Genomic DNA, 113,749 nt, shown 5'->3' on the forward strand with positions numbered 1-113,749 from the left:
TATATCAACACCTTGACAGCTAAGTGTCAACACTTTTAGAGTGTGTGTCAGCGAAATATGATTTGTCGCATGCACTTGCGAAGCCGACGAATCGCTAAAAAGAACGCCGCGGCGCCGCCGAATGCGTCATGCAGCCCTCCCTTTCCATGGAGCGAGACAAAATGAGTTCGTATTCCCGTCGTACCTTTCTTCAAACCCTCGGAGCAGCCGCGGTGGCGACAACCGGGACCGGCTTCTTTCCGTCGCTCGCCCGGGCCCAGACCGCGCAGTTCAAGCTGAAGTACGCGAACAATCTGGCGCTGTCCCATCCGCTCAATGTCCGCGCAAAAGAAGCGGCGGATGCCATCAAGAAAGAAACCGGCGGCCGTGTCGAGTTGCAGATCTTCCCGAACGGTCAGATGGGAACGGATACCGACATGCTGTCGCAGGTTCGTTCGGGGGCCATCGACTTCCTTACTCAGGGTGGCGTGGTGCTGTCGACGCTGGTGCCGGTCTCCGCGATCAACGGCATCGGCTTCGCATTCAAGGATTACAACCAGGTATGGGCGGCAATGGACGGCGAACTCGGGAGCCACATCCGCACGGCGATCTCGAAGGTCGGGCTCGTCGCGATGGAAAAACCGTGGGACAACGGCTTTCGCCATCTCACGAGTTCGGTCAAGCCGGTGCAAAGCCCGGCCGACCTCAAGGGCCTGAAGATCCGCGTGCCGGTCAGCCCCCTCTGGACCTCGATGTTCAAGGCGCTCGACGCCTCGCCCACCAGCATCAACTTCAGCGAGGCGTATTCGGCGCTGCAAACCAGGGTGGTCGACGCGGAAGAAAACCCGCTCGCGCTGATCGAAACCGGTCGCTTCTATGAAGTCCAGAAGTACTGCTCGTTGACCGGCCATATCTGGGACGGCTTCTGGTTCCTCGGCAACGCGCGTTCGTGGGGCAACCTGCCGCCGGACTTGCAGACGATCGTGGCGAAACACCTGAATGCGGCCGCAGTGGCTGAACGCGCGGACGTCGCCGCACTGAGCACGTCGCTCGTCGGGCAGTTGCAATCGCACGGCATGGCGTTCAACAAGCCCGATATCCAGCCGTTCCGCGCATCGCTTCAAAAAGCCGGCTTCTACGATCAGTGGCGCAAGAAATACGGTGATGAAGCCTGGGCGTTGCTCGAGAAGTACACGCAGAAGTTCGCATGAGCGCGGACCATCGAAGAGTTTCTGGAGAACGAGTCATGACTTCCCGAGTTCATCCCGAGCAGGTGTTCGCCCACGACATGGGCGCGCCGAAGGACCGACATGCGATATCGAAGGTCGTGCGCGTCGGCAGCGCACTCGAAACGGCCATCAAGTGGATCACCGAAGTGCCCGCTGCGTTGCTGCTGGTGGCCGAAGTGGTGCTGCTCCTCACCAACGTTACCTGCCGCTACGTGTTGCAGGATCCGTTGATCTGGGGTGACGAACTTGCGTCGATCCTGTTCATCTGGCTGTCGATGCTGGGCGCAGTGGTGGCGTTGCGCCGCGGCGAACATATGCGACTGACGATGTTCGTCGTCAGAATGTCTCCGCAAAATCGTGCGTTTGCGGAGACGGTTGGAAATTTCATCGTGATGACTTTCGTGCTGCTGCTCGTACGGCCGGCAACCGACTGGGCGATGAACGAATGGATCATCAGCACGCCGGCGCTCGATCTGCCGAATGCCATTCCCGCGGCCGCGATTCCCGTGGCGGCTGTGCTGATGCTCGTGCTCGCCATTACGCGGTTGCTCGAGCGCTCGTCGCTTCGCGATTGCGTGAAGGCTTTCGCGCTCGTGGCGGGTGTTGCAATTGCGCTCTACATCGTACGGCAAGCGCTCGCGCCACTGACCGCGCTCAGCCTGATCCTTTTTTTCGCCGTCGGCGTGATTACGATCATCTGTCTCGGCGTGCCAATCATGGTCGCCTTCGGCGTGTGCACGTTTGCTTATCTCGCAACCGTCACCGGCGCACCGTTGACGATTGTCGTGAGCACGATGAATCAGGGGATGTCGAGCCTGATCCTGCTCGCCGTCCCGCTGTTCATCCTGCTGGGCGCGCTAATGGAAGCGATGGGACTTGCCGAAGCGATGATCCGTTTCCTCGCTTCGCTGATCGGGCACAAGCGTGGCGGCCTCGCCTACGTGCTGATCGGCGCCATGTACCTCGTCTCCGGCATCTCCGGCTCGAAGGTGGCGGATATGGCTGCGCTCGCGCCGGGCCTGTTCCCGGAGATGAAAAAGCGCGGCGCGAATGAAGGCGACCTCGTCGCAATGCTCAGTTCGGCGGCGGCCATGTCGGAAACCATACCGCCCAGTCTCGTGCTGATCACGATTGGTTCGGTGACCGGCGTTTCGATCGCGGCGCTGTTCACAGGTGGCTTCATGCCGGCCGTGATCGGCGCGGTAGCGCTCGCGGCACTAGTCTGGTTCAAAAGCCGCCGGGAAATCATGCAAGGCGTACACCGGGCCTCCCGGGCCGAAGTCGGCCGCGCCTTCCTGATCTCGCTGCCTGCGCTCGCGCTGCCCTTCGTGATTCGCGCGGCCGTGGTGGAAGGCATCGCGACGGCGACGGAGGTGGCGACGATCGGCGTGGCTTACACCTGTGTGGTGGGTTTGCTACTGTATCGCCGGTTCGACTGGAGCCGGCTCTATCCTATTCTGGTGGAAGCGGCGTCGCTGTCCGGCGCGATCCTGATCATCATCGGTTGCGCAACGGCGATGGGATGGGCGCTCACGCAGTCGGGCTTCTCCGCGCAACTCGCCACGTTGATGATGGCAGCGCCCGGAGGCAAGCTCGGGTTCCTGGTGATCTCCGCCATTACGTTCGTGATGCTCGGCAGCTTTCTTGAAGGAATCCCGGCGATCGTACTATTCGGGCCGCTACTGTTCCCGATCGCGCGCGCGATGGGCATCTCGGACGTGCACTATGCAATGGTCGTGGTGTTCGCGATGGGACTGGGCCTGTTCGCCCCCCCGCTTGGCCTTGGCTTTTATGCGGCGTGCGCGGTCAGCAAGGTCGACCCGTCCGCCGCGATGCGCCGCGTTTGGCCGTATCTGGGGGCATTGGCGGGGGCCCTCATCGTGATAGTGCTGGTTCCGTGGGTATCGGTAGGTTTTCTGTATGCAAAATAGGGTAACAAATGGCACAGACAAGGAAATCGTCATGAAAAGCGCGCTCAATGGTGCACCGAACGGCAAGGTGAACGCCCGCGCTCCGGAGGTGATTGCGTCGAAACTCGACGACATCCGCGATCAGGTGCGGGCCATGATCCAGCGCGGGGATTTGCGCCCGGGCGAGCGCGTGAACGAGCAGGCGCTCGCCAATCAGATCGGCGTCGGCCGTAATTCGGCGCGCGAGGCGTTGCGCTCGCTTGAACAGGCCGGACTCGTTCGCATCGTGCCAAATCGGGGCGCGGAAGTGCGGCGACTGTCTCTAGAAGAGGCGATGGATCTGTATGAGATTCGCGCAGGGCTCGCACGCACGGCGGGACGTCTCGCTGCGCTGCGTCTGGCCACTGAAGAGGAGCGCTTGCTCGATATGCTGCTCGACCAGATGGATGCGGCTCTGGCCCAACGCGACAGCCGCGTGTATCAGACCCTGAACACCGAGTTCCACCGTCAGGTGATGGCGGCGACCAAGAACCCCCGACTGATCACGATCAATCAGGCCGTTGAAGATGAACTGACACTCTACATTCACAAGGGCGTGTATTCGTTCACGCAAATGCAGCGTTCCTCAAAGGAGCACCGGGAACTTTTCGAGGCGCTGCGCGCGGGCCAAGCCGACGCGGCTGCGGACGCTTTTGAGAATCACGTGCAGACCGGAAAGAAACGCATGCTCGACACCGTGTCCACGAGCCCGTCCGAACGTTAATGAATTGGAGCAGCTTGTTGAAAACCATCGTGTTTCTGGACCGCGCGACGCTGTCGGCCGATCTACCGGATTTTCCGTTTCCGCATCGCTGGGTCGAATATCCGTCTACGACGCCGGAACATGTGGTGGAGCGTTGCCGCGATGCGCATATCGTCGTGACCAACAAGGTTCCACTGTCGGGCGATGTGCTCGAGCAGTTGCCGCAACTGGAACTGATCGGCGTGCCGGCCGCAGGCGTCAATCATCTGGATACCGAAACATGCCACAAACGGGGCATCGGTATCGTCGCGTGTCCGGGCTATTCGACGATTTCCGTGCCCGAGCACGCGTTCGCATTGATGCTCGCGCTCCGCCGCAACCTTATGCCTTACTGGCACGACGTTTATGCTGGCGGCTGGAGCGGATCACCCACCTTCTACGCCGAACTGCATCCGATCCAGGATCTGCACGGATCGACGCTCGGTATCGTCGGTGCGGGTCATGGTGGAAAGCGTCTCGCCGAACTGGCCGGCGCGTTCGGCATGCGGGTGCTGTTCGCGGAGCGCAAGCGCGCGGGCTGGGTGCGCGACGGCTATGTGGCATTTGACGAGGTGCTGCGTGAGGCCGATACGATCAGCCTGCATTGCCCGCTTACCGACGAAACGAGGCATCTGTTCGGTCTCGCCGAATTCGAGCTAATGAAGCGCAGCGCGTCACTTGTGAACGCCGCGCGCGGCGGTATCGTCGACGAGGGGGCGCTGATCGAGGCACTCGACCGCAAGCTGATCGCAAATGCCGCGCTCGACGTCCTCGAGCAGGAACCGCCCACGGCCGATCATCCGCTGCTATCCAGCGCGCGCACCGATCTGATCGTGACGCCGCATGTTGCATGGCGGACCCAGGTGGCCATGACGCGGCTCGTCACGCAACTCGCACAAGGCATCGAAGAGCATTACGCGCAGCGTTGAGAACAGCACTTGAACAGGCCGTGCCGCGTCAGCGCCAGCGTGCGAGCGGCGCACGTACAGGTCGAGACGGCCAGCGTCGTCCCAGAGGAGATCCGCCAGCCACAAGCGACTGTCGAAGAGCGCAAGCAGCAGGGCCGATCGGTAATGCTCCAGGGCTTCGGCGGCATTTCCGGCATCAAGCCGCGGCACCCAGCCGCATGCGATGCACGACGGTCGGCGCGCGATCGAATTCCGTGCGCGCCTCGCGCACCGCTCGGATGGGATCGACAAGCTGGGAGATGGCCCTCGTTGCCGCCCTCGCACCACGCGACTGCCGCAGAGTGGGCAAGTAAATGACAAAGAAGTAGACCAAACTGCCAAGGCCAGGGAAAAGAAACATTTGGCGCGCGCCTGACGCCGACTGCTGGGACGTGGGCGGCGTTATCGCTCTTCGCGTTCGTTACTGGAGGCGGGCAATTTCGGGGGAGGCCACGCCGAACCGACGCCGCCTAGGTTCTGAGTCAAGTTGACGCGATATATACCAAAGTCCCATTGTCTTCACTCCCGACGGCGTCGATACTGCTTGAAGGAAATTCCGCACGCTGCACGCAGACCTTGCGGAATCGCCGAATCGGTCAGTTCCCTTGTTCTTTCCGAGGGTCATCAATAGCGGGCGGCCTTTTTTGCCGTCCCCCGCGTGAGTCTGGGAGTGTTACATGAAGCGCTTTGTGACTGCCACCTGTCTTCTGGGAGCCGTTATCGTGATGCCGGCATGGGCGCAAGCCCCGACAAAAATGAATCCGCTGAAAATGAAATGCGAGGACTTCGTGGCGATGGATGAAGCTTACCGACCCACTGCCGTCTACTACGTGGCGGGAGTCGACAAGCTCGGCGTAACGGAAACTGACACGATGGTGGAGGACACTGCGACACCAATCGGCGTGCTTGTTGCCGAGTGCCAGAAGTCGCCGAAGGCGTCGTTTCGTACGAAGGTCCGGCAGATGTACAAGAGCGGTCAACTCGCTCTTTTCGACCATCACTGAGCGGGCCGGTCGGGTCCATGTCAGTGCACGTGAGAGGACGAGGCGGCCGCGCGGACTGCGGATGCCCGCGGTTGCGTGGATGAGGTCGGCGCGCGAACGGCCGCTTGCTGGTGCAAAATGTTCACCCGAAAGTCTGCCTGGCGATACAGGCGACCGGCGCTTCCTGGCCGGAAAGAGCCCGCACGCGGTGATGGGTCAATATCGACTGGCAAGGGCCCCGGATATGGCAGCCAGGGGACTTGCAATGGTGATGGTCCTGCCATCACTATTGCGTGTACTGGGCTACAGATGCTTTTTGAGCTTCGGATTAGGACGGACGCCGTGAGTATTCTCTGCCGAGTTCAGATTGCCGTAACGATTTCCGGGGTTGTCACCGGATGCGTGTCGCAGCCAATTGGGCCGGCGGTAGCTGTGAAGCCGGGGCGCGACAAGCCATTCACCGTCTTTCTGCGGGACGATGCGCAGTGCAAACAGTATGCGAGAGAGCAGTTGGCGCGCGGCGTGGACACCCGCGATCAGAGCGATGCCAACGTGTCACGGGCACAACTGAATGTGCAGCAAAGATACTATCTCGCGTACCTGGGATGCATGCGCGCGAAGGGAAATGAGGTGTCGGACGGTGCAGCGCCAACTACGCAGTTTGAATAGGCGATCTTCAATGTGTTGTACTTTCCCAGATGCATCGGTTACGAGCCCATGCAATTTTTCTGGGAAGACTTCCTGAATTCGCTTCCCCGACTACCTGTCAGGTCCGGTCCAGGCTAATACACATAAGGCGACTTGGCGGCCGAAATACAGCCATTGAGATAAGAAGAGAATCTTTATAGCCATGTCCCTGCGACCGTGTAACCTGGACCCAGTCAGGCCGGGCTGTCGAACGGACGATGCCGGCGACGGCGACCGGCTCAAGTCGACGGCCGGTGCGGACAGTGGCGCCGCCCCGATCTCAAAACGATGCGCGAACGCACGAAACGTGCAGCAAGCGTCCCCCCGGGCCGATTCGCTAGAAGGCCCAGTCCTATGGAAACTGCACGAACTATTTCAGCGAGGAGGGAGCGTCGCTACTGACCTTTGAATTGAGGTGCCCGCTTTTCAATGGTCGCAGCCAGCGCCTCGAGATGATCGTCAGTGTTGTGGCACATACCCTGAAAGACGGCACAGTGGTCGAGGAAGTCGTGCAGTTCCATGCGCTGGGCTGATTTCATCAGACGCTTCGTCAGCCGGAGGGCTTGCGGCGGTTTTGCGGCGAGGTTCCTGGCCAACTGCTGAGCAGTTTCCAGCAACTGGTCTGCGCCAACGGCGTCGAGAACGACACCAAGCTCCTTGCCTTCAACCCCGGTAAAGGTTCGGCCTGAAAACGTGAGCTCGGCTGCCCGCTGGTAGCCCACGAGTCGTTGTAGAAACCAGGCTCCGCCATCTCCGGGGATGATTCCCACATTGACAAAGGTCTCGCCCATGATTGCGTCAGCTGCAGCCAGTCTCAGGTCGCACATGCAGGCGAGGTCGAAGCCCGCGCCCAATGCGGCGCCATTGATGGCTGCTATGGACGGGACGTCGAGAAGATGCATCGCCAGGGGTATTCGCTGGATGCCTTGCCGATACTGTTTCTGGACCTCATAGACGTCCCCACCGAAACTCCCCTCGCGATGGAACATGTGCTTGATGTTTCCGCCGGAAGAGAAGGCCTTTCCGGCACCGGTCACAATCAGGACACCGATAGACTCCTCGGTGTTAATCCACTGAACGGTGCGTTCAATGTCGTCCACGAGTTTCGTGCCGGTGAGCTCATTACGGACATCATCGCGGTTCAAGGTCAGTGTTGCGACACGTCCGTCGACGCGTAGCAATGCATCAGTCAATTCAGGTGCATGGTTCATCTTGGCTGCTCGGTTTAATGTCACTGAGGGGTGGCCGCACTGACATCCTCAAGCAGGATGCGAGCATCGAGAATGGCTACCCCACTGGAATAGGCAAGCACGGGATTCAGGTCCAGCTCGGCGATTTCCGGAAATGCCGAGCAAAGCGACGAGATGCCCATCATCAACCTGACCAGCGCATCCTTGTCGGTCGGGGCCGCTCCCCGTACCCCGTTCAGAATCTCACTGGCCCGAATCTCGGCGAGCATCCGGTGCGCGTCGTCCTCCGTGAGAGGGAGCGAGCGGAACACGACATCTTTGAGTACCTCGACCAGGATACCGCCGAGGCCAAACATCATGACCGGGCCGTAAGTCGGGTCACGCACGACACCGATGATGATTTCGACGCCACCTTTTGGCGCCATGGGGGTCACGAGGACGCCGGTGATGTCCGGGTCTTGCACATGTTTTCGGCCATTGGCCACGATGTTTTCGAACGCGTGCCTAACCCCATCGGAGCTTCCAACGTTGAGCCTGACCCCACCGGCGTCCGACTTGTGGATGATGTCGCGCGACACGATTTTCATCGCGACTGGCACCGAACCGAGGCGCTCGAACGCCGCAACTGCCTCATGCAGTGCCCTGGCCAGAATCGCGGGAGCCGGCATTGGGACGCCGGCGTCCGCGAGCGCCTGCCGGGCCTCGTGCTCGAGCACAACCGTCCGGTGTTCGCTGCGACAGGACGACAGGACCGTCTCGAATGCCGGCGACCGCACCGGATGGTCCTCTGCTTCAGCAAGTGGTCGCCTCTGCGCCTCGCCAAACTCTGCGAGGCCCTGCATGCAGCGGACCGCCAACTCCAGCGAGTCGTAAACCGGTACACCGGCTTCACGGATACACGTCAGAGGGGCCGGTCGCAGGTCCGAATACAAGCTCCCATAGAGGCTGTGCACAATGATTGGTTTACCGCGCGCTTCCAGCATTGCGGCAATTCGCGTAGAGGTCTGCATCTCAATGGGCGTCAGCGACTGGGAAAACCTCACGCCATATCCGCCGTAGAGCCCCGTGATAAGTAGTCCGTCCACCTGAGGGTCCTCGAGCAGAATGCGGGCACAGTCGGCAAATACCGCCGGGTTGGAATCCGTTCCCCCTGCAACGTCGACGGGGTTCGCAACGGCGGCCGACGGCGGCAGGATTGCTGACAGGCGCTGGCGCGTTTCGTGGCTCAGGGGAGCAAGCGTCAGACCATGTTCGCTCAAGGCGTCTGCAGCAATCGTCGCGTGCCCACCACCATCAGCGAGCACCGCCACACGGCGCGACGCGAGCGGCTGAAGCAGCGAAAGCGCTTCAGCGAGCGAGAGAATCTCGTCGGACTTGCGAGCGAGCACCGCACCCGCCTGACGCAGAACGCCCTCGCTCACCGCGTAGTCTCCGGCCAACGCACCAGTGTGCGACTTCGCGGAACTACGTCCGGCGCTGGTGCGGCCTGACTTGTAGAGTACGACCGGCTTCCTGCGTGTAATGCGACGCAGTGCGTCCAGGAACACCCGCCCATTTTTCATACCCTCGACATACGCGACGACGACCTTCGTGTTCTCGTCTTCTGCAAAGTAGTCGAGGTACTCGTTGAACTGGATATCCGACTCGTTGCCGATGCCCACGTACGTTGACAGCCCGATGTGTCCGTTGGCCTCGGCCTCCGTCACGAGAGAAAGCGCCATGTTTCCAGACTGGGACAGCAATCCGATACCGCCTTTCTTCAGATTGCTAAAGCCGACAATGTTGCAAGCCTTGTGGGTATTAAATACCCCGGACGTGTTCGGCCCGACGATACGTACGTTATAGGCATGAGCGACTCGCACCATGTCGTCCTGGAGGCGCCGCCCGTCATCGCCTGCTTCGGCAAATCCGCCCGCCAGCACAACCGCGCCTTTTGCGCCTTTTTTGCCACATTGCTCGATGACCTGTGGCAGGGTCTTTGCCGGCGTGCAGACCAGAGCGAGGTCAATGTTGCCGGGTATGTCGCCCAGACTCGCATAGCATTTCAGGCCCAGGATTTCCGGTTCTCTCGGATTTATGGGGTATATCGCCCCGGCGTATCCGTCCTCCAGCAACTTTTGAATTGAACGAAAACCCCGCTTCGTCTGGTCTTTTGATGCGCCAACGACGGCAATCGAGTCTGGATAGAAAAGTTCGCGAATAGAGTGGCTGCTCATCGTTATTCTCCCTTGAACACCGGTTCACGCTTCTCGGCGAAGGAATCGATGCCTTCCTGCCAGTCTTTCGTTGTGGAACAGAACATCATGCCTTCCAGTTCTGCAGTCAGCGCTGCGTCAAGGGTGCGCTCGCCAGCGAAGTTCAGCTGTTCCTTCGCCAGCCGCATCGAGAACGGAGCCTTGCTGGTGACCCTCTGTGCAAACGCCCGTGCGCTCTGAAGAAAACCCTCATCGGGATACACGCGGTTTGCGAGCCCAATGCGAGCAGCTTCTTGCCCGTCAATCCGCTCTCCCAGGAAAACGAGCTCGCGGGCTTTTGCCAGGCCGACCAGCCGGGGGAGGAGATACGTGATTCCGCCGCCGAGAAAGTTGCCGATGCTTATTTCGGGCAATCCAATCTTCGCGCTCTCGGCCATCACAACGAAGTCGGAGGCAATCGCAATTTCTGCGCCGGCTCCCAGCGCGAAGCCATTTACAGCCGCGACCACGGGCTTGCCGAGCGTCAGCAGTCGCTTGCACACCACCTGCTCACCCCGCAGGTATTCGCGACGCTCGAAGGCCGTGCGGCCCGCCTTGTGTTCCTTAAGGTCCGCTCCGACGCAGAATGCGCGTCCCTCTCCCGTAACGAGAACTACCCGCGCGGCGCGGTCCGCTTCAGCGAGGCTTAATGCTTCGCTTAACTCATCGTAAAGTTGCTGGACCACCGCATTCAGACGATGCGGTCTGTTTAACCGGACCTCTGCAATCCCGTCCTGCACACCGTAAATTATCGTTTCGAAAACCATGAACGTCTCCGTCATTGCACCTTGAAGGGCTCGCTCACGGTGTGGGGCATACCTCACGGGTCGTGGCGTCTCGGACAAACAAACACGCGAAGAAACGTCCGTTGCGTAAAATCTACGCATGGGCAACGTTTGTTGCAATCCAGCGTTTACCCGTAATTGAGCCTTTACTGACGTTGCGATTGGCTCTGGTGGTGTAGTTAGCTGTTCTCATACTTATGCCGCTCGCGGGCGATGCAAAGGACGCGTGGCAATGGGCTCGGAAGCCTCATTTCCTCTGTGGATGCAACCTCTGTTTCAGCGTCAACAGCACCTTCAGGCCACCACCTCTTCGACCCGCACCCGAACTCGCGCAGGGTTCGCGACACCAGTCGCCGACAGCCTGCTGGTGGGGCCTTGCCTATTTGGATGCGGCTCCGTAACATTTGTTGTCATCCCACCGAGGTCCGCGCCGTGACTCCCAGTTTCGAAGACCTTGCAGCCCTCATTCGCGCCAGATTTCCGGAACTGAGCCCCCAATTTCAGTCAGGCGCAGCCTACCTGTTAAATTTCCCGGACGAGGTTGCAGTATCGTCAATGCGGAAGGTCGCAGAAAACGCCAAAGTACAACCCGCGGCCCTCGTGCGCCTCTCCCAACAACTCGGCTTCCCAGGCTGGAACGAGTTTCGGGAAATCTTTGTCGCCCGCCTTCGAACACGCCCGGAACCGCTGAGCAGCAAGGCGCGAACGCTCGTGAGGGGCGGTCATCACGAAGCCCTTGCCCACGACATGGAGGCTGCGCAGCAACACAATCTCGAGACTACTTTCGCACAGAATGGCGCTCGCATCGTGGATGCGGCGAAGCTGCTCAGAAAGGCTCCGCATGTCCATATAGGCGGCTTCCGTTCCTGCTTCCCGATTGCGTTCGGCCTCCTGTATGGGTACCGACTCTTCCGCTCTTCGGTGAGCCTCGTCTCCGGGGAAGCGGGCACGCTTGAAATGCAGTTGCGCAGCATCGCGAAGGGGCATGCGACCGTCGTCATCAGCTTCGCACCGTATTCACGCGAAGCCGCACGAGTCGCGGAAGCCGCCAAGGAACAGGGCAGCAAGCTCGTCGCCATCACCGACAGCGCGGTTTCTCCCATTGCGCTGAGCGCCGATGAGGTGCTGCTCTTCACACACGACAGTCCATCGTTTTTTCCTTCCCTCGTCGCAGCTTCCGCGATCGCCGAGTCGCTGGTCGCCCATCTGCTGGCACTTGAAGGAAACAGGGCCATCCAGCAATTGTCCGAGGCGGAAGACACGCTACACGCGAAGGGTGCATACGTAAGCTGAATCCGGTCAGTGGTACCGCCATCTGTCGCGCAGTCCCGACGCCGGGACTACGTGTTTTCCCTCCCCCAATTTTTGTTGACGTCCCCTTCTGGCGGAGTACTATCCATATTGACAACAAACGTTGCGCATAATTTACATAAGACATCGCGTGTTGCGCTGCATGTAGCGTTGCTGTCATTGGTCCCTCCCACGTCGTGGAGGTGACATCGCCAATCACTGCGGAGAGAATCATGGGACGTCGTTCCTTCCTTATGTCCGTCATTGCTGTTGCAATGTTCGGAGCCAGCATCGCGCACGCGGAAACCAAAGAGTTGGTTGTCGGTACCGACACCTCCTTCATGCCGTTCGAATTCAAGCAGGGTGACAAGTACGTCGGCTTCGACCTTGACCTGTGGGCCGAAATCGCGAAGGACCAGGGCTGGAAGTACAAGATTCAGCCGATGGACTTCGCTGGTCTGATTCCGGCGCTTCAAACGCAGAACATTGATGTCGCGCTTTCGGGCATGACCATCAAGGAAGAACGCAAGAAGGCTATCGATTTTTCGGACCCGTATTACGACAGCGGACTCGCTGCGATGGTGCAAGTCGGCAACACGAGCATCAAGTCCATTGACGACCTGAATGGCAAGGTCATCGGCGCAAAAACGGGCACCGCAACGATCGACTGGATCAAGGCGCACCTGAAGCCCAAGGAAATCCGTCAGTTCCCCAACATCGACCAGGCCTATCTGGCCCTGGAAGCGGGCCGCGTCGACGCAGCCATGCACGATACGCCAAATGTCCTGTACTTCGTCAACACGGAAGGCAAAGGCAAGGTCAAGGTTGCCGGCGCCCCCGTCAGTGGCGACAAATACGGCATCGGCTTTCCGAAGGGAAGTCCTCTGGTGTCGAAGGTCAACGAAGATCTGACGAAAATCAAGGCAGATGGCCGTTACGCGAAGCTCTACAAGAAGTGGTTCGGTTCCGAACCGCCGAAGTCGTAATCGCTCGGAAATCTCGGAAATGGGGGCGCGGCGGTCACGACCGTCGCGCTGGCAACGGAAACAATCAGGAGCGCTTTGTGGAATTCGACTGGTCAGTTATCGGAGCGGCACTTCCAGACTTGCTGGACGGCGTGAAGCTCACAGTCTTTATTGCAGTTGTCGGGCTCGTCGGTGGTTTCATCGTCGGCATGATCGCCGGAATGTTCCGGGCGTATGGGCCTGTCGCACTGAACATTCTGGCTCAGGCCTACATTGAGCTGATCCGGGGTACGCCGATTGTCGTGCAGGTCATGTTTCTGTACTTCGCCCTGCCGCTGCTTGCGCATATCCGAATCGATGGCCTGACTGCCGCCATCATCGCGATAACGGTAAATTCGGGCGCCTATCTTGCCGAAGTGGTGCGCGGCGCGCTGTTGTCCATCTCCAAAGGCCTCACGGAAGCCGGTCTTGCGATGGGTCTGTCCATGCCACGTGTCCTCCTAAAGATTGTCGGGCCGCTGGCCTTTCGCCGGTTGATTCCGCCGCTCGGCAACCAGTGCATCGTTAGCCTGAAGGACACGTCCCTTTTTATCGTCATAGGTGTGGGCGAACTGACACGCAAGGGGCAAGAAATCATCGCGGGAAATTTCCGCGCCGTGGAGATCTGGACCGCGGTTGCCGTCATCTATCTGGTTCTGACTGGCGTGATGACGCTCACACTGCGTCTCGTTGAAAAGAGGATGAGCATCCTATGAACATGGTCGAATTCAAGGGGGTCTCGAAGAGCTTCGGCCACGTGCCCGTGCTCAAGGACATCAGCCTGCGCATCGAAAGTGGCGAAGTTGTGGTTGTCGTCGGTCCGTCCGGCTCGGGCAAGTCCACGATGCTTCGCTGTATCAACGTACTGGAAAAAATCTCGGGCGGAGACTTGCTGGTCGACGGGCAGAGCGTCAAGGGCAACGCCTCCGTGATCCGTAACATCCGGCTCGAGGCCGGCATGGTCTTCCAGCAGTTCAACCTGTTTCCCCAGATGACGGCGCTGGAGAATGTCATGTTCGGCCCTATCCAGGTGCGCGGAGCATCGCGAGCCGAGGCGCGCGACCAGGCAATGGCATTGCTGGACAAGGTGGGCCTCGAAGCGCGCGCCAATCATTACCCGTCCGAGTTGTCTGGGGGACAACAGCAGCGCGTCGCGATTGCCCGCGCCCTGGCCATCAGGCCCAAGTTGATGCTGTTCGACGAGCCAACCTCGGCGCTGGACCCGGAGCTGCGTCACGAAGTCCTCAAGGTCATGCAGGACCTCGCCACCGAGGGCATGACCATGATTGTCGTGACGCATGAAATCGGGTTCGCGAAGCGCGTCGGCACGCGCCTGCTGTTCATGGACCAGGGCGGCATCGCCGAGGACGGGCAACCGGCCGCGCTCATCCACACTCCACCGACACAGCGACTGAAAGACTTTTTGCAGCACGTGTCCTAAGCGAGGTTATGTCCGATATGAAGGTTCTCACTCCCGCCGTCATTTCCGGCTCTCCGTACGAAATCGGATACGCCCTCGGCTCACTGGCCCGGCCGGTGATGGGTGCGTACATGGGCCAAAGTGTCGCCTGGCAGGCGGTCAGCAGATGGCGCGGGCACGCGTTTGTGCGAGACCTGCGCCAGGCTGCCGAAAGTGCGTTCCCTGACCATGTCGCAGAAATCGAAGGGATGGCGGCAGGCATGGGATGGTCCGCCGAGGACGTGTTCCTGTGGAACTGCCGGGGAGAGTTGATTCACAACGCGCCAGACGGTTGCACCACACTGGCTGCCAGGTCGCAAAATGAGCGGCTCATTGCACACAACGAGGATGGCGACCCGTATCTGCGCGACCAGTGCGAGCTCGTGGACATCCGTCCAACCGGCAAGCCCGGGTTCGTGAGCTTCTACTACCCGGGCTCCCTGCCCGGACATACCTTCGCAGTAAGCCGTGCCGGACTGGTACAGGCCATCAACAACCTGCGAATCAGGAAGCCCGCTGTTGGAGTACCCCGCATGGTGCTCACCCGCGCGGTGCTCGACGTCGCTTCACTTGACGCCGCCATCAGGGTGCTCGATGGTGTGCCACGGGCCAGCGGCTTTCACCACACGCTGGGTTGCGTCGGGGACCCACGGCTGCTCAGCATCGAAGCCACTGTACAGCGCTGCTCCGTTACGGAGGTGACCCGCCTGTGCGGGCACACCAACCACCTTGTCCATGTCGGCTGTGACAACGAGGAGCAGATTATCACGGAGTCCTCCCGCGACCGGCAGACCCGACTCGGCGAGCTTCTTCCGAGTCTCTCGAACATCGGCGGGTTGAGTCTGCTGCAGGTACTCTCGGACAAGGCGTCGAAAGGTCTGCCAATTTATCGTGATGACCCTGCTGACCCGGACGACGAGAACACACTCGCGACTGCGCTGTTCGTCATTCAGGAAACCGGTGTGGAATTTGAAGTGCGCCAGCAAGGTGAACTGCGATTCAGGAGATTCGTGCCCCAGGAATCGCGCGCACGCACCGGGTCCTGACCACTAAGACAAAGCATGACAACCGTATTTCATCGCGCCCCGCGCGCAAAGCTCCCAATCGCTGTCACCAGTGACTACCGGGCGATGACCCGGCCTCAGAGTGTTTTTTGCGAATGGCGGCTGTACGCCTTACTGCTGCCGTTCATTTTGGTGATTTCAGCGATCAGCGAATGTCTGCAAATGGCCGAGGCCGGAAGCTCAATCAAGCGGTGAGCCCCGCTTTCGCTTTCGTCCAGCAGGCGTAGTTTGTCGCGACGACGGCGCGCCAGAAAATGGCTTAGTTTTGGACGTTTTCCCCGTAATCTTCCCAGTACCGAAGCGGATCGCGATATTGTGGATAGTGTGAGTTGAGCCACGCCGACAGTCTGGCCCAGTCGGGATGGTTGGTACCGGTTTGGGCAGACCATATTGACGATCTTTCAAGAACCTGACCGTTCAAGCGATCACGGACAACCAGGCTGCCCAGCCCGCTTGAACTGTTCGTCTGTGATTCAACCAGATACCGCGGCAGAATCCTGAGCTCCGCGTCCTCCGCCCACCCGTATACCACGCGAACTACGCCGGTGGAATCTCGCAACTCCGTGGGTCCACTTCCCGGCCGAACGGCTGTCCAGCCCTCAGGAAACTCAGCGACAACCTCGTTTTTTCCTTCCCTTACCCACTTCGCGTGCCATGCTTTCGCCATCGCCTCGCGTACGTGAGACACCGACTCGTAGCCAGTAGGCAGCTCGATCGCCATCGGAAGAGTAATGAGGTTGTCCTTCCAGAGCTTGGTTTCGTTGTCGACGCGCTCGACTACGTCGAACGCCCCGGCTTCGAATGGGTTCTCGGGCCGGCCGCTTACTTTCACGTTCCCGCTGGGCAGGCCTTCGAAAAGGCGCTCGGCATCGTGGCGGGTGAGTTTTGTCTTTCCTTTCTTCATGGTCTCACTACAGCAAGGTTGTCTCACTAACATGGAGGCTCTGACGTCCAAACTCGGGCGCCACGTCCTCTCGCGTGCGCGAACATGCGCGCGATTCCATTCTGCGCCATTTGACTGTTACCGGCTCGCGGGGTGGCAATGGCGCGGCTTATGCCTGTTCATACTGCCGGACTTCAGATGGATCGAGCGATCCTTCCAGGCAAAGTACCGCTCCCGAACGAGGGCGTCCAATGCTTTGCTTTCGCCTTGTTCACGAATTGCTGCCTTGGGAGCGACGTAGTCCGAAAGTCGCACGAACTCATTCAGGCGCGCAGTGGACGTCGAATTTGATGAGCTTCGTCGGACCGAATGTGTTGCTAATCGCAACGTCGGCGGCATCGCGGCCGCGCGCCATCAGCACGCGACCAATACGCGGCACATTGTTGCGCGGATCGAATGTCTGCCAGGAGCCGCCAACGTAGGCTTCGAACCAGGCCGCAAAATCCATCGCGCTCCACGGCGGCGGCACGCCGACATCGCTAATGTATCCCGTGCAATAGCGCGCCGGAATATTCATCGCGCGGCACAGCGCCACGGCCAGATGAGCGAAGTCGCGACACACGCCCTTGCGTTCCTGCCACGCCTGAAAGGCGGTCTTGGTCGGTCGTGCAAATTCGTATCCGAACGTGATGTGGCGATGCACGTAGTCGCAAATCGCCTGCACCCGGTGGCGGCCCGGAGGCGTATTGGAAAACAGTTTCCAGGCAATGTCGGACAGCAGATCTGTTTCGCAATAGCGGCTGCCGAGCAGGAACACCAGACATTCATCCGGTAGCGTTTCAACGGCATGCTGATAGTCGAACGGCTCGCGTGTCTCGGGTTGATCGGAGATGTTGAGCAGCGCGGTGGTGGAGAGCGAAATCAGTCCCTGCGGCGCGACGATGCGGCTGCAAAGATTGCCGAAGCTATCGCGATACTGCGTGATCGCCACAGGCGGATCGACCACCAGCAGATCGGCAGACAGGACATCCTGCACGCGGGAAAAATGCGTGTTCAACATCAACATCATCGGTGTCGGCTGCGCGCACTCGTAGATCAGTTCATAGCCCACGCGAAGTTTCATCTGACCATCCTTCCATTGATAAAGGCGTGACGCGCTGAGCGCTCAGGCGTCTTCGGTCACGCTCACGTCGACCTCAAGACTGCGGAACGAATGCATCGCGCCGTGCCATGTGCCCCAGAGCGGCAGCGCCTGATCGTAATTCCACGCTACCGCCACACGAATCAGATGCCGGTTGCCGACGATGCTGTTGGTCGGATCGAAATCGACCCAGCCTGCACCGGGAAGATAGATCTGCAGCCATGCGTGGGTCGCGCCGCCGCCCAAGGTGGCGTCATGGTCCGGCACGAAGATATAGCCGCTGACAAACCGGGCCGCGAGGCCAAGCGAGCGGACTGCATCCATCATCAGCACCGCGAAATCGCGGCAACTGCCGCTGCGTAGGAGTAGCGTGTCGGCAGGACGATTGACACCCTTCTCGATACGCCGCACGTACGTGAAGCTGTTCTTGATCTCGAGCGTCATGCTGCGCAACAACGTCATCGTGCCTGTCGTGCCGCCGGGTTCGATAAAGCGTCGCGCCCATAGGTCGACGTCGTCGTCCGGGTACTGCCGGCTTCGCGCGTTCACCAGATCAGAGGCATCTTCGCTCGTGTACGCGAACGGCCACGTCGACGCATAGGCTTCCAGCGAATAATCGGGCAGCGGCGCCTCGTAATGTTCGAGCGTCACCTCGCTTCTGAAGAGCAGTTCGGATGCTTCGACCGAAAACGTCGCGACTGCGACCGAGTTGTCGAAGACATCGTGCAACCAATGCAGCCGTTCAGGTGTGGGCGTGATCAGCAACTGCGCGGTGAGAAGCCGCAGATCATGACTCGCACGCGGGCGGAACATCATGCGATGCTCGCCGAAGCGCACTGGCTCCGAGTAGTGGTAGACGCTCTGGTGCCGCACGGTTAGACGTTGCGGCGATGTCATTGCGTTTCGCCGCGAACAAACTTGCTCACCATTTCGCCCCCAAAAGGAAAGCCCACCGCGACAGGACGAACTGGGGCGGCAATCGTTAACGACTCAGACACGCGTTGAATGCGACCAACAATGAGAGGCAACAAGGTGCACGTCGATCACAGCGGCGCTGCTTCTACAGGGCGGATACGGGACCACTGTCGAAAGTGCGCGCACTTAAAGCGAAACCACCGCGCTCCCACGTGCGGGCGCCGGTTACTTCTTCTTCGTCACACTGCTCGACACAGAAGTCTTCGGGGAAGGCGTCTTGAACAGATCTGCCCCGGGAGATGGCAACTTTTTGGGTTGTTTAGGCTTTTTTGCCTCGCGGTTACTACGAAGTTGACCTTTTGCCATTTCGCTCCCCATTTCGGCGGCCACGGAAGGGGCTGCTCTCTGACTCATTCTGGGCGCATTTTGAATTACTGTCGCGATCTATTTAAAAGACTCGATCACACACCTTAAACGGTAAGTGCACAAGTTTTCTGACAGTGCATGCCCTCTTCATGCGCTCAGCCGCCGCTTTGCCGATTGTTCTTGCTTTGTCGCGTCATGCGGCGCACTCTCGGATAGCCAACCTGAGTGCGCAAGCCGCTTCCATCGGCTCGCCACCCGTGTTTCGATCGACAGTCCCAGCGGGAATCCCGCACGCGAATGAGCATGGTAACCTTGATGTAGCGCGTCGCGGTGCTCAGGCGTGCTTTCTGGCCTCAGGCCGCTGCTTTGAAGTTGCACTCTCTTTTTTCGGGCATCCAGATGCTGAAGCGAACCCCAATGAGCTCGGTCATGCCGAGCAGACAGCAAGACTATGTGGCGACCCAGAAAGCTCGTGCCGAAGCCTTGCGGCAGGCGGAGTCCGACCGCGCCCAGAAGCGGCTTGACGATGATGCGCGCATCGATGTCAATGCCGCAAAGTGGCGCTACGTCTGTTCGAGAGAATAGATGGCAAAAAACAAGATCGTGCTCAGCTTTCCCAATCCCAGTCGCTCTTACGACGCATCCAGGCATTGTGTATGTTTCTGGGGTTACGACAATTCTCGCGAGATCGCGTTTCTTGTCGATGACCAAATGCTGACGAAGCTCAACCCCGGAACCTGCAGCGAGGAAACCGACCTGCTCGCGGCGTTCGATCGCAATCGCGACCGGATACTGGAACTGGCCAAAACGTTATATAAGGGTGGCCCGCAGATCAGGTACATGATTTCCTGAATCGAAGATCCGGCGCGATCACTTTTCATTTGCGGGCATGCGAGGCGCGAGCAGGGTTCGAACACATAGCCATTATTATTCGGCCCGATCGTCCTCATACGTCCAAGATGAAGCATATGCGCATAGTTGAGACCCGCGCAGGGGCAGGAAGGAGCACTCAGATTTCTCGCAACCGGTCGCTCGTGCGCGACGAAATCCGTAGACGCGCGGACGGCAGAAATGCCCGAAGACGCGACGGCCCGTCAAGCATCGTAATCGCTCTTTAAGTGTCTTCAAAGGCGTTCGGGGCTGCCGACTTCAAAAACTCGTGGCCATTCCAGATTAGCCGCCAGTCGCTACCCATCGAGCGCACGAGATTTGCGTCAGCAAGCAGGTTCAACTGATACCACACGCCCCGGTTCGAAACATCGAACGCATCCTTCAGCGCACCTTCAATGTCAAATTCGCTGAGGTGCGGGGACCTGTTTTCTGCACACCTTTTGTGCATCCGCACAGCTCCGTAGAAAGCGCGGCACAGCGCGACCTGTGTAGCTCTGAGATCGACGGTTGCCGGACAAAAGCCACCTGGCTTTTCGTCTGGAAGACTCAGATAGCGGACCTATGCCTGTCAGTCGAGCTCATTGCGTTACCTCACGGAAGCACACAACCAGGAACGGTCGCCTGCCTTACGGACGGTGTGCTCAGTACACACCTGGCACGCCCGGTGGACGATTCTTGAAGCGTCGATGCACCCAGTAATATTGCTCTGGGCACCGATTGATCTGCGTTTCAAGAAATTCATTCATTCGGCGCGCGTCGATCGTCTCACTTTCTGAAGGAAAGTCGCTGAGCGGCTCGAAGATGGTCAGCTTATACCCGCGGTAGTCGGGCAATACTTCAGTCACGAATGGTACAACCCGCGCATGGGCCAGTCGAGCAAGGCGCGAAACCGAAGTGAGTGTGCACGCGGGGACGCCAAAAAACGGCACAAAAACGGAGTTGTGTATGCCGTGATCCATGTCAGCAGCCAGCATGACTGGTTTGCCTGAACGAAGTAAGCCGACGATCTTTCTGGCGCTTGTCGAACGTTCAATCATCTCGGCGCCAAATCTGCCGCGTTGCCGCTTGGCTAGATTGCAAAGGCGCGCGTTCGACATGCGTGTATATAGTGAGGCGGCGGGCACGCGCGTTGAGTAGAGTATGCAGCCGACCTCGATGCTCACGAAATGGAAGCCAAGAAAGATGGTCGGCGAAGCGTTCCTGTCTTCCAGATCGATTCGACTTTCGATGTGGACCAGCTTTCGTATCCTCTGCGCGCTGCCGAACCATTGAATGCCTCGTTCGAGATAGCTTCGAACGACGTGGCGAAAATGGTTTCTGGCAAGGTCGTTGTACTCGCACTCGCTTTTGCCCGGAAAACAGAGACGCAGATTGACGAGAGCGATATGTTTCCGGGAGCTTGGAAGTGCATATAACATTGCCCCAAGCGCGCTGCCGAACCTTGCGACGAGCGTATAGGGAAGGACTGCGAAGACGCGCAGCAGCACTACAATCAAGACATAGCCTAATCGCCCCAAGAACCTCCCCCGCTCGCGAGAATCACTCATCGCGACACGGAAAAATACGAATACTTACGGATGTATAACAAAATTCGAGATCCTGGTGGCATAGCATGGCGATGGCCGGGAAGTATCGCACGTACTGCTTTGTGACGGGCTACCCAGGTGGACGCTAGGGGTTCTCGGTTCTCCCTAGCGAAAACGACTGCGTATGGGCGGCAAGCGCCTGCACCGCGGATGCACCACCAGGCGGCCGTTCTACTTTGAAAGCCGCCGCCGAGTCCGCATTGGGGCGAAGGGCAGATCCGGGTCGGCAAGACTCATCCATCCATGACTTGGCTGACATTCATCGACACCGGGTTGTGAAGTCAACAAAGCGACCTGCTGCCGCCGCACGCTGCCCGATCGGCAACCGACCGCTATGGCCGACTGGATAGGGGTAGGAAACGGCGGACGCCGTCCCCTCCCTCCGAACCCGGTGTGCAGTTTTCCCGCGACGGGCTCTCCAGTCAGTTGTTTCCACATCGGGATTGGCGCGCCAATCGATGAGCCTCGGACATCGTGAACAGCCCAAGATTAGCGAAGAAGGCATTAGGCCATCGGGGGCGATTCTCAACGTCGCGCCGCCATCCGCCGGATAATCCGCAACCGACACCACCGGTGCAAGCGTCGAACCGCTCAGCACGCGCGGCTCGACGGCCACGAGTTTCTGCAGTTGCCCGATCGCCGCATCCACGTCCTTGCGCTGCGCGAGTTCCACCTCGACCTCGATGCGCTGAGTGCCGCCACAGTTGTCGTTGATCACCGGATTGCTCCAGATCTGGCTGTTCGGCACGAACACGATGTTGCCGTCGCCGCATCGAAAGCGGACCCGCACCTACGAAGTGGCAAGCGAGAAAAGCGCCAGACACGCGGTGCATCGCGGTGATGCGCTAGGGCGTCTCAAAGATTGAGATGCACGGTCTGCGCCTCAGTGCTGCGCGCCGCGCTCGGCGCGATTCGGCAACGCTACACGCCGCGCGGCAGCGCTGCCTCGATGAACACCGCGCACAACGCTTCCATGCCCTTCGCGTCCTCCTCGTCGAAGCGCGCGACGACCGGGCTATCGACATCCCACACGCCGATCAGCGTGCCGTCGGGCGCGACGAGCGGCACGACGATTTCCGATTGCGACGCCGAATCGCATGCGATATGGCCGGGAAACTCGTGCACGTCGCGCACAACCTGGGTCTGACGGGTTTGCGCGGCCGTACCGCAGACGCCCTTGCCGAGCGCAATGCGCACGCACGCGGGCTTGCCCTGGAACGGGCCGACCACCAGTTCGCGGCCGTCGTGAAAGTAAAAGCCGGCCCAGTTCAGATCGCTCAACGAATGAAAGACGAACGACGAGAAATTCGCGGCGTTGGCGATCCAGTCCGTTTCGCCGGCCAGCAGCGCGCGCGCCTGCGCGGCCAGTTCTTCATATTGCGCGGCTTTGGGCAGATGCGAGGTGGAGGAAACTTCGAACATGACGGCGTCCGTGATCAGAGCGGGATGGAAAGCGGTAAGGGGTGAAGTGTAAATCAAGCGCAATCCCCGCGCGCGGGTGTCGAACGCTGTGACACGCGCCGCGCGTCTATGATGCCGCCCCTTCGGTTCTCGACTATCCCTTCTTGTTTCTATCTTAATATAATAAATATTCATTTCGCATTAGTTTAAATCGAACGGGTCCCTGCGACTCTGTTTTTGCTATATTACCCACTCCATTCGAGTTGTTTTTTTAAGATATTTCGATGCCGAACGCAAATTCAGATAAATCCATGAGTGAAGCAGGCTATACCGCCCTTCGTCTAAATGAAGGTGTCGTTATGCACTACTACAACGATGCGCCAAAGAATGGTAATTGCACCTGGGGCATCGGCACATTAGCCCACTTCGGTCCGTGTACGGCGGAAGAACTGGCGCGAACGGTTGTTCCCGAACAGGCAAACGCTGTCCTGCAAAATCGGATTCGTGACGCTGAGGCAGCAGTTAAAGCTGTGGTCACGCAGCACGAATTGACTCAGGCACAGTTCGATGCTGCCGTGTCTTTTGCTTATAACTCGTCACGCCAGAACACACGTGACGTTAGGTCCAGCAAATACCGGAGACATGATAGCGGTAGCAGAAAAAATGATGCTTAATGTGATGATTACCCCGCGTGATCGCAATGGCCGAAAGATAGGTCCCGCGAAGATAAGCCGGGGACTAATGAGCCGCCGTCAACGAGAATCCGCGCCCTTCCGGCGGTCAGCACAATGACAGGCCACAAGCTTTTTTCGTATGCGGCTCTCACGCTGACCGTCTCGGCAAGCGTGTGCGCGGCACAAACACCACACGCTACGATTAATGATTTCATCGGCAATTGGGTCGTGACCGATGTAGTTGACTATGCCGATATTTCTGGTGGCATCCCCGAAGCAAAACGGATTCTCGGCATGACGATGACAATTACGCCGCAATCCATGAGCTTCGACAGTGAAACCTGCAAGCCCAACACAGGTTTTACCGTCAAGCGAATTGACACGCTTTCGGCGTTGAAGAAACAGTTCGACCTTCGCGTGAATGAAACCGGGTTGCCCGCTACAACCGTTGTCGTAGATAGCGACAATTGTTTTGCGATCTTCCGGATGGACGCTCACAGGATTGTTTTTGGATGGGACGGGATCATCGTTCGCGCCATCCGCGAGTGAGAGCTCGTTGAGTACCCGTCCCAGAGCCACGGGCCTTTTACTGATCGACCCCAATAATCACGCTCGACGCCTTGAAAACCGCCGTCGCCGCCTTGCCGCTCGCGAGGCCGAGGCGCTCGACGCTGTCGTTCGTGATGATCGCCGCGATCTGCGCGCTGCCGGCACTGATCGTCACTTCCGAATTGACGGCGCCCTTCGTCACCGCCGCGACGGTTCCTTCGATGCAGTTGCGCGCCGACACCTGCTGCCTCGCGACATCGACCATTACGATCACCGACGTTGCCTTCACGAGCGCAAAGGCATGCTTGCCGGTCGCCAGCCCGAGCGACTTCGCGCTGCCGTGCGTGATGATCGCGACGACCTCGAGACCGTCCGGCGTGCGCAGCGTGACTTCGTCGTTGACGGCACCGTGCTTGACGCCGGTGACTTCGCCGCTGAACTGATTGCGTGCGCTGGTTTTCATGGCGGACTCCCTGGCGATTGTCGCGCGTGGCGACGCGCGGGTGGACGGATAGAGCGAGTGTAGTCGAAGCCGCGCGCGCCGCCGCCAAACATCCGATGCGCCGTGCGCATCGCCGACACCGTATCATCTTGGCCGTGCACCTCATACGCCGAATCTTTATGCCCGTCGCCGTTCTCTCCCGCCATGCCTGCCGCGCCGTCGTGCTGTGCGTCGCCGTCGCGACGCTCGCCGCGTGCAGTACGCCAACGCCGCCGCGCAGCACGCACGCGTTCGTCGACAACGTCACGCTGTTTTCGCTCGCCCATTACGACCAGAACGTCGATCACTGGCTCGATCCGAACAGCCCCGACTACGATCGGCCGTTTCTCAGCGCCGCCGAGCAGCGCGCACATTTCGACGCGCTGTTCGCGCGCTACTTCGGCACGGGCGAGAACGCGCCGTCGCCGTGGAATCCCGCCTGGGTGACGACACGCGTGTTTCGCGAGCAGGGCGAGGACATTGCCGCACTGCAACAGCGCCGCATCGACAGGTTCGACAACATCGGCAAGCATGGCGGCGTCATCGGTTACGGCGAAAACTTCCGGCCGCACGACAAGGCGTGGATCGACGCGATCGCGCGCAACATCAACGTCGCGCAGTTCACGCAAACACCGGTCTATCAGCCCGAGCGGCGCGCGATCGCGACCGGCAACCTGATGGTGCGCGAGTTGCCTACCACCGATCCGTCGTTCTACGACCATCGCCTGGCCGGCGAGGGTTATCCGTTCGACAACCTGCAGATCTCGGCGGTGCGACCCGGCACGCCGCTCTATGTGCTCGGTAGCAGCGTCGACGGCGCGTGGCATTACGTGCAGACGCCCGACGTGCAGGGCTGGGTGCGCAGCGACGGCGTCGCGTTCGCCGACGATGGTTTCATCGATCAATGGCGCGCGGCGGCCGGGAAGTCGCTAGGCGCGGTGATCGTCGCGTCGGCGGCGGTCAACGACAGCCACGGCGTGTTCCGCTTCGCTGCCCCGGCCGGGACGATGCTGCCGCTGGTGGCGGGTGCCTCGGCATCGCCAGCCGCGACCAGCACCAATGCAGGCACACTCCAGCTCCTCGTTGCCGCGCGCGACGTCGACGGCCGCGCGCTGATCCGCACCGCGTCGCTCGACGCCACGCAGGTCACGCCGATGCCGCTCGCCGCGACGCCGCGCCATCTCGCGATGCTGTTGAAGGCGCTGATCGGCCGGCCGTACGGCTGGGGCAATAGCGGGCTCTACAACGACTGTTCGTCGGAACTGCAAAGCATCTTCGCCGCGTTCGGCGTGTGGCTGCCGCGCCATTCGTCGACGCAGATGAGCGCCGGCCGCATGGTCAATCTGTCGGAGTCGACACCCGCCGAACGGCTCGACTATCTGGCGCGGCATGGCGTGCCGCTGCGCACGCTGATCTACATCGGCGGCCACGTGATGCTGTACCTCGGCAACACGACGCGCGACGGCGCCACGGTCCCCGTCGTCTATCAGGACGTGTGGGGCCTGCGTCCGGCCGACAACAGCCGGCGCGCGGTCATCGGCGGCTCGGTGATCCTGCCGCTCGACGAGCGCATCCCCGAGGACGCGACGCTGCAGTCGCTCGCCGCGACGCACACGTTCCAGATCAGCATCCTCGGCGTGCCGGCGGGCAGCACGGCGCCGTCGTCCGCGCCGCCGGCGGACGAGGACAATCCGGCGGGATAAATGGCGGGCCGCCCTCCCCCGCGCCTGAAAATATTTTTTTCGGAGTGTCGATCCGACGGTGACCAACTCGTCGTAACGTTGAAGACCCAGCTCACGCAGCCGGTCTTTCCACTGAGGAACCGTTACTTCAAGGAGTCACCGTCATGTCCAGCGCCGCAGCCAAACCGATCCCGGACGGGATGCACTCGCTCACGCCGTACCTGATCTGCAAGAACGCCGCCGAAGCGATCGCGTTCTATACGAAAGCCTTCAACGCCGTCGAACAGATCCGTCTGCCGGGCCCCGACGGCAAGGTGATGCATGCGACCCTGAAAATCGGGGACTCCATGCTGATGCTGACCGACGAATGGCCCGAGCACCAAACCTTCGGCCCGAACACGCTGAAGGGCACGCCGGTCACGATTCACCACTACGTACCAGACGTCGACGCGAGTTTCAAACAGGCGGTCGACGCGGGCGCGACCGTCACGATGCCCGTCACCGACATGTTCTGGGGCGACCGCTACGGCCAGGTCAAGGATCCGTTCGGCCACAGCTGGTCGCTCGCGACGCACAAGCGCGACCTGAGCGCCGAGGAAATCCAGCAAGCGATGGCCGCGATGGACCGTTCGTCCCAAGAGAAGAAGTGAGCGGCCGATGGGCGTCGGGCAATCGCACGCCCACGCCCACCGACACCAGTCCCGAAGGAGCAACGTCATGCAGAAAATCGCGCCGTGCCTGTGGTTCGACGGCAACGCGGAAGAAGCCGCGGAGTTCTACACGTCGGTGTTTTCGGCGTCGCGCATCGCCACCACGCTGCACGCCACCGACGCCGGCCCAGGACCGGCGGGCAAGGTCGTCGCCGTCACCTTCGAAATCGAAGGCCAGGAGTTCATGGCGCTGAACGGTGGCCCGCAATACAAATTCACGCCGGCCATCTCGCTGTTCGTGCACTGCGACTCGCAGGAGGAAATCGATCGCTACTGGTCGAAGCTGCTCGAAGGCGGCGGCGAGCCGTGGGCCTGCGGCTGGCTGCGGGACCGCTTCGGCGTGTCGTGGCAGATCGCGCCCAACGTGCTGCTGCAGATGCTGCGCGACCCGGATCGCGCAAAGGCAAGCCGCGTGATGGCGCAGATGATGAAGATGGTCAAGCTCGATATCGCGCCGCTCGAACAGGCGTATCGCGGCGAATGGGGCGGCGGCCAGCGGGCGCCCCGCCTCGCCCGCGCGATCTTTTGATAGGATCGGTCTCGACCCCAACACGGCGAGACAACCACGGTGCGCGTCAACCATCAGGCCTTCTTCTGCTCGCTGTTCATCGCGCGTCTCGCCGATCAGATCCTGCTCTTTCTGGTGCCGCTCGTGGTGTTTCAAACGACGCGCCAGGTCTCGTGGTCGGGGCTCGCGTTTTTCATCGAAACGCTGCCGCGCTACCTCGTGTTCCCGTTCTTCGGCGCGCTCTGCGACCGCTTTGCACCGCTGCGCCTGATGCGGCTGAGCCAGGCGGTGCGTGCGCTCGCATGCTTCGGCGGTATCGCCGCGTATGCGCTGTTCGGCGGCATCGGCTGGCTGATCGCGCTGTCGGCCGCGTGCGGCGTGCTGACGAGCCAAGGGCTCGTCGCGCGCGAGGTGATGCTGCCGCAGATCTTCAGCACGCAGCAGATCCAGAAGGTGCTCGCGTATTCGCAACTGGCCGATCAGCTCGGCTTCGTGCTTGGGCCGATGCTCGCCGCTTTGCTGCTCGGTGTGTGGCGTTGGGAATGGGTGGTCGCCGCGACCGGCGTGCTGTTTCTGTGCGCCGACGCCGCACTGTTCGTCTGGCAGCGACTGAGCGGTTTTCGCGCGCCTGCGCCTGTGTCCGCTCGATCGCTCACGCCCACCGCTCACTGGACCACGCCGCTGCGCATCGCGCTCGATCACGTGTGGACGCTGCCGGGCCTGAAGAAGGTCATCATGCTCGCGGCCGCGGAGAACCTCGTCATCGGTGTCACGCTTGCGACGTCGGCGGCGATGGTGACGGGTTTGCATGCGCAATCGAGCCGCTACTACGCCGGTCTGCAAACGGCCGGCGCGATCGCCACGGTGCTGGTGCTGCTGACGGTTGCGCGCGCCGGATGGCCGGCGCGCGTGCTCGGTCTCCTCGCGTTCGTGACGATCTGCGCGGGCGGCGTGATCGCAGGCGCGAGCGCGTCGCCGTGGGGCTATGCGCTCGGCTTCCTGCTGATCGTCGGCTTCGACAAGATGTTCAACGTCTACATCCGCAGCGCGCGTTTGCAGATCATTCCGCCCGAGGACTACGGCAAGACCATCGGCGTCGCGATTCTGCTGAACAACCTGACGCAGCCGCTCGCCGGCCTGCTCGTCGGCGTGTTCTCGGCGCGCACCCAAACCGGCCCACTGATCGTCGCGCTGTCGCTGACGATGGGCGGCATCGGCGCGGCGGTATCGATCGGCTCGGCGCTGCTGCGCCGCAAGCGCGCGTGGGCGCTCGAACACTAACGGCGCTTCGACGCGCGACGACACGCTCGAAGTTACCCACAGTTTTTGTTGGCAAATCTGTGCATAACTTCCCGGAAAAATCCGCAAGCCTTTGATACGGCTGTCGTTTTTTCGTCTGCATCGAAGGTGCGGCAGCGCACGGAGTTTTACCGGGGTTCATGAGTGGCCGGCTGCGCGCAGACCGTCGTCAGCGCCGCGCGCATGCGAAGAGTTTCATCAGATTTACACGCCCGTCAGCTAAACCGGGCACGCTGTAATTCGTGACAAAAAGGCCACGTTCTATTGCGGCGCAATTAGCCGCATTTCTGGTTAAGAATTCACAAAAAGAAACGATCCACACATAGCCTGAATTTTTTGTATCGATGACAATGAGTCTGCATGCTCTCACGCAACCGGGGCCCACGCTTCCGCTCAGAATAAGGTATTGAGTCAATTCGATGTGAACTCGATCCGAATATGCGCCGCAAATCATTATCAACAGATAGAAATTGTTAAATCCTGATCTCTTAAATTCAATTTAAATCACATTTGTCAAATGCGTCCGGATTACCGCATCTTTAACCAAATGCTTCGGCGAGCGCAGCAATTGCGGCGCGAAATCGGCGCCGTGCCCGCGGACGTCGGCCCCGCGCTACGCGAAGACGCGGAAGCTGCCGGCGTGTCGCAGGGACGGCGGCGCGCGCTGAAAACGCTCTCGGGGCTTGCGATCGCCGCGCCCGCGGGCTGGCTCGCGAGCCGCTTGCCGTGGCAGATGTGGACCGCCGAATTCCGCACCGCGACTGGCGAACTGGACGACGTGCTGCTGGCGGACGGCACTCAGATCACACTGGGCAGCGCGAGCGCGATCAACGCCGCGTTCGAGGCGAACGTTCGGCGCGTCGATCTGCTCGGAGGGGAAATCATGGTGCGGCCCGTGAGCGATGTTGGCGGCGCACCGGGCGCCCGAACGACTCATGCGCCTTTGCTCGTGCAGACGGCCGAAGGCGTCGTCGAAGCGCGCGGCGCGCAGTTCAGCGTGAGGCAACGGGATAGTTTCACACGCGTGGCCGCGTTTCGCGGCGACGCGTTGGTGAGGCCGGCATCGGGCGCGGCGCTGGTGCTGACGCAAGGCCAACGGTGCACGCTGACACGCTTCGGCGCCGCGGCCCCGCAAGCACTCGACCCGCGCGAGGCGATGTGGACGCGTGGCCTGCTCTACGCGAACGACATGCGTATCGCGGATCTCGTCGACGAACTCGCGCGCTATCACGCCGGCGTATTGCGCTATGCCGACGACGTCGCCGATCTGCGCGTGTCGGGCATCTATCAGCTCACCGATACCGACGCGACGCTCGCGCTCCTGCAGCGGACCTACCCGATCCGCTTGCGCTCGATCACGCCTTACTGGACCCTCGTCGAAGCGCTCGACAGCGCGAGAATCTGACGCTCAGGCCGCGACGGCCTGCGGCAACGCGAACCCTTGCTCGCCCTGCTCGCCGCCCAGCGCATCGAGCAGATCGCGCAGCATGCGGTCGAGCTCGGCCGTCATCAGCGCGACGTCGGAATCGAAGCGCTCGTCGTCGTTCTGCGCGGTCGGGTCGCTCGCTTCCTTGAGCACGTCGAGCGGCGCGACGCGCTTGATCGTCAGCGACGGCGTCAGCACGAACGACACGCGATCGTTCCACGTCATCGCAAGCCGCATGCATTGCTTGCCCGCCTCGATGTGGCGGCGCATGTCTTCGGCGTCCAGCGCATGCCCGACATAGCGCACCGTCGCGTTGCCCTCGGCGGGCGAACGCAGCTCGGTGTCCTGATCGAGCGTGAAACCCGCCGGCGCGTCGCCCTCGAGCAGCCAGCCGGTCATCGCCGCGACCGGCGACTGCGCGACGCGCACCGTCATCAGCGGCAACTGGTCGATCGACTTCACGAGCAGACCGCGCACATCGTCGGCGACTGCTTGCGACGCCGCGTCGATCACGAGCCAGCCATTCGTGCAATCGATCCACACGCGCGTATCGCGGCGGATGCTGAACGCGCGCGGCCGCAGCTCGTCGGTGACCTGCTCCTTCAGGTCGCGCATCTGCTTGCGGCCCGGCTTGAAGCCCTGCTGCTCCTCGAGCTCGGCCGCGCGCTCGCGCGTGACCTGGGTGACGACCGACGCGGGCAGCAGCTTCTTCTCGGCACGGAACGTCAGCAGCATCTGACCGTTCATTGCATAGACCAGCGAGTCGCCGTCGCGCGGCGGCGCCCAGCCTTGGGCCTGCATCTCGACGCTCTGGCCGGGCGCGAACGCGTACGGCGCGAGCCACTTCTGCATCTGTTCAGGGTTAACGGACCACGGCGCGGGCAGACGGTGCAGCTGAAGGTTTTTGAACCACATGAGCGAAGTCGGATTTAGGCAAAGCGCAACATTTTATCCGACGAGAACCCACCGGGGCGTCCTCGCGGACACAATCCGCAGTCCGCCTATTTTCAAAAATTAAACGAAAATCCCTCCAACTGCAGGCCAATTATCAAACGTCGCTGATGTCAGCAGAATGCGCTTCATCAACTTGCTTCCCAAGAGCGCCTCCATAGTCGAAGCCGTCATGGTTTGGCCGTAGCCGGCCGCCCGCGCGTTTTGGCGGCAAATCACCTAGACTTTTGGACAGGACAGACCCGGACGGAGGCGGTCATGGCCGACCAAACCGCAAGCTGGCAGACGGTGCGATACGAGGGCTTCGAGATACACGTGTCAGCTGTCGCGAAGGATCCACCCGACCCGGCGCATGCCGCCGATGTGGCCGCGAAAAACAGCCGCTACACGTATCTAGGCTACGTCTGCCATCCGGGCGCCAACCCCCAGCTTCCCGGCCATGCGGTGGCGTTTCACGCGGACGGCGAGGAGAGCTTCCCGAGCCTCGACGACGCGCTCTACGAAGCGGTGCACGTGGGACGCAGCATCGTCGACGGCACGCATCCGGATCTGACGGTGCTGCCGCTCGTAACGCGCGGCGTTTGACACACGCAGCGCGTCAAGCAGCCGTTTTCGGCTCGCCGCCCGTCAGCCCAACGCGCGCTTGATGCGCGACTTCAACAGCGCACGGCGCAGCCGGCCGGTGCGCTCGGGCTCGCTGACCGCGAGCGCGCCGTCGATGGCGGTGCCGCGGCGCAGGTAATAGCGGTCGAAGGTCGCCTGTGTCATCCCCCACTTGTTGAGGAACTGGCGACGCCCGTCGTTCTTCACGATCTTGCCGGTGCTCTTCTGCTGGAAGTGATAGACGAGACTGTCGCCGACGCCGACGAACACGCGGCAGCCCGCGTCCCACAGCTTCATCGAGAAATCGTTGTCGCTGCTCATGCCGGGGCTCAGTTCGCTGCTGTAGCCGCCCACCTTGAACCACCAGTCCCGATACACGAGCGTCGGCGGCCACGTCGCGCCGCGCCAGTCGGCGCGCACGAGACCGGCCGCGGCGGCGACCAGCTCGTCGGCGCGAAACGCCTGCGCATCGCGGCCGAAGTCGCGCACTACCACGCATGGATTGCCCGAATCAACCGGCTCGATCATCGTGCCCGACAACATGAACAGGTTGTCGGCCGGCATCTGCGCGAGACGCTTGACGAGCGCGTCGTCCCAGCCGGGGCAGCAGTACATGTCGTCGTTCATGTAGACGATGTAGTCCTGCGTCGCGCGCGCCGCCGCGATATTGACCGCGTGGCAGATGCCGATATTGCCGGGCGACGCCGTGTGCTCGATGCCCTCCTCGCGCACCCACGCGAGCGTGCCGTCCGAACCGTCGTTCACGTGCACGATGATCTGGTGCGGATGCGTCGAATGACGGCGCAGGCTTTTGATCACGAGGCGCAGATAAGGCAGGTTGTTCCAGGTCGGGATGATGATTGAGAACATCGAGTCGGGGTCCGTTGAGCTGGGCGCGGCGCGCGGCATGCGCCGCGCGCCGGCCATGAATGTCGCGCGATTGTACCGCCCCCGCCTGCTCGCACGACAGACGCCGCCCGCGCCCGCCCCACCCGCATGCCGCGGACCAGCGGAACCTTCCCGCGTGCGGCAGCAAGCATTTCGCAAGCAAGCGCATGGTTATAATCCGGATCGCTCTACCGTCTTGAAAAACTCAAATGGTCCGGCACCCCCTGCAATTTCACCACCGGAACGGTAGTGTGTTCATCGATAACGTAGACCTATGATTTTTGCTTCCAGTCTGATCTGGCTCACGTCGGCTCTGCTGTTTCTCGCGCCCGCGGTCAATCTGATTTGGCGCGGCGGCACCGGCTACTGCTTTTTCGCGCTCGTCGCGCTCGCGCTCGGCGCGGCCATCGTCAACCGGCGCATGCCGGGCTATTTCTCCGCGTTGCGGACCTACCGCTGGTTCACGATCGGCATGCTCGCGTTCGTCGTCGGCATCGGCGCGCAGCAGTTGGTGCTCGGCTACTGGCTGCCACGCGAGTTCGACAATGCGTCGCGTTTCGTGCTCGCGCTTCTGGTGTTCCTGCTGCTGCGGCAATTGCCGTCGCGCAATCTGCGCACGATCGGCTGGGGCTGCGCGGCCGGCGCGCTCGCGGTCGGCGCATGGGCGTTCATCAATCAGCCGCCCGGCGGCTGGACCGACGCGAACCGCCTGAACAACTCGTACACGAACGCGATTCCGTTCGGCGATACCGCGCTGCTGCTCGGGTTCCTGTCGGTGTTCACGCTTGGCTGGGACAATCCGCGCGACTGGCGCGTGCTGGTGCCGCGCGTGCTCGCGCTGGTGTCGGGCGGCTATGCATCGTTTCTGTCGGGTTCGCGCGGCGGCTGGCTCGCCGTGCCGGTGTTCGTCGTGCTGCTCGGCATTCAGTACCACTGGTTCACGCAGAAGAAGCGCCTGCTGATCGCGACGCTCGTCATCGTGATCGGGGCGGGCGGTTTGTTGTCGACCGAACGGGTTCAGAAGCGCTTTGCCGAGGTGCCGAACGACGTGTCGATGATGCGCAAGGGCGAGGACGACACGGCCACCGGCCTGCGCCTGCAACTGTGGAACGCTTCGCGGATGATGTTCGAGCGGCATCCGGTGTGGGGCGTCGGCAAAGGCCATCTGGTCGACGAGCTCGGCGTGATGGCGAAGCGCGGCGAAGTGAAGGCCGAGATCGTCAACGAGCGCGCGCATAGCGACTTTTTCTCGACGCTCGCCGAGATGGGCGCGGTCGGCGTGATCTGCCTGTTGCTGTTCTACTACGGGATCACGGTGTATTTCTGGCGACACCGGCATGCGACCGATCCGGCGATTCGCGCCGCGTCGTACGCGGGTCTCGCGGTCGCGGCGAGCACGGTGATCTTCGGGCTCACTATCGACGTGCTGGTGCCGATGATGGTGACGGTGCTGCTCGCCTCGCTGGTGGCGACGCTGCTGGCGGTGATCGATGCACGCAAGCGCGAGTTGCGAAGCGAAGCGCGGACCACGCCGGCGCCAGCAGCGGTCGTGCGCGAGACGCAGCCGCGCGATTGATTATGATTTGACGAGAAGCGGCAACCCGAGCGCGGAGCGCCGCCCTCATCCTCGCGTGAACACCTCGTAAAGCGCCGCGACGTGCGCGTCGACGCTCGGGTCGTACACGAGGCTGTCGCGCGGCGTCGCGATGCGCGCGGCGCCGCTCTTCACGCGCTCGACCGCCTGCTCGATCGCGCGCTCGAAACTGCCCGCGGTCTGCCGCGAGAACTCGATCTTCGCGGCACCGGTCACCGTCTCCGCCGAGCCGACGTTGTCGGCGATCACGAGCGGCGTGCCGCACATCACCGACTCCACGCCGACGAGCCCGAACGGCTCGTACGCCGACGCGACGACCGTGAAATCGGCGGCCGCGAACAGTTTTTCGATCTCCTTGCTGTAACCCGCGTAACGAATTGTATCGCCGGTTTTCGGCACCGGGCGTCCCGCGACGACGAGGCAGACCGGCAGCTTCGTGCGCGAGAAAAACGCTTCGAGCAGCGGATAGCCCTTGCGCTCGTGACTCGTCGACGAGAACACGAACATCACGCGATCGTCGGGCACGCCGAGCTGGCGACGCACTGCCGCGCGCGCGGCGGCGTCGAGCGGCCGGAAGCGTGCGGTCTCGACGGGCGGATAAAGCACGTCGATCCGCGCGGCCGGCACGTCATAAAAACGCTGCAACTCGCGGCTCATCAATTGCGAATGCGCGACGATCGAGCGCGCCCGCGTGTAGACGCGCCGCTCGAGTTCGATCTGCCATTCGTCGCTGCGGCGCCGCGCGCGGCCCGCGGCTTCGAGCGAACCCGGATGCGTGCCGCCGCACAACGCGACGTCGGCATGCGTCGAGTGATTGATCGAGAACACGCACGCCGGACGATGCCGCTTCAACCGCTGCTTCAGACGCCAGTCGAACGCGAGGTTGCGCAGCTTGCGCGGCGCCCAGCGCACGTCGAGCGGCTGCGCATCGATCCACGCGGCTTCGGGCAGCGCGCGGTCGATCTCGCGCGCGAACAGCGTCGGGCGCAAACCCATGCGATGCAGGCCGGCGATCACGTCGCGCGTGTAGCGCTCGGCGCCGCCGCTGTTCTTCAGCGCCTGGGCGGTCAGCGCGATGTCGGTGAGGGGGCGGCGGTTCGGGTCGAGGGCTGCGTCGCGGGTTGGCTCTGACAAGGATCGGTCTCGGTGAGGCGCACGCGCGGGCGAGGCCGTGGGTGCGGAGTTTCGGGGCAGCGGCAATTGTAAAGGATGGCTTTCGCCGGCTTCGGCTCGGGGTGCCCGGGTTCGCCGCGTGCGTCGCGCGGCGCGGCCGTCAGCGGCTAGAATCTAGGCCAATCGCCTTCGTCCCGACTCCATGACCGATTGCCCGCCGTCCGCCGCAACCGCCGACACCACCCGCCCGCTCGTCTCGATGCTGGTGATCGCCTACAACCAGGCAGAGCAGATCGGCGACGCCGTGCGCAGCGCGCTCGCGCAAACCTACGAGCCGCTCGAAATCATCGTCTCCGACGACGCGTCCAGCGACGCCACCTACGCCGCGATCGAAGCGGCGCTCGCCGGCTACGTGGGCCCACATCGCGTCATCGCACGGCGCAATACCGTGAACCAGGGCATCAGCGCGCACCTGTCGCAACTCGCGCAGCTCGCGCACGGCGAACTGCTGTTCGTCGCCGCCGGCGACGACATGTCGACGCCCGAGCGCTGCGAGCGCGTCGTCGACTGCTGGCTCGCGCATGGGCGCCGCCCCGACCTGATCGCCACCGATCTCGCCGACATGGACGAAGCGGGTCACGTGCACGAGCGCGTGAGCCCGACCGAGCTCGATCGCTATCGCAGCTTCGACGACTGGCTCGTCGAGCGTCCATGGCTGATCGGCGCGGCGCATACGTGGTCGCGACGCCTGATCGAGCGCTTCGGGCCGATGCTGCCGGGCGCCGCGGCCGAGGATCAGATCATGGTGCTGCGCGCGATCCTGTCGGGCGGCGCGATCAGTCTGCGCGAGCCGCTGGTGCGCTATCGGCGCGGCGGGCTCTCGCGCAAGCGTCGCTACCAGTCGGTCGACGAGCTGATCGCGCGGATGCGGCAAAGCAATCGCTACGGACTCGCGGAGCTCGCGCAACTGCAGCGCGACGCTCAGATCGCCGGTGTCGGCGAACGCATGCGCGCGGCGATGGCGCCGAAGCTCGCGCGCGAGCAGTTCATCCACGCGATGTTCGAAGCGGGCAGCCTCGGCGAACGCCTCGAGCTGGTGACGCGCAGCGCCGGCCTGAAGCTCGGGCTGCGGATTCGGATGTTCCTGTATGCGAGTTGCCCGATGGTCTACGCGCCGGGCATCTGGATCAAGCGGGCCGTGCGGGGCAGAAAGGCCTGAAGATGACGATAGGATCTCGCGGTGCCTTGCGACGCCACATCGGTCACGAAAGTCCGCGCGACGCACCCCGCCGCTGCCGCAAGCGTCGCGCGAGACTCGGCCTTCGCACCTCGACGCCGAAGCTCAGCACGCTCGCGCGCAAGCGCCGCAACATCTTCACCGAGCGCACGAAGGTCTCGCCGGTGTGGCTGATCATCACGAACTCGAATGCGCCGCGCCAGCTCGCGACACCGCGCGAAAACGCATACATGTCGTGACGCGCATCGACGGGCAGCTCCGCGCCGAAGCGTCGCGCGAACACCCGCACCTGATCCGCGATGGCTTCGATCTGCCGCTGCCGGCTCGCGCCGCGCCGTCGTGCCGCCTCGGCGCCGCATTCGTCGCGCGCCGCGCCGCGCTCGTTGGTCGCGCTCGCGCCGACCGCGTTGCCGTCATGCTGCCGATACTTCAGATGCGGCGCCGCGACGTGGCGAATCTCGCCGAACGACGCGACCACCATCGCGAGCCACCAGTCGTGCATCACGATGCCGGGCGGGAACGGCAGCGCGCGTTCGAGCGTCGCTCGATTGACGAGCATCGCGCAGCCGGGCACATGGTTGCTCAGCAGAAAATCGCGCAGTCGCGTCGCGCAGCGCGACTTCGCGGTGATATCGAACAGCGAGCGTGACATACAGCACAGCGTCGAGTCGACGAGCTCGATGTCGCAGAACGCGAGCGCCGGCGTCGCGGCGGCGTCGCCCGCGCTTTCCACGCGGCGCAGCCCGCGCATCAGATCGGTGACTTTCTCGGGCGCCCAGACGTCGTCCTGGTCGGCGAGCGCGATGTAGTCGCCGCGGCAGCCGGCGAGCGCGCGCTCGAAATTGCCGACGATGCCGGCCGCGTGCCATCGCCGACGAGCCGCACCGGCACGCGTCCCGTATGGGACGCGAGCAGTTCGCGGGTGCCGTCGCAGGAGGCGTCGTCGGATACCACGACTTCGAGATGGGGCCAGCTCTGCGCTTCGAGCGAAGCCAGCAGCTCGGGCAGATAAGTGCGGCCGTTGTACGTCGCGAGCGCGATGGAGACGAGCGGCTTGCTCGGATCGTCGTGAGACATGGGCAGTCGATTTCCGCGAGGCGGACCGTGATTGCCCGCCAGCATGCGATTAGCGCCGAAAAAGCGCAATAAATTGAGACTCAAACACAACACCGGCCCGCGCTCCCGTTCGCAATGTGCCGGATCAAACCGGGCTTTGCTGGAACTGGATGCGATGCAGATGGGCGTACAAGCCGTCGTGCTCGAGCAGCTCGCGATGGCTGCCGCGCTCGACGATCCGCCCCGCCTCCATCACGAGGATGCGGTCGGCGCGCTCGATCGTCGACAGGCGGTGCGCGATCACGAGCGTGGTGCGGCCTTTCATCAGCGTTTCGAGCGCCGCCTGCACGTGGCGCTCGGACTCGGAATCGAGCGCCGACGTCGCTTCGTCGAGAATCAGGATCGGCGCGTTCTTGTAGATCGCGCGCGCGATCGCGAGACGCTGGCGTTGGCCGCCCGACAGCATCATGCCGTTGTCGCCGACGAGCGTCTCGATGCCCTGCGGCATCGCCTGCACGGTGTCCCACAGGTTCGCCGCGCGCAACGCCGCCTTGACCTTCTCCGCATCGACCTCCTGACCGTACGCAACGTTGTGCGCGATGGTGTCGTTGAACAGCACGACGTCCTGGCTCACCATCGCGATCTGGCTGCGCAGCGCGTGCAGGTCGTACTCGGGCAGCGCGACGCCGTCGACCAGAATCGCGCCGCCGGTCGGATCGAAGAAGCGCGGCAACAGGTTCACGAGCGTGGTCTTGCCGCTGCCCGACGGACCCGCGAGCGCGACCATCTCGCCCGGCGCGATCTTGAACGACACCTGGTCGAGCGTATGGCCGTTGTGCGTGGAGTTCGTGCCGTAGGTGAACGACACGTCGCGGAACTCGACCTCGCCGCGCGCGTGAGCGAGCGGCTTGCCGCCGCCTTCCGGCTCGGCCGGCTCGTCGATCAGGCCGAAGATCAGCTCGGCCGCGGTCATGCCGCGCTGCAACGGCTGGTTCACGTCCATCAGATGCTTGAGCGGCGAGATGATCAGGAGCATCGACGTGACGAACGCGACGAAGCCGCCGACCGTCGTCTGATCCGACGACGACTGCACCACCGCGATCGTGATCACGACCGCGAGCGCGATCGACGCCAGGAACTGCGTCAACGGCTGCGCGAGGCCACCGGAGACCGTCATGCGCATCGCGTAGCCGCGCAGACGCCGGCTCATCTCGGTGAAGCGGTCCGTCTCGTACTGCTCGCCGTTATGCACCTTGACGACCTTGTAGCCGCCCACCGTTTCTTCGACGATATACGACAGCTCGTTGGTGAGCAGCTGATGCTCGCGGTTCAGTCGCCGCAGCCGGCGATTGATCTTGCCGACCAGCCAGCCGATGCCTGGCAGCAGCACCGCAACGATCAACGTCAGGCGCCAGTTCAGATAGAACAGATAGCCGAGCAGGAAGATCACCGTCAGCGAGTCGCGCACGAGCGTGACCATCACGCTCAGCAGCACGTTCAGGATCTGATTGACCTCGAAGACGATCGCGTTGATCACCGTGCTCGCGGTTTCGCGCTGGAAGAACGCGACGCTCGTGTGGATCATGCGGTCGAACATCTTCAGACGCAGCTCGAGCAGGATCTTGTTCGACACGTACGCGAGCAGATAGCCGGACGCGTACTGCGACACGCCGCGAATCAACGCGAGGCCGATCACCGCGATCGGCACGAGCCACTTGGTCTTGTCGACTGCGTGCGAGCCGAAGCCCTTGTCGAGCAGCGGCTTGAGCAGCGCGGGAATGGCGGCGTCGGTGCCGGCGCTCACCGCCATCGCGATGATCGCGCCGACCACGACCCACAGCAGCGGCTTGATGAAGGGCCACAGGCGCCGCAGGACGACGGCCGGCGACGACGCATCGCCTGCACCCATGGGTTTGCTTAACGTTGGCTTCGCGCTCAAGGAATCCTCTGGAAATGCGGAACGGCGAGCACGCGGCGCATGATTGGGCGGCCGCGTGAAATATCAAAAAAGAGCATTGTAATCGGTTGCAGATGACGGCCGGCGCTCGGCGCGCGACGGCATGCGCGCAACACCTGGCGGATTGGCGCCGTGGTGTGGGGCCGGATGAGATGTGTATACTCGCTGCTCGATTGCCGGGTCGCGACCCGCTCCGTCACTTCGTTCTCCACGCAACTCAGGTATGCAAGAAACCACTCTTGGCGTTGCCATCATCACCCGGAACGCGGCGGCGCGGCTGGCCGAATGCCTGCAGGCCGTGGCCTTTGCCGACCAGATCGTCGTGATCGACGGCGGTAGCACCGACGGCACCGCCGACATCGCTCGCGCGAACGGCGCGCGTGTCATCGAACAGACGGACTGGCCGGGCTTCGGCCCGCAAAAGAACCGCGCGGTCGATGCCCTGACGACAAGCTGGATCCTGTCGCTCGACGCCGACGAAATCGTCACACCGGAACTTGCCGCATCGATTCGCGCGGCGCTCGCCGCGCCCGCCGCCGACGTCTATGCGGTGGACCGTCTGTCGAGTTTCTGCGGCCACTGGGTCCATCACAGCGGCTGGTATCCGGACTGGATTCCGCGCCTCTTCAAACGCGGCACCGCGCGCTTCTCCGACGACCTCGTGCACGAGCGCCTCGTGTTCGACACGCCCGCGCAACGCCTGACCGGCAAGCTGATGCACTACTCGTACGAGGACTACGAGGGTGTGCTGCGCAAGCTCGACGCGTATTCGACGGCCGGCGCGCGGCAGCGTTACGAGGCCGGGCAGAAAGGCAGCATTCGCCTCGCGCTCGGGCGCGGCCTGTGGGCGTTCGTGCGGACTTATCTGCTGCGGCGCGGTTTTCTGGATGGCCGCACCGGGCTGATGATCGCGCTGTTCAATGCGGAGACGGTGTACTACCGGTTTCTGAAGCTGGCGCGCCTCGAAAAAACGGGCGGGCGGTAAGGCTAGCCGGTACACGCGGCAGTGGCCCATCCATACCGCGGACCTCGCTCAATACACGATTTCGATCGAGCTTCCCGCAAACTCGCCGCGCAGCGCGGCGAGCAGTTCATCGGTCGGCTTCACGCGCCACGCGTCGCCCAGACGCATTTCGCCTTGCGCATGCTCGCTGCGATAAACGACCTGCACCGCGAGCCCGTTCGGAATCTGCACCGCTTGACGCTGACGGCCGCCGTCGCCGCCGAAGCCGCCACGCCCACCGCCATTGCCGCGCGGCGCGGCCGCCGGCGTGGCTGTGGCGGACGGCTCGTCCTTGCCGGCGGTGTGCGCTTCGAGCACCCGGCGCAATGCCTGCGCGTCCGCGTTGCCGTTCATCTGCACCTTCAGCGAGTCCGCGTAACGGCAGCGCGCGCGGCCGAGATCCATCACCGTTTCGACCGTGAAGCGGATGCCGCCCGTGAACGCGTCGTTGCGCGCCTGGCCCTGCACGACCAGCAGCTCGTCTTCCTTGAACAACTGCTTGTGCTCTTCGAAGACCTCGTTGAACACCGTCACTTCGCACTGGCCGGTGCCGTCGTCGAGCAGCGCTATCAGCATCTTGCCGCGCTGGGTCATCTGCGTGCGCAGCGACACGATCACGCCCGCGACCAGCTTGTCGCGCCCTTCCTTCAGCTCGCCGATCTTCTGGCGCACGAAGCGACGCACTTCGTCCTTGTATGCATCGAACAGATGGCCCGACAGGTAGAAACCGAGCGCGGCCTTTTCTTCCTGCAGCTTGCGCTTTTCCGGCCACTCCGGTTCGTCGACGAGTTCGTGGCCTTGCGACGGCGCGTCGCCCATGTCGAACAGGCCGGCCTGCAGCGCATTGGCCGCCGCCTGCTCGGCCGCTTCCATCGCGAGCGACACCGACGCGATCAGCTGCGCGCGGTTCGGATGCAGCGTGTCGAACGCGCCGGCGCGAATCAGCGCCTCGATCGTGCGACGATTGACGATGCGCCGATCGACGCGGTTGCAGAAATCGAAGATGTCGATGAAGTGGCCTTCCTCGCGCGCGCGCAGGATTTCTTCGATCGCGTTCTGGCCGCTGCCCTTGATCGCGCCGAGACCGTAGCGGATCGTGCGCGAGCGCTTGCCGTCGGCTTCGGCGACCGGCTCGAAGCGATACGCGGACAGGTTCACGTCCGGCGGCAGCACGGCCATCTTGTTCGCGAGGCAGTCTTCGAACAGGATCTTGACCTTGTCCGTGTCGTCCATCGCGAGCGACATGTTGGCCGCCATGAATTCGGCCGGATGGTGCGCCTTCAGCCACGCGGTGTAGTACGCAAGCAGCGCGTAGGCGGCCGCGTGCGACTTATTGAAGCCGTAGCCCGCGAACTTCTCCATCAGGTCGAAGATTTCGTCGGACTTCTCGCGCGTGAGGCCGTTGGTGGCCGCGCCTTCCGCGAAAATTTCGCGGTGCTTGGCCATTTCCTCGGGCTTTTTCTTACCCATCGCGCGACGCAGCAGGTCGGCACCGCCCAGCGAGTAGCCGCCGATGATCTGCGCCATCTGCATCACCTGCTCCTGGTAGACCATGATGCCGTAGGTCTCTTTGAGAACAGGTTCGACGCGCGGGTCCGGATATTCCACCACCTCGCGGCCGTGCTTACGCGCACAGAAGCTCGGGATCAGGTCCATCGGACCCGGGCGGTACAACGCGACGAGCGCGATGATGTCTTCGAAGCGGTCGGGCTGCGCGTCCTTCAGCATGCCCTGCATACCGCGGCTTTCCAGCTGGAACACGGCGACCGTATTCGCTTTCTTCAGGATCGAGAACGACGCCGGGTCGTCGAGCGGCACCTGGGCGAGCGACCAGTCCTGCTTCGACGGATCGAGGCGGCGGATGTAGCGCTCGGCCCAATCCAGAATGGTCAGCGTGGTCAGGCCCAGAAAGTCGAACTTCACGAGGCCGACCGCTTCGACGTCGTCCTTGTCGTACTGGCTGACGACGCCGCTTTCGTCGCCCTGCGTGTACAAGGGGCAGAAATCGGTCAGCTTGCCCGGCGCGATCAGCACGCCGCCCGCGTGCATGCCGACGTTACGCGTCAAGCCTTCGACGCGCTGCGCGAGTTCGAGCAGCTGGTGCACTTCGTCTTCGTTGTCGAAGCGCTCCTGCAACAGCGGCTCTTCCTTCATCGCGTCGGCGATCGTCACGTGCTTGCCCGGCTTGAACGGAATCAACTTCGCGATGCCGTCCGTGAACATGTAGCCGAGATCGAGCACGCGGCCGATGTCGCGCACCGCCGCCTTCGCCGCCATCGTGCCGAACGTCGCGATCTGCGACACCGCGTTCGCGCCGTATTTCTCCTTCACGTACTGGATCACGCGATCGCGGCCGTGCTGGCAGAAGTCGATATCGAAGTCGGGCATCGACACGCGTTCCGGATTCAGGAAACGCTCGAACAGCAGGTTGTAGCGCAGCGGATCGAGATCGGTCACGCCGAGCGCATAGGCGACCAGCGAACCCGCGCCCGAACCCCGGCCCGGCCCGACCGGCACGCCGTTGTTCTTGGCCCAGTTGATGAAGTCCGCGACGATCAGGAAGTAGCCCGGAAAGCCCATCTTGATGATCGTGCCGCACTCGAATTCGAGGCGCTGGTAGTACGTCGGGCGTTGCGCGTCGCGCTCGGCCTCGTCCGGATACAACTGTTCGAGCCGCTTTTCGAGGCCTTCTTTCGACAGCTGCACCAGGTAGTCGTCGAGCGACATGCCGTCGGGCGTCGGAAAGAGCGGCAGCTTCGGCTTGCCGAGTTCGAGCGTCAGATTGCAGCGCTTGGCGATCTGCACCGTGTTCGCCAGCGCCGAAGGAATGTCCGCGAACAGCGTGGCCATTTCCTGTTGCGTGCGGAAATACTGCTCGGCCGTGAAGCGCTTCTGGCGACGCGGATTCGCGAGAATGTCGCCTTCAGAAATACACACGCGCGCTTCGTGCGCGGTGAAGTCGTCCGGCGTCATGAACTGCATCGGGTGCGTCGCGACGACCGGCAGTTTCAGCGATGCCGCGAGCGCGACCGCCTGCTGCACATACTGCTCGCCGCCAGGCTGGCCATAGCGCTGCAGCTCGACATAGAAGCCGCCTGGGAACACCTTCGCCCAATGCTGCGCGTGGCGCTTCGCCGCCTCTTCGTTGCCGGCCGCCAGCGCGAGACCGATGTCGCCCTGCTGCGCGCCCGACAGCGCGAGCAGCCCTTCGCCCAGACCGGATTCGAGCCAGCCAGCTTCGATTTCCGCGCGGCCGCGATACTGGTTCGTCAGCGAGGCCTTGCTGAGCAATTCGCAGAGGTTCAGGTAACCGCGGCGGTCCTTGACCAGCAGCAGCAGCCGGGAAGGCTTGTCGCGGTCGTCAGGATTGGTGATCCAGACGTCGCAGCCGGCAATGGGTTTGATCCCTTTGCCACGCGCTTCCTGGTAGAAACGGACGAGGCCGAACGCGTTGCCGAGGTCGGTAAGCGCGAGCGCGCCCTGACCGTCTTTGGCCGCCGCCGCGACGATGTCGTCGAGACGCACGATGCCGTCGGCAATCGAGAATTCGGAGTGAACGCGGAGATGAACGAAGCGGGGATCTGACATGGGCGACATTGTAACTCCACCCTTCCGCGGATTTCAGGTCAAAACGGTGCGTTGGCCATCCGGCCAGAACGAGGTCGGAGCGAGCGCGGTTTGCGCTAGCGCAACTCGTTAGCCATTCGGCCAGGTCGGGGAAAATGCCGGGTTGAGGGATAATAGAGGTTTCGCCTCTCTCGACGTGGCCATTTAAGCGGCAAACGCGCGCGAACCCGCGCGTCAAACCCCGGGTCTCATACGGGGCGCAACAGCGGCGGCACATCCCGCCGCCCCTCGCCACGCCGGCCATCTTTACCGCAGAACACACATGAGTATCGTCAATCTCGCCGCGTATCAATTCGCGACCATCGAAGACACCGCCGCCTGGCGCCCGTTCGTCACCGAACGCTGCAATGCGCTCGGCCTGCGCGGCACCATCCTGCTCGCGCCGGAAGGCATCAACCTGTTCATTGCCGGCACGCGCGAGAACACCGACGCATTCGTCGACTACATTCGCCACGACGCGCTGTTCGAAGACAAGTTCGCGAATCTGCAGTTCAAGGAAAGCCTGTCGGACAAGCAGCCCTTCACGCGCATGCTGGTCAAGCTCAAGCGCGAAATCATCACGATGAAAAAGCCGGCGATCCGCCCCAAGCTCGGCCGCGCACCGTTCGTCGACGCGCCGACGCTGAAGACCTGGCTCGACCGCGGTCACGACGACGAAGGCCGTCCGGTCGTGATGCTCGACACGCGCAACGCGTTCGAAGTCGACGTCGGCACGTTCGACAACGCGCTCGACTATCGGATCACGAAGTTCAGCGAATTCCCCGAGGTAATCGAGAACAACCGTGCCGATCTCCAAGACAAGACGGTGGTGTCGTTCTGCACGGGCGGCATCCGCTGCGAGAAGGCCGCGATCCATATGAAGGAGGTCGGCATCGAGAACGTGTACCAGCTCGAAGGCGGCATCCTCAAATACTTCGAGGAAGTGGGCGGCGCGCATTATCACGGCGACTGCTTCGTGTTCGACTACCGCACCGCGCTGAATCCGCAACTCGAACCGACCGCGACCGCGCAATGCTTCGGCTGCCGCGCGGTGGTCACGCCCGAGCAACAGCAATCGCCGATGTACGTCGCGGGCAAGACCTGTCCGGCGTGCCATCCGGACGGCAAGGCCGCGTGCGCCGCGCAATGACAGCCGGGGTGCTCCGCGACGCGGGCGCCTCGCCTGTCGTCTCCAAACCATGACCTATCGCGGACGCTTCGCGCCGTCGCCGACTGGCCCGCTGCATTTTGGCTCGCTGGTCAGCGCGCTCGCGAGCTGGCTCGACGCGCGCGCGCAGCGCGGCGCGTGGCTCGTGCGCGTCGAAGATATCGACCGACCGCGCACGGTGCCGGGTGCCGCCGAGGACATCCTCGCGACCCTCGAACGCTTCGGCATGCGCGCGGACGAAACGCCGGTCTGGCAAAGCCAGCGCATGGCGCGCTATCAGCACGCGCTGGAGCAGTTGAGATCGGCCGGTCTCGTCTATCCGTGCGGCTGCACGCGCAAGGAAATCGCCGATTCGCTGCTGCACGCGCACGCGCGCAACACCACACTCGCCTACCCCGGCACCTGCCGCACGGGTCTGCATGGCAAGCCGGCGCGCGCGTGGCGCCTGCGGGTGCCCGACGGCGAGCCCGCCGTGATCACGTTCCACGACCGCTGGCAGGGTCCGCAGACGCAAAATCTCGCGACCGAAGTCGGCGATTTCGTGCTGCGCCGCGCGGACGATCAGTGGGCATATCAGCTGGCGGTGGTGGTGGACGATGCGGACGCGGGCATCACGCACATCGTGCGCGGCGCGGATCTGATGGATTCGACGGCGCGGCAGATTTATCTGCAGCGTTGTCTGGGTGTGGCAACGCCCGAGTATCTGCATGTGCCGGTCGTCACGAACGAGCACGGCGAGAAACTGAGCAAGCAGAACGGCGCGACCGCGCTCGATAGCGACAAGCCGCTCGAAGCACTAGGCGCGGCGGCACGGCATCTGGGACTGAAGTTGGGAAGCGAGCCGCTCACGACGCTGGAGCAGTTCTACAGCGCCGCGACCGCGGCCTGGGCAAAACGGATGAACATTCGCGCATCCAGATGATGCGCACGCGTGAAGCCTGCTGCGTTTTCCGAGACATCGAACCGCGCGGCCCCACCGTTTTTACGCTCGAGGCGTTGCACCCCGAGCTCTGAACCCGACAGCCCGTCTTACGACGACGAAGGCGTCTTCCTCGGCATTCCGAAGCCACCGAGCAACGCGGCCAGCTGCCGCTTCGGCGCCGTCTTTTGCGGCGCGGAGTTCGACGCGGCCGTCTCCTCGATCTTGCGCACCGATGCCGGCGACGGCTCGTACGGCTTCAGGAAGAAATCGTCGACCGGTTGCGCGCGATGATGATGCGGACGGTCATACGAACCCGACGCCCCGCCCGTGCGACGGCGGCTGCGCTCGTCGCGCGATTCGCTGCGATCGCGGCGCGGCGGACGGTCCTCGTGATGATGGCGCGCCGGCGCCTCGACGGTCAGGCGCTGCAAGTCGAGCGGACGCTTGATCAGCTTCTCGATGTCGGCCAGTTGCTTGCGCTCGTTCGGGCTGCACAGCGACAGCGCGTCGCCCGATGCACCCGCGCGGCCCGTGCGGCCGATCCGGTGCACGTAGTCTTCGGCGTTGAACGGCAGGTCGAAGTTGATCACGGTCGGCAGTTCGACGATGTCGAGACCGCGCGCGGCGACATCCGTCGCGACGAGCGCCTCGACTTCGCCGCGCTTGAACGCCTCGAGCGCCTGCATGCGCTCGCTCTGCGTGCGGTCGCCGTGAATCGCGGTCGCGACCACGCCGTCGCGTTCGAGGCTGCGCGCGAGCCGGCTCGCGCCGATCTTGCTGTTGCAGAACACGAGCACCTGCTTCAGGCCACGCTCGCGGATCAGCTGCACGACCGCGCCGGTCTTGTCGCCCTCGGCGACTTCGTAGACGATCTGCGTGACATTGGTCGCGGTCGAGTTGCTGCGCGCGACTTCGATGGTCTGCGGGTTGCGCAGATACGTCGCGGCGAGCTTCTTGATTTCGCCCGAGAACGTCGCGGAGAACAGCAGCGTCTGGCGCTCTTTCGGCAGCAGGTTCAGGATGCGCTGCAGGTCGGGCAGGAAGCCCATGTCGAGCATGCGGTCGGCTTCGTCGAGCACGAGCATCTGCACCTGGCCCAGGTTCGCGGTTTTCTGCTGCACGTGATCGAGCAGACGACCTGGCGTCGCGATCAGGATTTCAACGCCGCGGCGCAACTGCTCGGACTGCGGATTCATGTCGACGCCACCGAACACGACCGCGCTGCGCAGCGCCGTGTGCTTCGCGTACGCCTGCACGTTCGCGGCGACCTGGTCGGCCAGTTCGCGGGTTGGCGTGAGGATCAGCGCGCGGACCGGATGGCGCGCCGGCGACGCGCTCGCACTGGCCTGCGGCAGCAGGCGCTGGATGATCGGCAGCGAGAAGCTCGCGGTCTTGCCGGTCCCTGTCTGCGCGGCGCCCATCACGTCACGGCCCGCCAGCACGACCGGGATCGCCTTCGCCTGGATCGGCGTGGGCGACGTGTAGCCCGATTCCTTGATGGCCTTCAGGATGTCGGGCGCGAGGCCGAATTGATCAAAAGTCTCGGTGCTGGGCGTGACGGCTGTGTCGGACATGGTGGCTTTCGCTAAAAAGGCGCGTGGCGCGATGCGCGCGGCAGCGGTCGGGACCGCGGAGGGCATCAGGAAGAAGGCGGAGCCACGTCGTTCCGCGCGAGACCCGTCTGAGTTCGGATAATGCGGCCGGCTCCGGCTGGCGGAAGCATCCGCCGAAAGCCGAGTATTGTAGCACTTCAGCAAAAACGCTCGTGACGGCTGGCCGGCCGGCGGCTCGCGGCCGTTGCTTCGGTCGCAGCGTAGTGCGCACAGACGACAGTGGCGTGACAGACGGGCACTTCGTCGGGCGGCGCGCGGCGTTCGTCAGCCGTCCCCGCGCCCGCACTGGCCCCATTGCGAACGGTCGCCCGCCCCCGCTCACGTCAGATCGCCCCTTACCACGTCTCGCGCATCACCATCAGCCGCATCTCGGTCATGTCCTCGATCGCGTAGCGCACGCCCTCGCGCCCGAGCCCCGAATCCTTGACGCCGCCATACGGCATGTTGTCGACGCGGAACGACGGCACGTCGTTGATCACGACGCCGCCCACTTCGAGCGCATCCCATGCGCGATGCGCATGCGCGAGCGAATCGGTGAACACGCCGGCCTGCAGGCCGAAGTCGCTGTCGTTGACCTGCGCGAGCGCCGCCTCGAAATCGTCGAAGCGCTCGAGTATCGCAACCGGCCCGAACGCCTCCTTGCGATACAGATCGGTGTCGCGCTTCACGCCTTCCAGCAGCGTCGCCTCGAACATCGCGCCGTCGACCTTGCCGCCCGCGACGATCTGCGCGCCCCCCTGCACCGCCCCCTCCATCCAGCCAGCGAGCCGCTTCGCTTCCGATTCGGAGATCATCGGCCCGACGAAGGTCTTCTCGTTCTTCGGATCGCCCATCACGAGCGACTTCGTCTTCGCGATCAGCTTCTCGCGCAGCGCGTCGTAGACGCTCGTGTGCGCGAGAATCCGCTGCACGCCGATGCAGCTCTGCCCCGACTGATAGAACGCGCCGAACGCGAGCCGGTCGACCACGTAGTCGAGCTTGCCGCCCTGGTCAGCGTCTACGATCGCCGCCGCGTTGCCGCCCAGCTCCAGAATCACCTTCTTCTTGCCGGCTTTGCGCTTCAACTCCCAGCCGACCGCGGGCGACCCGGTGAACGACAGCAGCTTGAAGCGCTCGTCGGTCGTGAACAGGTCGGCGCCGTCGCGGTGCGCGGGCAAAATCGAGAACGCGCCCTTCGGCAGATCGGTTTCGGCGAGAATTTCGCCCATGATCAGCGCCCCGACCGGTGTGCGGCTCGCCGGCTTCAGCACGAACGGCACGCCCGCCGCGATCGCCGGCGCGACCTTGTGCGCGGTCAGGTTCAGCGGAAAATTGAACGGCGAGATGAACGAGCATGGCCCGATCGGCACGCGCTTCACGTAGCCGTGGTAACCGTTCGCGCGCGGAGAAATCTGCAGATTGACGATCTCGCCGTCGATACGCACGCTTTCCTCCGCGGCAACCTTGAACGTATCGATCAGGCGCGTGACTTCGCCCTTCGAATCGTTGATCGGCTTGCCCGCCTCGATGCACAGCGCGAGCGCGAGTTCGTCGTAGCGCTCGCGAAAGCGCTTGACGCAATGTTCGAGCACCGCCTGGCGCTTGAACGGCGGGTAGGCGCGCATGGCGGGCATCGCATCGACCGCGAGGCCGATCGCCTTGTCGATCGCGGCCGCGTCGGCCATCGCGACGCGCGTGGCGACTTCGCCGCTGAATTTGTCGGTGACTTCGAGATCGGTGTTGGCGGCCACCGGCTCGTTGGCGAGGTAGTACGGATAGGTTGTCTGCAACATGTCGCACTCTCCTTGATTCGATGCACGGATGCTCAAAGCCGCGCGGACAGCCGCTTGATCTCGCGATTGAGCACGCGCTCGTTGTCCGAATAGTCGATCGGCAGGTCGATCACGTGCACGCCCGGCGTCGCGAAGCACTCGCGCAACAGCGGCGCGAACTGCTCGGCCGCCTCGATCCTATGCCCCTGCGCGCCATAACTCTGCGCATAGGCGACGAAATCCGGGTTCGCAAGCGTCATGCCGTAGTCCGGGAAGTTCATGTTCTCCTGCTTCCAGCGGATCATGCCGAACGCGTCGTCGCGCAGAATCAGGATCACCAGATCGAGCTTCAGCCGCACCGCCGTTTCGAGCTCCTGCGAGTTCATCATGAAGCCGCCGTCGCCGCACACGGCGATCACCTTGCGCTCCGGATGCACGATCTTGCTCGCGATCGCCGACGGCAGCCCCGCGCCCATCGACGCCAGCGCGTTGTCGAGCAGTAGCGAATTCGGCTCGTGCGCGCGGTAGTAGCGCGCGAACCAGATCTTGTACATGCCGTTATCCAGACACACGATGCCGTCGACCGGCGTGGTCTCGTACACGTCGTTGACGATCCGCACCGGGTACATCGGAAAACGGTCGTCGTGCTGGCCCTTCACCAGATGCGCCTCGAAGTGCTCCTTGATCTCCTTGAAGCGCGTGAAGTCCCAGTGCTCCTGACGCGTCTTCAGGCTCTCCTTGAGTTGCCACACCGCGTTGGCGATATCGCCGACCACTTCGATCTGCGGGAAATACACCGGATCGACTTCGGCGCCGAGGAAGTTCACGTGGATCACGGTCTTTTCACCCGCCTCGCCGCTGCGCATGAAGAACGGCGGCTTTTCGATCACGTCGTGACCGACGTTGATGATGCAGTCCGCGAGTTCGATCGCGCGGTGCACGAAGTCGCCGTCGGAGAGCGTCGCGTTGCCGAGCCACATAGGATGCGATTCGTCGATCACGCCCTTGCCCATCTGCGTGGTGAAAAACGGAATGCCGATCTGGTCGACGAACTCGCGCAGCATCTTCGTCGTGGTTTTGCGGTTGCCGCCCGCCCCGATCATCAGCAGCGGATGCTTCGCGGCGGTGATCGCCTCGACCGCGCGCGCGACCGCCTTCTCCTCGGCGACCGGACGGCGGCTGTAGCTCTTCGGAATCGGCTTGCCGTCGCCCTCCTCGTGCGCGACGTCCTCGGGCAATTCCAGATGCGTCGCGCCCGGACGCTCTTCCTCGGCGCGGCGCACCGCCTCGCGCACCGTCGCCGGAATATTGCCGATCGACACGATCTGCCGTGTGTATTTCGTCAGCGGCTCCATCATCCGCACCACGTCGACGATCTGGAAGTGCCCCTGCTTGCTCGACTTGATCGGCTTCTGGCCCGTGACCATCAGCATCGGCATGCCGCCCAGCTGCGCGTAGGCGGCCGCGGTCACGAAGTTGGTCGCGCCTGGGCCGAGCGTCGCCAGACATACTCCCGTGCGGCCGGTGAGCCGCCCGTAGGTGGCGGCCATGAAGCCGGCCGCCTGCTCGTGGCGCGTGAGGATCAGACGGATTTTCGAGCGGCGCAGCGACTCGAGCAGATCGAGATTTTCTTCACCGGGGATGCCAAACACATACTCGACACCTTCGGCTTCCAGCGATTTGACGAACAGGTCCGATGCTTTCATTGAGGGTCTCGCTTGATGACTCGGGGAACGGACAATCGAAGACGACAACGACGGCTGCGCGCGAAACACCGCACCGCGCGCGCGGCATGGCAAACGGCATGGCGAACGCCCTGCCGGACAGCTTACTACTCGAACGGAAACGATGCGCGCGAGCGCACGAGGCGGCGCGGGGGACAGGAAGCCAGGCGCGAGAAGAAGCAGGCGGCGGTAGGGGATGAAGCCGCCGCATGAGGTGCATGTCTCCGCCGATCAGCAAATCAGCGAATCACGGTCACGCAGTCGGAGAGAATCGGCGGCGCGTTCTCGCCGCTCATCAGGTCGTACAGGTTGGCGCGGGGACCCTTGGTCCACCAGGTGTAGCTGCCGGCCTGGTACTTCGCACCGGACCCCGAGATCGTGTTGACGAACAGCATCGACGCGCCTTTCACCGGCAGCACGGCGAAGCTCTGGCCGTTCTGCGCGTTCCAATAGGTGACTTGCAGGATCTTGCCGGTCGCGCAGGTGTATTTGCGCGTCTGGTGGTTCTTGCCCTCGATGTGCTTGAACTGCAATGGCGCGGCCGATGCGCCGCCGGAAGATGCTGCCAGCCAGGCCACCGTCCATGCTGCCGTCGTGAGGATTGCAACACGCCATGTCTTCATCGAACACCTCGATTGTTGCGGGGGTCAGGCAGGGAAGGCAACACCGGCAGCGACGCCGGTCACGGCCGAGTCACAGGCAGCTCATGGGCGATTCACGGACAGCTCAACGACGCTTCAAGGATCGATCACGTCGGCACACGCATCGGTCGGCGCTGCGGCGACGTGGCCGACCACCGGCACGATCTTCAGTCCCGCCGAAGCGATCCGGCACGGCGCGGCCGCGAGCCCGCAGCCGCTGATGCCGGCGCACAGCGCGAACGCCACGCCGAGTGCGCCGACCCGGCGAAGCGCGCCGCGCCATGGATTGCTGCGCGATTCAAGCGCCATACGATCCTCTACTCCGATCTCTTTGCTTCGATAAGCCGGAAACGAATGCGGTGGGCCCTTTCGTGTGCGTCCCGCACACTTTTGCGCTGCGCCTCGCCGCCTGCCCGTTACTTCGCCGACACCGGCCGCACCGCGGCCGCCGCCTGCCTGGCACGCGAGCGCGCTTGCTCGATGTTCTCGCCGGTCGCGAGCGCGACGCCCATGCGACGTTTGACGAAGCTTTCCGGCTTTCCGAACAGGCGCAGATCCGCATTGGGCACCGCAAGTGCGGCCGCGACGCCTTCGAACGCGATGCCGGCCTCGTCGCGACCACCGTAGATCACCGCCGACGCGCCCGGCGCACGCGGCGACGTATCGACCGGCAGGCCGAGGATCGCGCGCGCATGCAGTTCGAACTCCGAGAAGCGCTGCGAGCACAGCGTGACGAGCCCCGTGTCGTGCGGACGCGGGCTGACTTCCGAAAACCATACGTCGTCGCCGCGCACGAAAAGTTCCACGCCAAACAGGCCGCGGCCGCCGAGCGCCGCCGTCACCTTGTGCGCGATCTCGCGCGAACGCTCGAGCGCGAGCGGGCTCATCGGCTGCGGTTGCCACGATTCGACATAGTCGCCCGCGACCTGCACGTGGCCGATCGGATCGCAGAAATACGTGCCGACCGCGCCGCTCGCCGGGTCGATCGCGCGCACGGTGAGCTGCGTGATTTCGTATTCGAAGTCGATGAAACCCTCGACGATCACGCGCCCGAAATTCACGCGGCCGCCCGCCATCGCGTACTGCCAGGCGGGTTCGACGTCGGCGTCGCTGCGCAAAACCGACTGCCCCTTGCCCGACGACGACATCACCGGTTTCACGACGCACGGATAGCCGACCTTCGCGATGCCCGCGCGCAGCTCGTCGAGCGAATCGGCGAATGCGTACGGCGAGGTCGCGAGGCCAAGCTCTTCCGCAGCGAGGCGGCGGATGCCTTCGCGGTTCATCGTCAGTTGGGTGGCACGCGCGGTCGGGATCACCTCGGCGAGCGCCTCGGCTTCGATCGCGGCGAGCTCGTCGGTGGCGATCGCCTCGATTTCGGGGACGATCAGATGCGGGCGCTCCTGCTCGATCAGCGCGCGCAGCGCGGCGCGGTCGGTCATGTCGATCACATGCGCGCGATGCGCGACCTGATGGCCCGGCGCGTTCGGGTAACGGTCGACGGCGATCACTTCGACGCCCAGCCGTTGCAGCGCGATGATCACTTCCTTGCCGAGCTCGCCGGCGCCGAGCAGCATCACGCGCGTCGCGGATTCAGAAAGGGGCGTGCCGATCCGTTGGCCGATCTGCATGGGAACTCCAGATAAAAGTCGGGATGAGGGTGGGATGGGATAGACCGCGATGTTAACATGCGGGCCCCTTGCCGCGCGGCGCTCAGGGTGCGCTTTGGGTGCGCTTTGGGTGCGCTTTGGGTGCGCTTTGGGTGCGCTTTGGGTGCGCTTTGGGTGCGCTTTGGGTGCGCTTTGGGTGCGCTTTGGGTGCGCTTTGGGTGCGCTTTGGGTGCGCTTTGGGTGCGCTTTGGGTGCGCTCGCGAGGCCGTGGCGGTCGAGCGGAACCGTGCCGCCGCGTCGACGTTCGCAGCTGCGATCACGTCACCGCGAGCATCGCTCGCGCACGACAAGCTTAGTACGTTACCCTTACGCCTTCGCCAGTTTGAACAGGAACGACGCCATGCTCATCCGCTCCCGCCCGCGACGTCTTGCGCGCATCATTCCGTGCCTGCGCACGGCCGTCGCCGCGTTGAGCATCGCCGCGCTGCTCGGTGCCTGCGCGATCCCGAAGCATCCGGATTCGTCGGCGCCGCCGCCTGATCCGTTCAATCCCGCCGCCGCGCAACTGCTCGACGACACCAGCTGGGTGCTGAGTTCGTGGAAGAACGCCGACGGCACGGCGCGCGCGGTGCCGTCGGAGGATCAGAAGCCGCTCACGCTGACGTTGTCGACCGAAGGCGGCCGGCGTCACGCGAGCGGCTTTTCCGGCTGCAACCGCTTCATGGGTTCGTACATGCTGAAGGACGGCAAGCTGAGCTTCGGTTCCCTCGCCGGCACACGCACGGCGTGCGTCTCGCCGGGCGGCGACATCGAGAAGCCGTTCCTCGACGCGCTCGAGCGCATCGATCGCACCGGCGTGCAGATGCGAGCGCCGCAGCAGATGCAGCTGATCCTCGACAACGGCGACACCCTGATGTTCGATCGCAGCGACAAGTGATGCGAGTTTGCGCCGCGTTCGGGATTCGCGCCGGCCTTCGAAGCCGCGCGCTGCGCCGTTTAAACTCGACGGATTGCGCTTGCGCGCGCTCCGTCATTCGTAGATGTCTGGTATGCACACGGTAGTTTTTGGCTGGTTCGGCGGGTCGGCCGTCTGGTTCATTCCTCTTTTGTGGCGCCTCGTGAAGTCGATGCTGCCGGGCGGCGCGGGTCTGCGCGGCCCCGGCACGATCCGGCTGTGGCTCGGCTTCGTCTGCGTGCTGATCGCGAGTTGCACGCTCGAGGGCTCGCTGATCGGCATCGCCGGCATCAATGGTTTCGGTCATGCGCTCGCCGCGGGGCTTGGACATCTGCTCGGCCATGTCGGCACGCCGCTCGCGGCGCTCGCGCTGCTCGTGATCAGCCTGCCGTGGCTCGTCGACTTCCGCTGGAGCGACGTCGCCGTTTGGGCCGACGGCGCGTTCGGCCTCGGTCTGTCGCGGGGACTCGCGAAGCGCGACGAGGATGCGCGCCGCCACCGCAGCGTCGACGACGGCGCGCCGTCGCATGTGTCGCCTGCTACCAACACGATGGCGCCGCGCAATAGCAAGGGTCGCTACGCGCGGCCGACGGTGTGGCGTCCGCCCGCGAGCGGGCGCGGCGCGGGCTCCGCCGCTGCTTCCGGCACCGCGGCGGCTGGCATCGCGGTTAGCAAGGACGCTTCCGCCCGTGGCGCCGGCGCAAGCTGGCGAGCCGATGCGGCCGCTGACGCGGCGCGCGGGCAAGTCAAGCTGACCGAGCCGGTGCTACGCACGGGGTCGAGCGCGTCGCCGCGCCCGGCAACGTCGACGGCAACGCAGGCGCTGCATGCGGACAAGGCTGCGGACAGATCCGCCGCACCATTCGTGCCGACCGAGCCGGTCGCGCCGGCCGGCTGGTTGCGCAGCACGGAGCCGCGCGCGGCGACGGCGGCGGCATCGCTGGGTGCGGCGGGTGCATCGGGCATGTCGGCTCGTGATGGTGCTGCGCAGGTCGGGCGGCGCTCGGTCGGAGATCAGCGTGCGGCCGCGTCGTTCGGCTCCAGTGCCGCGTTGGCGGCGACGGCCGCCAACGCGGCCGGCGTGTCGGCGCGAGCGGCACAGGCAATGGCGGGCCGCGCCGCCGCCTCGGGCGCCGGTATCGGCATCACAGCGGGATCGATGAATGCCGCGGGCCGCACAAGCCGCCCGTCGTCGCTGCCACGTCCGGACGACGGCAGTGCGCCGCTCAATCGCGGCGCGACCCCGCGTCAACCGTTCCCGGCCGCTTCGCGCGCCAACAGTGTGACCTCGCCGTCGACCGTGCGCCGGCCTACACCGAACTTCACGCGAACGATGACGAACGCGTCGACGGTCGCGCCGCCCGCGAGCGTCGAGGAAACGCTGCGCAGCATCGCGGAAAACGCCGCGCGCTGGACCGACATCGCCGGCGTGAGCCTGGCGCGCAGCCGTGGCGCCGATAGCGCGAAGACTGGCGATGCAGAGCATGCGTCGACGACGTTCGATGTGCCACCGGCGCAGCGGGACGTGCTCCCTGTCGAAAACGGCGAGACGGTTGCGGCGCCGCAGGCGCAGAGCGTGGAGAGTTCGGCGCGGATGGTGTCGCCGGCGCAGTCGCAGCAAGAAACCGCATCGGTCGAGTTGCCGGCTGAGCGTGCGGTGACCGAGTCCGAGACGTCGGTCGAGGGCGGCAACGAAGCGGTTGCGCAATGGCCGACCGAACCGCCCGTCATTCATGCGCCGCTTACGGCTGCGCCGCAGACGACGACTGCAATCGAGTCGGTGGCCGACGTGGCTGCTGCGGCTGTCGAATCCGCGGTTGTCGAGCCATCGGCATCCGCTGTGGCCGAGCCTGCCGCCACCGAACCGGCCGCAAGCGCGCCGCAACATGAGTCGCCGACGGCGACGCCATTCGAGCGCTTCGCAGCCAGCCTACGGGACGATGCTTCGCAAGAAGACGCACCGGCGGTCCAAAACGATTCGACGCAGACAGCGACAAACACCAGCGTCCCGGCATCGCAGAGGGAGGAATCCGCGCGAACCGTCGAACCGGCCACCGCCGACACCGCGACGCCTCCGCAAGCGCTGGCTCCGGCAGCCGAAATCGTCATCGACAAGACGCTCGTGCCTTGGGAGAGCAAGCTCGGCCCCGCCGCGGCTCAACGCGCGGCCGCGTCAGCGGACTCGCCGCAGACGGAGGCCGCCGCGCCGTCGAGCGCAAGCGTGCCGCCGTGGTCCGGCGCGACGGTCTCGGAGCTCGCGAGCGAACGTGCGCAGTCAGGTGAGCCCGCGACGTCGCACGACCCTGCCCTGCCCGCTGTGAACGAGCCCGCGAACGACTCGCCGTCGTCGACTTCGACGAGTGCGGCGAACCTCGCTATGCCGGCAACCGCACCAGCCGTCGTCTCGAACGTAGTCCGTTTCCCGGGCTTCGCCGGGCCGGCGACCAGCATCGAGCCTTCGGTCGGCGCAAGCGCAACGCCTGTCGCGAACACGCTGGCCGTCGAACCGTCGCCCGCTCCGTCGTCTTCACCCGCGCTAACACCGCAACCGCAGGCCCAATCCGCCGACCAACCCCAATCCGCCGACCAACCCCAATCCGCCGACCAACCCACTACCGAGCCCGCCGCCCGCCCGCCGCTGCGCGGCCACGCGCCGGTCAACGGCTTCGAGTTCCACGCGCCGGCCGCATCGATGGTCGAACTGCCGACGCTCGATCTGCTCGCCCCCGCCGATGCCGACATCGAACCGATCTCGGATGAAAAGCTCCGCGAAACCGGCCTGCTGATCGAGCAGCGCCTGCAGGAATTCAAGGTGCCGGTGATGGTGGTCGGCGCATCGGCGGGTCCGGTCATCACACGCTTCGAAGTCGAACCGGCGCTCGGCGTGCGCGGCAGCCAGATCGTCGGTCTGATGAAGGACCTGTCGCGCGGTCTCGGTCTCACGTCGATCCGCGTGGTCGAAACGATTCCGGGCAAGACCTGCATGGGCCTCGAACTGCCGAACGCGAAGCGCCAAACGATCCGCCTCTCGGAAATTCTCGAGGCGAGCGTCTACCAGAACTCGCACTCGCGACTCACGCTTGCGATGGGCAAGGACATCACCGGCCATCCAGTCGTCGCCGATCTCGCGAAGGCGCCGCACATGCTGGTGGCCGGCACGACCGGCTCGGGCAAATCGGTCGCGATCAACGCGATGATCTGCTCGCTGCTGTTCAAGGCGACGCCAGAGGAAGTGCGCCTGATCATGATCGACCCGAAGATGCTCGAACTTTCGGTTTACGAAGGGATTCCGCATCTGCTCGCGCCGGTCGTCACCGACATGAAGCTCGCGGCCAACGCGCTGAACTGGTGCGTCGGCGAAATGGAAAAGCGCTACCGGCTGATGTCGGCCGTCGGCGTGCGCAATCTCGCCGGCTTCAACCAGAAGATCCGCGACACCGAGGCGAAGGGCAAGAAGCTCGGCAACCCGTTCTCGCTGACGCCCGATGCGCCCGAGCCGCTCGCGCCGCTGCCGCTGATCGTCGTCGTGATCGACGAGCTCGCCGACCTGATGATGGTCGCCGGCAAGAAAATCGAGGAGCTGATCGCGCGGCTGGCGCAGAAGGCGCGTGCGGCCGGCATCCACCTGATCCTCGCGACGCAGCGGCCGTCCGTCGACGTCATCACCGGTCTCATCAAGGCGAACATTCCGACGCGCGTCGCGTTCCAGGTGTCGTCGAAGATCGACTCGCGCACGATTCTCGACCAGATGGGCGCCGAGTCGCTGCTCGGCCAGGGCGACATGCTGTTCCTGCCGCCGGGCACCGGCTACCCGCAGCGCGTGCACGGCGCGTTCGTCGCCGACGAGGAAGTGCATGCGATCGTCGAATATCTGAAGCAGTTCGGCGAGCCACAATACGAGGAAGGCATTCTCGACGGCCCGGCCGCCGATGGCGGCGCGGCCCAGGACCTGTTCGGCGAAGCGCCGGATGCGGAAGCCGATCCGCTGTACGACGAAGCGGTCGCGTTCGTCGTACGCACGCGGCGCGCGTCGATCTCGTCAGTGCAGCGGCAGTTGCGCATCGGCTATAACCGCGCGGCGCGGCTCGTCGAGCAGATGGAGACGGCCGGCCTCGTGTCGGCGATGAGCATCAACGGCAGCCGCGAAGTGCTGGCGCCAGGGCCGGCGGAATGAGCGCCCGGTGAATCGCTAACCGGGTCGGCGATGATCCGGAAGAAAAAACGGACAGCCTCACGATGTGAGCTGTCCGTTTTTCATTTACCCGCGCGTGCCGCGCATCACGACGGTGATACCAGCTTGAAGTCGACCGGCGAGCCGAGATCGAAATGCTGCTTCGGATTCGGATCGAGCAGCCCCGTCTGCGGATCGCGCTTGAACACATAGACCGTGTCGCTCAGCTGATTGCCGACGATCAGCCAGTTTCCGGTCGGATCGACGGTGAACTCGCGCGGCGATTTGCCGAGGCTCGACTGCCGGCCGATCTGCTTCAGGTGTCCAGTGGCGGGATCGACCGAGAAGATCACGATCTCGTTCGCGTCGCCGCGATTGGACGCATACACGAAGCGTCCGTCCGGCGACATATGAATCGCCGCCGCGCCCACCTTCCCCTTGAAGTCAGGCTCGCTCAATGGCAGTGTCTGCACGAGCTTCAGCCTGCCGTCGTGGTAGTCGAACGTGCTGACGGTCGCCGCGAGTTCGCTCGTCAGATACGCGTGCTTGCCGTCCGCGCCAAAGATCAGATGGCGCGGACCCGTGCCGGCCTTCTGCTGCGTGTAGCCCCAGTCCGTCGCGATGAATGGACCCGCGCCGGCGCTGCTCTGCGGCGCGTAGCGGTACGAGTACAGCTTGTCGGCGCCGAGGTCCTGCGCGAGCAGATAGCGGCCGTCAGGCGAGAACACGGTCGAATGCACGTGCGAGTTGTCCTGCCGCCCTTTCACCGGACCGCCGCCCTCGTGATGCACGGTCTGCACCGAGGTGCCGACCCAGCCGTTCGCCTGCAGCGGAAACACCGCGAAACTGCCGCCCGGATCGGGCGCGACCGAATAGTTCGCGCTCAGCAGATACTTGCCGTCCGCCGAGATGCTCAGATAGCACGGATCATTGCCGTCCGACGACACCTTGTTCAGAAACGTCAGCTGCCCGCGCGCGGCATCGAAGCCGAACGCGCTGATGCCGCCGCGCTGCGTGGCCGGGCCGTTGTCACCGGGCAGTTCGTTGACCGAATACACGAAGCGGCGGTCGCGGCTCACGACCAGAAACGACGGATTGACCGTCTGCGCGACCGACACCTGGGTCGCCGCGCCGGTCTTCGTATCGAAGCGAAAGACGTAGATGCCCTCGCTCTTGCCGCTGGTGTAAGTACCGACCAGCATCGTATAGACGCCGTCCGCGGGGACCGGGCCAGAATCTTGCGCATACGCGTGCGAAGCAACAATCGAAACCATGAGCGCGAAACCTCTTATTATCGAACGGGCGGCTAGCAACGGCGCTGGCCGCGTTGCGCGCCGGGCGGTGCTTTCCACCGTGCAATCCGCGGCAGATGGAGCGGCGCGGGCAGCGCCACGCGGACGGGAACCCTGAAAGGCAACACTGGCAAGAACAGAAGTAAAAACAGAAGTCGGAACTGGGCGCACGGCAATACGCCCGACGGCACGGCGACTGTGAAGCATGAGACCTCCTCGACATCGGTTGTCTGGTACGGGCTCGCGTATGAGCCGGGGTACGAGCGGTTGTAACGGTGTCTGGTCTGCCGCGCCGCGAATCGAGCGTCGTTCCATGTTGTTGTTGTCGAAGTCAGTATAAGAGCGTCAGGTCGGATCATGCAGTGAATCCGCCGCTGCGGCACGGTCTGCGCCAGCGGCTTGGGTCCCGCGCGGCGGGACGTTTTTCAATCGTTTTCTCAATCGCGCATCACGCGTCTCAACCACGGAGTCTCCATGAACGTCACTCTCAGCCTGGGTCCGCTCGTTTCGCTGATCGCCGGCATCCTGATCCTGATCATGCCGCGCCTGTTGAACTACATCGTCGCGCTTTACCTGATCATCATCGGCATCATCGGGATCTTCGGCGTGGGCTCGTCGCATCTGTGAGCGACAGGCGCCGCGACGCCGGGCGTGAGATTTGCGTCCGGTATCGAGGTGGTTTCGCACGAAGAGAAGGTTCGCTGAGTGCCAGCGCCACTCGCCCGTGTGAGAGCGCGGCAAATGTCACGCCATGATATATGCGGGAAGCGGGCATCGCGCGCAAGATGGACGCGCGCGACCGCCCGCGCCACGCGAACGATCGACCTGACGCGACGCGGCGTGAAGATACGGATAGGAAATGCGAAGGCGCGGTACGAAGGGATGCGGCGAATGACCGGCGCGGATACGCCAGGAACCTGCGCTACGAACGCTCGGCCCTACCGCTCAACCGTTCGCCAGCTGTTCGAGCCGCAGGCGCCCCTGCAACGACAGCGCGCCGACCGCATAATGATCGGCATCCTGCTGATAGCGCCGGAAGCAGGCCCGCTCTACCAGGAAGGAGGCGGCAGCCAGCATGCCGTTGCGGCTCAGGCCGAGCCGGCCATGATCGAGTGGCAGCATGGAGTCGCCGGCAAGCTGGCTGGCGGCCGAGAGAATCGTGATGCAATCGGATTTCGAAGGGTTCAGCATGGCTTTCGTCCTCGGAAACGGCGTCTGCATGCGCCATGAGCAAGGCCGATTCGCAGTCCGGCAGCTCGCCGGACATCGGCATGAAATTTGATTGTATGCATGGATTTGACAATTTTCCAACCCGCGTTTTGCCGCACTGTGCGGTGAACCAAACACTGCCGATCGTGGTCCGGTAATAACACCCACTCGAAGCGCGGCTGCTGTCGCCGTCCGTAATAACGACTCGTTTTCCGACACGCTTTCCATGCCTGCACACATCGAAGACTACGCACTCATCGGCGATGGCCATACCGCCGCGCTCATCTCCCGCGAGGGTTCCGTCGACTGGCTCTGCTGGCCGCGCTTCGACTCGGGCGCCTGCTTCGCCGCGCTGCTCGGCTCGCCCGACAACGGCCGTTGGCTGATCGCCCCCGCCACCGAGGGCGAGCACGGCGCGCCGACCATCACGCGGCGCTATCGCGGCGAAACGCTGATCCTCGAAACCGACTTCGAAACGCCCGACGGCGCCGTCACGCTGATCGATTTCATGCCGCCCGGCAACGGCTGGTCGGAGCTGATCCGCATCGTCGTCGGTAAGCGCGGCACCGTGCGCATGAAGATGGAACTCGTGCTGCGCTTCGACTACGGCTTCTCGATTCCGTGGGTCGACAAGCTCAAGCACGACAGCGGCATCAAGGCGATCGTCGGCCCCGACAACGCGGTGCTGCGCACGCCGGTCGAACTGCATGGCGAAGACATGAAGACCGTCGCGGAATTCACGGTAACCGAGGGCGAGCGCGTGCCGTTCTCGCTCGCGTACGGGGCGTCGCATCTGCGCATTCCGCCCGCGCGCGATCCGCACACGTCGCTCGCGCGCACCGAGAACCACTGGCTCGAATGGGCGGCGCGCGGCACCGTCGAAGGACGCTGGGCCGGGCCGATCCGCCGCTCGCTGATCACGCTGCGCGCGCTCGCCTACGAGCCGACCGGCGGCATCGTCGCGGCGCCCACCACGTCGCTGCCCGAGCGGCTCGGCGGCACGCGCAACTGGGACTACCGCTACTGCTGGCTGCGCGACGCGACCATCACGCTGCTCGCGATGATGCGCGGCGGCTACTACGACGAAGCGCGCGCCTGGCGCAGCTGGCTCGGCCGCGTGATGGCGGGCGCGCCGGACCAGTTGCAGATCATGTACGGCATCGGCGGCGAGCGGCGCCTGCCCGAATCCGAAATCGACTGGCTGCCCGGCTACGAGGGCGCGAAACCGGTGCGCATCGGCAACAATGCGGTCGGGCAGCGTCAGCTCGACGTCTACGGCGAGGTGATGAACGCGCTGCATCTGGCGCGCGTCGGCGGCCTGCAGGCGGACGTCACCGCGTGGAGCGTGCAGCGCGCGATGCTCGAGCACTTGAGCACGATCTGGCGCGAACCCGACGAAGGCATCTGGGAGACGCGCGGCGGCCCCGAGCATTTCACGTTCTCGAAGGTGATGGCGTGGGTCGCGTTCGACCGCGCGATCCGCTCGGCCGAAATGTTCAAGCTCGACGGCCCCCTCGACGAATGGCGCGCGATGCGTGACACGATCCACGCCGAGGTCTGCGAGAAGGCGTGGAATCCGGAGCTCAACGCGTTCTCGCAGTACTACGGCAGCGATCAGCTCGACGCGAGCGTGCTTCTGATGCCGCTGGTCGCCTTCCTGCCGCCGCACGATCCGCGCATCAAGGGCACGGTCGAGGCGATCGAGCGGGACCTGATGCACGGCGGCTTCGTGCTGCGCTACCGCACCACGGAATACGACGACGGCTTGCCACCGGGGGAAGGCACCTTTCTTGCGTGTTCGTTCTGGATGGTGGATAACCTTGCGCTGCAGGGTCGCGTGCAGGAAGCAATCGAGATGTACGAGCGGCTGCTCGCGCTGTGCAACGACGTCGGCCTGCTGTCCGAGGAGTACGACCCGGTCGATAAACGTCTCGTCGGCAATTTTCCGCAGGCGTTCTCCCACGTCGCGCTCGTGCACACCGGACTGAATCTGATGAAGCACGAGCAGGAGATGGCGCAGGCGACCGGCCATCCGGCGCATAACGGCATCCACGCGATGAAGCTTGAGGTTCAGGCAAGCCCTGATAGCGGCGGAGCAGCATCGCCGTTAGCATGACGCAGTGACAATTTGCGTACACTGAATGCGAATATTGTTGCATTGCACAAATTTGCCTTATTCGATATTATCGATCTGACTGTCGGCCGACAATAATGTGCCTACAACCACAATGGCCCGCCGCAACGCCTCACGCGTGTTTGCGAAGCCCCATGCGAACCGCTTAATACGGAGCAAACATGCTCTATCAATTTCACGAATTCCAGCGGGCGATGTTGAGCCCCCTCACCGCCTGGGCTCAGGCCGCATCGAAATCATTTGCGAATCCGGCCAGTCCGCTAGCCTATGTGCCGGGCGCCACGCGCCTTTCCGCCGGCTACGAACTGCTTTACCGGCTCGGCAAGGACTATGAAAAGCCCGAGTTCAATATTCACCAGATTGTCAAAGACGGCCATAACATTCCGATCGTCGAGCAGACGTTCATCGAAAAGCCGTTCTGCCGTCTGATGCGCTTCAAGCGCTTCGCGGACGACAGCGAAGCTGTCAGCCAACTGAAAGACGAACCGGTCGTGCTCGTCTGCGCACCGTTGTCAGGACACCACGCCACACTGCTACGCGATACCGTGCGCACGTTGCTGCAAGACCACAAGGTCTACATCACCGACTGGCTCGACGCGCGCATGGTGCCGCTAGAAGCCGGCTGGTTCGGTCTGAACGACTACATCGCGTATATCCAGGAATTCATTCGCCATATCGGCGCGAAGAATCTTCACGTGATCTCGGTGTGCCAGCCGACCGTGCCGGTGCTCGCCGCCATTTCGCTGATGGCGAGCCGCGGCGAGGACACGCCGCGCACGATGACGATGATGGGCGGCCCGATCGACGCTCGAAAGAGCCCGACCTCGGTCAATTCACTGGCCACGCAACACTCGTACGAGTGGTTCGAGAACAACGTGATCTTCACGGTGCCGCCGAACTATCCCGGCGCGGGCCGCAAGGTCTATCCCGGCTTCCTGCAGCACACCGGTTTCGTCGCGATGAATCCGGAGCGTCACGCGGCGTCGCACTGGGATTTCTACCAGAGCCTGCTGCGCGGCGACGAGGACGACGCCGAAGCGCACCGCCGGTTCTACGACGAGTACAACGCGGTGCTCGACATGGATGCCGATTATTACCTCGACACGATCCGCGTCGTGTTCCAGGAGTTCCGTCTTGCCGAGGGCACGTGGGTCGTCAACGGCGAACCGGTGCGGCCGCAGGACATCACGACGACCGCGCTGTTTACGATCGAAGGTGAACTCGACGACATATCCGGCGACGGCCAGACTTACGCGGCGCACGACTTGTGCAGCGGCATTCCGGCGAAGAACAAGCGTCACTTCACTGCGGAGAAATGCGGCCACTACGGCATTTTCTCGGGCCGCCGCTGGCGCACGATCATTTACCCGCAATTGCGCGACTTCATTCTCGAGCACAACAAGGCAGCAAAAACGACGAAAGAAAAAGTCGAAGCCTGAGCATTAAACTTGCATTAGCATATAAAAAGCCAACGGTCCCGTTCGAGGCCGTTGGCTTTTTTATCGCGCTTTGTTCGTGATACTGATTTTTTGCCGCGGCCATGTTCACCGCGGCACTACCCGTTACTTTCTCAACAGATACGCGAGCAGCAGTTCGGTATTCATCTGAATCACCTCGCTGCGTTCGGCGGCGCTGCTGAAATCGCGGCCGAGCGTCGCCTCGAGCGTGAAACGGTTCGACACGATGTAGTAGCCCATGCCCGAGAGCGTCACGTAAAAGCGCAGCGGGTCGATGTTCGTGCGAAACAGCCCCGCGCGCTGCCCACGTTCGAGAATGCCGCCGAGCGTGGCGACGATCGGCGAAATCATTTCGCGTATGCGCGTGGACTTCTGCATATAGCGTGCTTCATGCAGATTCTCGTTGTTGATGAGCCTCAACAACTCGGGATGATCGCGGTAGTAGTCCCACACGAAATGCGCGAGACGCGTAACCGCCTCGACCGGCGCGATTCCGTTGAGTTCGAGCGTGCGTTCCGCTTCGTTGAGTGCGCTGAACGCGTGCTCGAGTACCGCGGTGAATAGCTGCTCCTTGCTACCGAAGTAGTAATAGAGCATTCGTTCATTGGTTTCCGCGCGGCGAGCGATCTGATCGACCCGCGCGCCGAACAACCCTCCATTTGCAAACTCTTCCGCCGCCGCGAGCAAGATGCGGCGCCTCGTGCCTTCAGGATCTCTTTTGATTTTCGGCTGATTCATGGTGGCATCGTCTTCGTGAGCCGCGTTCTCCGGATCGCGCCGCCGGCCTCTCCTCGAGCCTTTTTGTGGCGGCGTTTAGCGGGCGCGTCGTGGTTGGGAAACACACCCTTTTCTGCGGTCTTTCGAATGAAGCGCTTCGATTATGGCACATGGATTGCGAATGGCAATCCGGGAAATCGGCGATAATGTGCTATTTAGTTCAGGTCGTGCGATCGCACGGCAAACCCCGCGCCGCAACCGTGACAGACGTCAAAACACTCGCGGATCGCATCGAAGATCTGCTGCCCCAAACGCAATGCACGAAGTGCGGTTATCCCGCATGCCGTCCGTATGCCGAAGCCATCGCCAATGGCGAGGCGAACTATAACCAGTGCCCGCCCGGCGGCGCCGAGGGCATCGCGCGCCTCGCCGCGCTGCTCGGCAAACCGGTGATTCCGCTCAATTCGGCCAATGGCGTCGAACGTCCGCGTCCGTTGGCGGTTATCGACGAACAGGTGTGCATCGGCTGCACGCTGTGCATGCAGGCGTGTCCGGTCGACGCGATAGTTGGCGCACCGAAACAGATGCACACCGTGGTCGCCGAGCTATGCACCGGCTGCGACCTGTGCGTGCCGCCCTGCCCGGTCGACTGCATCACGATGCTCCCCGTGACCGGCGAGGCCACCGGCTGGGATGCATGGAGCCAAAGCCACGCGGACGCGGCGCGGGCGCGTCATAACCGCCACGAGACCCGTCTCGCGCGCGAGCGCGACGCCGCCGAAGCGCGCGCTGCGGCGCGGCGAGCCGCAAGCGCGCCGCCGGCTGCGCCGGACGCGGTTGCGGCAAGCGGCGCGACAGTGCCGTCCGAGGCTCCCGCCGCCCCGATTGCGGACGGCGCGGAAGCGAAGAAACGCGCGATCATCCAGGCCGCGCTCGAACGCGCGCGCAAGAAGAAGGAAGACTTGGCCGCGAAAGGCGAGGGACCGCTGAACACCGAGAACGTCAGCGCCGACGTGCAGGCACAGATCGACGCCGCCGAAGCGCGCCGCCGCCGTCTCGGTCTTGCCAGCGGTGGCGACACGCCCGGCTCGGAGCAGCAGTCCGACGAGTCAAATGAGTCAAACGAGTCCAATCCGCCGTCCAACTCGCCGCCAACCGCGCGCTGACCACGCCGACGCAACCCGGCCCACTCACACGGACCCGCTCCGCATGAACGCGAACAAACGCCGCGCGATCTACGAAACGCTTCAGAGCCTCAATCCGCATCCGACCACCGAGCTCGAGTACACGACGCCGTTCGAACTGCTGATCGCGGTGCTGTTGTCGGCGCAGGCGACCGACGTGTCGGTCAACAAGGCGATGCGCAGGATGTTCCCGGTCGCGAACACGCCGCAGAAGGTGTTCGACCTCGGCGAGGAAGGTGTCGCGAGCTATATCAAGACGATCGGTCTGTATCGCACGAAGGCGAAGAACGTGATCGCGACCTGCCGCATTCTGCTCGACCGGTATGGCGGCGAGGTGCCCGAGGATCGCGAGGCACTCGAAGGGCTGCCCGGTGTCGGCCGCAAAACGGCCAACGTGATCCTGAACACCGCATTCGGCCATTCGACCATCGCGGTCGACACGCACATTTTCCGCGTCGCCAACCGCACCGGCCTCGCGCCCGGCAAGGACGTGCGCGCGGTCGAAGCGGCACTCGAAAAATTCACGCCCGCCGAATTCAGGCAGGATGCGCACCACTGGCTGATCCTGCATGGACGCTACGTGTGCAAGGCGCGCCGCCCCGAATGCTGGCATTGTGCGATCGAGCCGCTGTGCGAGTTCCGGCCGAAGACCCCGCCACCCGATCTATAAGGCCGGCCCAGTTCGAGACCCGAGGCCGTGCAGCGCGCCTGCAGCCCACGCGGCCGCCGCGTAAAATAGTGTCTTACGGCGCAGCGCGCACTGCGGACACGCACCGTCGCGCTCCGCGCCTCCACTCCCACGCACCGGTTCCACGATGTTCAATCCCAGCCGCGACGAAGTTCGCCTCTTTTTCACCGACACCTGGCGCAAACAGCGCCAGGGCGAGATTTTGACGCCGCTCGAGGCGATCGCCGCCGACTGGATCGTCGAGCATCCCGAATATCACGCCGATCTCGCCGATGGTCCCGCCGCCCAGGCGCAGGACTATTCGCCGGAGCGCGGCCAGACCAATCCGTTCCTGCACCTGTCGATGCACCTGGCGATCTCCGAGCAGTTGTCGATCGATCAGCCGCCCGGCATTCGAGCCGCGCAGGAGCGGCTCGCCGCGCGCCTCGGCTCGACGCACGAGGCGCAGCACGCGATCATGGACTGCCTCGGCGAAACCATCTGGGAAGCGCAGCGCACCGGCACGCCGCCGGACACGGACGCGTATCTGCAGCGCATCGAACGGCGCGCGACGCGCGACTGAGGCGACTGGAAACTCCGGCGCGGCACGACGCCAGCACGCCGAGGTACGACGCCCTCAAAGCAAAACACCCCGCCGAGGCGGGGTGTTTTGCTTTTGAAGCTTCGGCGCGAAACCGGCGCCCGACGCTTACTTTTTCTGCACGAGGTCGCCTTCCAGCGATTCGACGTAAGCGGCGATGTCCTTCATGTCGCCTAGCGACAGGCTCTGCACCTGTGCCTGCATGATCGCGTTGTTGCGGCCGAGGTGTGGATTGTCAGTACCCATCTGGTACTGACGCAGCGCCCAGAAGACATAGTCGGCGTGCTGACCGGCCAGCTTCGGATACTCCGGGCTCACCGGCTTGTTCAGGTTGGGACCGTGGCAGGCCGCGCAGTTGTGGCTGTCGGAGAGCACCTTACCGTTGCCGGCGTCGGCCGCGTGTGCTGCGGTCGCCGCGGCCAGACCGATTACCGCCGCAGCGCCGACCGCCTTGAATACCGTCTGGAGTGCCTGTTGGGGCTTGATCATGAAATCTCCTATCCCGCGAATTGGATGTGCTGGTGACCGACGCCGATCACTTGTCGGGATTGTTTTTCGAAGCGGCAGTTTGCGCTGCGTAGTACGCGGCGACATCGGCAATGTCCTGATCCGACAGCGTCACCGCGATCGCGTGCATCGTGGCGAAATGGCGGTCGCCCTTCTTGTAGGCGCGCAGCGCGTTTTCGAGGTACGCCTGATTCTGGCCACCGAGCATCGGCACGCGGAAAACCTCTGGATAAGCCGTGCGGTATTCAGGGATGCCGTGGCAGCCGATACACATCGCGACCTTGTCCTGGCCCGCCTTGGCGCTGCCTACGACATCCGCTGCCTGCGCATTGGCCGCATACCCCGCGAGCACCGACAGCGCTGCGATCACGACGTGTTTGCCGACGAATTTATTCATAGATGTAACCTGGCTTGAGGGGAAACGGGTGCCCACAAAGGCAGCGGTCCGCGCCGTTCTTCTTTTCTTGTAGGGTAGCCACGCAGGCCAAAAAAATCGGGCTCATTGTACCGCGACGCCGCGCCGAACGTCCACCAGACACGGGGGCCGCGCAACGCCCGCCGGGACGGGGCCCCACGCCACGACCGCGGCGGCTTCGCAACGACGCCACAGCGGCACCGCCGCCGCGTCACTGCGCGGCTGACACCTTACGTGAGACGGTTTCAGGCCAACAGGCCTTCTGACTTATACTGGGTTTTTTCCCGCACAAGAGCATCTCGTCATGCGTTTCGAAGGCTCATCGCAGTACGTCGCCACCGACGACCTCAAGCTCGCGGTCAACGCCGCGATGACGCTCAAGCGTCCGCTGCTGATCAAGGGCGAACCAGGCACCGGCAAGACCATGCTCGCCGAGGAAGTCGCCGCCGCGCTCGGCATGCCGCTCTTGCAATGGCACATCAAGTCGACCACCAAGGCACAGCAGGGGTTGTACGAATACGACGCGGTGTCGCGTCTGCGCGATTCGCAGCTCGGCGACGAGCGCGTGAAGGACATCCGCAACTACATCGTCAAGGGCGTGCTGTGGCAGGCGTTCGAATCGGACGAGCAGAGCGTGCTGCTGATCGACGAGATCGACAAAGCCGACATCGAATTCCCGAACGACCTGCTGCGCGAACTCGACCGCATGGAGTTCTACGTGTACGAGACGCGCGAGCTGGTGCGCGCCAGACATCGCCCGCTCGTGATCATCACGTCGAACAACGAGAAGGAGTTGCCCGACGCGTTCCTGCGCCGCTGCTTCTTCCACTACATCAGGTTTCCGGATGCGACGACGATGCAGCAGATCGTCGACGTGCACTACCCCGGCATCAAGAAGGATCTGCTCGCCGCGGCGCTGCAGAGCTTCTTCGAGCTGCGCAACGTCGCCGGGCTGAAGAAGAAGCCGTCCACCTCCGAACTGCTCGACTGGCTCAAGCTGCTGCTCGCCGAAGACATTCCGCCCGAAGCACTGCGCTCGGCCGATCAGAAGCAGATCGTGCCGCCCCTGCACGGCGCGCTGCTGAAGAACGAACAGGACGTGAGCCTGTTCGAGCGGCTGCTGTTCATGAACCGCAACAACCGTTGAGCGGGCGCCGCGCCGCAGGACATCCAGCATGCTGATCGACTTTTTCTACTCGCTGCGCGCCGCCCGCCTGCCGGTCTCGGTGAAGGAATACCTGACGCTGCTCGAAGCGCTGAAGGCCAACGTGATCGCGCCGTCGCTCGACGAGTTCTACTACCTCTCGCGCATCACGCTCGTGAAGGACGAGCAGTACTTCGACAAGTTCGACCAGGCGTTCGGCGCCTTTTTCAACGGTGTCGCGGCGACCTCGGAGCTCGCGTTCGAGATTCCGCCCGACTGGCTGAAGAAGAAGCTGCAACGCGATCTGTCGCCCGAGGAAAAGGCGCAGATCGAGGCGATGGGCGGCATCGACAAGCTGATGGAGCGCCTGAAGGAACTGTTCGACGAGCAGAAAGAGCGCCACGAGGGCGGCAACAAGTGGATCGGGACGGGCGGCACGTCGCCGTTCGGTCACGGCGGCTATAATCCCGAAGGCGTGCGCATCGGCGGCGACGCGGCCGGCAATCGCACGGCCGTCAAGGTATGGGAAGCGCGCGCGTATCGCGACTACGACGACCAGGTCGAAATCGGCACGCGCAACATCAAGGTCGCGCTGCGACGGTTGCGCCGGTTCGCCCGCGAAGGCGCCGCGGAAGAACTCGATCTGCCCGACACGATCCGCAGCACCGCCGCGAACGCCGGCTGGCTCGATCTGAAGATGGTGCCCGAGCGGCACAACAACGTGAAGGTGCTGATGCTGCTCGACGTCGGCGGCTCGATGGACGATCACGTGAAGCGCACCGAGGAGCTGTTCTCCGCCGCGAAGGCCGAGTTCAAGCACCTCGAGTTCTACTACTTCCACAACTGCGTGTACGACTTCCTGTGGAAGCACAACCGCCGCCGCCACGCCGAGCGCACACCGACGTGGGACGTGCTGCACAAGTTCACGCCCGACTACAAGCTGATCTTCGTCGGCGACGCGACGATGAGCCCATACGAAGTGTTGCAGCCCGGCGGCTCGGTCGAGTACAACAACGCCGAGGCCGGCGCGGTGTGGTTGCGCCGTCTCGCCGACCACTTCCCGCACTTCGCGTGGCTGAACCCGGAGCCGGAAGCGCTGTGGCCGTACCGGCAGTCGGTCAGCGCGATCCGCGAAGTGCTGGGCCACCGCATGTATCCGCTGACGCTCGCGGGCCTCGAGACGGCCATGCGGGTGCTGAGCAAGTAACGCCCGCCGTTCCAGAATCCACGTCCCGACGCTTCAACTTCCACAACAAGAAAGCCTTCGCATGAGTTCGTCCCCGTCGCCCCAGCTGTCCCCCGCCGCCACGTCGCAAAGGCGCTTCAATCCGCTTGCCGATACGTCGCTGTCGACGATCGTCGCGGGCTTCGTCGCGGCGATGACCGGCTACACGAGCTCGCTCGTGCTGATGTTTCAGGCGGGCCAGGCCGCGCATCTGAGCGACGCGCAGATTTCGTCGTGGATCTGGGCGCTGTCGATCGGCATGGGCCTCTGCACGATCGGCCTGTCGCTGCGCTTTCGCGCGCCGATCGTGATCGCATGGTCGACGCCGGGCGCGGCGCTGCTGGTGTCGTCGCTGCCGCATGTCGAGTATGCGCAGGCGATCGGCGCATTCATCTTCTGCGCGGCGCTGCTGACGCTGGTCGGCGTCACCGGCTGGTTCGACGCGCTGATGAAGCGGATTCCGTCCGGCCTTGCGGCAGCGCTGCTCGCGGGCATCCTGTTCGAGATCGGCATCGAGATTTTCCGTGCCGCGCAGTACCAGACCGCGCTCGTGCTGACGATGTTCTTTACCTACCTGATCGTCAAACGGTTCGTGCCGCGTTATGCGATTCCGACCACGCTCGTGGCAGGCACCGCAGCCGCCGGCGGCCTCGGGCTGCTCGACTTCAGCCACTTTCACGTCGCGCTCGCGCACCCGGTGCTGACGATGCCGTCGTTTTCGGTGGCGGCTTGCGTGAGCATCGGCATTCCGCTGTTCGTGGTCGCGATGGCCTCGCAGAACGTGCCGGGCATCGCGGTGCTGCGCGCCGACGGCTATACGACCCCGTCCGCGCCGCTGATCGCGACGACCGGCGTCGCATCGCTGCTGCTCGCGCCGTTTGGCTCGCACGGCATCAATCTTGCGGCGATCACGGCGGCGATCTGTACCGGCCCCGAAGCGCACGAAAACCCCGCCAGGCGCTACACAGCGGCCGTATGGGGCGGCATTTTCTATCTGCTCGCGGGCGTGTTCGGCGCGACGATCGCCGCGCTGTTCGCGGCGTTCCCGAAGGAGTTGGTCGTCTCCGTCGCGGCGCTCGCGCTGTTCGGCTCGATCATGAGCGGGCTCGCCAATGCGATGCAGGATACGAGGCAGCGCGAGGCGGCGCTCGTCACGTTCATGGTTACCGCGTCGGGACTCACACTGCTGTCGATCGGCTCGGCGTTCTGGGGGCTCGTCGCCGGCGTGGTGACGCAAGTCGTGCTGAACGCGCGCCGCGTGTGAACGGATCGCCACGCCCGGCTGTCCATACGCGGTGTTCATACCGTCCTCGGCGATCCGCCATAGAATAGATGTATCCGGCAGCGTTTCCCAAGCCATCGTGGACGCGCTGCGGCTTGACCCGCGGCCGCCGGCGCCGGCTGATTCCCCCTGCCGGCGCGGCGGCGTCCTCACTTCTCCTGAACCATGGCGCACACGCGCCCTGAAGGCCCGAACATGACAACCGCACTCGACCAACTCAAGCAATACACCACCGTGGTGGCCGACACCGGCGACTTCCAGCAGCTCGCGCAGTACAAGCCGCGTGATGCGACCACCAATCCGTCGCTGATTCTGAAGGCCGTGCAGAAAGACGACTACCGGCCGCTGCTCGAAAAGACCGTGAAGGCGCATGCGTCGAAGCGGGCCGGCGCGATCATCGACCAGTTGCTGATCGCCTTCGGCACCGAAATCCTGAAGATCATCCCGGGGCGGGTGTCGACCGAAGTCGACGCGCGCCTGTCGTTCGACGTCGAAGGCTCGATCGCGAAAGGCCGCGAGCTGATCGCGCTGTACAAGGAACACGGCATCGAGCGCGACCGCGTGCTGATCAAGCTCGCGTCGACGTGGGAAGGCGTGCGCGCGGCCGAGGTGCTGCAGAAGGAAGGCATCCACTGCAACATGACGCTGCTGTTTTCGCTCGTGCAGGCCGCCGCCTCCGCGGAAGCTGGCGCGCAGCTGATCTCGCCGTTCGTCGGCCGCATCTACGACTGGTACAAGAAGAACGCCGGCAGCGCGTGGGACGAAGCGAAAGACGGCGGCGCCAACGATCCGGGCGTCAAGTCGGTGCGCCGCATCTACGCGTACTACAAGAAGTTCGGCTACAAGACCGAGGTGATGGGCGCGAGCTTTCGCACGACCTCGCAGATTCTGGAACTGGCCGGCTGCGATCTGCTGACGATCAGCCCCGACCTGCTGCAGAAACTGCATGAGAGCACCGACAAGGTCGAGCTCAAGCTGTCGCCGGAGACATCGCACGACGCGGACATCGAGCGCGTGCCGGTCGACGAGAAGTCGTTCCGCTTCCTCCTCAACGACGAAGCGATGGCGACCGAGAAGCTCTCCGAAGGCATCCGCACGTTCGCCGCGGACGCGGTGAAGCTGGAAAAGCTGATCGACACGCTGCGCTGAGGCGCCGCAGGCGGTGGGCGTGGCTGGCTGAGTGACGCTCACGCTCGCTGCGCGGCTCCGCGCGAATGCCATCCATGACAGGCGGCGCTGGACCTCACGGTTCAGCGCCGCTCCTCGTTTACGCTGCGTCGCCACCGGCGACATCACGTCACAATCGACGCGCCGCCACCGACTACAATCGACTCCACGCCCCTCCCCGCCGCCGCTGGCGAGGAACGACGGCGCCCGCCCAACGCCTGACCATGGAGACGATCATGCACGTTCAGCCCTATGTGTTCTTCAACGGCCGTTGCCAGGAAGCGCTCGATTACTACACCGACAAGCTCGGCGCCCAGGTGACCTTCAAGATGCTGTTCAAGGAAGCGCCGCCGGACGCGCACAATCCGCCACGCCCCGAACTCGCCGACAAGATCATGCACGCGAGCGTGCAGCTGGGCTCGAGCACGTGGATGGCTTCCGACGGCAACTGCGATCCGGCGGCCGGCCCGTTCAATGGCTTCAGTCTGTCGCTGACCGTCGATGACGACGCGTCGGCGGAAAAATGCTTCAACGCGCTCGCGGATGGCGGCCAGGTCGTGATGCCGTTCCAGCAAACGTTCTGGAGCAAGGGCTTCGGAATGGTGGTGGACCGCTTCGGCATGATGTGGATGGTCACGCTGCCGCCGCAGGTTTGAGGCTTAGGGGCAGACCAGCGCTAGCACCTACCTACCACGCGTCGCCCGCTCGCGCCGCTCGATGTTCCAGTTCGGCTCGGTCTCCAGCAATAGCGCGCGCAACCGGTCTACCTGCTCCGCGAGCCGCTGACCGAGCCAGTACGGCCCTTGCCAGTTGGGCGGCAACGCGGTGGCCACGTCGCCGTGCCCCTTCGCGAGCGGCGCCGCGGCCGGAATGCCAACGCGCGACGCACGGCCAAAACGCAGCCCGCGCGCGGTGGACAACAGGATCGCCCGCACGGCGCGCACCTCGGCGCCGCAATGCGCTGCATAGGCGGTGCGCGCGGCGGCATCGGCGTTCATCAGCGGCCCCGTGGCAAGCAGTTCCAGCGAGCTGAGCACCGAGCGATGCAGCCGCTGGATCTCCTCGAGCCTCGACTGCGGCACGTCGATTTCCTTCGCGACCGACGGCATCAGCGAGCGCAGTTGCACGAGCCGCTTGTTGATCCGCAGGAAGCGCTTGATCTGCTCCTCCTCGGTGATCGTTTCGCCGTCGAGCAGCCGCGCGTAGATGCCCGCGCATTCGCGCAGATTGGCGGCGAGGCCGTAGCGCCACGAATACGTCGCGTGCAGCGGAAACGCGAACGAAAACGCCAGCGCGATGACGATACCGATCAGCACGTTCAGCGTGCGCCACAGGCCGACGTCGATCAGATTGTCGCCGTGGCCCGCGACGATGCACATCGTGATGGCGGTCAGGAGCCCGATATAGCCGGACGAGCCAATCGCGAACCACGCGCAGATCGACGCGATGATCGCCTCCAGCCCATAGGTGAGCGGCAGCGAACCGATGAAGTGCTGTTGCACGATCAGCAGGAGCCCGATCGATGCCCCGAGCAGCGTGCCGGCCGCGCGTTCGGCCGCTTTCTTGCGGATATTGCCGTGATGCTGCAAGCCGCCGATCACGACCAGCAGCGTCACCGACGACCAGATGCCGTGCGGAATATCGATGCCGGTCGTCGCGAGAATCGACACCAGCATCGCGAGGCCGACGCGCAGGCTATGCAGCACCTTGGCGTGCCGGTAGCGGTAGTACGGCGACGTGACCGCGCGCACCATCCGGCTGAGCGCCGCGCGGCGGGGAATCAAAGTGGGAGTATCGGCAGCAGCCATGGCGGCGCGCGGCGAACGCGTGAAAGGACGGTTCCGCTATCCTGCCCTGGAGTGCCCCGCAAACACAAACGCCCGCCAACTTCCGTCGGCGGGCGTTGCGTGTTTCAGAACGTGATTTGCAGCTGGAATCAGCCTTCGACGATGTCCAGGTAGTCCTCCGGACGCGTACGGTCCTCGGCGCGCTGCATGCCCACCACGCGCACGATCAGGCTCACGACGACCGACACCACGAGGTTCACGACCAGCGACCACACCGCCGCATAGCCCGGAATCCCCATGCCGAACAGATGGATCGTGAAGATCGAGCTCGCGAGGTTCAACGAAATCGCCATCCACGTGCCGGTCGCGATACCTGCCGCCCAGCCGAGCAACAGACCCCGGTAGTCGAGCACGCGCGTGTAGAGACCCAGCACGATCGCCGGCAGCGTCTGGATGATCCAGATCCCGCCGAGCAGTTGCAACTGGATCGCGTACGTGAGCGGCAGAGCGAGAATGAACGCCACCGCGCCGACCTTGACGATCAGCGACACCAGCTTCGCGACGTTGGTCTCCTGGTCGTGCGTCATGTTGCGGTTGACGAACTCCTTGTGCACGTTGCGCGTGTACAGGTTCGCCGCCGCGATCGACATGATCGCCGCCGGCACCAGCGCGCCGATACCGATCGCCGCGAACGCGACGCCGACGAACCACGACGGGAAGAAGTGCAGGAACAGCGCCGGCACTGCGAAGTTCGGGCCGAAGGCCTTGAAGTACGGCGCGAACTCCGGCATGTCCTTCACGCCGGCCGCGAGCGCCATGAAGCCGAGCAGCGCGAGCAGGCCGAGCACCAGCGAATACGCCGGCAGCAACGCCATGTTGCGGCGGATCGTGTTGCCCGACTTCGACGACAGCACCGCGGTGATCGAGTGCGGATACAGGAACAGCGCGAGCGCCGAACCCACCGCGAGCGTCGCGTACGCGCTATAGCCGTTCAGGCTCGACACGTCCGGCGACTTCAGCAGCAGCTTGGCCGGCGGGACCGCGCCGAAGATATGGCCGAAGCCGCCCAGCTGCGGCGGAATCACGATGATCGCGGCGAAGATCGTCACGTAGATCAGGATGTCCTTGACGACCGCGATCATGGCCGGCGCGCGCAGGCCCGACGTGTACGTGTAGGCCGCGAGGATCGCGAATGCGATGATCAGCGGCAGATCGCCGACGAAGCCGGTCGTGTCGAAACCGAGCGCGCCGATCACCACTTCGATACCGACCAGTTGCAGCGCGATGTACGGCATCGTCGCGACGATGCCGGTGACCGCGACGGCGAGCGCGAGCATGCGGCTGCCGTAGCGGGCCGACACGAAGTCCGCCGAAGTCACGTAGCCGTGCCGCTTCGCGACGCTCCACAGCTTCGGGAACACGACGAACGCGAACGGATAGATCAGGATCGTGTACGGCAGCGCGAAGAAGCCCGTTGCGCCCGCACCGAACACGAGCGCCGGCACCGCGATGAACGTGTAGGCGGTGTACAGGTCGCCGCCGAGCAGGAACCACGTGACGATCGTGCCGAAGCGCCGGCCGCCGAGACCCCACTCTTCGATATGCGCGAGATCGCCGCGCCGCCAGTGGGCCGCGACGAAGCCGAGAATCGTGACGCCGATGAAAAACAGAACGAAGACGAAAGTTGCAATGGGGTTCATCGTTGCGCGCCCCCGTTCGTGCGACCCGTATAGCGGGACCTGGTCTTCGAATAGACGAACGCGGTGATGACCGCGCTGATCAGCACCCACAGCAGCTGATACCAGTAGAAGAACGGGAAATCGAACAGCTGCGGCTCGATCCGGTTGTAGGACGGCACCCAGATCATCGCGATCCACGGTAGCAGCAATAGCCAGAGCCAGTGCTTGCTGGCTTTCTTCACGTCGGCGTCGTGAGCCATGACGTCTCCTGTTTCCTATTTAGAATTTATCTGCCCGCGGTCAGCCACGGGCTCCCCGAAAGCTTCGAAAGAGTATAGGAGTGGCGAACACCCGGTCAAGCAGGGACGACCCGAGGCGCGTCGGCGTCCAACAACGCGACGGAAGCGCCAACGATGCAGGCTGGATGACGTTGCAGCGTAGACGTGAAAAAAATACCGGAAGCAAAGCGGCCATGCCGACCGATACGCCGGTACGGCCGCTTCATTCTCCGTGCACTGATCAGAACTCAGCGCTCAGCGCTTCGCTTCAGCGAAGCGGGATGGCGTCGCTCAGATCGCAAACGATGCGCCCGTCTGCCCCGTCGATTCGCGCAGGCCCTTGATCCATTTGCGCGCCGGCAAGCCGAGCTCGGCTTCGATCAGCTTCGCGCGCGCCTCTAGCGCGGTGAACGGCACGTCGAGCGCGGGGCCCGAGAAGGCGATCGCGATACGGTTGCCGTCGTGCACTTCGGGCAGCGCGACGACGCGACCGTCGAAGGCTTCGTTCAGACGCTTCATGTTGCGCACGAAGCTCGGATGATCGCCGAACAGATTCACCGTGACGATGCCCGCGTCGGTCAGACACGCGCGTGCCGCACGGTAAAAGCCGACGCTGTCGAGTACCGGGCCGCGCGCGGTCGCGTCGTAGACGTCGATCTGCAGCGCGCCGATGGTGCCGTGGTTCGCGCTCTCGTTGACGAAGTCCCACGCGTCGCTTTCATGCACGCTCAGACGCGCGTCGTCGGGCGGCAGTTCGAACATCGTGCGCGCGGCCACGACGACCGCCGGATTCAGTTCGACGGCCTCGACCTTCGCGCTCTTCAGGAAGCGGTGCGCGAACTTGGTCAGCGACGCGGCGCCGAGCCCGAGCTGCACGATGCGCTTCGGCGTTTCGAGGAATAGCAGCCAGGCCATCATCTGCTGCGCGTATTCGAGTTCGATGTGATCGGGCTTGCGTAGACGCATCGCGCCTTGCACCCATTCCGTGCCGAAATGCAGGTAGCGCACGCCGCCCTCTTCGGAGAACGTCACCGGTGCGAAGCGCGGCTTGCGCGGCGCTTCGATTTGCGGCGCGTCGTGTGCGTCGTGCTCGACGGTGCCGCTCGCGTTGCGCGTGGATTTGGGCGCCTTTTTGTGGGCCATTTTCTGTTTACCGCCGATGGCTTGGGCGTCGCGGTTACGGAAAGCGCGCGCCTCGGCCGAAGCGCGCTTGATCAGATTCGTCATGTAGGGATGTCGCGCGACAGGCGCAATATTTTTGGTCGAACGAGAGCATAGCATTCGCCGCGACTCGCTCATTCAAATCGACCGCTCACAAACGGCTTTCAACGAACTCACAACACGCCAACGACGAAGCCGGATTTAGTTCGGCATCCTCGAAGAACCAAAAATTTTTGCGACGGCTGGGTCGCGACCAACCTGCGCCATTACGCCACGCGCAAACGATTCACGTGGCGCTTTATCGCCGTTTTCCGTCACCAGCCGCAGCTTGCAGCGCATTTCCTCCCGGTGCGGCCCTCTCCCGCCGGTTAAAGAGTCCCCTGCCCAATGTCGTAAACGGGCATACGAGGAATGGCTGTCGACCCGTGCGATGCATCGCATCGCGTCGCACGGCCGCCATTACAAATCAGCGCTGCAGGGGAATTACTTTGAATCGTCAACAGTCCTGGACGCGCACAGCAGCGCCCGGCGAGATCATCTATTCCGAGGGCTACTCGGGTGAGGCCGTGGTCTTTCTGATCACGGAGGGCAAGGTCGAACTTTCCACTCGCTGCGACGACAAGAAGGTCGTCGTCGCGATGCTGGGCCGTGGCGAATTCTTCGGCGAGGCCGCGTTGCTCGCTGCCGAGCCACGCAGCAACACGGCGAAGGCGCTGACCTTCTGTCAACTGACCGTCGTGCCGGCCGGCATGCTCGACGACGAGATCGAGCGCGTGTCGCCGTTGCTGCGTCATATCACGCGCACGCTGATTCGTCGCGTAAAGCGCAAGGACGATCTGCTTGCGACCTACACCCACGCCGACTTTCTGCCGGGCGTACTCTCGTACGCGCACGTGCTGACGCTGATGTCGAACGCCGAACGGCGCGATGGAAACGACAGCTGGGGACGCCGGCCGCTGCAATCGCACGCCGAGGAGATCTCGGTGCCGCTCGTCGAAGTGATCAAGAAGTGTCGCGCGATTGCCGGCCATTCGCGTCCGCACGTGATGGCGATGCTCAAGCGGATGGAGAAGCTCAACCTCGTTACGATCGAGGCCGCGCAGCCCGGACAGCTGACTAACGCGTCGACCGAATACTCGGCGTATGACGGCGCGGCCGCGCGCCAGGTCGTCACGTTCGACGCCGCGCGCATCGTCGATCGCGCGCAGCAGGTCGCGGACGGCGACCTCGATATCGCGGTGAACAGCGAACTCGAGCTGATCGAGCTGACCGATCTGGAAGCGTTGATCGGTGTCGACAAGACGCTGATTCTGAACAAGCTGTCGCACGGCGAAATCGCCGACGAAGTGTTCGCGTTCCGCAAATCGAAGGTACTGACCTATGTCGAGCAGCAAGGCGTCGCCTATTTCTCGCGACGCAATACGCACCAGAGCGGCGCGCTGAATTCGCTCGACGATCTCGCCTTCGTCGACCAGCGCACGCTGTTCGAAGCCGTCAGCGGCTTCGATACGTACGATCTCGCGAAGCTGCTCGCCAGCGTCGACGGGCAGCCAGTGGCCGAGCGCCTGCTGGCGGTGATGACCGAAGTGCGTCGCAACGAAGTGTCGTGGGTGATGCGGCGCGATATCAAGATCGATGCGATCGAAGTCGGCGACATCGAGCAACGGCTGCTCGACGCGGTGAAGACACTGAAGGCACCGGCGGCGCCGCGCGCGGCGCTGCAGGACGCCGCGCGCTAAGCGGTTTGACGGCGCGCCGTCGCTCATGCGCGCAGCGTGAGCGCGGCGCCGAGCGAGGAAAAGCATGGATCTGTTGACGTTGTTTGGTGTGCTGTTCGGTGGAGCGGCAATCGTTTTTGGCTTCGCGCTCGAAGGCGGGCATTTTCTGACGCTGTTCCAGTACGAGGCGTTCGTCATCGTGCTCGGCGGCACGTTCGGCGCGGTGATGATTCAGAACACGTGGGCGCGCTTCTTCGATGCGCTGAAGCTGCTCGGTCTCGCGTTCACGCGCGCGCGACGAGTCGACCAGAACAGCCTCTCCGACCTCCTTGAATGGGGTGACCAGGCGAAGCTCAACGGTCTGCTCGCGTTCGAATCGATGGACCTCAGCGGCATTCATCCGTTCGCCAGACGCGGGCTCGAACTGCTCGCGAACGGCGTGTCGACCGCCGTGCTCGAAGATGCGCTGCAGCGCGAACTCGATGCGTACGCGCGCAACCACATGGCGGCGGCGCGCGTGTGGCAGCAGGCGGGCGGCTACGCGCCGACGTTCGGCATCCTCGGCTCGGTGCTCGGGCTGATCCAGGTCACCAATCACATTCTCGACCCGGCGCAACTCGGCTCGGGGATCGCGACGGCGTTCGTCGCGACGCTGTATGGTCTCGCGCTCGCGAATCTGGTGTTTCTGCCGCTGTACGGCAAGCTGCAGGCGCAGGTCGACAGCGAGGTGCGGTTTCGCCGCCTCTATCTCGACGGGCTGCTCGCGATTTCACGCAAGGAGTCGCCGCATATGATCGCAACGCGCCTGACGGGCGAGGTGCGCGGGCGCGCGGCGGAGTCGCTGGCCTGAGCCTGCCATCGAGCGCGTTCTCATTGGAAACGGAACAATCACCTATGCAAACGACGGCTGGTGGCAAGCGCGCGCCAGGCGGCGCGGACGATCGCGCCGAACAGGGCGGCGAAGGCACCGAGGGCGGCCGCTGGCTGATCTCGTACGCGGACCTCATCACGACGATGATGGTGCTGTTCCTCGCGCTATATGTGTTGCAGTTGGCGAGATCGAAGCAACTCGAACTCAGGTATCAGACGCTCGAAACGAAAACATCGCAGCAGAGCGCGCCCGCGCCAGCAGGCGGCACGCAACAGGAGGCGCGCAAGCAGTTGAGCGCATGGCTCGATGCGCTGCGCGAGAAAGGGCTGATCACGGTGACCGACGTGCCGCACGGCGTCGAAATCGGCGTCAACGCGAAGATCCTGTTCAACGCCGGCGATGCGCGGCTGCTGCCCGATTCGTTCGATGTACTCAATCAGATCGCGCAGGGATTGCAAAAGGATGCGACGGGGAATGTGCTCGTCGAGGGGCATACCGACAGTGTGCCGATTTCGACCGCGAAGTATGCGTCCAACTGGGAGCTGTCGTCGGCTCGCGCGGGCGCAGTGGTCAGGTATCTGGTCGAGCGCGGGATCGAGCCGCATCGGCTGGCCGCGATCGGACGGGCGGACAATTTTCCGCTGGTCGCCGGCAATGACGCGGCGGCAAGAGCGGCCAACCGGCGGGTCGCGATCGTCGTGCAGTATTGAACGCGTTCGCCGGTAGCATTGGCCGCCCTTCCCTGCTACGAGCCGCCCGCCGGCGGCTCGTCTTCACATCACCTCACTTCACGCATCACGTCATTCGACGCGTACCGCCCCAAGCGCCTCGTTCAGCGTACGGCTCGGCCGCATCACCTCTTCGAGCTTGTTGAAGTCCGGCTTGTAATAGCCGCCGATGTCCGCCGGCGCGCCCTGCACCGACGCAAGCTCCGCCACGATCACCTGCTCGTTGGCGGTCAGCTGCGTCGCGAGCGGCGCGAACTGCGCGGCGAGCGCGGCGTCGTCCGTTTGCGCGGCCAGCTCCTGCGCCCAGTACATCGCCAGATAGAACTGGCTGCCGCGATTGTCGAGCTCGCCCGTCTTCGGGCTCGGACTGCGGTTGTTGTCGAGCAACTTGCCGGTTGCGGTGTCGAGCGTCTTCGCGAGGATCTTCGCCCGGTTGTTGCCGGTCTTGATGCCCAGTTCTTCGAGCGACGCCGCGAGCGCGAGGAACTCGCCGAGCGAGTCCCAACGCAGATGGTTCTCTTCGACTAGCTGCTTCACATGCTTCGGCGCCGAACCACCCGCGCCGGTCTCGTACATGCCCCCGCCCGCCATCAACGGCACGATCGACAGCATCTTCGCGCTCGTGCCCAGCTCCATGATCGGGAACAGGTCGGTCAGATAATCGCGCAGGATGTTGCCGGTGACCGAGATCGTATCGAGGCCGCGCACGACGCGCTCGAGCGTGTAACGCATCGCGCGCACCTGCGACATGATCTGGATGTCGAGGCCGGTGGTGTCGTAATCCTTCAGGTAGGCCTCGACCTTCCTGATCAGCTCCGCTTCGTGCGGGCGATACGGGTCGAGCCAGAACACCGCGGGCATGCCGGAATTGCGCACGCGCGTGACCGCGAGCTTGACCCAATCGCGGATCGCCGCGTCCTTCACCTCGCACATGCGCCAGATGTCGCCCTGCTCGACGTTCTGCGTGAGCAGCACCTCGCCGCTAGCCAGATCGACGATGCGCGCCTCGCCGTCTTCCGGCACTTCGAAGGTCTTGTCGTGCGAGCCGTATTCTTCCGCCTTCTGCGCCATCAGGCCGACGTTCGGCACGGTGCCCATCGTGACCGGATCGAACGCGCCGTTGGTCTTGCAGAAGTTGATAATCTCCTGGTAGATGCGCGCGAACGTGCTCTCCGGGATCACCGCCTTGGTGTCTTTCGGACGGCCGTCGGCGCCCCACATCTTGCCGCCGAGGCGAATCATCGCCGGCATCGACGCATCGACGATCACGTCGTTCGGCGCGTGCAGGTTCGAGATGCCCTTCGCCGAATCGACCATCGCCAGTTCCGGACGATGCTCGTGGCATGCGTGCAGGTCGCGGATCACCTCCTCGCGCTGCGATTCCGGCAGCGTCTCGAGCTTCTCGTACAGATTGACGAGGCCGTTGTTGACGTTCACGCCAAGTTCCTCGAACAGCTTGCCGTGCTTCGCGAACGCGTCCTTGTAGAACACTTTCACCGCGTGGCCGAAGACGATCGGATGCGAGATCTTCATCATCGTCGCCTTCACGTGCAGCGACAGCATCATGCCGGTCTTGCGCGCATCTTCCATCTGGTCTTCATAGAACTCTAGCAGCGCCTTCCTGCTCATGAACATGCTGTCGATGATCTCGCCGTCCTGCAGCGCGACCTTCGGCTTCAGCACGATCGTCTTGCCGTTCTTCGTGACGAGTTCCATCTTTACGTCGCGCGCGCGATCGAGCGTCATCGACTTTTCGCCGTGATAGAAGTCGCCGTGCCGCATGTGCGCGACGTGCGTGCGCGACGCCATGCTCCATTCGACCATGCTGTGCGGATGCTTGCGGGCGTAGTTCTTCACCGCGGCCGGCGCGCGACGGTCCGAGTTGCCCTCGCGCAGCACCGGATTCACCGCGCTGCCGAGACACTTCGAGTAGCGCTGACGGATCGCCTTCTGTTCGTCGGTCTTCGGATCTTCCGGATAGTCGGGCACCTTGTAGCCCTTCGCCTGCAGTTCCCTGATCGCGCTCGTCAGTTGCGGCACCGATGCGCTGATGTTGGGCAGCTTGATGATGTTGGTGTCGGGTAACGAGGTCAGGCGACCGAGTTCCGCGAGGTTGTCGGGCACCCGCTGCGCTTCGGTCAGAAACTCGGGGAACTCACCGAGGATGCGGCCCGCGACCGAGATGTCGCTGGTCTCGACCTCGATGCCGGCCGGCCTGGTGAAGGTCCGGATGATCGGCAGGAACGCGGCCGTCGCAAGCAGCGGCGCCTCGTCGGTGAGGGTGTAGATGATGGTCGGTTGCTGGATCGTCATTGCTAGGCTCTGGGCGGGCGGTTGAGAGGCATCTCGCACGTGATACGGGCAGGATGCGCAAACGTCGATCAGGAAAACGACAACGCCAGGACACAAACGCTGTGCGTGGCGGATGGCGATGCGGGGCCCTGGAACGCCAAAGCGGAACGATTAAGCGAACACGGCGGACTGCGTCGCGCAGCGGGTCGCACGTTTGGATTCTGCCTCATTTTCGGGCTGCGAGGAGAATTCGGAATGTGAACAACGGGGAGCACGCATGGACACGGCAGAGCAAATGACGATCGCGACTGACTGGATACGCGAAGCCGACGGCATTCTGATCACGGCGGGCGCAGGCATGGGCGTCGATTCCGGGCTACCCGACTTTAGCGGCGATCACGGATTCTGGGCGGCTTATCCGGCGTTGAAGACCGGCGGAATCAATTTCCATGACATTGCCAATGGAACAGCCTTCCTGCGTGATCCGGTCCGCGCATGGGGTTTCTACGGCCATCGGCTCAACCTGTACCGGCGCACCGTCCCGCACTCGGGTTTCGAGATCTTGCGCGGCTGGGCATCGGCGAAAAGAAGCGGCGGCTTCGTATTCACCAGCAATGTGGATGGCCAGTTCCAGAAGGCCGGCTTCGCCGACGATCGCCTGTTCGAATGCCACGGATCGATCCATTTCCTGCAATGCGGACAGTCCTGCAGTACGCCTAAATACATCAGATCCCGAATTTTCATCCGTCGCCCATTCCTCTCCCTGTTGTCGCCTGCTAGCGTGGCAGTCCCGACAGCTACGGAGAAGTTCGGAATGTCGTATCAACAGGACGCGGACGGCGTGCGCGTGGTGCTCAGCGCGCCGCAACTGGCGGCGGTACTGGCAAGGCAGTCAATCACCCAGACCGAAATGCTTTCCAACCGGCTATGGGGCGGGTTGCAAATCGTCGGTGGCGTGCTGGAAATGGTCGGCGCAAGTGCGTTGTGTGTGATCCCGGAACCGACCATGCTCACCAAGGCAGGGTGTGTCGTGTTCGGCGTACATGGTTCTGATACGGCGGCGGCTGGTTTGCGTCAGGTCTGGACGGGCCAGGACACGGCCACATTGACCCAGCAGGGTACGACGAAGCTGGCCGAGGCAATGAAGGCAAGTCCTGACATGGCCAACAATATCGGCCTGTCACTTGACATGGTCGTGCCGTTCGGCTTTGCCGGGTCAATCAAGGCCGTGCGGGCTGCGCGTATCACGATGGGCGAGATCAACCTGAACATGCATGAAGCGAAGACGCTTCGCGGGGTTGGCGGGCATACACTTTTGAAGCATGTGGGAAAGGATGAGGCCTGGTTGCGACAAAGACTGAAAGATGAGCCGCGGATAAAAGCGGCGACATCATTTAAAGACCAGAAGACTGCCGAGAAAGCCATTTCGGAAGTGATGATGGGCGAAACTACCCGCATCAGATCCTGGTCTCAGTCTGCGACGAGTGCTCCGTTGCGTTTAACAAGGCACATATCTGGGGACGTGGGTTACGGGGTTGTCAGGAAGACAGGACAATTTGCGAAAGGAAACAGGATTTTGGTGGTACTTAAGCGGGAGATATACAATGGAATGCCCTATTACGTCCTGACGGCGTTCATCGACTTATGAGACGCAGTTATGAATGAAAATCCGCTGTACCCCGAACTAAACCAGCTCTTTGGTGTGTACCTTAACGAGGATTTTTCGTACTGGGGTAACACCATCAAGGTGATCGTAGGTTGCTACAGAAGAGATAGTTCACAAGAGAGTTTAAGGAACATACTTGTTGAAATTGAAAACTTCGAGAGAGAGAACTTTAGCAATCTGGACGATGCATTCGAAGATACGTATGGCTCCCAGTTCGGCCCGGAGTTGTGGGGTTACACCACTGCTTCCTTCCTTGACGAATTGAAGCGGTTACTGAGTGAGTAGGCAATTGCTCAGGACCGGACCCGCGACGAGACACTGACGTCAGTCGCACTATCGTGCATGCCAAGCGTGCGAACATTCGCACCGGTACAATCCTCCGATATCGATGTTCCCGCAGATCTGCCAAACCAAGCCGGAGCGTGTGATGGACGGCGATACCAGCAAAGCCCAATCCGACTGGATTTCCCGTTCGGAATCCACCCACGGAGTCGAACGTATCGAAGCGTTTTTCCACGGCAACGCGTACTCCATGCATCGGCATGACACCTACGCGATCGGCCTGACCCTCGCCGGCGTTCAGTGCTTCCATTACCGACGCGGTTTGCGCACCAGCCTACCTGGACAGACGATGGTCCTGCATCCCGACGAAGTGCACGACGGTCAGGCCGGCACGAACGAGGGATTTCGTTATCAGATGATTTACGTGCAACCCGCTGCAATCCAGGAAGTCCTCGGCGGCCGCCCCCTGCCGTTCGTCGAAGGCGGCGTCACGACCGATCCGCGCCTGTTCGAAGCCACGCAGACAGCGCTGCGCCAGATGCGTGACGACGCGGAGCCGCTCGAACGTGACGAGGCGCTCGCCGGTCTCGCGCTCGCGCTGGATAGCGCCTCGGGCGCGCGGCAGACGCGCAAGTCCGCGGATTTCGCGGCAGCGCAGCGAGCACGGGAATATCTGCACGCATCGTGCACGCACACCGTCACGCTCGATGAACTTGCCATCCTCAGCGGGCAGGACCGCTGGAGCCTCTCGCGCGATTTCCGAGCTTTTTACGGCACCAGCCCCTATCACTACCTGGTCATGCGCCGGCTCGAAGCCGCGCGCGCGATGATGCTGCGCGGCGTTTCCCTCGTGGACGCGGCGGCGGCAGCCGGCTTCGCCGACCAGAGCCACATGACCCGACATTTTCGCCACGCATACGGAATCCCTCCCGCACGTTGGCTCGCGATGACGAGCGATCGGCACGCCGGCTAACGCAAGCTTGCACGATCGTTCAAGACACTCGCCGGCGGCGGGACTATGCTCTGTTCCAGGTATCACCCGAATGGAGCCACCATGCACAGCGATTCCCAGCCGACACCCGAGCAACGCGGCCAATACAAGACCATCAACCTGCTCGACAAGATCAGTCAGATCGACGACCACTGGCAGCCGCGCGTCGTTGCTGAAATGAATGACTATCAGTTCAAGGTCGTAAAGATAGTCGGCGATTTCGTCTGGCATCGGCATGCCGATACCGACGAGACGTTCATCGTCCTCGCAGGCCGGTTGCGCATCGACTTCCGCGACCGCTCGATCGAACTGTTTCCCGGAGAAATGGCGGTGGTACCAAAGGGAGTCGAGCACAAGCCGTATGCCGAGTCCGAGGTGAAGCTGCTGCTCATCGAACCGCGCGGCGTCGTCAATACTGGCGATACGACCAACGAAAGAACGGCCGAAAACGACGTATGGATCTGAGAGCTGCCATGCAAACGCCGCGGCCGATCGTTCGCGAAGCCGTATTCCCCGCCGACACGCACAACCTCGTCGCCGTGATCCGCGAGTATGTCCGCTGGCTGGATATGGATCTGTCGTACCGTGGATTCGATGCAGAAATGGACGCGTTCGAACACGTTTATACGCTGCCATCCGGCATGTTCTTCGTCGCCGACGCCGACGGCGAGCTCGCCGGTTGCGCGGGGCTGCTTCGTCATACGACAGAGACTGCGGAAATCAAACGGCTCTATGTTCGTGAAGCATTCAGAGGGTTGTCGCTTGGCGAAACGCTGGTCACATCGGTGATCGGGAAAGCGAAGACATTGGGATTCTCGACGCTGGTTCTCGACTCGGTTCCGCAAACCGGTTTTGCACAGCGCATCTACGAGCGGTTAGGGTTCGTCGAAACCGCGCCCTACTACGAGAATCCAGTCGAAGGCACACGGTTTCTTGCGCTCGATCTATGACCGCGAATGGCATCCTGTCGGTCGATCAGACGCAGGTTAGCCGTCGCCATATGTCCAGCTTTTGAGCGTATGAAACCGAGGCATGGGCGGGACTGCTCGATGGCAAACGGACAAGCCGATATTGCTCTCCGCGCTCGCCCAACGCTTTCATCCCGATTTTGGCCGCCGTCCCCCCGTTGAAGGCGATGGTAGCCAGTTTCGGCAGCGTATCGATGAGAGCAATCAGATCGTTGCTGGCATGGTCGCGAATCCGGCTATCCAGGCTTCCTGCTCGACGAGCCTCGGCAACGACATCCCACAGTCCGATATGGTGTTCGAGCAACGTCTCAAGACGCGTCGAATAGGCCAGACCAACCAGATCCCGTTCTATCGCTTCACCGACCAGTAACCAGAATTTGTTCTGCGGGTGTGCGTAGTATTGGCCGTGAGCCAACGACACCTCGCCCGGCAAGCTACCGAGGATCAAGACCCGCGTATCAGCGTCGACGACAGGCGCAAAGCAACGCTTGAACGACATCAGCGGCTCCGCTCGTCGGCGCTACGCGGCACGCTGTGCGCACGCGACGCGGTGTGATCGAGCGGACGACCGTGCTCGCGCACCCGCGCGTGCGCGATATGCGCCGCGCCGGTGCCTGACGCGGCAGCGTGCGCGCGAGCGGCCGCGTCCAACGCACGCAACTGCTCCCACAGTGCCGGCAACATGCATTCGGTCACCATCAAAGGCGCGCCATGCCGCTCGAACACCGAGCGACGCGCCACCAGCGCATGCGGCGCATGCCGATCGCCGCCGTCGATTTCATGCGCGGCCAACCGATACAACGGATGCCGCTGCCCCACCCTGCGGCTCACCAGCGACGAACGCGCGACGCTGCTATCGCTATACAGCAACTCCGCGAGCGGCCGGGTGCGCAGCCGGCGCGTCGCCTGCCAGATGCCGACGCTCGCGGCACGCGGCGTCACGCTATGCGCGGCGACGAACGGCACGCCATCGACCGACAGCACCACTTCGCGCACCCACACCGGCGCGCGCGGCGCGAGTCCGAGCGCGGCGGCTTCGTCGGGCCACGGCAGCGCGACGGCTTCGCGTGTCACGCGCACCGCGACCGCGCCGAGCGCGCGCAGGTGCGCGGTCAGTGAACCGCCGCGGGTCAGCCAGTCTTTCTGGGCGGCGCTGAAAGTGGCCAAAGGCGCGACGCGCCAGTGCGCGTCGGCGGGATCGAAACGGATAGGCATGGTGTCGGATTATAGCGGCGTGCTCCGACGGTAATTTTTCGCGGCAACGACCGCGGCGATCGTGCGCGCTCCTTCAGCCAGGGGAGCCGACGCAAACCAGAAGGCAAAAAAAATGCGCTGCCGAAGCAGCGCATTTCTCAACTACCGGGCGTCAATCCAGCAACGACATCAACGCTTTCGGCTCACGCTCAACCCGCGCGCGACAGCAGCAACGCATTGGTCCGCTTCACGAAGCTCGCCGGATCTTCCAGCGCGCCGCCTTCGGCGAGCAGTGCCTGATCGAACAGCAGATGGCACCAGTCATCGAAATTCGCGCTATCGGCATGCAGACCCTTCACGAGGGCGTGCTCCGGATTCACTTCGAGAATTGGATGGAACTCAGGCGCCTGCTGGCCCGCGGCCTTCAGCATGCGCTGCAGGTAACCGCTCATTTCGCCGTCGTCGGCAACGAGGCACGACGGCGAGTCGGTCAGGCGGAACGTCAGACGCACGTCCTTCGCCTTGTCCTTCAACGCTTCCTTCATCTTCTCGACGAGCGGCTTGAACGCTTCGCCGATCTTCTCCTGCGCCTCTTTTTCCTCGTCGTTCAGCGCGCCGAGATCGAGGTCGCCGCGCGCGACGCTTTGCAGCGGCTTGCCGTCGAATTCGTTGAGGAACGACAGCATCCATTCATCGACGCGATCGGTCAGCAACAGCACTTCGACGCCCTTCTTGCGGAACACTTCGAGATGCGGGCTGTTCGACGCGGCCTGCCACGTGTCGGCGGTCACGTAGTAGATCTTCGTCTGTTCGGGCTTCATGCGAGCGACGTAGTCGGCCAGCGACACGGTCTGCTCGGCCGTGCCCGTATGCGTCGTCGCAAAGCGCACGAGCTTCGCGATGCGCTCGCGATTGCCGAAATCCTCGCCGATACCTTCCTTCAGCACCTGGCCGAATTCCTTCCAGAAGCCCGCGTACTTTTCCTTGTCGGCGTCGTTATCCGCGTTGGCCAGTTCTTCGAGCATCGACAGCGCGCGCTTCGTCACACCTTCGCGGATCGCCTTCACGTCGCGGCTTTCCTGCAGGATTTCGCGCGACACGTTGAGCGGCAGATCGGCCGAATCGACCACACCCTTCACGAAGCGCAGATACGTGGGCAGCAGTTGCTCGGCGTCGTCCATGATGAACACGCGCTTCACGTACAGCTTCAGGCCGCCGCGCTGCTCGCGGTTCCACAGATCGAACGGCGCATGCGCCGGCACGTACAGCAGCTGCGTGTATTCGCTGCGGCCTTCGACGCGGTTATGCGTCCATGTCAGCGGATCCTGATGATCATGCGAGACGTGCTGGTAGAACTGCTTGTACTGATCGTCGGTGATGTCGTTCTTCGAACGGGTCCACAGCGCGCTCGCCTGGTTGACGGTCTCGTCCTCGTCCTTCGTGACCATCTCACTCTTTTCCGCGTCCCACTCTTCCTTGCGCATCAAGATCGGCAGCGCGACGTGGTCCGAGTACTTCTGGATGATCGACTTCAGCCGATACGACGACAACAGTTCGTCCTCATCGGCACGCAGATGCAGCGTGATGGTCGTGCCGCGCGCGGCGCGCTCGATCGTCTCGACCGCGAAATCGCCTTCGCCCGCGCTTTCCCACCGCACGCCTTCCGAGGCCGGCAAACCGGCGCGGCGCGTCTCGACGGTGATCTTGTCCGCGACGATGAAGCCCGAGTAGAAGCCCACGCCGAACTGGCCGATCAGCGCCGCGTCCTTCTGCTGGTCGCCCGACAGCTTGCCGAAGAATTCCTTGGTGCCCGAACGCGCGATCGTGCCGAGGTGCTCGATCGTCTCGTCGCGGCTCATGCCGATGCCGTTGTCGTCGATCGTGACGGTGCGCGCGGCCTTGTCGAACGACACGCGAATCCGCAGATTCGTTTCGTTCTCGTACAGCGCGCTGTTTTCGATCGCCTCGAAGCGCAGCTTGTCGGCCGCGTCGGACGCGTTCGAAATCAGCTCGCGCAGAAAGATTTCCTTGTTGCTGTACAGCGAATGGATCATCAGTTGCAGAAGTTGCTTCACTTCTGCCTGAAAGCTCATGGTTTCTTGTGCCATGGTCGGACTTCCTCTCGGTTGCGAATGGGGGATGAGCGGCGGCCGAAGCGGATTCCAACCGCGGTTCGGGCCCGCCGTGCCGGATCGTCCGCGCAAATGGGGACGCTCCGGCGCGGTTTCAAGAGGCGCGGCGCGCGACGCCGTCGAGATAACGGCTTAGGAACGCCGGTAATTCAGGATCGCCGCAATTGGCGATGTTGAAGCGCATCCACGTGCTCGGCGACTGCTGCGGCGAAAACAGCCCGCCCGGCGTCAGCAGATAGCCGGCTTCGTGCCCGGCCGCGGCGAGCGCGCCTGCATCGACGCCGGTGTCGGCCCACAGGAACATCCCGGCCGCCGGCGTCAGAAACAGCTTCATGCCGGTCTTCTCGATCATCCGCACGGCCTTCTCGCGCACGCCGTCGAGCCGTGCGCGAATGCGCTCGACGTGCCGCCGGTAGTGGCCCTCGGTCAGGATCTTGTAGATCACGCGCTCGTTCAACTCCGGGCTCGTCATGCCGACCAGCATCTTCTGATTGGCGACCACCATCGCGACCTCTGCCGCGCATGCGATGAAACCGACGCGCAGATTCGGCGCAAGCGTCTTCGAGAAACTGCCGAGGTAGATCACGCGCTTTAGCTGATCGAGGCTCGCGAGCCGCGTACCCGCGTAGCTGGGCGGGCACAGGTCGCCGTAGATGTCGTCCTCCACGACGATGAAGTCGTACGCCTCGGCAAGCCGCAGGATGCGGAACGCCTGCGCGGCGCTCAGCGACGTGCCGGTCGGGTTCTGCAGCACCGAGTTGATCACCAGCATTTTGGGGCGCCATTCCCGGACCAGCGCTTCGAGCGCGTCGAGATCGGGGCCGTCCGGCGTGTACGGCATGCCGACGAGCCGCGCGCCCTGCGACGCGAAGCAGCCGAACATCTGGAACCACGCCGGATCGCCGACGATCACCGCATCGCCCGGCTTCACGTAGATGCGCGAAATGAGGTCGATCGCCTGGGTGATGCCCGACACCATCACGATCTGCTCGGGCGACGCGCCGATCTCCAGCTCCTCGAGCCGCGTCTGCAACTGCTGACGCAGCGGCAGGAAACCTTGCGCGGTGCCGATGCCGAGCATCTGCATGCCGCTTTGCCGGCCGAGCGTGCGTAGCGCGTTGGTGATCAGGTCGCCGTCGAGCCAGCGGGCCGGCAGATAGCCGAGGCCCGGGCTGCGCTCGGGCCGCGCGCCGGTGTGCAGCATGTTGCGCAGCAGCCAGACGACGTCGATATTGGCCGGCGCGGGCAGCGTCTCGGCGCGCGGGTGCAGCTCGGTGACGCTCGCCGCGCCGCCCTGGCGCTCACGCACGTAGAAGCCGGAGCCGCGCCGCGACTCCAGAAAACCCTGCGCAACGAGTCGCTCGTACGCTTCGACCACCGTGAAGCGCGACACGCCCTTGTCGAGCGCGAGCTTGCGGATCGACGGCATGCGCATGCCGGGGCGGAACACGCGCTCCTCGATGCGGCGCCGCGCCCACTGGACCAGCTGTTCGACCAGCGTCAACGACGCGGTGTCGTGCGGGGCAGGAATCTGGGTAAGCGGGACGGACATGACGGACTCCAACTGTACCGAACAGTATCGCGCCGATTGTACCGTTACTGTGCAGGTCACGGTCGTTACATTTGAATCCAGCGAGGCTGGTGACACCATGCAAATCTATCCGCATGGGCCGCCGATCCGGCAAACGGTTATGCTTACGGCCCCGGTAGCGCAGCCTTCAAGCGTGGCGCGCAACTGGCCCTTGCGAAGAACAGCGCTTTCCGTCGATCCGCCATGACCACCCTGACAGCCCAATCGCTCAGCCTCGATCACCTCGTCGTCTCCGCGCGCACACTGGACGAAGGCGTCCAGTACGTCGCCGATACGCTCGGCGTCGCGCCGGCCGGCGGTGGCGCGCATCCGCTGATGCGGACCCACAATCGCCTGCTCGGCCTGTGGGGCGGCGTCTACCTGGAAGTGATCGCCATCGATCCGCACGCCGCGGCCGACGCAACCGATGGCACCGCGCCGCGCCCGCGCCTGTTCGCGCTCGACGACCCGGCGACGCAGGCGCGACTGGAAAACGGGCCGTATCTGTCGCATTGGGTCGCGCGCGTCGAGCGGCCGAAGCATCTGGCGACGTGGCAAGCGCAGTATCCGCAGCGCATCGCGCCGGTCGTGCCGATGACGCGCGGCGATTTCACGTGGGGCCTGACGGTGCCCGACGACGGGTCGTTCCCGGCGTGGCAAGGCGCCGGCGACGGCGTGCTGCCCTCGCTGATCCAGTGGGACTCGATGCGGCATCCGTCGCAGTCGCTGGCGCCGACCGACCTCGCGCTGAAAGCGTTGAAAGCCGTGCATCCGCGGCCAGAGCTGATTGGCGAGCAACTGCGCTGGCTCGGCGCCGCGCATCTGCTCGACGTACAGCCGACCGACGGCGCGGCGGCGCTCGTCGCCGAATTCGAAACACCCGAGGGTTCTCGAACCCTCGGATAAACAGCGCGTGATTGGGCAACCCCCGTGACAACCCCGGTGGCACCCCCGGTGGCACCCCAGCGGCAATGGTTGGCCAGTCGCGCGATAATTGAGATTTTGACCGGTTCCAGAAATACCAGAGGAGATCATGGACCAAAGCGACCTGAAAGCCCCGACGTGGCAATTGTCCGAACGCGCGCGCAAGCTCACGAGCTCCGCGATCCGCGAGATCCTGAAGGTCACGGAACGGCCCGAAGTCATCTCCTTCGCCGGCGGCCTGCCCTCGCCTGCCACCTTCCCGGCCGAGCGCATGCGCGAGGCGTCCGACCGCATCCTGCGCGACACGCCCGCCGCGGCGCTGCAGTACAGCGCGACCGAAGGTTATCTGCCGCTGCGCGAATGGGTCGCGCAGCGCTACTCGATCAACGGCGCGCAGATCCGTGCGTCGCAGGTGCTGATCACGACCGGCTCGCAACAGGCGCTCGACCTGCTCGGCAAGGTGCTGATCTGCGTCGATAGCCCGGTGCTGGTCGAAACGCCGACCTACCTCGGCGCGCTGCAATCGTTCTCGATGTACGAGCCGCACTACGTGCAGGTGCCGACCGACGAGCAGGGCCTGATCCCCGAGGGCCTGAAGCCGGAACTGACCAATGGCTCGCGTCTGCTGTACGCGCAGCCGAATTTCCAGAATCCGACGGGCCGCCGTCTGCCGGTCGAACGCCGCCGCGTGCTCGCCGAGTTCGCGAAGACCGCGCCGTTCCCGGTGATCGAGGACGATCCCTACGGCGCGCTCGACTACGCGGGCGAACCGCTGCCGACGATGTTGTCGATGGCGCCCGATCACATCGTCTATCTCGGCTCGTTCTCGAAGGTGCTCGCGCCGGGTCTGCGCGTCGGCTTCATCATCGCGCCCGAGGAGCTGATCTTCAAACTCGTGCAGGCCAAGCAGGCCACCGACCTGCACACGCCGAGCTTCACGCAGCGCATCGTGCACGAGGTGGTCAAGGACGGCTTTCTCGACACGCACGTGCCGACGATCCGCGAGCTATACCGCAACCAGTGCGACGCGATGCTCACCGCGCTCGAGCGCTATATGCCCGATGGCGTCAGCTGGAACCGTCCGGAAGGCGGCATGTTCATCTGGGTCAATCTGCCGGCGGGCATCGACACCATGAAGCTGCTCGAGGAAGCGGTCGCGCAGAACGTCGCGTTCGTGCCGGGCGCTCCGTTCTTCGCGAGCGAAGCCCAGCACAACACGCTGCGTCTGTCGTTCGTCACGGTGCCACCGGCTAAAATCGACGAAGGCGTTGCGCGTCTCGCCGCACTCGTGCGCGCGAAAATCTGAACGGAGTTAGCCGCACTGCCATCGAGGCGAAGCTTGCACGCGCGTTGCGTGCGGACTTCGCCCCGCCTGCATTCATGCAATCTCACCGAAACGAGGACACGATATGGCTCAATCGAATGTGTACGACAAGCTCAAGGAACTCGCCATCGAACTGCCGGCGGCGGGTGCGCCGGCAGCGGCCTATGTGATGAGCGCGCAAAGCGGCAACACGGTGTACCTGTCGGGCCACATCGCCAGGAAGGACGGCAAGGTGTGGGTCGGCAAGCTCGGCGCGACGCTCTCCACCGACGAAGGCAAGGCCGCCGCGCGCTCGATCGCGATCGATCTGCTCGCCACCTTGCATGCGCACGTCGGCGACCTGAACCGCGTCACGCGCGTCGTCAAGCTGATGAGCCTCGTCAACTCGACGCTCGAGTTCACCGAGCAGCATCTGGTCACCAACGGTGCGTCCGAGCTGATCGCCGACGTGTTCGGCGAACGCGGCAAGCACGCGCGCTCGGCGTTCGGCGTCGCGCAGATTCCGCTCGGCGCGTGCGTGGAGATCGAGCTGATCGCCGAGGTCCAATAGCATCGACGCGATGTGACAATGCGTGCGGTGTCGCGCGAGATTGGCACCTGATTCACGCCGCATTGCGATTGAAACGCGCCGACCGGTGTCACGCACCGGCGGCGCGTTTTTGTTTTATGGCGACGGTGGATCGCCGCCGCGCAGACGGATAGAATCCGCGAACTCCCTCAACGTCCATTGCGCCGGGGCCTGTCGATGTCCGCTCACACCGTTCGTTTCAAACAGGTCGACGTGTTTACGTCGACACCGTTCAAGGGCAATCCGCTTGCCGTCGTGTTCGATGCCGACGCGCTCGATACTGCGCAAATGCAGGCCATTGCGCGCTGGACCAATCTGTCCGAAACCACGTTTCTGCTAAAGCCGACCGACGCGGCCGCCGACTATCGCGTGCGCATCTTCACGCCGGGGGGCGAGTTGCCGTTCGCGGGTCATCCGACCTTGGGCACCGCGCATGCTTTGCGCGAAAGCGGCTACCAGCCGAAGCAGGCCGGCAAGCTGATCCAGCAATGCGGGGTGGGTATCGTCGAACTCGAAGCGCTCGACAGCGGCGACAACATGCACGGCGCATGGGCGTTCGCCGCGCCGCCCGCGCGCGTGACACCGCTCGCCGAGCATCGTTACGAAGCGCTGTCTACGGCTTTACGTAGTCAGGCGATCGACTTCAGCGCGCCGCCATGCGCGGTCGACAACGGTGCGCCGTGGCTCGTCGTGCGGGTCGATTCGGCACGCGCCTGCCTCGCGCTCGAAACCGACGCGGCGGCGCTCGCCGAGCTCGTGCGTTCGGTCGACACGCACGGCGTCGCCGTGTATGGACCGCACGACGCCGACGGCCCCGCGACGTTCGAGGTCCGTTGCCTGATGGCGGGCGGCGGCTTCGGTGTCGGCGAAGACCCGGTGACGGGCAGCGCCAATGCCGCGCTCGCGGGTCTGCTGAACCTGCAGCACCGTCGTCCCGCCGCGCGCTACACGGCGCGTCAGGGCACCGCGCTCGGGCGCGCGGGCGACGTGTCGGTCCACTACGACGATGCGCGCGGCAAGATCTGGATCGGCGGGCCTTCGGTGACAATCGTCGACGGCACGTGCCGGCTCGCGTAAGCGAGCTGCGGCTTCGCGCGCACGCCACGGCGACACGCCACATGCCGCCGCTTCACACCACAAAAAGCCGCAGCGCGAGGGCGTCGCCATACCTGGTTCTCCGAATTCATCGTGGCCGGATTGCAAAAGCCCTGCCAGAAACTGCCCAGTGGCAGGCACCGTTGCCGATGAAGTCTTCGACAAACCATGGACCGGTCGCGTCGTAAGACCGGCGATGCAGGCCACGTGAACAGCCGCACCTGGGCGCCCGCCGCGCGAGCGTATACCCCATGCCCGGAAGCTTCCTTAATCCAGTGGCATTCAGTAATATCGAGACGTATATAGCGAACTCTATCCGATGACCTGTGGACGGTCCGTCGCGGCGCCACGCCCTCTCCTCCTGCGCAGCAGCTTTGGCACCTTGGTCACCATGCAGCCATCCATCTATTTCGCGCAGTCAATGCCCATGCGTTTGCAAGCGGCCCGCACCCAGCCAAGGCCCGCGCGATGACTCAGTCCCGCTTCTCCGAGCCGCGCGAAGCCAGGCCGCGACGCGATCCATTGGTCACGCGCCGGCGCGCATTGCTCGTCATTCCAGCGCTCGGGGTACTCGTACTGATCCTGCTGTGGACCGTGATCTTCGCGCGGCTGTCGGTAGAAAGGGACGCGACGTACCGCGAAGCGATGGCGTCTTCCGCAATACTTTCCGCGGCGCTCGAGCAGCACACCATCAAGGCGATTCACCAGGTCGATCAGATCACGCGCTTCGTCAAGTACGAGTTCGAAAAGACGCCCAATCATTTCGATCTCGCGAGCACGGTCGAAAAAGGCGTCGTGCAAAGCGAAACGCTCGTGCAGGTGTCGATAATCGACGAGCACGGCAGACTGATCGCCAATACAGCCGAACTCAACCCCGCTCACATCGACTTGTCGGACCGCGAGCACTTCAAGGTCCACGAGCACGAAAACGACGACCAGCTGTACATCAGCAAGCCCGTGCTCGGCCGCGTGTCGGGTCACTGGACGCTGCAGATGACGCGGCGTCTCAATCATCCGGACGGCTCGTTCGCGGGCGTCATCGTGGTCTCCGAAGACCCGAGCTACTTTACGTCGGACTTCTACAACAACGCGGCGATCGGCCGCGAAGGCGTGATCGCGGTGATCTCGGACAGCGGCACCGTGCTCGCGCGCCGCACCGGCAACGCCAGCAGGACGAGCAGCACGTTCACCGCGAGCGGCACGTATCCGACCTCGGAGCATGTGTCGGGCACCTACGTCGATTCGATCGACAACGTCACGCGCATCGTGTCGTACCGGCACATCGACGGCTATCCGCTCGGCGTGCTCGTCGGTCTTTCGCAGGGCGAAGAATTCGCCGATTACAACCACACGCGCAACGTCTATCTGTTGATGGCGGGCTTCATCTCGCTCGCGATGCTCAGCTTCTTCGCGGTCGCGACCGGCCTGATAGGCAAACTGCTAGGCCGCGAGCGCGAGATGACGCAACTCGTCGAATACGATCTGTTGACCGGCCTGCGCAATCGCTACGCGACGCTGCAGGCGCTGCGCCATGACGTCGCGCAGCCGTTCAACCTGGGTCGCCTCGCGATTCTTTTTATCGACCTCGACAACTTCAAGACCGTCAACGACACGCTCGGCCACAACGCCGGCGACATCGTGCTGCAGATGACAGCCTCGCGCCTCGCCACCGCGGTCGGCGACGACGGCGCGCTGAGCCGCATCGGCGGGGACGAGTTCGTCGTCTTGATCAAGGGCGACGATGTCGAAAAGCGCGCGGTCGCGCTCGCCGAAGCCGCCGGCGAAGCGTTCTCGAAGCCGTTCGAGGTGCGCGGCAGCGCGTTCGTGCTGCATGCGAGCATCGGCATCGCGCTGTACTCGGTCGCCAACGAAAGCGAGATCGACCTGCTGAAGAAAGCCGACCTCGCGATGTACAGCGCGAAGGACGCCGGCAAGAACTGCTACCAGTTCTATTCGCCGCATCTGTCGCATCGCGCGGACCATCTGATGAAGTGGGAGCAGCAGTTGCGCGTCGCGCTGGCCGAGGGGCAACTGTTCCTCGCCTATCAGCCGAAGATCGATCTGAAGCGCCGCTGCATCACCGGCTTCGAAGCGCTCGTGCGCTGGAACCATCCGCAGCACGGACTGATCTCGGCCAACGAGTTCATCCCCGTGGCCGAGTCGACAGGCCTGATCGTGCCGATCGGCGACTTCGTGATCGAGACCGCATGCCGTCAGCTCGCGCAATGGCAGCAGCAGGGCTACGACACGCTATCGCTCGCGGTGAACATTTCGGCGGTGCAGTTCTGGCGCGGCGACCTGTTCGAAACGGTCTCGCGCGCGATCGAGGAAACCGGCATCTCCGCCCGTCGCCTCGAACTCGAAATCACCGAAACGACGATGATGGAGTTTCCGGAAGTGGTCTCCGAAAAGATCTTCGCGTTGAAGCGTCTCGGCGTACGCATCGCGCTCGACGATTTCGGCACCGGCTACTCTTCGCTGTCCTATCTCAACCGCTTTGCCGTCGATACGCTGAAGGTGGACCGCTCGTTCGTCCAGGCGATTCCGGGCGACCGCAGCGTCTGCGTAATGGTCACCGCGATCGTCAACCTCGCGCGCTCGCTCGGGCTCACGGTGGTGGTCGAAGGCACGGAGACCGAAGAGCAGATTGCGTGGCTGGCCGCGCTCGGCCATATCGAGGCACAGGGCTTCCTGTTCTCGCGGCCGGTGCCAGTGGAGGCGATCCCGGCACTGCTCGAGCGCTTCGGGGTATGCGGCATGAACAGCGTCGGCGGCCGCCGCGTCGCACACGAAGCCCACAGCGCAAGCAGCCTATCCAGCAACAATTAAAGGACGGGCGCCCGCACAGCGGGGCCCGTGCAGCGCCGATGCAGACCATCACGAGCGATGAGGCTGCCCGCCGCGGGCAACGGGAACCGCTATGGACGCTGTTCCGGGTCGTGTGCGGCCTGTCGGCGCTGTCGTGGGGCGGTCTCGCGTTGATGGCGCAGCTCGAGCATCATTACGTGGAACGCGAGGGGCGGCTCTCGCGCGTGGCGTTCTCGGACCTGATCGCGCTCGCGTGGATGGTGCCGGGACCCGTCGGCTGCAACGTCGCCGTGCAGCTCGGGCACGCGCTGCGCGGACGCGCGGGCGCATGGGTCGCCGGGGTGGCGAGCGTACTGCCCTTCTTCACGCTGATGACGCTGTTCGCGATCTTCTATCGCACACCCATCGTGCACACGATCGCGTCGCAAACCCTGCTGCGTCACTTCAGCGTCGTGCTCGCGACGCTGATCGCGGTCACCTGGTACAAGCAAACCCGCGCGCTCGTGCGGGGCAAGCTCGAATGGACGGCGGCGCTGCTCGGCAGCATCGCGCTGCTCTATGCGCACAGCGCCGCGGCGTATGTGGTGATGCTCAGCGCGGCCTTCGGCGCCGGCTGGTTCGCGAGTCGGGAGCGCGACTCGGGACTCGCCGTGTCGCTCCAGCGCGGCGACTATCGGCTGCTGGCCGCGCTCGGCGTACTGCTCGTGCTGTTTGCGCTGCCGCTGCCGCATCGCTATGACCTCGCGCTGCTGTGGCCGCGCCTCGCGGGCGCCGGCATGACGCTGTTCGGCGGTGGCTTCTCGGCGTTGCCGGTGCTCAAGACGCTGTTCGTCACGCCGGTGGTCGGCGTATCCGATAACGACTTCACGCTCGCGTTTACGCTGTCGCCGTTGTCCCCGGGACCCCTGCTGAACGTGGTCCCGTTCTTCGGTTATCTCGTCGATGGCTGGCTCGGCGCGCTGATCGCGACGCTCGCGCTATTCGTGCCGTCAGGCTGCCTCGTCGTGCTCGCGCAGCGGCATCTGCGTCAGTTGAAGGTGAACCCGCGCTTCGAGCACGGCATGAGGATTCTGCGCGCGGTCACGACCGCGTTTCTCGCGGTCGCGGTACTGCGCATTGCCGTGCACGTACCGCTGGAGCCGATCTATCTGCTGACCGCGACGTTCTCCGCGATGTGCTTCGCGAAGCTGAAGGTGCCGGTGTATGCCGTGTATGGAACGGTGGCGGTGGCGTGCGGTTTGTGGCTCGCGTACGGCGCCACGACGTGATGCGTCGCGGGCCGCACGAAGCCTGCTGCGCCGTTGGCGATCCGGCGGTCCGGCGATCCGGCGGTCCGGCGATTCGGCGATCAGAACCCGCGCGACAGCACAGCGACGCCGATCGTCACGACGCCCAGCACGAGATTGATCAGCACGAGACGGCGGACCGTACCGACCGCCTGCGCGCCATCGGGCCACTTCTGCGCCTGCACCGCGCGGCGAATGCGCGGATACACGGCGAAGCGGATATGCCCGAAGATCAGCATCATCACGATGCCGAGACCGGCCATCGCATGCAGCGGCCAGCTAGCATGAGCGCCGCCGAATTGCATCAGCAGGAAGCCGCCGCTGATCAGGATCACGAGCACCGACACCCCGACCCAGTTGAAGAAGCGGCCAAATACCGACTCCCACAGCGGCAGGCGCAGTTGCGGCGACAGATCGCCGAGCGCAGGGCGCAGGCAGAAATGCGCGAACACCATACCGCCGACCCACACCGCCACCCCGAGCAGATGCAGAAAAAGCGCGACTTCGATAGCCTTGTTCATGTAGTTTTCCTCTCCCGACGACGCCACACCGTTTAGGACACGCGATCCCGCTCAGCACCAACTGAGCGCGTTCGACCATACGTGATGCAGGCAGTTCCGGGTATCGACGTCTATTGCGTCGTGTTTTGTCGTTGTGATCGCGGCACGTTCATCTGGCCGCGACGCCGCCGCGCCCCGTTTGCTTCCACGCCCTTCGCGCGACGGACTTTGCTGCGACAGACCGCGAGCGCCCCGCATGCTAGCAGGCGCTCACGGTTTTACAGCGTCAAACTTCGTTAAATCGACTCCACTAAGCCGGCAGCACCGGACGCATGCCGTCGAGCTTCAGCTTGCTGGCGGGCGCGCGTCCCTTGCGCGCACGCTTGCCGACATGCGTCGCAAGCTCGGCGCCAGCCAGCTTCTCCTCGTCGACGCGGCCGCCACGACGCGTGCCGATCAGCATCACGCCTGCTTTATTGATCGCGAGCGCCTGCACGAGCGTTTCGTTGTCGTCGAGCGCCATCAGCGTGACGCCACGGCCGCCGCCCGACAGCGTCTTCATCTCGTCGAGGCCGAACACGAGCACACGTCCGCCCGACGACAGACACGCGACCTGCGCCGCGTCCGGCAGCATCGGCATCGGCGCGAGCGGCGCGGCGCCGGCGTCGATCGTCATGAACGACTTGCCGGCCTTCACGCGGCTCACCATATCGCCGACCTTCGCGATGAAGCCGAAGCCGTTGCTCGACGCGAGCAGCAGCGCCTGTTCCGCCGACGCTGCGTAGTAGTGCATCAAATGACTGCCCGATTCGAGCTCGATCAGCGACGTGACCGGCACGCCGTCGCCGCGTCCGCCCGGCAGTTGAGCCACCGCGACCGAATAGACGCGCCCGTTGCTACCCCACGCGATCAGCGTATCGGGCGTGCGGCATTGGAACGCCGCGTAGAGGCCGTCGCCGGCCTTGAAGCTGAAGCCGGCCGTATCGAGCCCGTGGCCCTTCAGCGCGCGCACCCAGCCCTTCTGCGACACCACGACGGTGACCGGCTCGTCGACCACGCGCGCTTCGAACGTCGCGCGCTTTTCCTGCTGGATCAGCGTGCGGCGCTCGTCGCCATACTGTTTCGCGTCGGCTTCGATTTCCTTGATCAGCAGGCGCTTCATCGCCGGTTCGCTGCCGAGCAGCTCTTCGAGCTTCGCCTTCTCGTCGCGCAGCTCGGCCAGCTCCTTCTCGATCTTGATCTTCTCCAGGCGCGCCAACTGACGCAGCCGGATTTCGAGGATGTCTTCGGCCTGGCGGTCCGTGAGGCCGAACGCGGCCATCAGCGCGACCTTCGGCTCGTCCGATTCGCGAATGATGCGGATGACTTCGTCGATATTCAGGAAGACGATCATCCGGCCTTCGAGAATATGGATGCGGTCGTCGACCTTCGATAGACGATGCCGCGTGCGGCGCGTCACCGTCGCGAAACGGAACGCGATCCACTCGTGCAGGATTTCGCTCAAGCCCTTCTGACGCGGCCGGCCGTCGCCGCCGACCATCACCATGTTCAGCGGTGCGTTCGATTCGAGGCTCGTATGCGCGAGCAGCGTGTTGACGAAGTCGGTCTGATCGATGCGGCTCGACTTCGGCTCGAACACGAGACGCACCGGTGCGTCCTTACCCGATTCGTCGCGCACCGCGTCGACGAGCCCGAGCAGCGTCTGCCGCGTCTGCAACTGCTCGGGCGTGAGCGTCTTCTTGCCGAGCTTTATTTTCGGGTTGGTCTGTTCTTCGATTTCTTCGAGCACCTTCTGCGCGGCCGTATTCGGCGGCAGTTCGGTGATCACGAGTTGCCACTGGCCGCGCGCGAGGTCCTCGATCTTCCAGCGCGCGCGCACCTTCAGGCTGCCGCGGCCGGTTTCGTACGCGGCGGCGATTTCCGCCTCGCTCGAAATGATCTGGCCGCCGCCGGGGAAGTCCGGACCGGGCACATGCTGCATCAGCTCCGCATGCGAGAGCTTCGGATTGCGGATCAGCGCGACCGCCGCTCCTGCGACTTCGCGCAGGTTGTGCGACGGAATCTCTGTCGCGAGGCCGACGGCGATGCCCGATGCGCCATTGAGCAGCACGAACGGCAGACGCGCCGGCAGCACCTTCGGCTCTTCGAACGAGCCGTCGTAGTTCGGCATGAAGTCGACCGTGCCCTGGTCGATTTCGGCGAGCAGCAGCTTTGCGATCGGCGTCAGGCGCGCTTCGGTGTAACGCATCGCCGCCGCGCCGTCGCCGTCGCGCGAGCCGAAGTTGCCCTGGCCGTCGATCAGCGGATAGCGCATCGAAAAGTCTTGCGCCAGACGCACGAGTGCGTCGTACGCGGACTGGTCGCCGTGCGGGTGATACTTACCGAGCACGTCGCCGACCACCCGCGCCGATTTGACCGGCTTCGCGTTGTCGCCGAGGCCCATCTCGTTCATCGCGAACAGGATGCGGCGCTGCACCGGCTTCTGCCCATCGCAAACATCCGGCAGCGCGCGGCCCTTGACCACGCTGACCGCATACTCGAGGTACGCGCGCTCCGCGTAGTTGCCGAGCGTCAGCACGTCGCTGTCCGACGGCGGCTCGTTGAAAAGGTCGAGAGTGTTATCGTCGTCCATCTAGATTCCGTGTCCGTGTTTGGCTTGAAGTGTCGTATGCCGCATTGAGGCGCAATGCGCTCAGATGTCCGCTTCCACTTCGTTGCCCTTCTCTTCGAGCCAGCTGCGGCGCGACGCCGCTTCGCCCTTGCCCATCAGCATCGTCATGCGCGCGACGGTCGCATCGTAGTCGAGTTCGCCGAGCGCGACCGGCTGCAGGCGGCGCGTGTCGGGATTCATCGTCGTGTCCCACAGCTGCTCGGCGCTCATTTCACCGAGACCCTTGAAGCGGCTGATCGACCACTGGTTGTCGCGCACGCCGTCCTTGCGCAGCTTGTCGAGAATCGCCTCGAGCTCGCCTTCGTCGAGCGCATAGAGCTTCTGCGCGGGCTTCTTGCCGCGCGCGGGCGCATCGACGCGAAACAGCGGCGGACGCGCGACGCACACATGACCGCGCTCGATCAGTTGCGGGAAATGCTTGAAGAACAGCGTGAGCAGCAGCACCTGGATATGCGAGCCGTCGACGTCCGCATCCGACAAAATGCAGATCTTGCCGTAGCGCAGATTCGACAGATCGACCTTGTCGTCCGGATTATGCGGATCGACGCCGATCGCCACTGAAATGTCGTGCACCTCGTTGTTCGCGAACAGGCGATCACGTTCGGTTTCCCATGTGTTCAGCACCTTGCCGCGCAGCGGCAGGATCGCCTGGTATTCCTTGTCGCGACCCATCTTCGCGGAGCCGCCCGCCGAGTCGCCCTCGACGAGGAACAGTTCGTTGCGGCCGATTTCCGTCGATTCGCAATCGGTCAGCTTGCCGGGCAGCACGGCAACGCCTGAGCTCTTGCGCTTCTCGACCTTCTGCCCCGCGCGCGTGCGCGCCTGCGCCTGCTTGATCACGAGGTCCGCGAGTTTCTTGCCATGCTCGACGTGCTGGTTCAACCACAGTTCGAGCGCCGGCCGAGCGAACGACGACACGAGCTTGACCGCATCGCGGCTATTCAGGCGCTCCTTGATCTGCCCTTGAAACTGCGGATCGAGCACCTTCGCCGACAGCACGAACGACACCCGCGCGAACACGTCTTCGGCGAGCAGTTTCACGCCCTTCGGCTGCAGGTTGTGCAACTCGACGAAGCTCTTGACCGCCTGATAAAGACCGTCGCGCAAGCCCGACTCATGCGTGCCGCCCGCGGGCGTAGGAATCAGGTTCACGTACGACTCGCGCGTGAGCGGCCCTTCCTCGCTCCACGCGACGACCCACGCCGCGCCCTCGCCTTCGGCAAACGTCTCTTCGCTCGAACGCGAGCTTTCCGCGTAGCGCTCGCCCTCGAACAGCGGAATCAGCAGATCGCTGCCGTTCATGCCTTCGAGCAGATAGCCGCGCAGGCCGTCTTCGTATTTCCAGCTTTGCCGCTCGCCGGTTTTCTCGTTGACGAGCGTGACCTCGACGCCCGGCAGCAGCACCGCTTTTGAGCGCAACAGACGCTGCAATTCGCCGAGCGGCAGGTTCGGCGAATCGAAGTACTTCGGATCGGCCCACGCGGTCACGCGCGTGCCGGATTTCTTGTCGGCCTTGGTGGCGGCACGCACTTCGAGCGGCTTCGCGACGTCGCCGTGCGCGAAGCTCAGTTCGGCGACCTTGCCGTCGCGCCACACGGTGACGTCGAGCCGCGTGGACAGCGCGTTGGTGACCGACACGCCGACGCCGTGCAGACCGCCCGAGAACGTATAGGCGCCGCCGGCGGCCTTGTCGAACTTGCCGCCCGCGTGCAAGCGCGTGAAAACGATTTCGACGACCGGTACGCCCTCGTCGGGGTGCAGGCCGAACGGAATGCCGCGGCCGTCGTCGTCGACCGAGACCGAATGGTCCGCGTGCAGCGTGACCGTGATTTGCCGGCCGTAGCCGCCTAGGGCTTCGTCCGATGCGTTGTCGATGACTTCCTGAATGATGTGCAGCGGATTCTCGGTGCGGGTGTACATGCCGGGTCGTTGCTTGACCGGCTCCAGACCCTTCAACACCTTGATCGACGCTTCGCTATACGCGGCGTTTGGCTTTTTCGTAGACATGATTGACTCGGTGCGTCGGTTCATCGTTGTCCACAGGTCCTGTGGACAGGGCCGTGGACAATGCGTTGAGTATTCAAAAAAAGCGAAACGAAACAACGGGGTTAGGTGGAGCGCCCGCGATGCGGGCAAGCTGTTTTGTCGCGCGGCTTCCGTTGGCGCGCTCGAATGCCGGACATGGACGCACAGCCCGCCGGGGAAGCCTGTTCGCGGGGTATTGTACTGATTTCGATCACGGCGGCAATTGACCCCGCGCTGAATTGGCCGACTGGATAAGGCGCGGCGGGCGTTGGGGGACATGCACTGGAGGATGGATGGCTCGCAGGACGGCGGCGCGATAGGTAGCGGCGGAAAATGCACGGGCGCGCGCCCGCTGAATTTCGGTGCCGTGCGCGGTGGCGCTTTCTGTTGTTTTTGTGCCGGCCGCGCACGCCGCGTTACCTGACGCGGTTTTCCAGCTCGTCCCAACGTTCGAGCGCGAGCATCAACTCCTCGTCGATCTCGGCATAGCGCTCGGTCAGACGCGCGCCTTCGCGTGCATCTTTCGCGAACACCGAGCCGTCTTCGAGCTGCGCGCCGATTGCCTTCTGTTCGGCCTCGAGGTCGGCAATCATTTTCGGTAGCGCCTCCAGTTCGCGCTGCTCCTTGAACGACAGCTTCGCGCTGCGCTGCGCATTGCGGCCCGACGCGCTGTCCTTCGGCGCCGCTTCTTTCGGCGCTTCCTTGCTCGATTCTTTCTGCGCTTCGAGCGCGAGTTGCTCCGAGCGATCGCGCTGCGTCTGCCAGTCCGTGAAGCCGCCGACGTATTCGCGCCACTTGCCGCCGCCTTCCGATGCGATCACCGACGTCACGACGTTATCGAGAAACGCGCGGTCGTGGCTGACGAGCAGCACCGTGCCGTCGTAGTCGATCAGCAGTTCTTCGAGCAGTTCGAGCGTCGGAATGTCGAGGTCGTTGGTCGGTTCATCGAGCACCAGCACGTTGGCCGGGCGCGCGAACAGGCGCGCGAGCAACAGCCGGTTGCGCTCGCCGCCCGACAGCGACTTGACCGGCGAACGCGCGCGCTCCGGCGCGAACAGGAAGTCGCCGAGATAGCTCATCACGTGCTTCTTCTGGCCGTTGATTTCGACCCACTCGCTGCCGGGGCTGATCGTGTCCGCGAGACTCTTTTCCAGATCGAGCGCCGCGCGCATCTGATCGAAATACGCGACCTGCGGATTCGTGCCGACGCGCACGTTGCCCTCGTCCGGCGCGAGTTCACCGAGGATCAGCTTCAGCAGCGTGGTCTTGCCCGCGCCGTTCGGACCGACGAAGCCGATCTTGTCGCCGCGCATCACCGAGGCCGTGAAGCGGTCCACCACCGCGCGCTCGCCATAGCGCTTCGTCACGTCCGTCAGTTCCGCCACGATCTTGCCGGACTTCTCGCCCTGACCGACGTCGAGCTTCACGTTGCCCTGCACGTTGCGGCGCTCGGCGCGCTCGTTGCGCATCTCCACGAGGCGCGCGATGCGGCCGACGCTGCGCGTGCGGCGTGCCTCGACGCCCTTGCGAATCCACACTTCTTCCTGCGCGAGCAGTTTGTCGAACTTCTCGTTCTCGATGCGCTCGACTTCGAGCTGCTGCGCCTTGCGCGTCTGGTACGCGGAGAAATTGCCCGGATACGACAGCAGCCGCCCGCGATCGAGCTCGACGATGCGCGTCGCGACGCGGTCGAGAAACGCGCGATCGTGTGTGATGAACAGCAGCCCAGCGCGCAGCGACACCAGCAGATCTTCGAGCCAGCGGATGCCGTCGAAGTCGAGATGGTTGGTCGGCTCGTCGAGCAGCAGCACGTCGGGCTGCACGACGAGCGCGCGCGCGAGCGCGGCGCGCTTCTGCATGCCGCCTGACAGCGAGCCGACACGGGCTTCGCCGTTCAGGCCGATCTGCTGCAGCGTGGTCGCGACGCGCGTGCTCCAATTCCATGCGTCCGCGGCGTCCAACGACGATTGCAGCGTGTTCATGCGCGCGAGCAGCGCGTCGTGTTCGGCGCCCTCAGGCGTGTCGGCGAGCTGATGCGCGACCGCGTCGTATTCGTCGAGCAGCGCGCGCGCCTCGGTGAGTCCGGCGGCGACCGCGTCGAACACGGTGTCGTCGGCGTTGAACTCGGGCTCCTGCGGCACGTAGACCGTGCTCAGATGCTGCTGACGCGTGACGAGGCCGTCGTCGGGTTTGGCCAGATCGGCGACGATTTTCAACAGCGACGACTTGCCCGCGCCGTTGCGCCCGATCAGCCCGACGTGCTCGCCCGCTTCGAGCGAGAAATCCGCGTGGTCGAGCAGCGCGACGTGACCGAACGCGAGCTGCGCTCCGGTAATGGTGTAAAGCGACATGGGAATGGGAGAAGACAGCGATGAGTCGGAACTGCTCATTGTACCGGGCGCAGGGCCGGTCGCAGGTATGCCGGGCGGGAACATCCGTGCGATGAAGCGCGCGACACAGCGTGCAACGCTATCGGCGCGGGCCGGCGACGCGCGCGCCGGCCCGGCCTTTCAAGCAGTTGCTTACTTGACGTGCACCGTGATCGTCTTGCTCATCTCCGGCCCATACGAGCGATGCGCGCCGTCGCCGAATTGCAGCGTCAGCGTATGGTCGCCCGGCGGCAGCGTCAGATCGGTTTCAGTCTGGCCTTTGCCGAAGTGCAGCGACTTGTCGGTCGCGGGGACGACCTCGCCCTTCGGCAGCGGCTTGCCGTCGATCAGCAGGTGATGATGCCCGGCGCCGTCCGTCAGCGTGCCGGCGGGCGCGATCTTCATGCCGTCGAGGCCAAACACGACGTGCACCGGATTGGTGACGGTCGCGCCGTCCGCCGGTTGCACGAAGGTCACGCCCTCCGCCTGCGCCACACCTGACCCGGCGAGTAGCCCAGCCGCCGCGACGCCGACCAACCATCTGTTTTTAAACATCGTTTTCTCCTTTGGAAACGAAACCCGGCGATGCGGCGCCGCCAGCGGCCTCGCCCGAGACCGATCGTCGCAATACGTGCGAAGCGAGCGCCACATCTGTCCAATCAAATAGCTTGCAGGTCAAAGCGTACACGGCTTGTGTGACGAGGCCCGTCGCGCGAACCCGGGGCCGCCGCAGAGGCGTTGGGGCGGCGCCGCATCGGTCGTCTGCGGCTGATTTGACAAATTCCGGTAATATTGCGGGTCGCCGCGCCGCCCCATAAAGGGGCAGAGCAAGCCGGCCATTGCATTGAACGAGAGAGCGTGTCGTGAGCGAAGTAATCGAAGTGACGGAATTCAAGAGCTGGGTCTGCCTGATTTGCGGTTGGATCTACAACGAGGAAGACGGTCTGCCCGAAGAAGGCATCGCACCGGGCACGCGTTTCGCCGACATTCCGGAAGACTGGCGCTGCCCGCTGTGCGACGTGGGCAAGGCGGAGTTCGCGGTGGTGGAGTTTTGACAGTGAGATGAGCTTGGGGCGATAGGCGCGGTTGCGTGCGCTTCGCCAGATGCTCAGGTGGTTTGCGCGGCCCGGCAGGCGATGTCTGCGGGGCCGTTTGTTTGTGCGGGATTTGTGCGAGGCGCGGGCGGCTGCTGGCTTGGCTCTCCTTTTGCCCGCGCCGGTTTGATATACTCTGCGCTCGCTGGTCTGTCCGGCTCGGTCCTCTCCCTGTAGTTCAATGGATAGAACAAGTGCCTCCTAAGCGCTAGATACAGGTTCGATTCCTGTCAGGGGGACCAGATTGGCCGCAGTATCTCCTGAGAATGTCCAGAAAAGCCCCGTATGCCTTGCGCTGTGGGGCTTTTTGCTGCCATCTTGCCCACGATAGCCCAAGACAAACCAGATTTTTTTGGGGTATTGGTGGGGATATCGCCGAATATCCCAAAAATCGATACCGCCACGCCCTGCGCAATCAGATTGCACCGCCTACCGAGCTCCAAGGCCGCAAGGCCAAGCTGACTGAACAGCCCTACCGTCTTGCCGATGACAAAGGGCTCTATCTTCAGGTGATGCCGAACAGCTCACGCTACTGGAGGATGAAGTGTCGGTTTGACGGAAAGGAAAAACTCGCTTCGTTCAGTCCGTCGAGACTGGCTCGCCATCGCCTGAAAGCAATTCCGAGAGATCTTTGGCGCGTAGGCGCCGCATCGCCGTCTCAATCTTCTTGTCGTAGCGTCGATCATTGGGATCGTGGCCAGCGTGCGCCTTGCGCGCGTACTTCTGCACGAAGCAACCAAGCTCGCCAGTCAAGCGGGCACGCTTTCGATCGTCATTCACGAAAACGACTCGGGTGCAATCTTGCCGCCTTCAATCACGAGGTGTGCGGCATCAACGCCCGGCGCGAAGAAGCGCCAGTCCTCATCATCTTCAACGCCGTCAGGGATCACAACAAGGCTGTATCCTCGGGATAACGACACGTCCACGCCGCCCGCATCGTCTGCCGATACGGCCTCGACCTCGATAGGCCCTTGTCCTACGAGCGTTTCATGCAAGCGCTTGGCTGAGTCGTGCGCCTTTTCATCGACGCCACGCAGATCATCGCGGGTCGCAATAGTTTTGCCCTCGCGCTCTAGCTTCCACGCGCATTGCACGTGAAGCGCCCACGCCCCGTCCTCACGATCCCTGCCTCTAAGCGTGTACCGCCTTTGCGGGCCAAACTGCATGGTGAGCATGTCTCCCGCGTGACTGACCCAGCTCACATCGAGCCCGATGAGTGCGGAAAGACGCGTTGTTATTTCTGTCTTGGTATCAGTCATCACCGCCTCCAAACAAGTCCTGCCCACGTTCCAGCATCTCGTGATAGCCGAGGCCCTGCTTACTCATGTCGTCGTGAAGTTGCCTCGCCTGATCCTGATTGAGTCGCAACGCCTTTACGACGGCCTTGAACTGCTTGTTTTGCGCCTGATTATTACGCGGCGTGCCCTCCGCGCCCGCCAACTCCACCGCATCAACGCCCGACATAGCGTCGCTGTATTCGAACGCCTGCGCATCGCCCAGCGGCGTTGATACCGGCATGGCAATCGTTCCATCGGGCAACACGTCGCCCGGGCGGGCGAACCAGATCGCGAGCCCATCTTCGGCGGGCAGTCGCGGCAGCACTGGACGCTGGAAAGAACGCCCGGCACTCACGACAGGCAGCGCACGCCTGAATAGCTGCGACGGCGTGACGGTCTCGTAGTACGGTCGGACATTCTGCTCGATAGGCGCAGCACCTCCGCGCGAGGTACGCGGCGTGGACACGACTGCGATCACATCGCCCCCGCTCGACGGCGGTCTGTAGCGCCCGGGCAATCTGCTCTGGGGCAGCGCCATTCGCATATGCGCCGCTGCGCGTGTTGCGGATGAATTCGACGAGCCCCGCTATCTGGCGCGCATCGCGCGTGAGTTCCCGCGATCCTGCCGAGGTAATGAGCTGACGGCCGGCACGCGCCTCGTTGCTCAACGCACTACCGCGATACTCCTGTCGCGTGTAGAGCGTGCAGCACCGATGCGTTCCGGCTTCGAATTCAATCGCCATCTGTCTGTAGCCCCATCAACATGCGCCCCCTCCAGATCGATTTGAAGGGGGTATACGTAGCACAAAGCCGTGAACGGAGCGACAGATCCGACACAATTGATGACATTCATTCGCGCGGCGGCCTGCCACGCGGCACCACGCACGGCAGTGCATGCGTCAAAGCAACAGAAAGATAGTGAGCGTATTTGTAGTAGGCCAAGGGGACCAAGCGCCCAACCGGCTGCCAGGTCCGCTCTTAAAAGCCCCGCACGCCTTGCGCTGTGGGGCTTTTTGTTGCCGATCCGCCTTCCGCGCGGGATCAGAGCGATCCCTACACTTCACGCGAACCACCCGTTCGACAACCCCGGAAAATCAGGCGCTCCCGTAAATCTCAGATCGCTATAATCTGCGAGCCGACTTCGAAACGTTTCCGAGGACCGACATGGATCAAGCGCTTGAATGCGTTACCGCGTTGAATTTTTGTGAGCAGGCCTATCTCGCCGCAAATCCGGACGTCGCTGAGGCTGTCAGGCTCGGCGCATTACGATCGGGAAGATCGCATTTCGAAGTTTTCGGAAGCGCCGAAAGTCATCGCAGGCAAGATGCACTGGTGGCGGCCCAATCCAGGCAGGAACGAAGAAAAAGAATAGCGTCTGTTCTTCGCACTGATATGCCATTTAGTGACGACGGAAAATTTTTCGATTTTTTGTCGCCCGATCTGCGCTCCCAGTTCGACATTTACGACTCGGAACTGGCCGGAAGCAATCTGTACGATCAGGATGCACTGAGTATGATCGAGCGCCATCCGTCGGGGATCATTCTGGATTGTGGGGCCGGCAGCCGTCCCGCGATCTACGAAAACGTGATCAATTTCGACATCACCAACTATCCATCCACCGATGTGCGAGGTGTCGGCGAAGTTCTGCCATTCAAAGATGCATCGTTCGATGGCCTTCTGTCGTTGAATGTCCTCGAACATGTGAAGGACCCATTCACTGCCGCCAAAGAGATTCTTCGCGTGTTGAAGCCAAGAGGCGATCTGGTCGTGGTGGTTCCGCTCACTCAACCTACTCACGGCTACCCGCATCACTACTACAACATGACAGCCGAGGGGATTCTCAACCTCTTCGGATCTGCGATCAATGTCGAACGTGTGTACGTACCGGAATCGACAACGGCCATCTGGTCGATTTACTGGATCATGAGCGAATGGGCCGATGGTCTCGACGAGAATGCGCTGAAGGAATTCAAGGCGCTCACGGTCGAAGAAATTCTGCAAGGACCGCCGACGTTGCTGGATCGATCGTTTGTGAAGCAGCTAAGCGCAAAAAAGAATCTCGACATTGCGAGTTCGACGACGGTGATCGCGAAACGTGTTTGAGACGACACCAGTCCAACGGCTCCATTATTTTTGCATCGGCCGACGGATACTTTGCTCGTATATCGAAGGATCGACGACGTTCATCTGATCCTTTGGGCGTTCACCAAAAACTCGCTCGAAGTCCTCGGGACCCAGAATGTCAGCAGCGTCGTGGAGAAAAGACGAATAGGCCTGGTTCAGCTCCGAGGCGGACGGAACATCGCTGCCCTGCGGGGCATGTTGCAAACGCTCGACCTGCACCATAAATGCGCGTCGATGATTCATCAACGACTTGATTTTCGCATCCGCGTCGGGACCCTTCAAAGTCGCCTGAAGATGCTCCTGAAAATCGTCGACATCGGATTCCTGATGTCCTGGCTTCATCGTGTCACTCCCGCTTGGTGTCGAGCACTGAATCTTCTTGCTCGCCCATGCAGCATGCTGCTTGCCGTATGTTCCGAAGATCGCGATGCTCAACCAGTAGCCCCTGGACATGCGGACGGTAGCTGGAGCCGCTCCACCGCTGCCGGTCGCCCAAAGAATCTGGTTTGACAGCTGATGGCATACACCATCGCGACCATAGCTGAATATCGTTCCACCAGCGGCCGGATCGATGTTCGAGTCCACATCGGGCTTACATAGACAACTAGCATAGAGCAGATTTGCCGCGCCGGAAGCCAAAAAACCATCCGCACTGACCGGCGTCCCACCTCGGGCGTGGAAGCTGCCCCAGCTGTACCAATAGTGCTCGCCCGCGATCAGGACGTCCGCCAGCGCTGGGTAAATCTTCA

102 protein-coding genes, 1 tRNA gene and 3 pseudogenes (1 of these 106 running past the window's edge) are annotated in these 113,749 nt (G+C 63.5%); 59 read left to right on the forward strand and 47 right to left on the reverse strand.

Translation table 11 applies throughout. The features are described 5' to 3' along the window. Positions 1-161: 161 nt before the first annotated feature. From OKW28_RS35170 to OKW28_RS35185, 4 genes are read left to right on the forward strand one after another with little or no spacing between them, the layout of a single operon-like run. Entirely contained in the window at positions 162-1,190 is a 1,029-nt protein-coding gene (locus OKW28_RS35170) for a TRAP transporter substrate-binding protein (protein ID WP_429452256.1), read from the forward strand. A 35-nt stretch (positions 1,191-1,225) separates the two neighbouring features. Next, positions 1,226-3,139 (forward strand): TRAP transporter large permease subunit, encoded by a 1,914-nt coding sequence (locus tag OKW28_RS35175; RefSeq protein WP_429452258.1) that lies wholly within the window; start codon positions 1,226-1,228, stop codon positions 3,137-3,139. Between the two features lie 31 nt (positions 3,140-3,170). Then, a complete protein-coding gene (locus OKW28_RS35180) occupies positions 3,171-3,881 on the forward strand; it encodes a GntR family transcriptional regulator (protein WP_429452260.1) in 711 nt (236 codons plus the stop codon). 17 nt (positions 3,882-3,898) lie between these two features. Continuing rightward, positions 3,899-4,828: a D-2-hydroxyacid dehydrogenase gene (locus OKW28_RS35185; protein ID WP_429452262.1), complete on the forward strand. Its 930-nt coding sequence runs from the start codon at positions 3,899-3,901 to the stop codon at positions 4,826-4,828. A 132-nt stretch (positions 4,829-4,960) separates the two neighbouring features. On the opposite strand, the pseudogene OKW28_RS35190 reads toward OKW28_RS35185, so the two are convergent. Continuing rightward, a pseudogene (locus OKW28_RS35190) lies at positions 4,961-5,207 on the reverse strand (hypothetical protein); the annotation flags it as partial. 316 nt (positions 5,208-5,523) lie between these two features. Here OKW28_RS35190 and OKW28_RS35195 point away from each other — a divergent pair. Beyond that, positions 5,524-5,850, forward strand: coding sequence for an HdeA/HdeB family chaperone (locus tag OKW28_RS35195; RefSeq protein WP_429452264.1), 327 nt, complete (start codon positions 5,524-5,526; stop codon positions 5,848-5,850). A gap of 321 nt (positions 5,851-6,171) precedes the next feature. Next, a complete protein-coding gene (locus tag OKW28_RS35200; RefSeq protein ID WP_429452266.1) occupies positions 6,172-6,498 on the forward strand; it encodes a hypothetical protein in 327 nt (108 codons plus the stop codon). Positions 6,499-6,911: 413 nt separating this feature from the next. Here the strand turns inward: OKW28_RS35200 and OKW28_RS35205 are convergent, their stop codons facing one another. From OKW28_RS35205 to OKW28_RS35215, 3 genes are read right to left on the reverse strand one after another with little or no spacing between them, the layout of a single operon-like run. Next, positions 6,912-7,727, reverse strand: a complete 816-nt coding sequence (locus OKW28_RS35205) for an enoyl-CoA hydratase-related protein (RefSeq protein WP_429452268.1) — start codon at positions 7,725-7,727, stop codon at positions 6,912-6,914. A gap of 20 nt (positions 7,728-7,747) precedes the next feature. Further along, complete coding sequence (locus OKW28_RS35210; protein WP_429452270.1) at positions 7,748-9,922, reverse strand: acetate--CoA ligase family protein; 2,175 nt, start codon at positions 9,920-9,922, stop codon at positions 7,748-7,750. Positions 9,923-9,924: 2 nt separating this feature from the next. Then, complete coding sequence (locus OKW28_RS35215; RefSeq protein ID WP_429452272.1) at positions 9,925-10,707, reverse strand: enoyl-CoA hydratase/isomerase family protein; 783 nt, start codon at positions 10,705-10,707, stop codon at positions 9,925-9,927. Between the two features lie 405 nt (positions 10,708-11,112). On the opposite strand from OKW28_RS35215, the gene OKW28_RS35220 reads away from it, so the two are divergent. The 6 genes from OKW28_RS35220 to OKW28_RS35245 all read left to right on the forward strand — a co-directional run bounded on the left by OKW28_RS35220 (position 11,113) and on the right by OKW28_RS35245 (position 15,737). Then, positions 11,113-12,018, forward strand: coding sequence for a MurR/RpiR family transcriptional regulator (locus tag OKW28_RS35220; protein WP_429454557.1), 906 nt, complete (start codon positions 11,113-11,115; stop codon positions 12,016-12,018). A gap of 230 nt (positions 12,019-12,248) precedes the next feature. Beyond that, on the forward strand, positions 12,249-13,001 hold the full coding sequence (gene glnH / locus OKW28_RS35225; RefSeq protein ID WP_026226140.1) for a glutamine ABC transporter substrate-binding protein GlnH: 753 nt from the start codon (positions 12,249-12,251) through the stop codon (positions 12,999-13,001). 77 nt (positions 13,002-13,078) lie between these two features. Then, positions 13,079-13,735, forward strand: a complete 657-nt coding sequence (gene glnP / locus OKW28_RS35230) for a glutamine ABC transporter permease GlnP (RefSeq protein WP_133665171.1) — start codon at positions 13,079-13,081, stop codon at positions 13,733-13,735. Continuing rightward, a complete protein-coding gene (glnQ, locus tag OKW28_RS35235; protein ID WP_429452274.1) occupies positions 13,732-14,460 on the forward strand; it encodes a glutamine ABC transporter ATP-binding protein GlnQ in 729 nt (242 codons plus the stop codon). Before glnP ends, glnQ begins: the two co-directional genes overlap by 4 nt. A gap of 17 nt (positions 14,461-14,477) precedes the next feature. Further along, complete coding sequence (locus OKW28_RS35240; protein WP_429452276.1) at positions 14,478-15,524, forward strand: C45 family autoproteolytic acyltransferase/hydolase; 1,047 nt, start codon at positions 14,478-14,480, stop codon at positions 15,522-15,524. Between the two features lie 15 nt (positions 15,525-15,539). Continuing rightward, complete coding sequence (locus OKW28_RS35245) at positions 15,540-15,737, forward strand: hypothetical protein (RefSeq protein WP_429452278.1); 198 nt, start codon at positions 15,540-15,542, stop codon at positions 15,735-15,737. Between the two features lie 64 nt (positions 15,738-15,801). Here the strand turns inward: OKW28_RS35245 and OKW28_RS35250 are convergent, their stop codons facing one another. The 3 genes from OKW28_RS35250 to OKW28_RS35260 all read right to left on the reverse strand — a co-directional run bounded on the left by OKW28_RS35250 (position 15,802) and on the right by OKW28_RS35260 (position 18,463). Next, on the reverse strand, positions 15,802-16,446 hold the full coding sequence (locus OKW28_RS35250; RefSeq protein ID WP_429452280.1) for a hypothetical protein: 645 nt from the start codon (positions 16,444-16,446) through the stop codon (positions 15,802-15,804). A 298-nt stretch (positions 16,447-16,744) separates the two neighbouring features. Continuing rightward, positions 16,745-17,548 (reverse strand): transglutaminase-like domain-containing protein, encoded by an 804-nt coding sequence (locus OKW28_RS35255; RefSeq protein WP_429452282.1) that lies wholly within the window; start codon positions 17,546-17,548, stop codon positions 16,745-16,747. Between the two features lie 42 nt (positions 17,549-17,590). Beyond that, positions 17,591-18,463, reverse strand: a complete 873-nt coding sequence (locus OKW28_RS35260; RefSeq protein ID WP_429452284.1) for a transglutaminase family protein — start codon at positions 18,461-18,463, stop codon at positions 17,591-17,593. Positions 18,464-19,276: 813 nt separating this feature from the next. Between OKW28_RS35260 and OKW28_RS35265 the strand changes: the two genes are divergently transcribed. Both OKW28_RS35265 and OKW28_RS35270 read left to right on the forward strand, forming a co-directional pair. Beyond that, on the forward strand, positions 19,277-19,432 hold the full coding sequence (locus tag OKW28_RS35265; RefSeq protein ID WP_429452286.1) for a hypothetical protein: 156 nt from the start codon (positions 19,277-19,279) through the stop codon (positions 19,430-19,432). Further along, on the forward strand, positions 19,433-19,699 hold the full coding sequence (locus OKW28_RS35270) for a DUF1488 domain-containing protein (protein ID WP_429452287.1): 267 nt from the start codon (positions 19,433-19,435) through the stop codon (positions 19,697-19,699). Between the two features lie 680 nt (positions 19,700-20,379). Here OKW28_RS35270 and OKW28_RS35275 read toward each other — a convergent pair. The 3 genes from OKW28_RS35275 to OKW28_RS35285 form a co-directional block, all read right to left on the reverse strand. Continuing rightward, positions 20,380-21,285: a lipid A biosynthesis lauroyl acyltransferase gene (locus OKW28_RS35275; protein ID WP_429452289.1), complete on the reverse strand. Its 906-nt coding sequence runs from the start codon at positions 21,283-21,285 to the stop codon at positions 20,380-20,382. 298 nt (positions 21,286-21,583) lie between these two features. Beyond that, on the reverse strand, positions 21,584-22,078 hold the full coding sequence (locus tag OKW28_RS35280) for a hypothetical protein (RefSeq protein ID WP_429452291.1): 495 nt from the start codon (positions 22,076-22,078) through the stop codon (positions 21,584-21,586). Between the two features lie 167 nt (positions 22,079-22,245). Next, positions 22,246-22,746, reverse strand: coding sequence for a GAF domain-containing protein (locus tag OKW28_RS35285; protein WP_429452293.1), 501 nt, complete (start codon positions 22,744-22,746; stop codon positions 22,246-22,248). A gap of 290 nt (positions 22,747-23,036) precedes the next feature. Between OKW28_RS35285 and OKW28_RS35290 the strand changes: the two genes are divergently transcribed. Together OKW28_RS35290 and OKW28_RS35295 are read left to right on the forward strand one after the other, a co-directional pair. Continuing rightward, on the forward strand, positions 23,037-23,399 hold the full coding sequence (locus OKW28_RS35290) for a glycoside hydrolase family protein (protein ID WP_429452295.1): 363 nt from the start codon (positions 23,037-23,039) through the stop codon (positions 23,397-23,399). A gap of 114 nt (positions 23,400-23,513) precedes the next feature. Continuing rightward, complete coding sequence (locus OKW28_RS35295; RefSeq protein WP_429452297.1) at positions 23,514-23,948, forward strand: hypothetical protein; 435 nt, start codon at positions 23,514-23,516, stop codon at positions 23,946-23,948. A gap of 37 nt (positions 23,949-23,985) precedes the next feature. Here the strand turns inward: OKW28_RS35295 and OKW28_RS35300 are convergent, their stop codons facing one another. Then, positions 23,986-24,411, reverse strand: coding sequence for a TOBE domain-containing protein (locus tag OKW28_RS35300; RefSeq protein ID WP_429452299.1), 426 nt, complete (start codon positions 24,409-24,411; stop codon positions 23,986-23,988). 158 nt (positions 24,412-24,569) lie between these two features. Between OKW28_RS35300 and OKW28_RS35305 the strand changes: the two genes are divergently transcribed. From OKW28_RS35305 to OKW28_RS35325, 5 genes are all read left to right on the forward strand, one after another. Beyond that, positions 24,570-26,132 carry an SH3 domain-containing protein gene (locus tag OKW28_RS35305; RefSeq protein ID WP_429452301.1) on the forward strand — a complete coding sequence of 521 codons (1,563 nt, stop codon included), beginning with the start codon at positions 24,570-24,572 and terminating at the stop codon, positions 26,130-26,132. 143 nt (positions 26,133-26,275) lie between these two features. Next, complete coding sequence (locus tag OKW28_RS35310) at positions 26,276-26,761, forward strand: VOC family protein (protein ID WP_429452303.1); 486 nt, start codon at positions 26,276-26,278, stop codon at positions 26,759-26,761. A gap of 67 nt (positions 26,762-26,828) precedes the next feature. Next, positions 26,829-27,350 carry a VOC family protein gene (locus tag OKW28_RS35315; RefSeq protein ID WP_429452305.1) on the forward strand — a complete coding sequence of 174 codons (522 nt, stop codon included), beginning with the start codon at positions 26,829-26,831 and terminating at the stop codon, positions 27,348-27,350. 39 nt (positions 27,351-27,389) lie between these two features. Further along, entirely contained in the window at positions 27,390-28,610 is a 1,221-nt protein-coding gene (locus OKW28_RS35320; RefSeq protein WP_429452307.1) for an MFS transporter, read from the forward strand. 565 nt (positions 28,611-29,175) lie between these two features. Then, positions 29,176-30,033, forward strand: coding sequence for a FecR family protein (locus OKW28_RS35325; RefSeq protein ID WP_429452309.1), 858 nt, complete (start codon positions 29,176-29,178; stop codon positions 30,031-30,033). Positions 30,034-30,036: 3 nt separating this feature from the next. On the opposite strand, the gene OKW28_RS35330 is transcribed toward OKW28_RS35325, so the two are convergent. After that, complete coding sequence (locus OKW28_RS35330; protein ID WP_429452311.1) at positions 30,037-30,969, reverse strand: recombination-associated protein RdgC; 933 nt, start codon at positions 30,967-30,969, stop codon at positions 30,037-30,039. Between the two features lie 294 nt (positions 30,970-31,263). Here OKW28_RS35330 and OKW28_RS35335 point away from each other — a divergent pair, with 294 nt between their 5' ends. Beyond that, a complete protein-coding gene (locus OKW28_RS35335; RefSeq protein ID WP_429452313.1) occupies positions 31,264-31,590 on the forward strand; it encodes a hypothetical protein in 327 nt (108 codons plus the stop codon). A 42-nt stretch (positions 31,591-31,632) separates the two neighbouring features. Here OKW28_RS35335 and OKW28_RS35340 read toward each other — a convergent pair whose 3' ends face one another. Further along, the gene (locus OKW28_RS35340; RefSeq protein ID WP_429452315.1) at positions 31,633-32,478 is read right to left on the reverse strand and encodes a glycosyltransferase family 2 protein; all 846 of its coding nucleotides are present in this window, start codon (positions 32,476-32,478) and stop codon (positions 31,633-31,635) included. A gap of 292 nt (positions 32,479-32,770) precedes the next feature. Between OKW28_RS35340 and OKW28_RS35345 the strand changes: the two genes are divergently transcribed. Continuing rightward, positions 32,771-34,072, forward strand: coding sequence for an O-antigen ligase family protein (locus OKW28_RS35345; RefSeq protein ID WP_429452317.1), 1,302 nt, complete (start codon positions 32,771-32,773; stop codon positions 34,070-34,072). A gap of 45 nt (positions 34,073-34,117) precedes the next feature. On the opposite strand, the gene OKW28_RS35350 is transcribed toward OKW28_RS35345, so the two are convergent. Beyond that, positions 34,118-35,224, reverse strand: coding sequence for a glycosyltransferase family 4 protein (locus OKW28_RS35350; protein WP_429452319.1), 1,107 nt, complete (start codon positions 35,222-35,224; stop codon positions 34,118-34,120). Between the two features lie 181 nt (positions 35,225-35,405). Between OKW28_RS35350 and OKW28_RS35355 the strand changes: the two genes are divergently transcribed. After that, a complete protein-coding gene (locus OKW28_RS35355) occupies positions 35,406-36,422 on the forward strand; it encodes a glycosyltransferase family 2 protein (RefSeq protein WP_429452321.1) in 1,017 nt (338 codons plus the stop codon). Positions 36,423-36,465: 43 nt separating this feature from the next. Here OKW28_RS35355 and OKW28_RS35360 read toward each other — a convergent pair whose 3' ends face one another. The 3 genes from OKW28_RS35360 to msbA form a co-directional block, all read right to left on the reverse strand. Beyond that, positions 36,466-37,191, reverse strand: a complete 726-nt coding sequence (locus OKW28_RS35360; RefSeq protein WP_429452323.1) for a hypothetical protein — start codon at positions 37,189-37,191, stop codon at positions 36,466-36,468. After that, positions 37,191-37,517 (reverse strand): glycosyltransferase family 2 protein, encoded by a 327-nt coding sequence (locus OKW28_RS35365; RefSeq protein ID WP_429452325.1) that lies wholly within the window; start codon positions 37,515-37,517, stop codon positions 37,191-37,193. Before OKW28_RS35365 ends, OKW28_RS35360 begins: the two co-directional genes overlap by 1 nt. Positions 37,518-37,641: 124 nt before the next feature. Continuing rightward, on the reverse strand, positions 37,642-39,435 hold the full coding sequence (gene msbA / locus OKW28_RS35370) for a lipid A export permease/ATP-binding protein MsbA (RefSeq protein WP_429452327.1): 1,794 nt from the start codon (positions 39,433-39,435) through the stop codon (positions 37,642-37,644). Positions 39,436-39,676: 241 nt separating this feature from the next. Between msbA and OKW28_RS35375 the strand changes: the two genes are divergently transcribed. After that, complete coding sequence (locus OKW28_RS35375; RefSeq protein ID WP_429452329.1) at positions 39,677-40,438, forward strand: glycosyltransferase family 2 protein; 762 nt, start codon at positions 39,677-39,679, stop codon at positions 40,436-40,438. A gap of 48 nt (positions 40,439-40,486) precedes the next feature. Here the strand turns inward: OKW28_RS35375 and dnaE are convergent, their stop codons facing one another. Beyond that, the gene (gene dnaE, locus OKW28_RS35380) at positions 40,487-44,053 is read right to left on the reverse strand and encodes a DNA polymerase III subunit alpha (RefSeq protein ID WP_429452331.1); all 3,567 of its coding nucleotides are present in this window, start codon (positions 44,051-44,053) and stop codon (positions 40,487-40,489) included. A gap of 292 nt (positions 44,054-44,345) precedes the next feature. Between dnaE and OKW28_RS35385 the strand changes: the two genes are divergently transcribed. Both OKW28_RS35385 and gluQRS read left to right on the forward strand, forming a co-directional pair. Beyond that, entirely contained in the window at positions 44,346-45,212 is an 867-nt protein-coding gene (locus OKW28_RS35385) for a sulfurtransferase (RefSeq protein ID WP_429452333.1), read from the forward strand. A gap of 49 nt (positions 45,213-45,261) precedes the next feature. After that, the gene (gene gluQRS, locus OKW28_RS35390; protein WP_429452335.1) at positions 45,262-46,152 is read left to right on the forward strand and encodes a tRNA glutamyl-Q(34) synthetase GluQRS; all 891 of its coding nucleotides are present in this window, start codon (positions 45,262-45,264) and stop codon (positions 46,150-46,152) included. A 107-nt stretch (positions 46,153-46,259) separates the two neighbouring features. Here gluQRS and OKW28_RS35395 read toward each other — a convergent pair whose 3' ends face one another. From OKW28_RS35395 to purT, 6 genes are all read right to left on the reverse strand, one after another. Next, the gene (locus OKW28_RS35395; protein WP_429452337.1) at positions 46,260-47,726 is read right to left on the reverse strand and encodes a DEAD/DEAH box helicase; all 1,467 of its coding nucleotides are present in this window, start codon (positions 47,724-47,726) and stop codon (positions 46,260-46,262) included. A 374-nt stretch (positions 47,727-48,100) separates the two neighbouring features. Next, entirely contained in the window at positions 48,101-49,537 is a 1,437-nt protein-coding gene (locus OKW28_RS35400; RefSeq protein WP_429452339.1) for an aldehyde dehydrogenase family protein, read from the reverse strand. Positions 49,538-49,569: 32 nt separating this feature from the next. Then, positions 49,570-51,222 (reverse strand): acetolactate synthase large subunit, encoded by a 1,653-nt coding sequence (locus OKW28_RS35405; RefSeq protein WP_429452341.1) that lies wholly within the window; start codon positions 51,220-51,222, stop codon positions 49,570-49,572. Between the two features lie 257 nt (positions 51,223-51,479). Next, positions 51,480-51,863 carry an MliC family protein gene (locus OKW28_RS35410; protein ID WP_429452343.1) on the reverse strand — a complete coding sequence of 128 codons (384 nt, stop codon included), beginning with the start codon at positions 51,861-51,863 and terminating at the stop codon, positions 51,480-51,482. 114 nt (positions 51,864-51,977) lie between these two features. Next, the gene (locus OKW28_RS35415; RefSeq protein WP_184045813.1) at positions 51,978-52,190 is read right to left on the reverse strand and encodes a DUF6726 family protein; all 213 of its coding nucleotides are present in this window, start codon (positions 52,188-52,190) and stop codon (positions 51,978-51,980) included. Positions 52,191-52,297: 107 nt separating this feature from the next. Further along, positions 52,298-53,512 (reverse strand): formate-dependent phosphoribosylglycinamide formyltransferase, encoded by a 1,215-nt coding sequence (gene purT, locus OKW28_RS35420; RefSeq protein ID WP_429452346.1) that lies wholly within the window; start codon positions 53,510-53,512, stop codon positions 52,298-52,300. 379 nt (positions 53,513-53,891) lie between these two features. On the opposite strand from purT, the gene OKW28_RS35425 reads away from it, so the two are divergent. Together OKW28_RS35425 and OKW28_RS35430 are read left to right on the forward strand one after the other, a co-directional pair. After that, entirely contained in the window at positions 53,892-54,428 is a 537-nt protein-coding gene (locus OKW28_RS35425) for an META domain-containing protein (RefSeq protein WP_429452348.1), read from the forward strand. A gap of 112 nt (positions 54,429-54,540) precedes the next feature. After that, the gene (locus tag OKW28_RS35430) at positions 54,541-58,620 is read left to right on the forward strand and encodes a DNA translocase FtsK (RefSeq protein ID WP_429452350.1); all 4,080 of its coding nucleotides are present in this window, start codon (positions 54,541-54,543) and stop codon (positions 58,618-58,620) included. A 104-nt stretch (positions 58,621-58,724) separates the two neighbouring features. Here the strand turns inward: OKW28_RS35430 and OKW28_RS35435 are convergent, their stop codons facing one another. Beyond that, positions 58,725-60,116, reverse strand: a complete 1,392-nt coding sequence (locus tag OKW28_RS35435) for a lactonase family protein (protein WP_429452352.1) — start codon at positions 60,114-60,116, stop codon at positions 58,725-58,727. A 267-nt stretch (positions 60,117-60,383) separates the two neighbouring features. Here OKW28_RS35435 and OKW28_RS35440 point away from each other — a divergent pair, with 267 nt between their 5' ends. Beyond that, positions 60,384-60,536, forward strand: coding sequence for a DUF3096 domain-containing protein (locus tag OKW28_RS35440; RefSeq protein ID WP_013088853.1), 153 nt, complete (start codon positions 60,384-60,386; stop codon positions 60,534-60,536). 318 nt (positions 60,537-60,854) lie between these two features. On the opposite strand, the gene OKW28_RS35445 is transcribed toward OKW28_RS35440, so the two are convergent. Continuing rightward, positions 60,855-61,100: a hypothetical protein gene (locus tag OKW28_RS35445; RefSeq protein ID WP_090803648.1), complete on the reverse strand. Its 246-nt coding sequence runs from the start codon at positions 61,098-61,100 to the stop codon at positions 60,855-60,857. Positions 61,101-61,344: 244 nt separating this feature from the next. Here OKW28_RS35445 and OKW28_RS35450 point away from each other — a divergent pair, with 244 nt between their 5' ends. Together OKW28_RS35450 and OKW28_RS35455 are read left to right on the forward strand one after the other, a co-directional pair. Continuing rightward, positions 61,345-63,234, forward strand: a complete 1,890-nt coding sequence (locus tag OKW28_RS35450; RefSeq protein ID WP_429452354.1) for a glycoside hydrolase family 15 protein — start codon at positions 61,345-61,347, stop codon at positions 63,232-63,234. A gap of 179 nt (positions 63,235-63,413) precedes the next feature. Then, complete coding sequence (locus tag OKW28_RS35455; RefSeq protein ID WP_429452356.1) at positions 63,414-64,691, forward strand: polyhydroxyalkanoate depolymerase; 1,278 nt, start codon at positions 63,414-63,416, stop codon at positions 64,689-64,691. A 123-nt stretch (positions 64,692-64,814) separates the two neighbouring features. Here the strand turns inward: OKW28_RS35455 and OKW28_RS35460 are convergent, their stop codons facing one another. Then, the gene (locus OKW28_RS35460; RefSeq protein WP_013088849.1) at positions 64,815-65,447 is read right to left on the reverse strand and encodes a TetR family transcriptional regulator; all 633 of its coding nucleotides are present in this window, start codon (positions 65,445-65,447) and stop codon (positions 64,815-64,817) included. A 239-nt stretch (positions 65,448-65,686) separates the two neighbouring features. On the opposite strand from OKW28_RS35460, the gene rsxB reads away from it, so the two are divergent. The 3 genes from rsxB to OKW28_RS35475 all read left to right on the forward strand — a co-directional run bounded on the left by rsxB (position 65,687) and on the right by OKW28_RS35475 (position 67,860). Then, positions 65,687-66,592, forward strand: coding sequence for an electron transport complex subunit RsxB (gene rsxB, locus OKW28_RS35465; protein ID WP_429452358.1), 906 nt, complete (start codon positions 65,687-65,689; stop codon positions 66,590-66,592). Positions 66,593-66,635: 43 nt separating this feature from the next. Next, positions 66,636-67,280: an endonuclease III gene (gene nth / locus OKW28_RS35470; protein ID WP_429452360.1), complete on the forward strand. Its 645-nt coding sequence runs from the start codon at positions 66,636-66,638 to the stop codon at positions 67,278-67,280. 145 nt (positions 67,281-67,425) lie between these two features. Continuing rightward, positions 67,426-67,860: a DUF1841 family protein gene (locus OKW28_RS35475; RefSeq protein ID WP_429452362.1), complete on the forward strand. Its 435-nt coding sequence runs from the start codon at positions 67,426-67,428 to the stop codon at positions 67,858-67,860. A gap of 126 nt (positions 67,861-67,986) precedes the next feature. Here the strand turns inward: OKW28_RS35475 and OKW28_RS35480 are convergent, their stop codons facing one another. Then, positions 67,987-68,367 carry a c-type cytochrome gene (locus OKW28_RS35480; protein WP_429452364.1) on the reverse strand — a complete coding sequence of 127 codons (381 nt, stop codon included), beginning with the start codon at positions 68,365-68,367 and terminating at the stop codon, positions 67,987-67,989. Positions 68,368-68,413: 46 nt separating this feature from the next. Continuing rightward, positions 68,414-68,782, reverse strand: coding sequence for a c-type cytochrome (locus tag OKW28_RS35485; RefSeq protein WP_429452366.1), 369 nt, complete (start codon positions 68,780-68,782; stop codon positions 68,414-68,416). 322 nt (positions 68,783-69,104) lie between these two features. Between OKW28_RS35485 and OKW28_RS35490 the strand changes: the two genes are divergently transcribed. The 5 genes from OKW28_RS35490 (at position 69,105) to OKW28_RS35510 (ending at position 74,274) form a co-directional block, all read left to right on the forward strand. Next, a complete protein-coding gene (locus OKW28_RS35490) occupies positions 69,105-69,947 on the forward strand; it encodes an AAA family ATPase (protein ID WP_090803635.1) in 843 nt (280 codons plus the stop codon). 28 nt (positions 69,948-69,975) lie between these two features. After that, the gene (locus OKW28_RS35495) at positions 69,976-71,151 is read left to right on the forward strand and encodes a vWA domain-containing protein (RefSeq protein WP_018419886.1); all 1,176 of its coding nucleotides are present in this window, start codon (positions 69,976-69,978) and stop codon (positions 71,149-71,151) included. Between the two features lie 61 nt (positions 71,152-71,212). Then, positions 71,213-72,433, forward strand: a complete 1,221-nt coding sequence (locus tag OKW28_RS35500; protein ID WP_429452368.1) for a benzoate/H(+) symporter BenE family transporter — start codon at positions 71,213-71,215, stop codon at positions 72,431-72,433. A 213-nt stretch (positions 72,434-72,646) separates the two neighbouring features. Further along, complete coding sequence (tal, locus tag OKW28_RS35505) at positions 72,647-73,600, forward strand: transaldolase (RefSeq protein ID WP_429452370.1); 954 nt, start codon at positions 72,647-72,649, stop codon at positions 73,598-73,600. 254 nt (positions 73,601-73,854) lie between these two features. Next, entirely contained in the window at positions 73,855-74,274 is a 420-nt protein-coding gene (locus tag OKW28_RS35510; RefSeq protein ID WP_429452372.1) for a VOC family protein, read from the forward strand. Between the two features lie 27 nt (positions 74,275-74,301). Here the strand turns inward: OKW28_RS35510 and OKW28_RS35515 are convergent, their stop codons facing one another. The 4 genes from OKW28_RS35515 to OKW28_RS35530 form a co-directional block, all read right to left on the reverse strand. Continuing rightward, positions 74,302-75,426 carry an FUSC family protein gene (locus tag OKW28_RS35515; RefSeq protein ID WP_429452377.1) on the reverse strand — a complete coding sequence of 375 codons (1,125 nt, stop codon included), beginning with the start codon at positions 75,424-75,426 and terminating at the stop codon, positions 74,302-74,304. A gap of 128 nt (positions 75,427-75,554) precedes the next feature. Then, complete coding sequence (gene mctP / locus OKW28_RS35520) at positions 75,555-77,105, reverse strand: monocarboxylate uptake permease MctP (protein ID WP_429452379.1); 1,551 nt, start codon at positions 77,103-77,105, stop codon at positions 75,555-75,557. Next, positions 77,102-77,344 carry a DUF3311 domain-containing protein gene (locus OKW28_RS35525; RefSeq protein ID WP_184059463.1) on the reverse strand — a complete coding sequence of 81 codons (243 nt, stop codon included), beginning with the start codon at positions 77,342-77,344 and terminating at the stop codon, positions 77,102-77,104. The genes mctP and OKW28_RS35525 overlap by 4 nt, the downstream gene beginning before the upstream one ends. Positions 77,345-77,653: 309 nt before the next feature. Further along, complete coding sequence (locus OKW28_RS35530) at positions 77,654-78,589, reverse strand: spermidine synthase (protein ID WP_187618161.1); 936 nt, start codon at positions 78,587-78,589, stop codon at positions 77,654-77,656. A gap of 422 nt (positions 78,590-79,011) precedes the next feature. On the opposite strand from OKW28_RS35530, the gene OKW28_RS35535 reads away from it, so the two are divergent. From OKW28_RS35535 to OKW28_RS35545, 3 genes are all read left to right on the forward strand, one after another. Next, complete coding sequence (locus OKW28_RS35535; RefSeq protein WP_429452381.1) at positions 79,012-80,262, forward strand: Crp/Fnr family transcriptional regulator; 1,251 nt, start codon at positions 79,012-79,014, stop codon at positions 80,260-80,262. A gap of 64 nt (positions 80,263-80,326) precedes the next feature. Continuing rightward, a complete protein-coding gene (locus OKW28_RS35540; protein ID WP_429452383.1) occupies positions 80,327-81,091 on the forward strand; it encodes a flagellar motor protein in 765 nt (254 codons plus the stop codon). Between the two features lie 44 nt (positions 81,092-81,135). Further along, positions 81,136-81,822, forward strand: a complete 687-nt coding sequence (locus tag OKW28_RS35545) for an OmpA family protein (RefSeq protein WP_429452385.1) — start codon at positions 81,136-81,138, stop codon at positions 81,820-81,822. 90 nt (positions 81,823-81,912) lie between these two features. Here the strand turns inward: OKW28_RS35545 and OKW28_RS35550 are convergent, their stop codons facing one another. Next, positions 81,913-84,153, reverse strand: coding sequence for an NADP-dependent isocitrate dehydrogenase (locus tag OKW28_RS35550; protein WP_429452387.1), 2,241 nt, complete (start codon positions 84,151-84,153; stop codon positions 81,913-81,915). Between the two features lie 337 nt (positions 84,154-84,490). On the opposite strand from OKW28_RS35550, the pseudogene OKW28_RS35555 reads away from it, so the two are divergent. The 6 genes and pseudogenes from OKW28_RS35555 to OKW28_RS35580 form a co-directional block, all read left to right on the forward strand. Continuing rightward, positions 84,491-84,829, forward strand: a pseudogene (locus OKW28_RS35555) (SIR2 family NAD-dependent protein deacylase); the annotation flags it as partial. Positions 84,830-84,946: 117 nt separating this feature from the next. Next, on the forward strand, positions 84,947-85,780 hold the full coding sequence (locus OKW28_RS35560; RefSeq protein WP_429454559.1) for an RNase A-like domain-containing protein: 834 nt from the start codon (positions 84,947-84,949) through the stop codon (positions 85,778-85,780). Between the two features lie 9 nt (positions 85,781-85,789). Beyond that, positions 85,790-86,083: a contact-dependent growth inhibition system immunity protein gene (locus OKW28_RS35565; RefSeq protein WP_429452389.1), complete on the forward strand. Its 294-nt coding sequence runs from the start codon at positions 85,790-85,792 to the stop codon at positions 86,081-86,083. 142 nt (positions 86,084-86,225) lie between these two features. Beyond that, on the forward strand, positions 86,226-87,053 hold the full coding sequence (locus OKW28_RS35570; protein ID WP_429452391.1) for an AraC family transcriptional regulator: 828 nt from the start codon (positions 86,226-86,228) through the stop codon (positions 87,051-87,053). 81 nt (positions 87,054-87,134) lie between these two features. Then, positions 87,135-87,536, forward strand: a complete 402-nt coding sequence (locus OKW28_RS35575) for a cupin domain-containing protein (protein ID WP_429335979.1) — start codon at positions 87,135-87,137, stop codon at positions 87,534-87,536. Between the two features lie 8 nt (positions 87,537-87,544). Next, complete coding sequence (locus tag OKW28_RS35580; protein WP_429452392.1) at positions 87,545-88,021, forward strand: GNAT family N-acetyltransferase; 477 nt, start codon at positions 87,545-87,547, stop codon at positions 88,019-88,021. A gap of 25 nt (positions 88,022-88,046) precedes the next feature. Here the strand turns inward: OKW28_RS35580 and OKW28_RS35585 are convergent, their stop codons facing one another. From OKW28_RS35585 to OKW28_RS35600, 4 genes are all read right to left on the reverse strand, one after another. After that, the gene (locus tag OKW28_RS35585) at positions 88,047-88,538 is read right to left on the reverse strand and encodes a DNA-deoxyinosine glycosylase (protein WP_429452394.1); all 492 of its coding nucleotides are present in this window, start codon (positions 88,536-88,538) and stop codon (positions 88,047-88,049) included. Next, positions 88,538-89,254, reverse strand: a complete 717-nt coding sequence (locus OKW28_RS35590; protein ID WP_429452396.1) for a chorismate--pyruvate lyase family protein — start codon at positions 89,252-89,254, stop codon at positions 88,538-88,540. Before OKW28_RS35590 ends, OKW28_RS35585 begins: the two co-directional genes overlap by 1 nt. Positions 89,255-89,442: 188 nt before the next feature. Then, a complete protein-coding gene (gene htpG, locus OKW28_RS35595; RefSeq protein ID WP_429452397.1) occupies positions 89,443-91,341 on the reverse strand; it encodes a molecular chaperone HtpG in 1,899 nt (632 codons plus the stop codon). A 118-nt stretch (positions 91,342-91,459) separates the two neighbouring features. Continuing rightward, positions 91,460-92,917: a PLP-dependent aminotransferase family protein gene (locus OKW28_RS35600; protein ID WP_429452399.1), complete on the reverse strand. Its 1,458-nt coding sequence runs from the start codon at positions 92,915-92,917 to the stop codon at positions 91,460-91,462. Positions 92,918-93,148: 231 nt separating this feature from the next. Here OKW28_RS35600 and OKW28_RS35605 point away from each other — a divergent pair, with 231 nt between their 5' ends. The 6 genes from OKW28_RS35605 to OKW28_RS35630 all read left to right on the forward strand — a co-directional run bounded on the left by OKW28_RS35605 (position 93,149) and on the right by OKW28_RS35630 (position 100,922). Then, positions 93,149-93,841: a VOC family protein gene (locus OKW28_RS35605; protein WP_429454561.1), complete on the forward strand. Its 693-nt coding sequence runs from the start codon at positions 93,149-93,151 to the stop codon at positions 93,839-93,841. A 127-nt stretch (positions 93,842-93,968) separates the two neighbouring features. Further along, positions 93,969-95,165 carry a PLP-dependent aminotransferase family protein gene (locus OKW28_RS35610; RefSeq protein WP_429452401.1) on the forward strand — a complete coding sequence of 399 codons (1,197 nt, stop codon included), beginning with the start codon at positions 93,969-93,971 and terminating at the stop codon, positions 95,163-95,165. 103 nt (positions 95,166-95,268) lie between these two features. After that, positions 95,269-95,733 carry a RidA family protein gene (locus OKW28_RS35615; RefSeq protein WP_429452403.1) on the forward strand — a complete coding sequence of 155 codons (465 nt, stop codon included), beginning with the start codon at positions 95,269-95,271 and terminating at the stop codon, positions 95,731-95,733. Between the two features lie 195 nt (positions 95,734-95,928). Then, positions 95,929-96,828: a PhzF family phenazine biosynthesis protein gene (locus OKW28_RS35620; protein ID WP_429452405.1), complete on the forward strand. Its 900-nt coding sequence runs from the start codon at positions 95,929-95,931 to the stop codon at positions 96,826-96,828. A gap of 486 nt (positions 96,829-97,314) precedes the next feature. Beyond that, positions 97,315-99,675, forward strand: coding sequence for a bifunctional diguanylate cyclase/phosphodiesterase (locus OKW28_RS35625; protein ID WP_429452407.1), 2,361 nt, complete (start codon positions 97,315-97,317; stop codon positions 99,673-99,675). A gap of 38 nt (positions 99,676-99,713) precedes the next feature. After that, entirely contained in the window at positions 99,714-100,922 is a 1,209-nt protein-coding gene (locus OKW28_RS35630; RefSeq protein ID WP_429452410.1) for a chromate transporter, read from the forward strand. An 80-nt stretch (positions 100,923-101,002) separates the two neighbouring features. Here the strand turns inward: OKW28_RS35630 and OKW28_RS35635 are convergent, their stop codons facing one another. The 5 genes from OKW28_RS35635 to OKW28_RS35655 form a co-directional block, all read right to left on the reverse strand. Next, positions 101,003-101,461, reverse strand: a complete 459-nt coding sequence (locus OKW28_RS35635; protein ID WP_429452412.1) for a CopD family protein — start codon at positions 101,459-101,461, stop codon at positions 101,003-101,005. 289 nt (positions 101,462-101,750) lie between these two features. Further along, positions 101,751-104,072 (reverse strand): DNA topoisomerase IV subunit A, encoded by a 2,322-nt coding sequence (parC, locus tag OKW28_RS35640; RefSeq protein ID WP_429452414.1) that lies wholly within the window; start codon positions 104,070-104,072, stop codon positions 101,751-101,753. Positions 104,073-104,132: 60 nt separating this feature from the next. Continuing rightward, positions 104,133-106,118 (reverse strand): DNA topoisomerase IV subunit B, encoded by a 1,986-nt coding sequence (locus OKW28_RS35645; protein ID WP_090805631.1) that lies wholly within the window; start codon positions 106,116-106,118, stop codon positions 104,133-104,135. A 434-nt stretch (positions 106,119-106,552) separates the two neighbouring features. Then, entirely contained in the window at positions 106,553-108,487 is a 1,935-nt protein-coding gene (locus OKW28_RS35650) for an ATP-binding cassette domain-containing protein (RefSeq protein WP_429454563.1), read from the reverse strand. 171 nt (positions 108,488-108,658) lie between these two features. Then, the gene (locus tag OKW28_RS35655; RefSeq protein WP_429452416.1) at positions 108,659-109,060 is read right to left on the reverse strand and encodes a DUF4399 domain-containing protein; all 402 of its coding nucleotides are present in this window, start codon (positions 109,058-109,060) and stop codon (positions 108,659-108,661) included. A 308-nt stretch (positions 109,061-109,368) separates the two neighbouring features. On the opposite strand from OKW28_RS35655, the gene OKW28_RS35660 reads away from it, so the two are divergent. The 3 genes and pseudogenes from OKW28_RS35660 to OKW28_RS35670 all read left to right on the forward strand — a co-directional run. Continuing rightward, entirely contained in the window at positions 109,369-109,560 is a 192-nt protein-coding gene (locus OKW28_RS35660; protein ID WP_184009557.1) for a rubredoxin, read from the forward strand. 206 nt (positions 109,561-109,766) lie between these two features. Next, positions 109,767-109,841 (forward strand) — tRNA-Arg (locus OKW28_RS35665). Between the two features lie 24 nt (positions 109,842-109,865). Further along, positions 109,866-110,165 (forward strand): annotated as a pseudogene (locus OKW28_RS35670) (Arm DNA-binding domain-containing protein); the annotation flags it as partial. 13 nt (positions 110,166-110,178) lie between these two features. On the opposite strand, the gene OKW28_RS35675 reads toward OKW28_RS35670, so the two are convergent. From OKW28_RS35675 to OKW28_RS35685, 3 genes are read right to left on the reverse strand one after another with little or no spacing between them, the layout of a single operon-like run. Next, positions 110,179-110,379: a hypothetical protein gene (locus tag OKW28_RS35675; protein WP_429452418.1), complete on the reverse strand. Its 201-nt coding sequence runs from the start codon at positions 110,377-110,379 to the stop codon at positions 110,179-110,181. Then, positions 110,376-110,858 (reverse strand): hypothetical protein, encoded by a 483-nt coding sequence (locus OKW28_RS35680; RefSeq protein ID WP_184065570.1) that lies wholly within the window; start codon positions 110,856-110,858, stop codon positions 110,376-110,378. The genes OKW28_RS35675 and OKW28_RS35680 overlap by 4 nt, the downstream gene beginning before the upstream one ends. Continuing rightward, positions 110,851-111,414 (reverse strand): hypothetical protein, encoded by a 564-nt coding sequence (locus OKW28_RS35685; protein WP_429452420.1) that lies wholly within the window; start codon positions 111,412-111,414, stop codon positions 110,851-110,853. The genes OKW28_RS35680 and OKW28_RS35685 overlap by 8 nt, the downstream gene beginning before the upstream one ends. 626 nt (positions 111,415-112,040) lie before the next feature. On the opposite strand from OKW28_RS35685, the gene OKW28_RS35690 reads away from it, so the two are divergent. Continuing rightward, a complete protein-coding gene (locus OKW28_RS35690; protein WP_429452422.1) occupies positions 112,041-112,979 on the forward strand; it encodes a methyltransferase domain-containing protein in 939 nt (312 codons plus the stop codon). 24 nt (positions 112,980-113,003) lie between these two features. Here the strand turns inward: OKW28_RS35690 and OKW28_RS35695 are convergent, their stop codons facing one another. Further along, positions 113,004-113,749 carry the 3' portion of a hypothetical protein gene (locus OKW28_RS35695; RefSeq protein WP_429452424.1) on the reverse strand. The gene runs 94 nt beyond the window's last position, so the window shows 746 of its 840 coding nt (coding positions 95-840); its start codon lies beyond the right edge, outside the window; the stop codon is at positions 113,004-113,006.

This window comes from Paraburkholderia sp. 40 (assembly GCF_050434105.1).
Classification (GTDB): domain Bacteria; phylum Pseudomonadota; class Gammaproteobacteria; order Burkholderiales; family Burkholderiaceae; genus Paraburkholderia; species Paraburkholderia tuberum.

What these genes read in the sequence shown, in the direction of transcription:
- OKW28_RS35175 (WP_429452258.1), top strand. Translation starts at nt 1,226, where the DNA reads ATGACTTCCCGAGTTCATCCCGAGCAGGTGTTCGCCCACGACATGGGC.
- OKW28_RS35250 (WP_429452280.1), bottom strand. Translation starts at nt 16,446, where the DNA reads ATGAAGAAAGGAAAGACAAAACTCACCCGCCACGATGCCGAGCGCCTT.
- OKW28_RS35450 (WP_429452354.1), top strand. Translation starts at nt 61,345, where the DNA reads ATGCCTGCACACATCGAAGACTACGCACTCATCGGCGATGGCCATACC.
- OKW28_RS35400 (WP_429452339.1), bottom strand. Translation starts at nt 49,537, where the DNA reads ATGTTGCAGACAACCTATCCGTACTACCTCGCCAACGAGCCGGTGGCC.
- OKW28_RS35170 (WP_429452256.1), top strand. Translation starts at nt 162, where the DNA reads ATGAGTTCGTATTCCCGTCGTACCTTTCTTCAAACCCTCGGAGCAGCC.
- OKW28_RS35205 (WP_429452268.1), bottom strand. Translation starts at nt 7,727, where the DNA reads ATGAACCATGCACCTGAATTGACTGATGCATTGCTACGCGTCGACGGA.
- OKW28_RS35355 (WP_429452321.1), top strand. Translation starts at nt 35,406, where the DNA reads ATGACCGATTGCCCGCCGTCCGCCGCAACCGCCGACACCACCCGCCCG.
- OKW28_RS35440 (WP_013088853.1), top strand. Translation starts at nt 60,384, where the DNA reads ATGAACGTCACTCTCAGCCTGGGTCCGCTCGTTTCGCTGATCGCCGGC.
- OKW28_RS35620 (WP_429452405.1), top strand. Translation starts at nt 95,929, where the DNA reads ATGTCCGCTCACACCGTTCGTTTCAAACAGGTCGACGTGTTTACGTCG.
- OKW28_RS35635 (WP_429452412.1), bottom strand. Translation starts at nt 101,461, where the DNA reads ATGAACAAGGCTATCGAAGTCGCGCTTTTTCTGCATCTGCTCGGGGTG.
- glnQ (WP_429452274.1), top strand. Translation starts at nt 13,732, where the DNA reads ATGAACATGGTCGAATTCAAGGGGGTCTCGAAGAGCTTCGGCCACGTG.
- OKW28_RS35480 (WP_429452364.1), bottom strand. Translation starts at nt 68,367, where the DNA reads ATGATCAAGCCCCAACAGGCACTCCAGACGGTATTCAAGGCGGTCGGC.
- OKW28_RS35180 (WP_429452260.1), top strand. Translation starts at nt 3,171, where the DNA reads ATGAAAAGCGCGCTCAATGGTGCACCGAACGGCAAGGTGAACGCCCGC.
- OKW28_RS35290 (WP_429452295.1), top strand. Translation starts at nt 23,037, where the DNA reads ATGAGTGAAGCAGGCTATACCGCCCTTCGTCTAAATGAAGGTGTCGTT.
- OKW28_RS35335 (WP_429452313.1), top strand. Translation starts at nt 31,264, where the DNA reads ATGGCCGACCAAACCGCAAGCTGGCAGACGGTGCGATACGAGGGCTTC.
- OKW28_RS35310 (WP_429452303.1), top strand. Translation starts at nt 26,276, where the DNA reads ATGTCCAGCGCCGCAGCCAAACCGATCCCGGACGGGATGCACTCGCTC.
- OKW28_RS35210 (WP_429452270.1), bottom strand. Translation starts at nt 9,922, where the DNA reads ATGAGCAGCCACTCTATTCGCGAACTTTTCTATCCAGACTCGATTGCC.
- glnH (WP_026226140.1), top strand. Translation starts at nt 12,249, where the DNA reads ATGGGACGTCGTTCCTTCCTTATGTCCGTCATTGCTGTTGCAATGTTC.
- htpG (WP_429452397.1), bottom strand. Translation starts at nt 91,341, where the DNA reads ATGGCACAAGAAACCATGAGCTTTCAGGCAGAAGTGAAGCAACTTCTG.
- OKW28_RS35220 (WP_429454557.1), top strand. Translation starts at nt 11,113, where the DNA reads ATGCGGCTCCGTAACATTTGTTGTCATCCCACCGAGGTCCGCGCCGTG.
- OKW28_RS35490 (WP_090803635.1), top strand. Translation starts at nt 69,105, where the DNA reads ATGCGTTTCGAAGGCTCATCGCAGTACGTCGCCACCGACGACCTCAAG.
- OKW28_RS35530 (WP_187618161.1), bottom strand. Translation starts at nt 78,589, where the DNA reads ATGACGAATCTGATCAAGCGCGCTTCGGCCGAGGCGCGCGCTTTCCGT.
- OKW28_RS35285 (WP_429452293.1), bottom strand. Translation starts at nt 22,746, where the DNA reads ATGTTCGAAGTTTCCTCCACCTCGCATCTGCCCAAAGCCGCGCAATAT.
- OKW28_RS35610 (WP_429452401.1), top strand. Translation starts at nt 93,969, where the DNA reads ATGGACCAAAGCGACCTGAAAGCCCCGACGTGGCAATTGTCCGAACGC.
- OKW28_RS35685 (WP_429452420.1), bottom strand. Translation starts at nt 111,414, where the DNA reads ATGGCGCTGCCCCAGAGCAGATTGCCCGGGCGCTACAGACCGCCGTCG.
- OKW28_RS35415 (WP_184045813.1), bottom strand. Translation starts at nt 52,190, where the DNA reads ATGGCGCTTGAATCGCGCAGCAATCCATGGCGCGGCGCGCTTCGCCGG.
- OKW28_RS35305 (WP_429452301.1), top strand. Translation starts at nt 24,570, where the DNA reads ATGCCCGTCGCCGTTCTCTCCCGCCATGCCTGCCGCGCCGTCGTGCTG.
- parC (WP_429452414.1), bottom strand. Translation starts at nt 104,072, where the DNA reads ATGGACGACGATAACACTCTCGACCTTTTCAACGAGCCGCCGTCGGAC.
- OKW28_RS35615 (WP_429452403.1), top strand. Translation starts at nt 95,269, where the DNA reads ATGGCTCAATCGAATGTGTACGACAAGCTCAAGGAACTCGCCATCGAA.
- OKW28_RS35500 (WP_429452368.1), top strand. Translation starts at nt 71,213, where the DNA reads ATGAGTTCGTCCCCGTCGCCCCAGCTGTCCCCCGCCGCCACGTCGCAA.
- OKW28_RS35245 (WP_429452278.1), top strand. Translation starts at nt 15,540, where the DNA reads ATGACAACCGTATTTCATCGCGCCCCGCGCGCAAAGCTCCCAATCGCT.
- dnaE (WP_429452331.1), bottom strand. Translation starts at nt 44,053, where the DNA reads ATGTCGCCCATGTCAGATCCCCGCTTCGTTCATCTCCGCGTTCACTCC.
- OKW28_RS35195 (WP_429452264.1), top strand. Translation starts at nt 5,524, where the DNA reads ATGAAGCGCTTTGTGACTGCCACCTGTCTTCTGGGAGCCGTTATCGTG.
- OKW28_RS35365 (WP_429452325.1), bottom strand. Translation starts at nt 37,517, where the DNA reads ATGTCTCACGACGATCCGAGCAAGCCGCTCGTCTCCATCGCGCTCGCG.
- purT (WP_429452346.1), bottom strand. Translation starts at nt 53,512, where the DNA reads ATGCAGATCGGCCAACGGATCGGCACGCCCCTTTCTGAATCCGCGACG.
- OKW28_RS35395 (WP_429452337.1), bottom strand. Translation starts at nt 47,726, where the DNA reads ATGTCCGACACAGCCGTCACGCCCAGCACCGAGACTTTTGATCAATTC.
- OKW28_RS35435 (WP_429452352.1), bottom strand. Translation starts at nt 60,116, where the DNA reads ATGCTTCACAGTCGCCGTGCCGTCGGGCGTATTGCCGTGCGCCCAGTT.
- OKW28_RS35580 (WP_429452392.1), top strand. Translation starts at nt 87,545, where the DNA reads ATGCAAACGCCGCGGCCGATCGTTCGCGAAGCCGTATTCCCCGCCGAC.
- OKW28_RS35425 (WP_429452348.1), top strand. Translation starts at nt 53,892, where the DNA reads ATGCTCATCCGCTCCCGCCCGCGACGTCTTGCGCGCATCATTCCGTGC.
- OKW28_RS35485 (WP_429452366.1), bottom strand. Translation starts at nt 68,782, where the DNA reads ATGAATAAATTCGTCGGCAAACACGTCGTGATCGCAGCGCTGTCGGTG.
- OKW28_RS35270 (WP_429452287.1), top strand. Translation starts at nt 19,433, where the DNA reads ATGGCAAAAAACAAGATCGTGCTCAGCTTTCCCAATCCCAGTCGCTCT.
- nth (WP_429452360.1), top strand. Translation starts at nt 66,636, where the DNA reads ATGAACGCGAACAAACGCCGCGCGATCTACGAAACGCTTCAGAGCCTC.
- OKW28_RS35570 (WP_429452391.1), top strand. Translation starts at nt 86,226, where the DNA reads ATGGACGGCGATACCAGCAAAGCCCAATCCGACTGGATTTCCCGTTCG.
- OKW28_RS35330 (WP_429452311.1), bottom strand. Translation starts at nt 30,969, where the DNA reads ATGTGGTTCAAAAACCTTCAGCTGCACCGTCTGCCCGCGCCGTGGTCC.
- OKW28_RS35325 (WP_429452309.1), top strand. Translation starts at nt 29,176, where the DNA reads ATGCTTCGGCGAGCGCAGCAATTGCGGCGCGAAATCGGCGCCGTGCCC.
- OKW28_RS35585 (WP_429452394.1), bottom strand. Translation starts at nt 88,538, where the DNA reads ATGTCGTTCAAGCGTTGCTTTGCGCCTGTCGTCGACGCTGATACGCGG.
- OKW28_RS35295 (WP_429452297.1), top strand. Translation starts at nt 23,514, where the DNA reads ATGACAGGCCACAAGCTTTTTTCGTATGCGGCTCTCACGCTGACCGTC.
- OKW28_RS35460 (WP_013088849.1), bottom strand. Translation starts at nt 65,447, where the DNA reads ATGAATCAGCCGAAAATCAAAAGAGATCCTGAAGGCACGAGGCGCCGC.
- OKW28_RS35215 (WP_429452272.1), bottom strand. Translation starts at nt 10,707, where the DNA reads ATGGTTTTCGAAACGATAATTTACGGTGTGCAGGACGGGATTGCAGAG.
- OKW28_RS35515 (WP_429452377.1), bottom strand. Translation starts at nt 75,426, where the DNA reads ATGGCTGCTGCCGATACTCCCACTTTGATTCCCCGCCGCGCGGCGCTC.
- mctP (WP_429452379.1), bottom strand. Translation starts at nt 77,105, where the DNA reads ATGAACCCCATTGCAACTTTCGTCTTCGTTCTGTTTTTCATCGGCGTC.
- OKW28_RS35375 (WP_429452329.1), top strand. Translation starts at nt 39,677, where the DNA reads ATGCAAGAAACCACTCTTGGCGTTGCCATCATCACCCGGAACGCGGCG.
- OKW28_RS35560 (WP_429454559.1), top strand. Translation starts at nt 84,947, where the DNA reads ATGTCGTATCAACAGGACGCGGACGGCGTGCGCGTGGTGCTCAGCGCG.
- OKW28_RS35475 (WP_429452362.1), top strand. Translation starts at nt 67,426, where the DNA reads ATGTTCAATCCCAGCCGCGACGAAGTTCGCCTCTTTTTCACCGACACC.
- OKW28_RS35430 (WP_429452350.1), top strand. Translation starts at nt 54,541, where the DNA reads ATGCACACGGTAGTTTTTGGCTGGTTCGGCGGGTCGGCCGTCTGGTTC.
- OKW28_RS35650 (WP_429454563.1), bottom strand. Translation starts at nt 108,487, where the DNA reads ATGTCGCTTTACACCATTACCGGAGCGCAGCTCGCGTTCGGTCACGTC.
- OKW28_RS35680 (WP_184065570.1), bottom strand. Translation starts at nt 110,858, where the DNA reads ATGACTGATACCAAGACAGAAATAACAACGCGTCTTTCCGCACTCATC.
- OKW28_RS35385 (WP_429452333.1), top strand. Translation starts at nt 44,346, where the DNA reads ATGAGTATCGTCAATCTCGCCGCGTATCAATTCGCGACCATCGAAGAC.
- OKW28_RS35240 (WP_429452276.1), top strand. Translation starts at nt 14,478, where the DNA reads ATGAAGGTTCTCACTCCCGCCGTCATTTCCGGCTCTCCGTACGAAATC.
- OKW28_RS35630 (WP_429452410.1), top strand. Translation starts at nt 99,714, where the DNA reads ATGCAGACCATCACGAGCGATGAGGCTGCCCGCCGCGGGCAACGGGAA.
- OKW28_RS35495 (WP_018419886.1), top strand. Translation starts at nt 69,976, where the DNA reads ATGCTGATCGACTTTTTCTACTCGCTGCGCGCCGCCCGCCTGCCGGTC.
- OKW28_RS35575 (WP_429335979.1), top strand. Translation starts at nt 87,135, where the DNA reads ATGCACAGCGATTCCCAGCCGACACCCGAGCAACGCGGCCAATACAAG.
- OKW28_RS35265 (WP_429452286.1), top strand. Translation starts at nt 19,277, where the DNA reads ATGCCGAGCAGACAGCAAGACTATGTGGCGACCCAGAAAGCTCGTGCC.
- OKW28_RS35345 (WP_429452317.1), top strand. Translation starts at nt 32,771, where the DNA reads ATGATTTTTGCTTCCAGTCTGATCTGGCTCACGTCGGCTCTGCTGTTT.
- OKW28_RS35260 (WP_429452284.1), bottom strand. Translation starts at nt 18,463, where the DNA reads ATGACATCGCCGCAACGTCTAACCGTGCGGCACCAGAGCGTCTACCAC.
- OKW28_RS35625 (WP_429452407.1), top strand. Translation starts at nt 97,315, where the DNA reads ATGACTCAGTCCCGCTTCTCCGAGCCGCGCGAAGCCAGGCCGCGACGC.
- OKW28_RS35645 (WP_090805631.1), bottom strand. Translation starts at nt 106,118, where the DNA reads ATGTCTACGAAAAAGCCAAACGCCGCGTATAGCGAAGCGTCGATCAAG.
- OKW28_RS35410 (WP_429452343.1), bottom strand. Translation starts at nt 51,863, where the DNA reads ATGAAGACATGGCGTGTTGCAATCCTCACGACGGCAGCATGGACGGTG.
- OKW28_RS35300 (WP_429452299.1), bottom strand. Translation starts at nt 24,411, where the DNA reads ATGAAAACCAGCGCACGCAATCAGTTCAGCGGCGAAGTCACCGGCGTC.
- OKW28_RS35360 (WP_429452323.1), bottom strand. Translation starts at nt 37,191, where the DNA reads ATGCGCGGGCTGCGCCGCGTGGAAAGCGCGGGCGACGCCGCCGCGACG.
- OKW28_RS35690 (WP_429452422.1), top strand. Translation starts at nt 112,041, where the DNA reads ATGGATCAAGCGCTTGAATGCGTTACCGCGTTGAATTTTTGTGAGCAG.
- OKW28_RS35525 (WP_184059463.1), bottom strand. Translation starts at nt 77,344, where the DNA reads ATGGCTCACGACGCCGACGTGAAGAAAGCCAGCAAGCACTGGCTCTGG.
- OKW28_RS35510 (WP_429452372.1), top strand. Translation starts at nt 73,855, where the DNA reads ATGCACGTTCAGCCCTATGTGTTCTTCAACGGCCGTTGCCAGGAAGCG.
- OKW28_RS35550 (WP_429452387.1), bottom strand. Translation starts at nt 84,153, where the DNA reads ATGACGATCCAGCAACCGACCATCATCTACACCCTCACCGACGAGGCG.
- OKW28_RS35405 (WP_429452341.1), bottom strand. Translation starts at nt 51,222, where the DNA reads ATGAAAGCATCGGACCTGTTCGTCAAATCGCTGGAAGCCGAAGGTGTC.
- OKW28_RS35315 (WP_429452305.1), top strand. Translation starts at nt 26,829, where the DNA reads ATGCAGAAAATCGCGCCGTGCCTGTGGTTCGACGGCAACGCGGAAGAA.
- OKW28_RS35545 (WP_429452385.1), top strand. Translation starts at nt 81,136, where the DNA reads ATGCAAACGACGGCTGGTGGCAAGCGCGCGCCAGGCGGCGCGGACGAT.
- tal (WP_429452370.1), top strand. Translation starts at nt 72,647, where the DNA reads ATGACAACCGCACTCGACCAACTCAAGCAATACACCACCGTGGTGGCC.
- OKW28_RS35445 (WP_090803648.1), bottom strand. Translation starts at nt 61,100, where the DNA reads ATGCTGAACCCTTCGAAATCCGATTGCATCACGATTCTCTCGGCCGCC.
- OKW28_RS35275 (WP_429452289.1), bottom strand. Translation starts at nt 21,285, where the DNA reads ATGAGTGATTCTCGCGAGCGGGGGAGGTTCTTGGGGCGATTAGGCTAT.
- OKW28_RS35655 (WP_429452416.1), bottom strand. Translation starts at nt 109,060, where the DNA reads ATGTTTAAAAACAGATGGTTGGTCGGCGTCGCGGCGGCTGGGCTACTC.
- OKW28_RS35565 (WP_429452389.1), top strand. Translation starts at nt 85,790, where the DNA reads ATGAATGAAAATCCGCTGTACCCCGAACTAAACCAGCTCTTTGGTGTG.
- OKW28_RS35255 (WP_429452282.1), bottom strand. Translation starts at nt 17,548, where the DNA reads ATGAAACTTCGCGTGGGCTATGAACTGATCTACGAGTGCGCGCAGCCG.
- OKW28_RS35600 (WP_429452399.1), bottom strand. Translation starts at nt 92,917, where the DNA reads ATGTCCGTCCCGCTTACCCAGATTCCTGCCCCGCACGACACCGCGTCG.
- OKW28_RS35455 (WP_429452356.1), top strand. Translation starts at nt 63,414, where the DNA reads ATGCTCTATCAATTTCACGAATTCCAGCGGGCGATGTTGAGCCCCCTC.
- OKW28_RS35590 (WP_429452396.1), bottom strand. Translation starts at nt 89,254, where the DNA reads ATGCCTATCCGTTTCGATCCCGCCGACGCGCACTGGCGCGTCGCGCCT.
- gluQRS (WP_429452335.1), top strand. Translation starts at nt 45,262, where the DNA reads ATGACCTATCGCGGACGCTTCGCGCCGTCGCCGACTGGCCCGCTGCAT.
- OKW28_RS35540 (WP_429452383.1), top strand. Translation starts at nt 80,327, where the DNA reads ATGGATCTGTTGACGTTGTTTGGTGTGCTGTTCGGTGGAGCGGCAATC.
- OKW28_RS35340 (WP_429452315.1), bottom strand. Translation starts at nt 32,478, where the DNA reads ATGTTCTCAATCATCATCCCGACCTGGAACAACCTGCCTTATCTGCGC.